This is a genomic window from Candidatus Pantoea carbekii, from assembly GCF_000971765.1.
GTDB classification, from domain to species: Bacteria; Pseudomonadota; Gammaproteobacteria; order Enterobacterales; family Enterobacteriaceae; genus Pantoea_A; species Pantoea_A carbekii.
Map to the genome: position 1 here is coordinate 825,514 of NZ_CP010907.1, position 104,487 is coordinate 930,000.

Sequence of the window (104,487 nt, forward strand, 5' to 3'; positions counted from 1 at the left end):
ATTATTTTTTAATTTACGCAAAGCAAAACAACGTTTAGGTTGGTTTAATGAAGATGAGGTAGAAATGGTAGCTCGTGAATTGGGTGTAAGCAGTAAGGATGTAAGAGAAATGGAATCTCGCATGGCTGCTCAAGATATGACGTTCGACATAGCCGCTGATGATGAATCAGTAGAAGGTAAACCTATGGCGCCAGTACTTTATTTAAAAGATAAAAGCTCTGATTTTGCAAATGGAATCGAAGAAGACAATTGGGATTCGCATGCAGCAGATAAGCTGAGTGACGCGATGTTAAGTCTTGATGAACGTAGCCAATTTATTATTCGTTCGAGATGGTTAGATGATGATAATAGAACTACTCTTCAGGAATTAGCCGATAAATATGGTGTTTCTGCTGAGCGTGTACGTCAATTAGAAAAAAATGCAATGAAAAAATTACGTGTAGCTATCGAAGGATAGAGTAAATTAGATTGATTGGATTAAAAAGCAATTTTTTTCATTATTATTTGATATATACAATTAAAGCAGTTTTAAATTAAGTTGTTTATATAAATAAAAATTCCTAATAACTTAATTAAGTTAAGAAAGAGAGAAACAAGCATCTTATGATTTCAATGCAAACAAATAAAGAACAGATTTGTAAAATTAACCTGATAAAAGATAAAAATCATTTATTAGTATTCTAAATCAAAAAGGTAAAATAAAGACATTATTTCGTCTACATAATTACTTGCAATGTATAGTTTGTTCAATTATCTTAAAAACATCGTTGTTCATTAGTTTACGTAATATTTTCAATATGGTTCGTACACCTTGAGCGTTAATAACGGATGACGCACTAATATAACCTTCATGACGTAAGGTTGAAATTAATGAAGTAAAAGCTACTTTATCAAAACATTCTGGCACATCGATACCTTTTAATACAGCAATGCGCTGTGTTAATATGCGGCTTTCTTTTTCTAGAATGGCATTATTAATGATGCATTTGAAGTTAATAATAGAAAGAGTAATAAAAAATCTTTGTAACGTTTGGTGTATAGTAGCTGCTAATAATTTTAATGTCTGTATACGTTGCTTAATAAACTGTAAACGCGTATTATTTTTTATAGTAATAATACCTTGACGCATTAATTCATTACACAATTTATTTAAGAGAATTGGTAAATTAGATCTATGCCAAGGTAAGAATAGTTCATTTTTTAGCATCGGATATATTAAACTTACTTGATGTAATAGTTCTATCGTACTAATTTCCCCATGTTTATATATAATGATAGCGATTAATGATGGCATTGCTAGCATATGGTGAATATTATTGCAATAATAAGTCATCAATACAGATTTTGTATTTGATAATATAATAATTTCACTAATATTGTTTTTTTTAATTGTGAATATATTCATTCGGATAACATAAATCAGCATTGCTTCTGCACTCATGTTAGATATTGTTGATTCGGATGAATAAGGAACATTGCAAAGAAGTTGTATATAACATTCAAGTTGTTCAAGTAATTTTTGGCGACTTAGAGAACGTTGGTTAGATGCCAACAAAGCAGTTGCACATAGGTTTATGGCATTTACTGCGCAAGCTTTATTAATACGTATCATTAAGCAATTTGCAATTTTATTGACTATAGGCGTCATCCATACTGGCCTCTGGCATTCAATAGTATTGACTGCATTATACCATTCGGGTACTTCTTGGTTTAGATAGTTTAATAAATGTAATGGTTTACCAAAATTCACATAACTTTGACCAAGATTGCGTAGTTTGAATAACGCGTTTATCATTTGCATAAATCCTTCTTTAACTTTTAATTCGCCTCGTAGTTCTTTTATATAACTATTTAATTCTATTACATTTTCATAACCAATATAAATAGGTACAAATGTTATAGAACGGTTATTATTTTTTAACATAGCTTGTAATGTCATTGATAAAGTACCAGTTTTCGGTTTTAGTAATCGACCGGTACGCGAACGACCACCTTCAATAAAATATTCTATTGGGCAACGTTGGTTAAATAATTCACTAAGATATTCTTTAAATACCATCGAGTAGAGCTTATCTAATTTGAATGTACGACGAATAAAAAATGCCCCGAGACGACATAAAATAGGACCAACCGGCCAAAATTTTAAATTAATACCTGCTGCAATATGCGGCGGACATAAACCTTGATGGTATAATACATAAGAAAGTAATAAATAATCCATATGGCTACGGTGGCAAGGTATGTAAATAATTTCATGGCCATTTTGTACCAGTTTTTGTATGTATTCACCTCCATGCACATTAATATTTTGATAGACATATTTCAAAATTAATCCCATTAGATAATCGGTAATACGAATGGCTTGGTGAGAAAAATTAGCAGTAATTTCTTCTATTATTTTAATAGCTTGAAGTTTTGCTGCTTGGTTTAAAATTTTTTTGCTACGAGCTTCGTCTTCTATTGCTTTTTTAATTGCTTTTGACTGAAGTAATCGATTACATATTTCTTTACGCGTAGGAAGATAAGGTCCTAGTAGTGTTAAACGTTGTCGAAAAAAATAAATACGAGTTACTCGTACTAATTTATTTATGATTAACTGATCATGTTCGTTATATCTATTCATTATTTTACGTAAAGAAATAACAGATGAAAAATGTATATAGTAGTTATCACAGCTATTCAATAAAAATAAAAAAAAGTTTTTTATTTTTTGAAAAATATATGAAGATTTAGATTCACATCGAATTTTAAAATTCCATGAACGACCCCATATCATCCAAACAGGTATTATTTGTATGTCAAGTTGAGGATTACAATATAAAAAATCAAGATAATCACGTAATATTTTTATAAATTGTGTATTAGATAAACAATGTGAAAAAATTCCGTTACTATCGTCAATAAATAAATAACATGGTAATGAATAATTATGACTCTCTAGTTTGGTTAGTGGATCTGGTAAATTATACTTTAGACATTGTTTCTGTAATATCAGTAAATCAAATTTTGAATTATAAGGTAGAATATATAAAACTGGTTGTGTGAGATCAATATTATACTCAGGAAGTAGATGCAGAGGGATAATTTTATTTTTTATATAAATAGAAAACAATGAATTGAGTATTATATAATAAAATTGATACCAACTTGACATAAATAAATGGGAAACCTCTTGTTAATAAATTGGACTAGCGCATTATAATATACAGAAAAATTCTGTATGCAGCAGAATAGTTGATTGTTTTCTACCCTATGTCAAAAATCTTAAAATGAAGTAGTTTTTATCATATATCATACTGTATATGATATATGATAATGATTTTAAAATGTAAAAATCTCATTTTTTAAAAATGATAACTTTATATCTTTGAAACGATTTTTCATCTTACCATTTTTTGTTTCTACCGGTCACAGAAAATTTTAATTTGACACACTGTAATTGGTCTATTTTATAAATTTTATGGAAAAATTAATATTTTTTATTTCGCTTTAAATTCCATCAAAATTTATATTTTATTGCGAAATTTTTATAAAAACCATAAGGTGTAAAATGAAAGCGTTAACCAACAGACAGCAGCAGGTATACGAATTCATTCGTGAATATATTCATGAAACAGGTATGCCACCAACTCGTGTAGAAATTGCATGTAAATTAGGTTTTCGTTCACCTAACTCTGCTGAAGAACATTTAAAAGCATTGACGCGTAAAGGTGTTGTAAAAATTGTTTCAGGTGCATCGCGCGGAATTCGTTTACTGATACAAGGAGAAAAAGAAAGAGGATTACCATTGATTGGACAGACTGATAAAGGTGAACCTTTGCTCAATCAAGAACTTATTGAAGCACGCTATCAAGTTGATGCAAACTTGTTTAAACCAGCTGCTGATTTTTTATTACGTATTCATGGCATGTCAATGAAAAATATAGGAATAATTGACGGTGATTTGCTTGTAGTTCACAAAACTCAAAATGTTAAAAATAGTCAAATTGTAGTAGTGTGTATTGATAATGAAGTAATTGTGAAACGTTGGATCAAAAAAGGCTCAATTGTCCATCTTTTACCAGAAAATCCGGCTTTTAAACCTATTATCGTAGATACTCGAAAACGTTCTTTAATCGTAAAAGGTTTGGCTGTAGGTATTTTACGTAATAATCAGACGTTTTAAATATCTAGTTCTTTTAGTAAAAATGTACAACTATCATTAAGATTACAATATGTTTTTAATTTTTAAAAAAGTATTGTCTGTTAGTTTAATAAACTCACAACAATTAGTAGTACATTATAATAGTTTTATTTTCTATATTATGTTTTGACTGAGATTTAATTTCATGTATTTAAAATGATGCGTAAATCTCAAATCTAATTACTTTATTAATAAAATATCTTCTATAGATCTACAAGAAAAAATAAATTTTTATATACCTGCTTAAACATAAAGAATATTAAGTTAATTTTATAATTAATAATTTTTTATATATTTTTATCTAAGTTAATCTGACAAAAGAAATTATAAAAGCGAAACGAAGTTAAATGCATATGATCTGAATGAACATGGACTAATTTATTATATTTATAGGTTGAGTAGAGTAAAAAACATTAAAAAGCTATTTCAAGATTTATTAATATATATCAACAATGCAACTTTTTGATTTGATTTTTTAAAATCAATTTTTTAATACTGTATATTTCACGAATATCTGCAATATTTTAATACATGATTTTATATATTTCACTTTTGTATCATGTATTCTTCTATAACCATTACATCTATACTATGAATTTTAGTTATTCTATCGTAGAAGAAAAATTCTATTTATTCAGCAAGAATAGCAATGATATTTTTAGCTCAATCATATAATTTAAAATCAGATTGTATAATAGTTGCAGATTAGCATAAGAAAGTTATGTATCAGCGTATTAAAATAAAAAGACAATATAGCTATATTCTCTTTATTAATGGTAAAAAGATTTTTTTCAAGTAAAAATGCATCGTTCTATAATATAGTTTGCAATTTAGTCAATGGATTAATGTAACGCAAATTAATTTAAAATATCATAAATATTATACTTAGATAAGATATAAAATTTCAGCATTTCCTGTAATTAAGGGTTTACTATAATTATTACAAAGTAATGTTATTTGTATAAGTCATGTCTTCAAATTAACGTGTGATCTTGTCAATTTTTCGAATCGTTTTTTATATTGCATGATAAGCAATATGCCAGTATCTTTTAGATAATAACTACTTCAGCAACGTTATCTTTCATGTTCTTAATATGAATGATATACTTCATATATCAGTATCTGTATATTCTTGTGTATCAAATGTTATGAAAAATACCTTTTATTCTCAACGTTTTTCTATTGCTCCAATGTTAAAACGGACAGATCGCCACTGTCGTTATTTTTTTCGTAAACTTAGCAAAAATACGCTTCTATATACTGAAATGATTTCGCCTAATGCCATTATGCATGCTAAGAATGATTATCTAGCATACAATGATGAGGAACATCCTGTTGCATTACAACTAGGTAGTAGTAATACAGCGTTACTCGCATATTGTGCAAAATTAGCTGAACTTCGTGGTTATGATCAAATTAATCTTAATGTAGGTTGTCCTTCACAGCGTGTACAAAAAGGTCATTTTGGTGCTTCGTTAATGGGTGAACCAATGCTTGTAGCTGACTGTGTTAAAGCGATGCGCGATGTAGTTAGCATACCAGTGACAGTGAAAACTCGTATTGGTATCGATGATAGCGATAGTTATAAATTTCTTTATGATTTTGTTAGTATTGTAGCCGAAAAAGGCGGTTGTGATAATTTTATTGTGCATGCACGTAAAGCTTGGCTTTCTGGATTTAGTACAAAAGAAAATCGTGAAATCCCACCTCTCGATTATTCACGTGTATATAAGCTGAAACGTGATTTTTTAAAATTAACTATTTCTATTAACGGAGGTATTAGAAACTTAGATGAAGCTAAGGTACATCTGCAGTATTTAGATGGAGTAATGATAGGACGTGCAGCTTACCAAAATCCGTACATTTTAGCTGAAGTAGATCGTGTATTGTTTAATTGCAGCAATACAGTACAACTTGATTTGATTACAATAGTACGTTCTATGTATCCTTATATTGAAGCAGAATTAACAAAGGGTACATGTTTAGGTCATATAACACGCCATATGACAGGTTTATTTCAAAAAATTCCTGGATCACGAAAGTGGAAGCATTATTTAAATGAAAATGCATATAAACCAGATGCTGATATTGAAGTATTAGAAAAAGCACTTTCCTTAATTTCTATTTAATACTATAATAACATATAAAATATAGTATTTAAATTTTTCTCTTTAATAATGTTCTAAATAGTAATTCATTTTCTTATATCATTTCTTATCTAACGATTAAAATTGAATTAAATGGATAATCACAACGTAATGATGTAAAATGTCTGTCTGTATCAATCTCCCATTATCTCTCTTTGAGAGTAATTGAAATAGTAATATTAATAATATTATGTTTAATAATGATTAATAAATTTTGAACTCAGATTTATTTAAAATTCACTATATTTTATTTCAAGTTACGTATTTTATTTTAAAATCAATTTTAACTTTAAATGTTTAAAAATTAACTTATGATTTTTTTAGAAAAATGTCTATTTCTTAAATTAAATAAAATTAAAACAACATAGTCTTAACTTGTATCTACTTATGTACAATGGATATTATAATTATGTATTCCTGCTATTAAGGTTAAACAAAAAACATTACTATTTACTTTTAAAATTTTACAGAGTACAGTGTATCCGGTTTGCAGATAAAGTAAAAGCAAATTAAAGTAAGTGTTTTTTATAAAATCTATCTTAGAATCATTAAGCTAATATCATATCATTTTTAAAATTTAACGTAGATATTGAATTAGGTAATTATCAATAGATAATATTCTATCAATAAAAATTCATATTTTTTTAAAAAGATTTAATATCTTTCAATATAACTTTCTGTTTGTAATTAAAAGAATGTTAGTTACTTACAGAAAATATGCACAAGTGAAATACAAATTCACTGAAAAATGATAATTAATATATGAAAATCAATATACTAATACCGGATTAGTATATGTAATATAAAATAAGAAAATTATTTAATTTTAATTTTTTTGAAAATTTATCATACTCCATGATAAATACATCTCCTTTTTACGATCGGTCATACATTGATTATGGTAGGATATAAACCCAGTAATAAATTGAATGCACTTCATGATCGTCAATTGGAAGGCGTGAAAATATTGCCACATTCTATCGAGGCAGAACAATCCGTTCTCGGTGGGTTAATGTTAGATAATGAACGCTGGGACAGTATCTGTGGGTGTGTAGCAGCCGCCGATTTTTTTAATCGTTCGCACCGAATGATATTCTGTCAGATGGAGCAATTGCTTGAAACAGGCCAACCTATTGACTTAATAACCCTTTCAGAATCCTTAGAGGTTCGGGGTGAGCTAGAAATGGCAGGTGGTTTCGCTTATTTAGCAGAGTTAGCAAAAAATACACCCAGTGCTGCAAACATCAGTGCTTATGCTAATATCATACGTGAACGTGCTATAATACGCGAGATAATATCAGTAGCAAATCAAATTGCTAATGCGGGTTATAATCCCCAGGGACGAAGCAGTGAAGAACTACTTGATTTTGCAGAATCTAGTGTTTTTAAAATTGCTGAGCAACGTATTAATAAAGATGAAGGTCCGCAGAATATCGAAAAAATTCTTGATACAACAATATCTCGTATTGAATCGCTAGTATCTACATCACAGAATGGTCTAACCGGTATTGATACAGGTTATCAGGATTTAAATAAAAAAACTGCTGGATTACAAGCATCTGATCTGATTGTTGTTGCAGCACGTCCTTCAATGGGAAAAACTGCTTTTGCTATGAATTTATGTGAAAATGCTGCCATGTTAAATCACAAACCAGTACTTATTTTCAGCTTGGAAATGCCTGGTGAGCAATTAATGATGCGTATGTTAGCATCATTATCACGTGTTGATCAGACACGCATGCGTACTGGTCAACTCGAAGATGAAGATTGGGCTCGTATTTCCAGTACAATAAGAATTTTGCTTGATAAGAAAAATATATATATTGATGATTCTTCAAGTCTGACACCAAATGAGGTACGTGCTCGTTCACGTCGGATATTTCGTGAAAATGGTGGTCTCAGTCTTATTATGATTGATTACTTACAGCTAATGCGTGTACCTATATTATCAGATAATCGTACGCTAGAAATAGCAGAAATTTCCCGATCTCTTAAATCATTAGCAAAAGAGCTTAATGTGCCAGTTGTGGCACTTTCACAACTGAATCGTTCACTAGAACAGCGAGCTGACAAACGTCCAGTGAATTCAGATCTACGTGAATCAGGTTCAATCGAACAAGATGCAGATTTGATTATTTTTATTTATCGTGATGAAGTTTACCATGAAAATAGTGATCTAAAAGGTGTTGCTGAAATCATAATTGGTAAACATCGAAATGGTCCAATTGGAACAATACGATTAACTTTTAATGGACGGTGGTCACGTTTTGATAACTATGCTGGTTCACAATATAATTATGATTAATTATTAATATATCAAGTATTATATATAAATAAATTAAAATATGCAGTTTAACTTGTATTGAATATAAATTTTTACAACGCACTATAAAATTTAATGAAAGAATATATGTATTATTAATATTAATAATTACATTTAATTATATAATATAATCATTGATTATGAATTATTTTTTTGGTATAATATCTTTTGATTAATTTTAAATTTTAAAAAATTAATTTAATATTTATTATTATTTCCCTAAATATCATAAATATTAAAAGAGTCAAAAAACTACGATTCTAATTTTTTTTAATCATTTATGTGCTATTTACTATTATTTATTTAACAATATAATTATTAGTATTAAATCTTGTAATCAAGCATCATACTCTAAATAAAACACTATTCAAATTGAATAATTAAAATTTTAAAGTATTAAGTCTGAATTTTTTAAAGTAAATAAGTAAAACAGTAAATCAGAATGTTTTAATAAAATGTATATATATAGTTCATACCATATATAATTATGTAAAAACATCACTCTAAAATAAAAATATAAATTAATTGTGTAAAATACAGTATTGATCAACCAAATCTTAAAAAAAATAAATCATTTAACAATATGATAATACATCAACATTTAGTGTGGAGATAGAATATTAAATTATGTTGCGTCATTTGTACTTCAAAGCGCATTATTTGTAATGAGAATATTTCATGGATAAGGTTTTTCAATCTGCTAGAATTTCACATTCTCGTGTGGAGGATGGTTTAGCAATCGTACTTGGTACGTTCGTAGTATCGTTTGGCGTATTAATGTTAAAAAAAGCTGGAGCACTTACGGGCAGCTCGGCAGGTATAGCTTTTTTAATTAGTTATGTAACATCACTTTCTTTTAGTAGTGTATTTTTTCTTATTAATTTACCTTTTTATTGGTTAGCTGTTCAAAGAATGGGATGGGAATTTACTCTTAAAACATTTTTTGCTGTAGGTCTAGTGTCATTATTTACTTATATTCATCCATTATTTGTGCATTTTACTGCATTAAATCCTTTTTATGCCACGCTATTCGGTAATATTTTGATAGGGTTTGGCTTTATAGTATTATTTCGTCATAGAGCTAGTCTGGGTGGTATTAATATATTAGCATTGTGGCTACAAGATCGTATTGGCTTAAGTGCAGGAAAATTACAAATGGCGGTAGATATTTGTATATTATTAATTTCGTTACTGGTGGTTTCAACTCCTATGCTTGTTGCATCAATATTGGGTGCAATGATGCTAAATTGTATTATTGCAATAAACCATCGTCCTGATCGCTATATAGCTTAATCTTTGTTTTATTATTTTGCTACATGTTAATTAAGCATTGTAAACATTGTATATTTTAAGTGATTTTCATCATATCGGTAGTAATTATTTTATCTCAATATATTTATAGGTATGACAATTGCAATTTATTAAGCATTTCTACACATTTATAATGTATGTATCATACTGATAAAATATTTTATACAATTTGAATTTATTAACAAATTTTTTAAAATTTTTGATTTGATACATTAAGTATATTACTACTATTACATGTGACGTTTAAATAATATTATTATTTTATATGATATGCATATATTATATATATGCCATATTAAATAATCTTCTCAATAAAAATTCTTAATTTGTAAATTTATAAAATTTTTTCTAATTTAAATTAGAAAAAATTTTAATTAAAAGAACATCAATAAATTTATTTTGTTAACATGAAAATTTTCATGATGCATGATGAAATTTCATCATGCATTGCATAATTTTTATACACATTATAATAGAAAACAATAAGATTATTATAATATTTTTTAGTTCTAAAAATTAGAATATATGTTATCATTCATTAAGATTATCTTAATATGTAATTAGATTGTATCGTAATTTTATATAAAATGATTATATAATTATGTAAGAGGCATTAAAATAAATAAACAGAAAATATTATTTTTATAATTAACACAGCATTCATGCATTTTAATTTAAAAAAATGAAATTTAAAGTTATTAAAAGTAACGATTACTGAATCATACTAATTTTAATATTATTATTTATAAATTATATAACTTTAAAATCCATACATATTTAAAACAAAAATATGAAATGTTGATTTCACTTTATTAAGTGTACTTAATAAAGTTTAGAACATTATGAATAAATTGGAGTATAATATGCCTTCTCGTAAAGAGTTAGCTAATGCTATTCGAGTACTAAGTATGGATGCAGTACAAAAAGCCACCTCAGGACATCCTGGTGCGCCAATGGGTATGGCGGATATTGCTGAAGTTTTATGGCGTGAATTTATGAATCATAATCCTATCAATCCACATTGGATAAATCGTGATCGTTTTATATTATCTAATGGTCATGCTTCTATGCTAATTTATAGCCTTCTACATCTTACTGGCTATGATTTATCAATAAATGAATTACAAAACTTTCGTCAATTTCGTTCAAAAACTCCAGGTCATCCAGAATATAATCGCACTCCAGGTATAGAAACTACTACTGGTCCGTTAGGTCAAGGTTTTGCAAATGCTATTGGATTTGCAATTGCTGAGCGTACATTAGCAGCACAGTTCAATCGTCCAGATTATGATATTGTAAATCACAATACCTACGTATTTCTTGGAGATGGTTGTATGATGGAAGGTATTTCGCATGAAGCGAGTTCTATAGCTGGTACATTAAAATTAGGTAAGCTATTTGCTTTTTACGATGACAATGGTATCTCTATTGATGGAGATGTTAAAGGTTGGTTTACTGATGATACTGCTAAGCGTTTCGAATCCTATGGTTGGCATGTTATTCGTGATATCAATGGGCATGATAGTAATGCTATTAGAAAAGCAATTAATGAAGCAAAAAGCACCCATGATATGCCTTCTTTATTAATATGTAAAACTGTTATCGGTTTTGGTTCTCCCCATAAAGCAGGTACACACAATTCGCATGGTGCACCTTTAGGAGACGAAGAAATTATACTAACACGTCGTCAACTGGAATGGAAGTATGCACCGTTTGAAATTCCTGATCATATATATTCATCTTGGGATGCAAAAAAATGTGGTGAGAAAAAAGAGAATGATTGGAAAAAAAAATTTTCTGCTTATGCAAAAATGTATCCGAAATTAGCTGTAGAATTTAAGCGTCGTATATACAATAAATTACCAGTTAATTGGTATATTACTTCACAGAAATTAATTCAACAGCTACATGCAAATCCGAAGAAAATAGCTACCCGTCAAGCGTCCCAAAATATTCTTGAGGAATTTGGTAAAACGTTATCAGAATATCTCGGTGGCTCTGCAGATCTAGCACCAAGTAACCTAACGATGTGGTCTGGTTCCAAACCAATTAATGAAGATCCAGCAGGAAACTACATACATTATGGTGTTCGTGAATTTGGTATGACTGCAATTGCTAATGGTATTGCATTACATGGTGGTTTTCTGCCATATACTGCGACATTTTTAATGTTTTCAGAATATGCACGTAATGCAGTTCGTATGGCAGCCATGATGAATCTTCATCATATTATCATTTATACTCATGATTCAATAGGTTTAGGCGAAGATGGTCCTACCCACCAACCAATTGAGCAAATAGCCAGTCTTCGTACGATTCCAAATATAAATCTTTGGCGCCCATGTGATCAAGTAGAATCTGCGGTAGCGTGGAAATATGCTGTTGAGCGTTTAGATGGTCCTTCGATATTAATCTTTTCTCGTCAAAATTTATCACAGCAGAATCGGAATATTGAACAATTAGAAAATATAGTACGTGGTGGTTATATACTGAAAGACAGCAAAGAACAAGCGGAGTTAATTTTAATCGCTACCGGTTCAGAAGTCCAACTAGCAATAGATGCTTATATTGAACTAAGCAACGAAGGTTACAAGGTGCGTGTAGTATCTATGCCATCTACTGATGTATTTGATAAACAAACAAAAGAATACATTGAATCTGTGCTACCAAAGGCTGTTGAAGCACGTTTAGCTATTGAAGCGGGCATAGCAGATTATTGGTTTAAGTACACTGGTCTTAAGGGTGCAGTAATTGGAATGAATACGTTCGGTGAATCGGCACCAAATGAAAAGCTATTTGAGGAATTTGGATTCACTGTATCTAATATTGTTGCTAAAGCAAAATCGATTTTATGATAGTGTTAGTCATTATTAATAGATAAAAAACCCTGTCACGTTTTTTATAATTCATTCCTTATTATCTTAATCCTATAATGCTTGTATATAAAGTAGAATGATTATTTCACAGGATGTAACTTTAAATAATATTGTATTACGATGATTCAGTTGATGTATTTTTACAATGTAAATCAAATTATTTAAATAATAAAGCTTTTTAGTAAACACTATATTTTCATTAAAAACGTTTTTAAAAAATAGAAATAATCTTGCGTGTAATACAATCAATTAATAAGTTTAGTAAGATCGTCTGGAATATGTTTCCTTTACTACATAAAGTTAAATCGGGATTTTAAATTATAGTATTAGTATTTATTAATGGATGAATGAATAGACTAGAATGGTACATCGATTCCAATAGAAAATTGGAAATAACTATGGCTATTTAAAATATATTATATGAATGAAAATCTGTTTATTAATAGTAATACATATTAAGTATTTAATTTGCGTTTATTTCGATTTTTATTAATAAAAAATTATAGATCTTTTATTATATTAGTATATTAGATATATACGAATAATTGCAAACACATTAGACATATCTTCAGCCAGAGAGAAAAAGTCATTATTTTTATACAGTTGGTTATTATATTGAAAAATTACTATACCTGGTTAGAATAATGAATTTTAAATAGTTTCATGAAATTCTTGATAAAGATATGCTACACTGTTTTTTTGTAAATTTTTTTAATTAAATGATGATCTCATAATTTTAATGGAAAGTGTGGGCGAATCTTTATTCAGTGATACACGCTACTTTTGATATTCGACTGAGACTAATATTCATACAAGTCAATCTATGCCAATTTTTAACATTATTCAATTAATAGTCGAATTATTTCAGTAAACACAATTTTTTTACCGCTCATGACTTGTATTTTTAAAATTTTTCTTATCGAAGCAATTTTTTATAAAATGTTCTAATATAAATAGCATTTAGTGATTTTAGTTATTAATAAAATGCTATGAAATTAATAAATGTATTCAATTTATTTTAAAGGTATTTTGTTAAACTGAAAGTTAATTGATATATTTACTGTAATTTAAATAAAATTCACTTGCAGTTTATACGGCTATATAAAATATCATTATGTATGATACCAAATATAATTTATTAATCATAATATAGATAAAAATTTAATATGATATGGTAAATAATAATTATTTTCTTTAAGGCCATATTAATATTTAATTGAATTCATGAAGAATACATGAGGTTTGAAAATGCCAATGATTAAAATGACGGATCTCAATCTTTCTGGTAAGCGTGTTTTAATCCGTGCCGATCTTAATGTACCATTACAAAACGGTAAGATCACGTCTGATGCACGTATATGTGCATCTTTACCGACCATTAAAATACTCATACAACAAGGTGCAAAAGTAATGCTTACTTCTCATTTAGGTCGTCCAATAGAAGGTACGCATGATGAACAATTTTCTCTTTTGCCAATAGTTAAATATCTAAGCAATGCTTTAAAAGGGATCAAAGTTAGCTTGTCAAAAAAATATTTAGATGGTATTGAGGTTCATTCAGATGAATTAATAGTGCTAGAAAACGTTCGTTTTAACAAAGGTGAACATACAAATGATCAAGCGCTATCAAAAAAATATGCTGAATTATGCGATGTTTTTGTTATGGATGCTTTTGGAAGTGCACATCGTGCACAGGCATCAACACATGGTATAAGTAGATTTGCAGCTATTGCTTGTGCAGGTCCACTGTTATGTGCTGAATTAAAAGCATTAAGCAAAGTGATGACTAATCCCCAGCGTCCTTTAATAGTTATCGTAGGCGGTTCCAAAATATCAACTAAATTTAATATATTAACATCATTAGTAAAAATAGCTGATACAGTTATTGTCGGTGGTGGTATAGCAAATACTTTCTTAGCTATTGATAACAAAGTTGGAAAATCTCTTTGCGAAAAAAATTTCATTAAGATAGCTAAAAATTTGCGTGATAATTATCATATTCCACTTCCAACTGATTGCCGTATTAGTAGTACAGAATTGTTTGAGGCTGAATCAGTAAAGGTGAAAAAAATTTCTGAAATAGAAGATAATGATAAAATCATGGATTTTGGAGATGAAACCGCACAAAATATGGCTAACATATTAAAAAAAGCAAAGACTATTCTATGGAATGGTCCAGTTGGTATGTTTGAATTACAAAATTTTCGTAAAGGCACTGAAAGTATTGCTAATGCTATTGCTGAAAGTAATGCATTTTCGGTTGCAGGCGGAGGTGATACGTTAGCAGCTATCGACTTATTTAATATCAAAGATAAAATTTCTTATATATGCACAGGTGGTGGTGCATTTCTTAAGTTTATAGAAGGAAAAAAATTACCTGCAATTGCTGCATTAGAAGAATTCGCACAAAGAGATCTTTAATTTTATTTACATAAATTCTACTCAAATGCAACATTCAATCCCTGTTTAGTAATAAATAGCATCATACTATTAAATAGCATGGAGTAACTATGCGTAAAATTTCTAATTTCGTAAACTCTGGTGTTGTTACCGGAGATGACATACAGACAATTTTCACAATAGCAAAAGAAAATAGATTTGCTCTTCCAGCAGTTAATTGTATTGGTAGTGATTCTATTAATGCAGTATTGGAAGCGGCAGCTAAAGTAAAAGCACCAGCCATAATTCAATTTTCAAATAATGGTGCTGCATTTATTGCAGGTAAAGGTTATAAAAATAGTAAACCACAAGAGGCAGCTATTATAGGGGCAATTGCAGGAGCAAACCATGTTCATCTAATGGCCAAGAAATATGATGTACCAATTATTTTACATACTGACCATTGTTCTAAAAAATTATTACCGTGGATAGATGGTCTTTTAGATGTCGGTGAAGAACATTTTAAAAAAACTGGTAATCCATTATTTTCTTCTCATATGATAGATCTTTCTGAAGAATCATTAGAGGAAAATATTGAAATATGTAGTAAATATTTAAAACGAATGTCAAAAATAGGTATGACATTAGAGATAGAATTAGGTATAACTGGTGGAGAAGAAGACGGTATAAACAATAACTATGTTGATAAGTCTGTATTATATAGTAAACCAGAAGATGTTAATTATGCTTATACAATGTTAAGTAAAATTAGCAACCGTTTTACTATAGCTGCTTCCTTTGGCAATGTACACGGAGTTTATAAGTCTGGTCATGTACATTTAATGCCAAAAATTTTACGTGACTCACAAAAATATGTTAGTGAAAAAAATAACTTACTGTATAATTCTTTAAACTTTGTTTTTCACGGTGGTTCAGGTTCTTCTAAAGCAGAAATCATAGAGTCTATTGCCTATGGTGTAATTAAAATGAATGTTGATACTGATACGCAATGGGCAATCTGGAGCGGTATTTTGAAGTATTATCAATCCAATAAAGATTTCTTACAAAGTCAGTTAGGTAACTCAAATGATTCAAATAGCCCAAACAAAAAATATTATGATCCGCGTATTTGGCTACGTGCTGCACAATCTTCCATGGTTAGTCGTTTAGAAAAAGCTTTTAAAGAACTAAATGCAATCAATGTATTATAATATGTAGTTATTACTATACAAATAGCTCTGTATTTAATTTAAGTATTCTTATAATTGAATATATTGTCTATTTATATATAAAATTAATATGATTGCTCAATCATTAAAAGTGAATAGCAAATGAATCTCATATTACTAATATTAGTATGAGTTATGCTGTTAATATATGCATTTTAAAAATATAAATAAAGGAAATTGTATTAGATAGCTTATAAATATACTGTTATCTTAACATCACTATTAATAATAGTATCTCTAAAAAATAATAGATTTAAAATTATTTAATATAATTCATAATGAATATTATAAATAATATTTCGTATTAAAATATTAATAATTTATAAATTCATATTATAGGAATGAAAAAATCAATTCTATTATACATGGTTTTTTAAAATTTATTACTAATTTCGTATACTAAAGAAAGTTACGAAAGCAATTTATATAAATTAAAAAAACAAAATAAATATAAAAAATATTTTTTAACTTAAAATTAAAAAAATTATAACGTGTAATATCTAAATATAATATTAATAACATATAGTGTGTAATGAATTTTTAAAAAATTTCGCAGTGATCTTTGTTGAAAGTTATCTTCCTTTAGTTAAAATATTTAATATATATAAAGTACTACCATAATAAATAAAAATATTATTATAATAACTATTTATTGTCTAATGACTTAAAAATTTTTCTGTCTCCGTTAAAGTAAAAGCAATTTTTAAAACTTTAGATATAAAATTTATTTTTTATCAATTAGATAGGTTTTAAATATAACTATGATCCAGGAAGAACTAAAAAAAGCAGTGAGTTGGAGTGCGCTGGATTATATTCTACCAGGTACGGTAATTGGTGTTGGTAGTGGTTCGACTGTTGCTCATTTTATTTATGCGCTTGCCTCTATCAAAAATAGCATCAACGGTGCAGTTTCTAGCTCTAATTCTTCAACTAAACAATTGAAATCCTTAGGAATACCAGTACTTGATCTTAACGAAGTTGATGAAGTCATAGTCTATGTTGATAGCGCAGATGAAATAAATTGTAATTTACAAATGATTAAAGGAGGTGGTGCAGCACTGACTCGTGAAAAAATTATTGCAGCCGCAGCAAAGAAATTTATTTGTATCGTTGATGAATCTAAAAAAGTAGAACAGTTAGGAAAATTTCCGTTACCAATAGAAATCATTCCAATGGCACGTACATACATAACACGTGAGTTAGTTAAACTTGGTGGTTTACCAAAATATCGTGTTGGTACAATTACTGACAATGGTAATATTATTCTTGACGTCCATAATTTACATATCACTGATCCTGTTTATCTAGAGAAAACTATTAATTCATTGCCAGGCGTAGTTACTGTTGGTTTATTTGCGATACACACGGCAGCAAATATAGCTTTGATTAGTACAACTACTGGTATCAAAACTATTATTAAATAAAATATTAAGTAATTTATAAATTTTTAAAATATATTATTCTATTTTTATATAGCCTTACAATTGAAGATATCCTAAACAGCATATTTAATACGTTAATAATAATATTTACTATTGGACAACATTTAATATTAAAAATTAAAGAATCAATTTCCAGCATCATATAATCGATTTTCATACTGTATATATGATTGTATTATAGAATAAAAGTTCTCTATATTTCCGTGTACAAAATTTTTTAGATTTTCACAAAGAATTAATGTATGTGATTTTCTATCTTATTATTAAAGTTTATCAAGGTTATAAAATGGAAAAAGTATCCTTAGAAAAAGGAAAAATAAAATTTTTATTATTAGAAGGCATCAATGAAAGTGCATTAAATAATTTACGTGCAGCAGGATATACCAATATTGAATTTCACCACGGGAGATTAAATGTAAATGTATTAAAATCTGCTATCCAAGATGTCCATTTTATTGGTATTCGATCTGGTACTCAATTAACTAAAGAGATACTTGAAGGAGCTACGAAGTTAATTGCAATAGGATGTTTTTGTATTGGTATTAACCAAGTTGATTTAAATGAAACGAGCAAACGTGGTATTCCAGTTTTTAATGCTCCATTTTCTAACACTCGATCCGTAGCAGAATTAGTGATTGGCGAAATGTTACTTATGTTGCGTGGCATCCCCACAGCTAATGTTCAAGCACACAATGGCATTTGGAATAAGGTAGCCGTCGGTTCATATGAAGCTCGTGGTAAAAAACTAGGCATTATTGGATACGGTCATATCGGTATGCAACTTGGTGTATTAGCAGAAAGCCTTGGTATGAATGTATTTTTTTATGATATAGAAAATAAGTTGCCATTAGGTAACGTTACTCGTATACGTTCTCTTACTGAGATACTGAAGATGAGTGATGTTGTTAGTTTACATGTTCCCGAAACTCTTATGACCTATAACATGATAGGTGCTAAAGAATTAGCATTGATGAAGCGTGGATCACTATTAATCAATGCAGCAAGGGGTAAAGTAATTGATATCACAGCTCTTTGCAATGCACTTTCCAGTAAGCATTTAGCAGGTGCTGCTATTGATGTTTTTCCAGAAGAACCAGCGACTAATAATGATCCCTTCGATTCACCGCTGTGTAAATTCGATAACGTGATTTTAACGCCACATATTGGCGGTTCAACTCAGGAAGCCCAACAAAATATAGGAGTAGAGGTTTCTGAGAAATTAATAAAATACTCTGATAATGGTTCTACGCTTTCAGCTGTTAATTTTCCAGAAGTTTCACTTCCAATACATATAGCTAATACTAGTCGTCTATTACATATACACGAAAATCGCCCAGGTGTACTAACTGCAATTAATCAAATATTTGCTAAGCAAGGAATTAATATTGCAGCTCAATATTTACAAACCTCTTCCTTAATAGGTTACGTAGTAATTGATATTAATACTAAACAAAGTGTACTGGCAGATCACGCACTGAAATTGATAAAGATGATACCTGGTACTATTCGCACTCGTCTTCTGTATTAATTTAGAAAATCGTTATGTCTCATTCTTAATAACAATACCAAATTTTCGATGGAGTTAAAATAACTGGTAGACAAATATCCCAATTAGCTATTGGTAATTGTGTCATATGTTGAAAATCATGTGCAATGCCAATTGGCAAAAAATGGTATTGTTGCCAATTTTGTAATGTACGGTCATAAAATCCTCCCCCCATTCCCAAACGTTGACCTTGATCATTAAATGCTACCATCGGTACTAATATAATATCTATCTGCTCCAGAGTAATCATTTGTGTGATATCTAAAAAGGGTTCTAAAATGTAAAATTTGTTAAGTTGAAGTAAAGTTTTCGGAGTATAACGAAAAAATAACAAATATCCAGGCGAAAAAGGATGTAACACAGGTAGATAAACTTGTTTTTTTGTTTTCCATAGCATTTTTATAAGATAAAACGTATCTATCTCACCGTCGGTAGACAGAAATAATGTAATATGTTGTGCATGAGCAATAGAAACGAATTTCATTGCCTGCTCGGCTAACATAATACCAGCTTCATTTTGTTGTTCATGCGTTAAATTACGACGTAGATAACGCATATGTTGACGGACAGTATGGCGATCGAATAATAAAGATTTTAACATTTTTTTATATTTTAAATATATAAACGTAAAAGCATGACGTTAGATGAATGATGATTATTCAAATTTAGCATCTTTTCGATTAATTATAAGAGCATGCTCAGCTAATATTTGTTCGATACTTTGCTGTAAAATTCGAATACGTTTTTCCATATTAGTTGCAGAATCGCGTATTTTAGTTTTTTCTTGTGCGAGTTCGTGACAAATATTTAATGCAGCAATAAGAGCTAATTGTTCTATATTAGTAACTCTAGTGCGTATTTTTAAATCTTGCAATCGTTTATTCAGATCTTCTGCTGCTGCTTTCAGCGCTTCTTGATGTTCAAAAGGGCAATTGACTCTTAATGAACGACCAAAAATCTGAATATCTACCGGTTGTGCAGACATGCTACCTTCCTGATTGTAGTTCTGTTAACTGCTCCCATTCAAAAACTATTGACCTAGGAAGTATAAAACTACTTTATATCTAAAGATTATAGAAATAATTCACATGTTTTCTTTCTAAGAACTCTAAAAATTTAACTAGATAATAATACACATTAATTTTATTAACGAAATACAAAATTTATATCTATAAATACAATACTTATCTACAACATTTTATATTACAGTACAATTTCAGTAAAGAGTAAAAATAATACCAAAGCAATATATCATCTATATTATTTTTAGCTAAAAATTAATCAGATAATCATTGAAACTTATTAAGTTATCAAATTGTTTTCGCATATAAAAACTAATAGAATATAATACACCACAAAAGAATTGTGCATGCTCGCATATTACTTTCTAATAATATTGCTGTATTTAACTATTCAAATGTGTGTCCAAGAGCATAAAACACTTTTTTAAATTTAGTGTAATTTTAAAAGCACATAGATAATAGTATTGTAAATTTATTAAGTAAGTTACATACAATGCAAATACAGTTTATAAGAATTATAAATAATTAAAAATTTTTAGTTAATAAAATAAATAACAGAGTATATTTACGAAATTAGCGTATTGTATATGTAGTGATTTCTTTGTATTTTAATGTCATTAAACTATATATCACGTTCAAAATTAAATAATTTATGTTAAAGTAATTAAACTAATAGTAAAGACTGATAATTAATTTTTCTGATAGGGAGGAGTCAGTACTTAATGATTACTGTAGAGATTTTTCAGAAGCGTCGTCGTACACTAATTGAACATATGGTATCCAATAGTGCAGTATTAATTTTTTCTGCACCGCAAGTAACGCGTAGCAATGATACGCAATATCCTTATCGACAAAATAGTAATTTTTGGTATTTTACAGGTTTTAATGAGCCACAGTCTTTACTCTTACTAATTAAACATAATGAACAAAATCAACAGAGTGTATTGTTTAATCGAAAACGTGATTTAATGGCGGAAATTTGGTCTGGTCGTCGTCTTGGACAAGAGGTAGTATCGCTAAAATTAGGAATAGAACGCGCTTTTCCTTGGGAAAATATTAACGAACAATTATACATTTTACTTAATGGCCTTACAGTACTTTATCATGCTCAAGGCGAAAATGTAGAAGCTGATCAACTAGTTTTTGATACATTAGAAAAACTACGAAATAGTTTCAATCAGCATATTAAACCAATAAATACCCTGACTGATTGGCGCCCAATAGTACATAAAATGCGTTTGTTCAAAAGTAAGGAAGAAATAGAGATTTTGCGTTCTGCTTGCAGAATAAGTGCGCAAGCACATATCCGTGCAATGCAAATTTGCCGTGCTGGTATGTTTGAATATGAATTAGAACGCGAAATTCAATATGAATTTAATCTCCATGGTGCTCGTTTTCCATCTTACAATGTCATTATTGGCGCAGGTGAAAATGCTTGTATTTTACATTACGTTGAAAATAATAGTGAAATGCGTGATGGTGATTTAGTATTAATCGATGCCGGCTGTGAATTTCATGGCTATGCAGCCGATATTACCCGAACGTTTCCTATTAACGGTAAATTTAGTAAACCGCAACGTATTCTTTACAATATTGTTTTGAACTGTTTATATAAATCATTATCATTATTTCGTCCAGGTATCAAAATCAATCATATTCATGACATAGTCGTACGTACTATGACTCTTAACTTGCTTAATATTGGTATACTAAAAGGTAATCTTGAAACGTTACTTTCACAACAAGCTCATTATCCATTTTTTATGCATGGATTAGGTCATTGGTTAGGTTTGGATGTGCACGATGTAGGCCACTACGGCATCTTACATCGTGATCATATATTAGAACCAGGTATGGTATTAACTGTTGAACCTGGTTTATACATCTCTTCAGATAATACTAGTGTGCCCAAGCAATACCGCGGTATTGGCATTCGTATTGAAGATGACATTCTTATTACTGAAAATAATAATGAAAATCTAACTAATAGTGTTGTAAAAGATATCAATGAAATAGAGTTAATAATGGCAAAAACACACAATTAACAACAAATTAAATGAAAATTTATTTAAAATTAAATCAAATAATCGCATAAATCTAAAAGATGCTAATTAAATACTTTTCAAGTAACTAAATACCGTTAATAGTGCTAATAATTAACTAATTATTGTATCATTGAATATGGTAAGGTTTGAATAGTGAATTTTCCTTCGTTATCATCATTCAATCGAAAAATACTGTCAGGTTTTAAGTTATTATTTAGAACAACTTGGGCTGATATATTACCGTCTTCTAATTTTACTGCGCTTAATATAATGCCCGTCTTACGCCATTTACTTCCTATTTGTAATTCCATAGAGTCTGTCAATTTAGGCACTAAACTACATTTTCCGAGTAACCAATATAAAGCATGTTTGTTAGTACCACGAAACTTAGTTCGGGTTACTATTTCTTGACCTATATAACAACCTTTTTTAAAGCTAATAGCATTAAACATTTGTAAATTAGTCGCCTGCGGAATCAGCTTAGCACTATTAGGGCTATCGATTATAGGTATTCCTGCTTCAATATCTAATGCTACCCATTGATTACTGTTGTTAAACTGTGCTACGGATATAAGTTTGTCTTTAAGCTGTTGTGCTTTAATAAAGGTAGTCGCTAGTAAAAAACGCTCCTTAGGTTCTGAAAACCATAATATAACTGTTTCATCTTCTTCTATCATTGACGTTTTAGCATTAGGTAATAAATTGAAAAAATTTGATAAAACAAAACGTGCGTCAACACCTGCTATACCTAATAGTGCTATATTGTTATCAGGTATTATAGTTACTTTTGAAAAAATAGCATATTTTTTTAACTCTGATATCTGTTGCTCACATACGCTACGACGTAATAGATATGAATATCCTTGTCTATGATGAAAGAGACATAAATTACTCCACATCTTACCTTGAGCATTACAATGTGCAGCAAAATAATACCGTGTACGTTCCATACTACAAATATCTATAGTCAATTGAGTTTGTAAATATGAACTACTATCAATGCCTTGTATGGATACTAAAGCCCATTCTTCGAGAGATATCAGCGTTAAGGGTAATTGTGATGCTGTAGATATTTTTCGTGAAGGAAAGATAAAAATTGACATTTTAAAAACCTTATTAATTAATAATAAAATTAAGTTCTTTTAATTTTGATAAAATTATATAAAAATTAATTGTATTGAATTAATAGTTTTTGACTATAAGTCATTTGAATAGATAAAATCTGTAATTGCTCTTAAAGTTCTTGCATGTAGATTTTACGGCTTGGTTTACCACAAATATAAAATAGATAAACTATATAATAAATAATTTATATCAACAGATCTAAAAAGAAATATAGCAAAATGTATAATGAAAATTATCTTGATTTAGCCTGTCGAAGAGGTTTACTAGAATTAGAAATCATAATTATGTCTTTTTTTAAAAATCAGTATGATTTATTAAAGGTAACTGATAAATTAGCATTCAAAGAATTGTTAAAAAATCAAGATATTGATTTGTTGAATTGGATTGTACATAATAATGAGCCCGATGACTTACAGATCAAACATATTGTGAAGATTATACAAGATTTTTATTTTCAACGTAAAAGGAATGAGCTTTTTTTATAATGTTATTTCTTTTAAAAAAAAGAAAATGTCTTATTTAATGTGCAATATGTAACTAGTGAATCTGCTTCAACAAAAATTAGGTTTTATATTTACAACGTTCATTCATAACATTATTTAATGTATAACATTAATATGTTAAGTAAATAAAGTGTAATATTTAAATTTTAAATCAAATTATATATTTTAAGCGTAGCTACTTTATTATATTTATATGCATAATAGCATAGATATGTTAGTCGCTATTTTCAATTTAAATTAACAGAATCCTAATTGCTAGGATATGATTATAAATCAGTTGGTTAATCTGTCTAAGAGAAAAATTTTATTAATATATATTATAAACAATATAATGAATGCTTAAAAATTCGGAGGAGTGAAATCAAAATTTTGAGATCTATTAAAGATCCTTTAGTCGAACTGCGCAGGCGTAAAGTTGAGGTTAATACTAATTTACTCATTGATTTACCTCCGTTATTGCGTCAAATTTATCTCCATCGCGGGATAAAAAAAACAAGCGATATTGAGCGTAGTACCAAATATTTGCTACCTTGGCATGGACTTAATAATATTAATAGTGCGGTTAGATTATTGTATAAGATGCTGCAAACCGAAAGACGAGTCTTGGTAGTAGGTGATTTCGACGCTGATGGTGCTACCAGTACCGCTTTAACTGTGTTAGCGTTACGTAGCATGGGAGGTAATATTGATTATTTATTACCAAATCGCTTTAAAGATGGATATGGTCTCAGCCCAAAAGTAGTTCAAAAAGCACGAAATCGTGGTGCTGAAATGATTCTCACTGTAGATAACGGCATTTCATCATATGCTGGTGTTGAGACATGTCACCGATATGGAATTCCCGTATTAGTAACCGATCATCACCTGCCTAATGCAAAATTGCCTTTAGCTGAAGCTATAGTAAATCCTAATTTGCTTAATAGTACTTTTCCATCGCGTTCAATGGCCGGTGTAGGTGTAGCTTTTTATCTTATGGTTGCACTTCGTGCTTACTTAAAAAAACATAATTGGTTTAACAATAGCCGTTCAGAGCCCAATCTAGCAGAATTACTTGATTTAGTGGCACTTGGCACTATTGCTGATCTGGCACCTCTTGATTGTAATAACCGTATTTTAGTATGGCAAGGTTTAATGCGTATTCGTGCAGGTAAATGTCGAAAAGGGATACGTGCCCTATTAAATCTTTGTAAATGCAATATAAATCAATTAGTTGAAAATGATCTTGCTTTTAATATCGGACCAAGACTGAACGCTGCCGGGCGTTTAGATGATATGTCAGTCGGTGTTGCATTATTGCTCAGCAATACTAATACAGAAGCAAAAATATTAGCTAATAAACTCGATATGTTTAATCAAACTCGAAAAAAAATTGAATATCATATGCAGAGAGACGCTTTAGCTATGTGCAATATGTTCCAAGCACAATATAAAGTTCTTCCACAGGGTTTAGTATTTTATAGTTCTAATTGGCATCAAGGAGTAATAGGCGTTTTAGCATCACGTTTAAAAGAACGTTTTCGTCGCCCAGTAATTGCCTTTGCACCTGCTGAACAAGGAGTGCTAAAAGGTTCTGGTCGTTCAATTTCCGGTTTGCATTTGTATAATGTGCTAAAACGTCTTAATAGTTTGTTCCCTAGCTTGATTATCGAATTTGGTGGGCATTCTATGGCAGTTGGTTTATGTATAGAAGAAGTTAAATATAAAGAATTTTGTAAGCAATTTGTTATACTGATTAACCAATGCTTAAAAGGAAAATCTTTTCAAGATATAATCTGGTCTGATGGCGAATTAAATGTACAGCAATTTTCATTGAATACTGCTCAAATGCTACGTGAAGCTGGTCCATGGGGGCAAGCATTTCCAGAACCTATATTTGATGGCAAATTCAAATTATTACAACAACGTTTAGTAGGGGGAAACCATCTCAAAGTTATTGTGTGCCCGCTTGATGGAAATAGCAAAGCATTTCTACATGGTATAGTTTTTAATGTTGATACTAATAAATGGCCGAATTACAGAGTATACCAGATAACTATGGCATATAAACTTGGGATTAATGAATATCGTGGCAATAAATTGATTCAATTAAATATACATTATATATGGCCTCAGATATAAGTAGTAAAAAATTCTTCAAGAATTTTGAAAATCCTTTCAGGATGATATAATTAATTCATTTGTAACTAAATATGTTATTTCATTACGAATAGCTGAAAGTTATAGAAAAAATTCTATATAAATAAAATTTATTTTCATTTGTGAGAAATTAACAGCTAAACTTGTATTCCTAATTCATTAAACCATTAATTAAAAAGAAAATATATGTTTGAAATTATTCTTCTTAAAAATCGTCTTGAAGTATTAATAGACCGTATTGGTGTTCTTAGGAGGTATCTTTGAGTATAATCTCAAAAAAGAACGCCTTGAAGAAGTGAACATTGAATTAAAACAACCAAATCTATGGAATGAACCTAAACGTGCAGAATCTTTAAGTAAAGAACAAGTATTATTAAATTCAGTAATAGAAACATTAGATACTTTACAACAGACTCCAAACGATTTAAATGAGCTATTAGAATTTGCAGAAGAATGTAAGGATGAAGAACTTTTTAAGTTAGCCATTTCTGAATTGAATGCACTGGAAGTTAAATTAAACCACTTAGAATTTTATCGTATGTTCTCTGGTGAGAATGATAGGGCTAATTGTTATGTAGATATTCAGGCCGGTTCTGGTGGTATCGAAGCACAAGATTGGGCTAGCATGTTGTTTCGTATGTATCTTCGCTGGATAGAATTGAAAGGTCTTAAAGCGGAAATTATTGCAGAATCTGAAGGTGAGATAGCTGGTATAAAATCTGTTACTTTTAAAGTGATAGGTGATTACTCTTTTGGTTGGATGCGTACTGAAACAGGTGTACATCGTTTAGTGCGTAAGAGCCCTTTTAATTCTGCTGGTCGTCGCCATACTTCATTTAGTTCAGTATTTGTTTACCCAGAAATAAATCATGATATTGATATTGAAATTAATCCAGTTGATCTTCGTATTGATGTTTATCGTTCATCTGGTGCTGGTGGTCAGCACGTAAATAAAACTGAATCTGCTGTACGCATTACTCATCTACCAACTAATATTGTAGTACAGTGTCAAAATGGTCGTTCTCAGCATAAGAATAAAGAACAAGCTTTAAAACAACTGCGAGCAAAATTATATAAATATGAAATGCAGAAAAAAAATGTAGATAAACAGACTACAGAAGCAAGTAAATCTGATATTAGCTGGGGTAGTCAGATTCGTTCTTACATTCTTGATGATTCACGTATCAAAGATTTGCGAACTGGTATAGAGACTCGTAATACGCAACTGGTACTAGATGGTCATCTCGAATGTTTTATTGTGGCAAGTTTGAAAGCAGGATTATAATTAATATGTCTGAAAAAGAACCAAACGACCCTAATAATACGCTCGTATTAAACCATGAACTAAAAATACGTCGTGAAAAGCTCCATATACTACTAAAAAATAATATAGCTTTTCCTAATAATTTTCGTCGAGATATTATCTCTGATGAAATCCATGATCGTTATTCTCAAAAAAGTAACGAAGAAATAAAAAAACTTGGTATTGTAGTGAGCGTAGCTGGTCGCATGATGAATCGACGCATAATGGGTAAAGCTTCATTTGTAATCTTACAAGATGTAGGTGGTCGTATTCAGCTTTATGTAATGCGTGAAAATTTATCTGAAGGTATATACGATGAACAATTCAAAAAATGGGATATTGGGGATATTATTGGTGCACGTGGTAAATTATTTAAGACTAAAACCGGTGAGCTATCTATTCATTGTATTGAACTACATTTACTCACAAAATCATTGCGTCCATTGCCTGACAAATTTCATGGGTTAACTGATCAAGAAACTCGTTATCGTCAGCGTTATCTTGATTTACTTATTAATAAGCAATCGCGTACAATTTTTAAAGTACGTTCTAACATCATCATGTGCATACGTAACTTTATGATCGAAAATAATTTTATGGAAGTAGAAACGCCAATGATGCAAAATATTGCCGGTGGTGCTTCCGCACGACCATTTATTACACACTATAATGCACTTAATATTGATATGTACCTACGAATTGCACCAGAGCTATATTTAAAACGTCTTGTAATAGGTGGTTTCGAGAGAATTTTTGAACTAAATCGTAACTTTCGTAATGAAGGCATTTCGACACATCATAATCCAGAGTTTACTATGATGGAAGTGTATATGGCATATGCAGATTATAATGATATGATTCAATTGATGGAAAATCTATTGCGAACTTTATCTATAAAAGTTTTAGGTACCACAAAGATTTCGTATGGAAAATATAATTTTGATTTTAGTGAGCCTTTTGAAAAACTTACTATGTCTGAAGCTATTCAGAAATATTGTCCAAAAACAGATATGATAGATTTTGAAAATTTTGATAAAGTAGTATCTATGGCGCATTCACTACATATTAAAACTGAAAAACATTGGAGTTTAGGGCGAATAATTACAGAAATTTTTGAAGCAATCGTTGAAAAAAACTTGATTCAACCTACATTCATTACTGAATATCCAGTTGAAGTTTCTCCATTAGCACGTCGTAACGATAAAAAATTGGAAATTACAGATCGTTTTGAGTTCTTTGTTGGTGGTCATGAAATTGGTAATGGTTTTTCTGAGCTTAATGATCCTGAGGATCAAGCAAATCGCTTTCAAAAACAAATAATTACAAAAAAAACAGATTACAGTGAAACGATTTGTTATGATGAAGATTACGTCATTGCATTAGAGCATGGCTTGCCACCAACGGCAGGATTAGGCATTGGTATTGATCGTTTGGTAATGTTACTAACAAATAGCCATACTATCCGAGACGTGATTTTATTTCCGTCAATGCGTTTTAAAAAACACTAGCTATCAATTATATTTTGTAAAATATTTCTATTCCTTTAATATAATTAATTGCATAATTTTATGTACAATTTTCTTCAATTTGATTAATAGTATCATAATAGAGTAAGGTGAAATTCTTTAATATAAATAAATACCTTATCAAGGTATAAGAGACAAAAAATTATTAATAATAAGTATACTGAATTTTTAAATAACATTTTTTAAATGTGATAGTTTTAAATGTAGATAAAACAGGATCTATCAAAACTAAGTTAATATATCAATTTAAATTTTTTTAAATTGTAAGTTAATATTTATTTTAATGATTTAGTTTTTAAATTCCTTTAGAGCTACTGTGATTTATGGTAAAAAATATCATGCAATGCATGTTCCCTTTCATTAAATAAGCCGCTTTTAGTAGATTTTTTATTATTTTTTTTCAAATAATTATGATTAAAGCTAAACAGATATAAAGTTTGTAACTTAATATTAGATTAGCTCAGCCAATTATATTAATTATTAAATTTTCATGAATAGTAAAAAGGTACCATATTATTTTACTCACGTAAAAATAATATGGTACTGAACAATCTGCTTCATAAATCATTCTGTATTCATAAAATGTCTTATTTAATATACATATAAAAACTTTTCATATTATTTTTAATTCAATTTTGCTAAAGGAAACTTAATAATGCCATATGCTTTAAATGACAGTAAAACAGCATTAAACACTTCAAATCTAATACAGTTAGCAATGTATTATAAAAGTCCATTTTGGGTATATGATGCTGCTATTATTCAAAAACGTATTGAACAACTACGTGATTTTGATATAGTTCGGTTTGCACAGAAAGCTTGTTCGAATATTCACATTTTACGTTTGATGAAGACCGCTGGTGTAAAAGTAGATTCAGTGTCGCTAGGCGAAATTGAACGAGCACTAACTGCTGGTTATAAACCTGGTGGAGAAGATATTATGTTCACTGCAGACGTAATAGATGAAGTAACATTAATACGAGTTGCTGAATTAAATATACCAGTTAATGCTGGATCCATAGATATGCTAGATCAATTAGGCAGGATATCACCTGGTCATACAGTATGGTTACGTGTAAATCCAGGATTTGGACATGGTCATAGTTGTAAAACAAATACTGGTGGAGAAAATAGCAAACATGGTATTTGGCACGCTGATTTATTACAAGCTATGAGAATCATTCAGCGTTATCGTTTGCGTTTAGTAGGATTACACATGCATATTGGTTCCGGCGTTGATTACATACATTTAAAAAAAGTTTGCAATGCAATGGTAGAACAGGTAATAAGCTTGAATCAAGATTTAGAAGTAATTTCAGCAGGTGGCGGTTTGTCAATACCATATCGTTTTTGGGAACAACAAATTGATATAAAGCATTATTTCGAACTTTGGAACCATGCAAAAAAACGTATCTCTAAACATTTGGGTCATCTTGTAAAACTAGAAATTGAACCAGGACGATTTTTAGTAGCTGAATCTGGCGTACTAGTGTCACAAGTACGCGCAGTTAAACAGATGGGTAGTAGGAATTTTGTTATAGTGGATACTGGTTTTAGCGATTTAATACGTCCATCTATGTATGGTAGTTATCATCATATTTCTGTATTACGCGCAGATGGGCACACTTTAGATGAAAATCCAATGCTCATCGACAGTATAGTTGCTGGTCCGCTATGCGAATCTGGTGATGTATTTACTCAATTAGAAAATGGTGAATTGGAAACTCGCCTTCTTCCTGCAGTAAAAGTAGGTGATTATCTTGTATTCCATGATACCGGCGCTTACGGTGCTTCCATGTCATCAAATTATAACAGTCGTCCTTTGATCCCAGAAGTTTTGTTTAAAAATGGTCAAATAAGTGAGATTCGTCGAGCTCAAACTATACACGAATTGTTGAAACTTGAATTTAAAAAAGATATTTCATTTTAAATGATCTAGTTTCATTTTTACAAACACAAAGGACATTTATCAACAGTAAGCAAAATTATAGGAGTAAAAAAATTAATTGATGATAGAAAAATTCTTTTAATTTAATTTAGCTATAGTGAATAGAAACACATGACAAAAATGTAATTTTTATATTAGTTCAAGATACAATGTATGCAAAAAAAAACAACTAATATTAATTTGCAATTATATTTTTTTAATTTAATTAGTTGTTATAGTTAAAAATAACTTTTTAAAAGTAATTCAGTAAAGTTTTTTCTAAGATAAAAACCACGAGGTAGTGTCATTATAATTTCTCCGTTTTCGCCAATAGCTGGAGTAAGAGCCTTACTGTTAGCGGCTTTAGGTCGAATTTGTAGCCATTCGCCATATCGACTATTTAAAAAGTCTATTTTACCTAATGCTATAATTTCCATTAATTCTTCCCAATCTTGATGTAGTTTTTGGTTTTCTTCTTTATTAGGACTCCACAACAACGGTTGTCCTATGCGACGTTTTGCTAATTCTAAAGAATGATTTCCTTCTACGGGTATCCATAATACACGTTTTAACTTATATCTTAAATAGCTATTTTCCCAAGTAATATTGTTATTTTTAATTAGAGGTACCATACAAATGAAAGTAGTTTCTAAAGGTTTCCGTTCTGTATTCACTGGAATGCTTTTAAGTTCAATTCCAAGATGTGAAAAATCTTGCTGAGGTTTGCTAGTTGCATTAGCGCCTAAGTATAATTCTAGTAACATGCCAATCCATCCTTTAGCGTGTTTTAAATTAGTAGGTATTGACAGATTAAAATTTTTTGCTAATGACAACAAACTTTTGCCAGTTAATTCATAAGCACGCTTGAGTAATTCTATCTCATTTTTCGGTGGTCTAGGAAATAGTAAATTTGGATATATCATGGATAATCTCATATTTTATCATCTATAGAGTAAAAGAAAGATTAGTGATGTAGATCATATTCAAGTTGTATTATTAATTTTTAAAAAATCATTTTAAATGATTTTTTAAAAATTAAAATGTTTGATTTTTTTTATTAAAAGACCATAAAGTCAACTAAATCATATTTATCAAATATTTTATATACAAAGTAATTATGATGATTAGTTATGATATTTATTAAATTAGTAACTAATCATTTAGTTATATTAAATAATAATACATACTCTTCAGTTTACCATCTTAAAGGAGTGTGAAACAATTAAATTATTTAAATTTAGTTTTGAGGTAGTCTAGTGATAGATAGTAATGGCTACCGCCTAAACGTTGGTATTGTAATTTGTAACATACAGAAACAAGTATTATGGGCTAAACGTTTTAAACAACAGTCTTGGCAATTTCCTCAGGGAGGAATTAATTTAGGTGAAACTACTGAACAAGCAATGTATCGTGAACTGTTTGAAGAAGTAGGTTTGCGCTATAAAGATGTCCGAATACTTGCTTCAACCCGTAGTTGGTTACGTTACAGGTTACCAAAACGTTTAGTGCGTTGGGACACAAAACCAGTATGCATTGGCCAAAAACAAAAGTGGTTTTTTCTGCAATTGATAGGCAGTGATATAAACATTAATATGCAAAATAATAGTAAACAACCTGAATTTGATAAATGGCAATGGGTTAGTTTTTGGTATCCAGTTCGTCAAATTGTTTCTTTTAAACGCGATGTATATCAGCGCGTCATGAAAGAATTTGCTACTGTAGTAATATCTGTACAGGGGACTGGGTAGTATAAAAGCGCTTTACATTTAAAGTACAGGAGGATAGGCGACCAAGCTTTTCATGCTTACTCAATTACGCGAAATAGTAGAAAAAGTAGCAAGTGAACATCGTGTAAATGAAGCTCTTGAACTTCTTGTAAACGAAATTTGTCTTGCAATGGCAACAGAGGTCTGCTCGATTTATCTTGCGGATCACGAGCATCATTGTTATTACTTAATGGCAACACGAGGATTAAAAAAACCTCAAGGATATACTGTGACTCTAGCATTTGATGAGGGTATTGTAGGTCTTGTTGGACGTTTAGCTGAACCAATTAATCTTGCAGATGCACAGAATCATCCTAGCTTTAAATACATTCCTTCTGTAAAAGAAGAGAGCTATCGTTCTTTCTTCGGAGCTCCGATTATCAGTCGAAGACAGTTACTAGGCGTATTGGTAATACAACAGCGTGAGCATCGTCAATTTAATGAAACTGAAGAATCTTTTTTAGTTACATTGGCTATGCAAATAGCAGCATTGTTATCACAATCTCAACTTAGTCAGTTGTTCGGTCAATTTCGTCAAAAGCGAATTAAAGCTATTCCTGCTGCACCTGGTATTTCTATTGCACTAGGGTGGATGAACGAAACTGAACCTCTTCTTGAACAGGTTTGTGTTGCTTCAACCATAAATACACAACGTGAACGTGATAGATTAATAGTAGCTATGGATGAAACAATTAATGAATTTCGTCGCTTTAGCAAACGTTTTACAGCTCGTGTTCAAAAAGAAAGTGCAGCAATTTTTGATCTATACTCGCATCTATTAAGTGATGTAAGATTAAAGAAAGATCTCTTTAATCAAATCGATCACGGTGCTGTTGCAGAATGGGCAGTAAAAACTGTAATTGAAAAATTAATTATACAATTTAATAAGTTACAAGATCAATACTTGCGTGAACGCGCAGCTGATTTGCGCGTGGTTGGACAGCGCTTACTATTTCACCTAGATGATAATGTAGTTAATACTAATACTTGGCCAGAATACTTTATATTAGTAGCAGAAGAACTTACTGCAACAATGTTAGCAGAGTTACCACATGAACGACTTGTAGGTATAGTAGTGCGTGATGGTGCATCTAATTCACATGCAGCAATTCTAACTCGTGCCATGGGAATTCCTACTGTAATGGGTGCAGATGTTTTACTGTCACGTCTTAATAAGCGCCAGTTAATTGTAGACGGTTACTGTGGAGAAGTGTTAATTGATCCTGAGCCATTATTAGTACAGGAATATCAAAAATTAATCAGTGAAGAAAATGCATTAAGTAAAATGGCCGAACATATCGCTGAACAACCTGGAAAATTGAAAAGCGGTGAACGTATTCAAGTTATGCTCAATGCTGGTTTAAGTCCAGAATATGAATACGCATTAGATAGTTGGATTGATGGTGTCGGACTTTATCGCACTGAAATTCCCTTTATGCTACAAAATGGTTTACCTTCTGAGGAAGAACAAGTAGAACAGTATCAAGGTATGCTGCAGCTTTTTTACAATAAACCGGTAACATTACGTACATTGGACATAGGAGCTGACAAGCAATTACCGTATATGCCAATTAGTGAAGAGAATCCTTGTCTTGGTTGGCGAGGAATTCGCTTAACACTCGATCAGCCAGAAATTTTCCTTGTACAGATTCGTGCCATGTTACGTGCTAATGTAGCATCTGGTAATCTAAGTATTTTATTGCCGATGATTAGTCATATAGATGAAATTGAAGACGCCTGTAATTTAATTGATCGTGCTGGTCGTGAAGTAGAAGAAATGTTAGGTTATTCAATTTTAAAGCCACGTATTGGGCTTATGATCGAAGTTCCATCAATGTTATTTATGATCCCACAGTTAGCAACTCGTGTAAATTTTATCTCAGTGGGAACAAATGATTTGATACAGTATTTACTAGCAGTAGATCGTAATAATACACGAGTTGCCAGTTTATATGATCCTCTTCATCCAGCAATATTGCGAGCACTGCATATTATTGCTTATGAAGCCAAAAGAGTTAAGATAGAAGTATGCTTATGTGGTGAAATGGCCAGTGATCCCATGTGTGTTCCTGTATTAATCGGTTTGGGTTATTTTAATCTCAGTATAAATGGCAAAAATATTCCTCGGATAAAATATCTTCTAAATCATATAGATCGTGAGGAAGCACGCAAACTCAGTAAATATGGAATAGCAGCAAATACTGTATCAGAAGTTAGACATCTTATTTCAGTATTTATGGAAGGTTGTGGTTTAAGTAGTTTAATTAGAGGTGGATCTTAATTGTACGCTCACTTACTTAAATGACGAAATAGCTCTATTAATCACATATATAGTATGTATCTTTTTAAGATACACATTAATGGTAACGACATGAATTGCAATTATATTGTATTCCCAGATATTAATCCAGTGATCTTTTCTATTGGACTTCTTTCAGTTCATTGGTATGGTTTAATGTATCTAATAAGTTTTTTATTTGCTATTTGGCTTGCATTACGTCGTGCTAATAAACCTATGAGTGAGTGGAAAAAAAAAGAAGTAGAAACACTTTTATATGCTGGTTTTTTAGGTGTATTATTGGGGGGACGGATTGGTTATATGATATTTTATAACCTACCATTTTTTTTAAAAAATCCAATCAGTTTATTTCAAATTTGGCATGGTGGTATGTCTTTTCATGGTGGATTAATTGGCGTGATCGTGGTTATATCATGGTTTTCGTATTATACTCATCGCAACTTTTTTCAAGTTTCAGACTTTATTGTACCTTTAGTGCCGTTTGGCCTTGCCGCAGGTCGATTAGGCAATTTTATTAATGGTGAATTATGGGGTAGAGTAGCACCGAATTTTAAGTTTGCTATGTTGTTTCCGGGTTCAAGAATGGAAGATATGATAGTTGTAGCTCATCATCCATGTTATGCAGAGTTATTAAATAAATATGGCGTATTGCCACGACATCCTTCACAATTATATGAATTATTTTTAGAAGGTATTATATTGTTTATAATTATAAATATTTTTATTAGAAAAACACATCCTACAGGTAGTGTCTCTGGTTTATTCTTAATTAGTTATGGTGTTTTCCGAGTAATGGTAGAATTTGTACGAGAGCCAGATATACAACTTGGTTTATTTAAAGATTATATTAGCATGGGTCAAATCCTTTCCATACCCATGATTTTATCTGGCATCATTATAATTACTTGGGCATACTTTTGTAATGTGAAATAAAAAAGTGCGAGGTAATTATGAAACAATATCTTAATTTAGTACAGCATGTAATCAATCAAGGAAGTAGAAAGAATGATCGTACTGGAACAGGTACACTTTCCATTTTTGGTTATCAAATGCGGTTCAATTTACGACAAGGTTTTCCGCTACTTACAACTAAAAAAGTACATATTTATTCAATTATTCACGAGTTATTATGGTTTTTAAAAGGCGATACTAATATTCATTATTTAAACAAAAATAAAGTTACTATTTGGAATGAATGGGCAGACAAACAGGGTAATCTTGGTCCTATATACGGTAAACAATGGCGACATTGGCAGTGCGCATCAGGTCAAGAAATTGACCAAGTTACTGCTGTAATAGAACAGTTAAAACGTGATCCTGATTCACGACGTATGATTATTTCGTCATGGAATGTAAGTGATTTGAATAAAATGGCACTAGCACCCTGTCATGTCTTGTTTCAATTTTATGTCTTGAATGGTCAGTTATCTTGTCAATTATATCAGCGTTCGTGTGATATATTCTTAGGTTTACCATTTAATATAGCAAGCTATGCATTGTTAATACATATGGTGGCACAACAGTGCGATTTAGAAGTTGGTGATTTTATTTGGACAGGTGGAGATACTCATCTGTACATTAATCATTTAACGCAAGCTCGCCTTCAGCTAGTACGCAAACCGCGTTCATTGCCCAAATTACTCATCAAACGTAAACCCTCTTCTATATTTGGTTATCAATTTAGTGATTTTAAGATAGAAAATTATGATCCATATTCAAAAATTACAGCACCCGTTGCAATTTAAATTTATAATTATGAAAATTTTAGTCTTGTTTTAAAGAAAATTTAATGATTATTATTTCCAAGCATATTATGAATCAGTTACGAATATCTATTGAGTCTATATAAAATTTTTATATTAAAATTAAGCAATGTTTATTCAATATAAAGAATATGATGCATGTATAAATTAATAACCTTAGTTTTTAATATACAAAATCAATACCTAAAATATTCTTACAAACAATAACAATCCATACAATAAGAGATTTTTAAAGATTTTTACTATCTTTAGTTAGTACTAAAAATGAAATTTAATTTCATTGCATATACAGTTAGATTAAAATCTTTGCATTCGCTTTATGAGTATAGATAGAATCTTATTTTTTATAAAAAATTCATTTAAATATTTAAATTACGTAAAAACCATGACAAACATATAAATATATGGATATTGGTATAAATGTATCTTACTAAGATATAAAAATCAGCAAACATTTTTCCTTAATTGTATTTTCCTATTTTTAATTTCTTAAGAGAACTTATGCTTCGAATTTATCATTCTAATCAGCTCGATCTTTTAAAAGATTTGTTAATAAAATTAATAACAATCGAATCATTTTCTGATCCATTTTATGCTGATCAAATCCTGGTACATAATACAAGTATGGCTCATTGGCTTCAAATAGAACTAGCAAAACATTTTAGTATTTCAGCTAATATAAATTTTTTATTTCCAGAAACTTTTATTTGGAATATGTTTTTGAAGGTATTACCTGAAATTCCAGAAGAATATGCTTTTACTAAAACGCAAATGACTTGGAAATTAATGCATTGTCTTCCTAATTTATTGAACAAAAAAAATTTTTATTCAATAAAACAATATCTCTATGCCGATGATGATAAACGAAAGTTACATCAACTCAGCATGCGAATTGCTACTTTATTTGATCAATATCTTATATATCGTCCTGATTGGTTAAATATTTGGGAAAATGGTCAGTTGATAGATGGATTAGGAAAAACACAGCAGTGGCAAGCTGAATTATGGTGCCATTTAGTTTATATGACTAAAAAAAAAGGACAACCAGCATGGCATTATGCTAATCTTTATACTCGTTTTATTCAGATATTAGAAGAAGTTCCAATATCTCTGCTAAATTTGCCAAGGCGTGTATTTATCTTCGGTATTTCAGCATTACCTCCCATGTATCTACAAGTTTTAGAAGCGCTTGGACGACATATTAGTATTCATTTGTTTTTTATTAATCCTTGTCGTTACTATTGGGGTGATATTCAAGATTACTCTTTTTTAGCAAAGATGCAAGGTCGTCAACGGCGTCGCCTGTATTGTTTACCTATATCAAATATAGTACCAGTATCATTTAATAGACTAAGTGAACAACAATTAACTAATCCGCTATTAGCTTCATGGGGAAAATTAGGTCGTGATAATCTTTATCTTATTAACCAAATGGAATGTTCAGCTAATGATATCCATGCGTTCGTTGATATACAAAAAGATAGTTTATTACATAGTGTCCAGAGGGATATTCTTAATTTAGATGATAATACAATTATTGGATTGAATGCTGCTGAACTTACTGATAGTACTAAAAAGATTACACTTAATCCTACAGATCGCTCTATTATTGTTCAAGTTTGTCATAGTATACAACGTGAAGTAGAAGTCTTACAAAATTATTTGCTAACAATAATGGAAAAAAATCCTGAACTGAAAACACGCGACATTGTTGTAATGGTATCGGATATTAATAGTTATTCTCCTTTTATTCAAGCAACTTTTAGCAGAGTGCATGATCAATGTTATTTGCCATTTACTATTTTAGATCGTAATAAAATTCAAATACATCCAGTAATGGTAGCATTGCTCAATTTACTACAATTACCATTCAGTCGCTTTTGTTTAGAAGAAGTATTAGCATTGCTAGAGGTATCTGCATTAGCACAACGTTTTTCAATAGACGAAAGTAACTTACGTTTGCTACGTCGTTGGGTAGTTGAATCTGGTATCCGTTGGGGATTAGATGATACTAATGTAGAAGCTTTATCACTACCTACTACTGGGCAACATACTTGGCGTTTTGGCTTGCAGCGGATGTTGCTAGGCTATGCATTAGAAAGCTCTCATGGTGATTGGGAGGGGATTCTTCCATACGATGAATCTAGAGGTTTAATAGCTGAAATAGTCGGTCATCTTGCAAAGTTACTATCTTGTCTTGAGGTATGGCACATTCGCCTATCAAAGGCCAGAACACTTAGTGAATGGAAACCATTATGCCGTGAGTTAATTGATGTGTTTTTCATCGATGATTCTGAAAGTCACTTGGCATTACTATTTATAGAAATACAATGGAAGGAAATTATTGAACAGGGTATTCAAGCTAAATATGATAAACCTATTTCTATTACGTTATTATATGATAATCTTCGCACACGCTTAGAACAACATAATATTAATCAACATTTTTCTAGTGGGCCAATTAATTTTTGTACCTTAAGAACAATACGTTCAATCCCTTTTAAGGTCATTTGTTTATTAGGGATGAATGATGGTATGTATCCTCGTTCATTACTACCCTTGAATTTTGATCTGATGCAACAACAAATACGTAAAGGTGATCGCAGTTCTCGCGATGATGACCATTATTTTTTTCTTGAAGCATTAATTGCATGTCAAAATCAATTCTATATTAGCTATATTGGTCGTACCATACAAGATAATAGTAAGCTTTATCCATCAATTATGGTAAAAGAATTAATGGATTATATTTCTAACAGTTTTTGTTTAGCTGGCGACGAGCAGTGTGTACCAGATGTTAGTGCGTGCCGTGTACGCAATCATCTTCAGATATTGCATAGTCGTATGCCTTTTTCTCCAGAAAATTTTCGTTCTAGTGAAAACAGACAAAGCTTTGCAAGCGAATGGTTGAATGCAGCAAATAACAGCGGTGTGGTACCATCAAACTTTTTTACTAAACCATTGCGGATACAGCGTATTAACAGTCTTTCAATAAAACAATTATTAGCTTTTTGGCGTCATCCAATACGAACTTGGTTTCAACAATCCCTAGGTGTTAATTTTTCAACTCAAAGTAACACTGAATTGCCAGATAGCGAACCTTTTTTTCTTAATAAATTAGAATGTTATAAACTTAATACACAATTACTTAATGCATTAATAAATAATCAGAATGTTGATCAACTCTATAAGTATCATCGCACTGCCGGTAATTTACCTTATGGTGCATTTGGAGAAATTTTTTGGAAAACTCAAGTTGAAGAAATGAAGAAAATAGTTTCTAATTTTAGTACTCAATCTCAAGAAATAGAAAATTGGGAAGTGAATCTACAATTAGATAATATCCAATTAACTGGGTGGTTAAATCAGATTCAAGTTAATAATGGCTTATTACGATTCCGTCCCAGTATATTGAGTATAAGTGATGGTTTACTATTATGGTTAGAGCATTTAGTATATTGCGCAATGGGCGGTAGCGGGACAAGTCGTATATATGGATGCAAAAAAAGTCGTTGGTGTTTTAACGCACTAGAAAAAAACAAAGCTTTATTAATTTTAAAGAATTATGTCAATGGTTATCAAATGGGACTAACACAACCCTTAATGCTGACTAATCAATCTAGCAGTGCGTGGTTAAATATTAGTTTTGATACTGAATCGCGACAATTAATTAACAATCAAAAAACACAGACGGAGGCAATGAATAAATTAATTCAAAAATGGCAAGGTGATTCTAAAATTAGAGGGGAAAGCCATGATCCTTATTTTCATCGTCTTACACGAACGTTACACAATAATATTGTACAACAGATGATTGTCGATACTGCACGAAAATGGTATTTACTAGTATATGTATCGCATGATCATACGGAATACAATAACAATGGTTTTTAAAAAACTTTACTTAAAAAAGATTAAGTCAATACAAAAAATTAAGATTGAGTTAAAAAATAATAAATGACTTAAAATAAATAGTTATAAACTAATATTTATTTATATTAAGTAAATTTAAGTTTTAACGATTTCATTAATGAACACTATTTTTATAAAATCGTTTTAATAGTCTATCAATAGAGTTATTTATAATAGTATTATTATGCAATAAATTACCCATAATAATACTGTGTTTTTTTAAAATTATAATTTTAAATTATCAGTATGCGATGTTGTTTAAAATTTCTAATGATATTGAACATATATGTTAGTGTATTGGAATAACGTAACTAAAATTAAAGATTAGTACACCATTTTAATATTATCTTAGTTGAGATACAGATTCTCTATTTTAACAAAAAGGCTATGCTACAAACGATGTTATCGCTCAATGATTAGATACTATAGTTGAATGGGTTATTACTGGACGTCGGTTAAATCAATTTTGATGGTGAAACTATATTCTTATAAGCGTGTTCTATAAATTCTAGTATTTACATCTAATAGTGTATTGTATATTGGTAATATGTTTCAAACAATTTAGCTGATATCGAATTAATTGTCAATTTTGCTATCCAAAATAAGATAATACAGCAGACTATAAGAATTTAGTCTATTAGTACATAATGATTTTAAAATAAATTCCTTTTTAAATTTATTATCTTTAATAAAGAGAATTAAATAAAAAAATAAAATAAAAATATACAGTATATTTGATATTCAATAAAATTTACTAATATATATTAAATTTGATTTACTTATCATTGTGAATAATAGACAAACTTACAATTTTTGATATCTAAAAAATAGATATGCAATTTTTATTTTTTATATATCTACGTCTACACGCAAAGTTTTAATTATTTTATTTCTGATATTATCTATAACGTTAATCAATTTTGGTGATCATTACTTACTATGATTCTTTTAATAATTATTGTTTTAAATTTTAATAAATTGAATAAAATTTATTAATTTAATTCAATTTATTATATGATGAGTTAAATGAATTTATTTATCATTATAAAATAAAGGCATTTTTGTACAATTTACTCTCATATTTTAAGTTTTAAAAACATTGGCGTAGCATTACGTTTATATGAAAGTAAATTAAATATTGGCACTGAGAATTTGTAAAATATTTTGAAATAACATAAATTTTTATAAAAAAATCAGATTAACTGCTTTAATTAAATGTTCCCATTAAGTAAACTTACCATAAAAACACTACACTTAAAAAACATAAAAATAATAATCAAATGCTACAAAGATTAGATGATCTAATATATTAATTAATAATTATTTCATATACATATGTACTGTGTATACTAGTGTTAGTATTGATAAAGCCAAAGATGTTAAGTATAAATCTTAAATAGATATATAACAAAATTATAAAGGTTAGTCTAGACAGAAACCATGAACGAGTACCAATTGTAGTATAAACTTATACCGACTTAAAATGTAAAAAGTAAATAGTAGATTTTAAGCTAAATTATATCTAGTTATAAAATCAATTTTGCTAATAAAAACTTATATTCATTAATTAGGCTTCTATTAGCATAATATGGAAAATTTATAGCTTACAAAATAATGGTAAAAGTTGCTGTATGTACTGAAAATTTTAAATTGTTTTATTTTAAATTTGGAAAGTAACTACATACTTTACACAATATACAAATTTTTTCTAAACAAACAAGGCACTTTTTAGCAGTTGAGCTTACATTTGCATGCATTCATTAAAAAACACTAGAAAACTTTATAAAAATGATCCCAAAAAAAATAGCATTTTTCATATTTTCAAGAAAGTTATTAAATAAATTAAAAATATTTAACTTAATTAATTGAATTTTATTGAAACTAAAGGATAAAATTATGATTTTTTAAAATTCTACAAAATAATTAAAAGCGAAAAAATTTAAAAATTCAAAATGAAGAAAATACTTACATAACAAACAATTAACTCAGCAAGCCTTATGATCATGCAATCATCTGAATTTTTTTTTAACCCATTGAGACTTAAATTGTACGGTGAATGTCTTATTGAATCGTCTGCTGGTACAGGTAAAACCTTTACTATTAGTATACTATATCTAAGATTATTACTAGGGTTGGGTGGTAAATATGCATATATGCGACCTCTATCAGTAGAAGAGATTTTAGTCGTTACTTTTACTGAAGCAGCGACTGCTGAAATCCGTGATCGTATTCATCAAAATATTCATGAATTACGGTTAGCTTGTATTCGTAAATACAGTTACAATTCTATGCTAATGGAATTGTTGAACGATATTCTAGATCCTGCTGATGCTGCTTTACTTCTGCTAGCGGCTGAGCGCCAAATGGATCAAGCAGCTATCTTTACTATTCACGGTTTCTGTCAGCGCATGCTTACTATTAATGCTTTTGAATCTGGAATTTTTTTTAATCAAAAATTAATTGAAGATGAAAAAAATCTATTTCAAGAGGCCACGACCGATTTTTGGCGATCTCATTTCTATCCCCTACCATTTGATATTGCAAAAATAATTTTTGAAAAATGGAGTGGACCTGAAAAATTGTTGGAAACATTATACCCTTTTTTACAAAGTCAAGGTCCTACTTTAAATTTTCAATTTAATGAAAATGAAACGTTAATTTCATTACATGAAAAAAATTTATTACTTATTGATACCATGAAAACTAAGTGGCTAAAAAAAGTACCAACAATATTTACGCTACTTTCTGAAGCTGATGTTGATAAACGTATATATAATAATAAATATTTACCTTTATGGATTGAGAAAATTTCACTGTGGGCAGACAGTAAAACTTGTGATTATAAAATACCTTCTGAACTAATACGTTTTGGACAAAAGAAATTACGACAAAAAAAAAATAAAGACAATGTTCCTTACGATTCATTGTTTTTAGAAATTGACGAGTTTTTGGAAAAAGATATTTCATTACATAATCTAATTATTAGTAAAGCATTACAAGAAATACATAGTACAGTAAAAAAACAAAAACACTTAAAGGCAATACTCAGTTTTAATGATTTGCTTAGTTTGCTAGATGATGCTCTTAAAAAAACTAGTGGTAATGAATTGGCACAATCTATTCGACAGCGTTTTCCAGTAGCTCTAATTGATGAATTTCAAGATACTGATCCATTGCAATACCGTATTTTTCGTGCATTATATTCAAATCAGCCTTCGCATGCACTATTGCTAATTGGTGATCCAAAACAGGCTATCTATGGGTTTCGTGGTGCGGACATCTTTACTTATATTCAGGCACGCAATGAAATAAAATCACATTATACCTTGGATATTAACTGGCGCTCTTCGTCAGCTATGATTGATAGTGTTAATCAAATTTTTTCTCGAATTAATAATCCATTTATTTTTAATGATATTTCTTTTTTACCAGTAAAGTGCGCCTTTGAGAATCAAAAGCTAACTTTTCTTTTGGATAATCAACCACAGCCAGCTTTTCGTTTTTGGTTACAACCTGGTAATAGTTGTAGCATTAATAATTATCAAAAATATATGGCACAGCAGTGTGCAGCTAGTATTAGTGTCTGGCTAGAAGCTGGTCAACAACAGCGTGCTCAATTGGGTAAAGAGAAAATGCTACGGCCGATTCAAGCATCTGATATTACCGTACTCGTTCGAAACCATTATGAAGCGCATCTAATATGCAATGCACTTAATCAATTTAATATTTGTTCTGTGTATCTTTCGAACCGGAATAGTGTTTATAGCACACTGGAAGCTCGTGAATTAATATGGTTATTAAAAGCAGTTTTAGAACCTGAATGTGAAAGCACAGTACGAACTGCTTTAGCAACTTCGCTATTTTCTTTTAGCGCTTTACAGCTTGAGAATTTATATCAAGATATACGTTATTGGGATAAATTAGTAAATGTCTTTTCAGAATGGCAGTTAACATGGCAGCAATACGGTTTATTACCCATGCTTCGTCAAATTATGAATAAATATCATTTACCAGAAAATTTATTAGCATCAAAAAATGGAGAACGCCGCTTAACTGATTTAATGCATTTAGGAGAATTATTGCAGGAAGTTTCATTCAAACTAGATACGCAACATGCTTTAGTGCGCTATTTAGAACGGAAAGTAGCATCTCCAAATACTCCATCTATTAAAGAACAACAACGTTTAGAACATGATCGTTGTCTAGTACATATTGTTACAATTCACAAATCTAAAGGACTGCAATATCCAATAGTATGCTTACCGTTTGCTGTAGCATTTCGAGAACTGAATACAATCTTAACTTTGATGAAATCTACTGATGAAAGTTTTGCATTAGCTAAACAAAAAAGATTGGCAGAAGACTTACGTTTATTGTATGTAGCATTAACACGTTCAATCTATCATTGCAGTGTAGGTATTGCACCAATTGTTCGTAACTTACGTGAATGTAAAATTAACAAAGCAAATGTAACTACTGATTTACATCTCAGTGCGCTTGGTTATTTACTACAGCAAGGTAAAGAAGCCACTGCAAATCAGCTAAAGGTAATACTAGATAAAATAAGTAGTAATAATCCTATTTTTGAAGTAATATCTAGTAACATAGTAGGCGTAGAGCAAAACAAACAACAAAAAGTTAAGGATAATATTCTGCTGAGCGCTCGTAAAATAACGCGTCAACTATGTGATCCATGGTGTGTGACTAGCTATACTAAATTAGTACATCATCATGCTGATATTTTGCATCAAATAATACCAAATTTAGACATAGATGTTACTACAGAAAAAAATAATTTTAAAAAAGATAACATAACATCATTAACCCCTCATGAATTTCCTCGAGGTACTATAGCAGGTACTTTCTTACACGAATTATTTAAATTGCTAGATTTCTCACAACTTCCTACCGAACAGAAACTAACTCAATATTTAGAGAAAAATGGTCACTCTGCCTATTGGCAACCAATGCTTAGAAAATGGATTACAGACGTTGTTAATGTACCACTTAACATGAAAGGAATGACGCTTTCTCAGATATCTCAGCATAATCGATTAACAGAGATGTCCTTTTACTTACCGATTAATAATTTATTGAAGGCAAATGACTTTAATAACATATTAAGAAAAAATGATATTTTATCTTCTCTTGCCCCACCACTTGATTTTATACAAATACAAGGTATGCTGAGGGGATTTATAGATTTAGTTTTTCGATTTGAAGGTAAATATTATTTATTAGATTATAAATCTAATTGGTTAGGTACGAACTCTAAAGCCTATAACTCTAAAACTATAATAGAGACCATGATTAATCATCGATACGATTTACAGTATCAGCTTTATACCTTAGCACTTCATCGTTATTTACAGCATCATCTTGTTAATTATCAATATGAGGAAAATTTTGGAGGTGTATTTTATTTATTTTTACGTGGTATTGAAAGTAATAATTTTTCTAATAGCAGTATATTTTACACACGACCGAAGTATGAATGTATTTTTCAGTTAGATACCTTATTTCGTACTAAGGCAATGATACAATGACCGACATGATACAGCTATTAGAACACGCAGCAACATTAAACTTATTTCGTGCATTAGATATTCAATTTGCTCAATTAGTCACTAACAACTCTCAACCCGCACGTCTCCTAGCAGCAGCTTGTCTAAGCGCTAAAGTTGGTGATGGACATGTTTGCCTGCCATTGTCGCAGTTAACTTGTGAATTGCTTTTTAAAGGACGTCATCCTGAGCTTGCTCATGCAATTTGGAAAGCAGCTGGTCAACCGAAAGATTGGTATACTATATTTTATGGTTGGTCAGCAATTAGCATTATTGGTAGCAAAACAGCACCAATTGTTTTGGTTGCAGATCGACTTTATCTACATCGATTATGGCAAGATGAAGGGAAAATAGCACGTTTTTTCCAACAGCAATCTATATTGCAAGATTTTGAATTTAATCAAGTTCGCATTGTTCTAGATCAGTTCTTTGGAACTCAAGAAGAAAATTTTCATAAAATTGCTGCTGCAGCAGCAATAACCCAAAAAATTACAATAATATGTGGAGGTCCTGGAACTGGTAAAACTACTACAGTAGCAAAGTTATTAGCAGCATTGATTCGACTAAGTAAAGGGAAAATACGGATTCAGTTAACAGCTCCTACAGGAAAAGCAGCAGCACGTTTAAGTGAAGCTCTTCACAAAACGTTACATCAACTTTCGATAAGTAAAAACGAAGAAAATAGTTTTCCTAAAAAAGCAGTAACACTGCATTGTTTATTAGGAGCACATCCGCAAACACAACGTCTTCATTATCATGATAAACATCATTTGCATCTCGATGTATTAGTAGTAGATGAAACTTCTATGGTTGATTTGAGTATGATGACAAAGTTAATAGCTGCTTTACCATTAAAAGCACGTGTCATTTTTCTCGGTGACCATCATCAGCTAGCTTCCGTAGAGGTAGGTGCTATCTTTGGTGATATTTGCCGCTGTGCTGAAGCTGGGTACAGTACTGTACGTGCTTCACAGCTTAGAAAGCTTACCGGCTGTTATGTCTATGGTAATAATAATGCGTACGCACCAGTTATCCGTGATTCTATTTGTCTGTTGCGAAAAAATTATCGTTTTCATTTTAATTCTGGTATTGCTCAGTTAGCATCAGCTGTACTTAATGGAAATACTCAATTAATGGAAGACTTATTAAAATCTAGCCTTACTGATATTAATCGTCATTCAATAAACTCTAGTCAAACTTATGAAACTATGTTAGAACAAGTAATAGAAGGTTATAGTCCAATTTTACGGTTGATTCAAAAAAATCATGATCCTATAGAAATTTTAACTGCATTCAACTTGTATCAACTTTTATGTGTTCTTCGAGAGGGACCATTCGGGATTGAAGGGTTAAATCAGCGCATTGAGCAAAAGTTAAGAAAAATGCAATTAATTCGCTGTTCTTGTAGTATAAATACTACTAATTTTTGGTATCAAGGACGACCAATAATGGTAACTCGTAACGATAGTATACTGGGGTTATCTAATGGGGATGTAGGTATTACTATGTATGATCGTCAAGGTTTTCTAAAAGTATTTTTTCTATTAGATAATAATAAAGTTAAAATGGTACAACCAAACCGTTTGCCAACTCATAATACGACATGGGCTATGACGGTACATAAATCACAAGGATCAGAATTTGATCATGTTGCGTTAGTAATGCCAACACATTGTCTGCCAGTACTAACTCGAGAATTAATCTATACTGCAATTACTCGTGCGCGCAATAAATTAACTTTATATGGTGATCATAACATTTTTTCTTATGCTATACAATTACGCACTCAACGAAATAGTGGCTTACTAGAACGATTATGTGTTTCTATTTAAAAATTAATATTAATATACTTCTACCATCAAAACTTTTGAACCACGTTGATAGTTATACATTTTTTTCTTGCTTTCAGGTAGTGATTCAATACTGACTGGCGCAAAACCCCGTTCTTGAAACCAATGAATACTGTATGTAGTTAGTACAAAAATTTTTCGTAATCCGATTTGACGTGCTTGTAAAGTTAATCGATTTAATAAAAGTTCTCCGCGAGATGAGCTACGATATTCTGGATGCACAGCTACACAAGCAATTTCTCCTATCTTCTCATCTAAAAATGGATACAGTGCTGCACAGGCAATGGTTAAATTATCATGTTTAATAACGGTAAATTTATCAATTTCCATTTCTAACTGTTCACGAGAACGACGTACTAAAATTCCTTGTTGTTCCAGAGGACGAATGAGTTCTAAAATACCTCCTATATCATTAATAGTTGCTTGGCGAATTTGTTCAGCCGATTCCATAACAATCTGTGTACCAATACCGTCACGAGAAAATAGTTCTTGTAGCAAGCAACCATCTTCTTGATAACTGATTAAGTGGCTACGTCGCACGCCTTTACGACATGCTTTAACTGCACCAGAAAGAAAATACATAGTATTCAAAAGCGAATGATTGTCATTTTTTATATTATCAATATATACTTGAGCTTCATAAGGGAATAATTCTGAAATGGTTTCACCATCTTGGTTAGTAACACCTTGTTCTGCGCAAAAACCTATCATTTTTTCGGCTTTAAGTTTAATCGCTATCTGTGTAGCTATTTCTTCTGATACTAAATTAAAGCTTTCACCGGTTACTGATGCTGCTATTGGTCCAAGCAAAACGATATTATTGTTATTCAATTGTTGGTAAATTGCCTTTTCATCAATTCGACGAATTCGACCACTATGGCAATAGTCTACTCCTTCATGTACACCTAAAGGTTGAGCAATAATAAAATTTCCACTTACAACATTAATATGCGCACCTTTTAATGGAGTATTATTTAAACTCATCGATAAACGTGCTGTTATATCTAGTTGCAAACGTCCTGCAATCTTTTTTATCAATTCCAACGAACGTAGATCAGTGACTCGTATTTTTTTATGGTAAATCGGTTCTAATTGTTGTTGTATTACACTAATATGGATTTGTGGCCGTGCGCCGTATACTAAAATCAGGCGAATACCTAAACTATGTAGTAAACCAATATCGTTAATAATATTTGAAAAATTTTCATGTTCAATGGCTTCACCACATAACATGATAACAAAAGTTTTACCCCTGTGGGTATTAATATAGGGAACGGTATGACGAAAACTCTGTACTAATTCAGTACTGCGTTTCTTCACGATAGATCCTCTAAAAACTTTTATGTTAGCCTTTCATATTATTATACAATGTTGAGTCAAAATGTTATTTGTTATTTATAAATCATATTTATTTAATACATTCCATTTGTTTAAATGTATTTATATATATATGCTTATATAATATGCTGTATATTATTTATATTTATAAAATTTTTACGAATAATTTAAAAAAAATTTAAACAATTTCTAAAATTTATTGACATAATAATATTTGATGTTTGGGCATTAATAAAAATTTAGTTATAGTGAATTAATGTAGTAATTTTTAAAGTTATCGCATAACTCAGTAACTTACTTTATCGGTGTTATATATAACGTCTTGTTATTAATTTTTAATGATTTTAATGTAACCAGGCTATTCAAAATAAACAAGGATTTAAAAACATTAGAAAAACGTAATCCTTTTAGGATGAATATACTAACATTACAAAAATTTTGACATAGTTACGGATAATTGAATATTAATTTTCAATTAATGAGATTGTGATTTCATTGACATAACTGATTTCTAAGCATTTTAGAATTATACATGTTAATTTGGTTGCGGGGGACGGATTTGAACCGTCGACCTTCGGGTTATGAGCCCGACGAGCTACCAAACTGCTCCACCCCGCGGCGTCTTTAATACTATATAATGTACTCTTGATATTGAATGATGCAACTTCTTTTTTCTAAAAAAAAGTAAAATAATGTCAATTAATGAATATTTAAAATAAAAAGATATCTATCTATTGATTTTAATCAATATTTGAATACGACATATATAGATAAATTTTATCTTACCTTAACATTGTAACTTATAATATAGAAAAAAATAGAAATTACATAGAAAAAGTTTGTCGCAATGTAGGTAGATCAATAAATTTTATTTGTCAACATTATATATTGGTTACAAAATAGTAATTACACACAGTCACTATATTTTATATTTTTAAAATTAAATCAAAACACTAAATTTATTAAACACATGAATATGTAGTTAGAAGGAAGGTGAGTGAATAGAAATATTTAAGATCAAATTTTACAAATTGAGTAACATTAAAGCTGAAAAAAAGAATTTTCCGTAAAATTGAAAATTGTTTTTTTATTGCGATATATAAATTGATTCAATCAGTTAAAATTTATTTTCCATCAGATGACAGAACGCATACATACTAAGCCTTACCAATTATTATTACACCACATTATTTAAATGCATTCATGCATAATGTTATTCTCGTCAAAAAAAATAAGCTTAAATATCTAATTGATTAGATGTTTCTAAAAAAGAAACAAAAATTTGTAAAAAAGGATTCTTAATTTTTGATTGTCCCATTAAAGCATCATATTAGGTAAAATATGAAAATTTAATCAATAATTAAATTTTAGAGTACAAGTTAGCACGGATACTGATTTTTACGATACACGTGTTTTAACATTTTTTAGATATAATGGTAACAATAGCAGCATGTATAATAGGTTGGTTAATGTTTAATCAAACTAAATAAAATAAAGAATAAATATATGTAAATGTGCCTTGTTCAAGTACATAGAAAATATACCACATAAAATACTTATTCTCCTAGATAATTAATTTTTGATTTTTTTTTAATAGTTAGAAGAATGCTTACTAAATTTATACTATCCCTCTAGTACTGCTTATGAGGAATATTTCTTTAAATTGATATAAATTAATTATTCTAGCGACAGGGATACTCGACTACTATGAAGTAGTACATGCAATTTAATGAATAAATATAAACAATACTCTCAGTTTAGAAGACCTGTAATTAAGTATGCTAAAAAATATTAGAAAATATATTCTACTAAGGAATTTCTATTAGTTAATTATTCATTTTTAATTTTATATTGTCTTAATTTATTGACGAGCTAGACGTAAGTAATTCGGTAAAAAAGTTACGTTACTTCGCCATGGGTTGATATCAATACCACCCCGTCTTGTATAACGAGCATACACAGTTAGCGCTGTGGGTTTACAAAATCGAAGAAGATCACTGAAAATTCGTTCAATGCATTGTTCATGGAATTCGTTATGTTGACGAAAAGATACTAAATAAGATAGTAACGATTCACGATTAATACGCGGTCCTTCATAACGAATCATTATTGAAGCCCAATCTGGTTGATTAGTAATCATACAATTAGATTTTAGTAGATGACTGATTAGAGTTTCAGTTACAATTTTATCGTTACTATTCATGCAGGCAAGATAGTTTATATTTAAATTGTAATCAGTTATTATAATATCTTGTTCATCGAGTAATTCGCCTTCAAAATATCCTATTTTCTGATCGTTTAGGTCGCTCAATTTAAATAATTTTATACAAACATTACCCATAGCACAATTACTGATGTCTTTTTGTAAGATATGATGTACTTCATCCCAATCAGCAAAAATTGCTTGATTAAAACTGTTGAGGTACAGTTTAAAGCTTTTAGATTCAATAAAATTTTGGCTATCAGCAGATATAATGACTTGACCTATTGCTACTTGCGGCAATCCTTTCTTATTTAACCAAGATAATTCATATAATGTCCAAATATCTGCACCATGGAATGATAATTTATTTTTTTGAATATTTAGTACGTTGCGACTGAGGTTACGTGGTAGAGATTGTAATAATGTGTCCTGATAACCAATAGGATAACTTGTAGGCTTACCTAATACTAGATTATTGATTATTTTATGCTGATTTTTGAAAGTCATATATGCTTACCTTACTTTATTTTAAATAAAATTCATTAATTACAATCTGTCTTTTGCAGAATGCTGAGTTATGCAGTAAAAATAAGCATGTTAGTAGAATGTTTCTATTTTAAAAGATTTATAGTTATTGTTTTTTGCGTAACCTGTATGGTTCTATAATAAAGACTATGTTTTTTAAGTTTATTTAATAAAAGATATTGTTTTAAAAATATTAAATTTAATTTAATAAACTTTAAATATTGATAGTTTTTTAGTTTCATTGCATGAGCTCGATACGTTTATATAATAATCGAATCATTCATCAAGAATGATAGTAGAACCATAATGTTGATCAAAACTAATGATAAATTAAATAAGGTAATACATTTACATAGATTGTTATCTTTTCATACATAACAAAGCTAAAAGGGTATATCATCGTCAAAATGCATTAAGGGTTCGTTGTGTACAACACCACTTTCTTGTGAATGTTGCTGAGTAGTTTGGCTGCTCTTCTTATTCTGTAATGTTTCAAGTTTATTATTATAATCGTCTACTTTTGTTAGACCATTAATATTAATACTTGACTGACGAGTACCTAACATTTGCATAGTACCATTTATGTTGACAACTATTTCGGTAGAATAGCGATCTTGACCATTTTGATCCTGCCATTTACGCGTACGTAATTGTCCTTCAATATAAACTTGAGATCCTTTGCGTAAATACTCGCTAGCAATTTCTGCCAACTTGCCAAATAGTACAACACGATGCCATTCTGTAATTTCTCTGTTTTCCCCAGTTTGTTTATCGCGCCAATTTTCTGATGTAGCTAAGGTAATATTAGCTACCGCACTTCCATTGGGCATATAACGTACTTCTGGATCTTGACCTAAATTTCCTACAAGAATTACTTTATTTATACCACGATTAGCCATATCACTAACCCCCTATAAATTATAGAATAATTAATTACTAATTCTAAAAAAATTTTCAATTTAAAATAGTGAGATAATATTAAGTCATACTTAATTAAAGTCAATTTTAAAAAAAATGATCTAAATATAATTTTTTTGGTACAAAATAGCAAATATAAAATACTATTATAGATATTTATATCAATTTATGATAAACTTGAATCAGCTATGTTTATGTTTTTGTATCAATCAAAAATACTTTTAATGAAGTTTAATTCGGAAAAGTGAATGGATAAGATTGAGGTCCGTGGTGCACGTACCCACAATTTAAAAAATATTAGTTTAAGCATTCCTCGTAACAAACTCGTTATGGTAACTGGTCTATCAGGTTCTGGTAAATCTTCTTTGGTATTTGATACATTATATGCAGAAGGCCAACGTCGCTATATTGAATCACTTTCAGTATACGCGCGTCAATTTTTTTGTTCAATGGATAAACCGGATGTCGACCATATTCAAGGTTTATCGCCTGCTATTGCTATTGAACAGAAATTCAATTCCCATAATCCGCGTTCAACTGTTGGTACGATTACTGAAATCTATGATCATTTGCGCTTGTTATTTTCTCGCATTGGCGAAGTTCGTTGTCCAGAGCATAATATCGTACTTGTAGCCCAAACTGTTAGTCAAATGGTTGATCAAGTATTAACACAGAAGGCAGGACGTCGTTTAATGCTGTTAGCTCCTATAGCTACAGCACGAAACGCAGAACACATCAATATTTTAGAATATTTAGCTATTCAGGGTTACATACGTATACGTATAGACGGTAAATTATATGATCTGTCAGATGCTCCTGCTGCATTAAAACACAGAAAAAAACATATATTAGAAGTAGTTGTAGACCGGTTTTATGTGCGTAAAAACATCAGTATACGGTTAGCTGAATCTTTTGAAACAACATTACAATTAAGTCGCGGAATTGCCATAGTAGCTGACATGGATGATGTTAATCAAAAAGAGCTATTTTTTTCTTCTACTTTTTCTTGTCCACTATGTGGTTATAGTATGTGCGCACTAGAACCACGAATGTTCTCCTTTAATAATCCATTAGGCGCGTGTTCTGTATGTGAAGGGCTTGGTGTACAGCAGTATTTTGATCCTAAACGTGTCGTATTAAATCCACAATTATCATTGGCAGATGGAGCAGTGCAAGGTTGGGGTCCCCAAAATTTATATTATTTCCAAATATTGCTCTCATTATCGGAATACCTAAATTTTGATATTGAAACACCATATAGTAGTTTGAATGAAAAAATACGTACCATAATTTTATATGGTTCAGGTAAAGACAATATTCCATTCAAATATATAAATGATCGCGGTGATAGTTGTATACAATATCATCCTTTTGAAGGTGTACTTAACAATATAGAACGTCGTTATAAAAAAACAGAATCTCATATAGTACGGGAAGAACTAGCAAAATTTATTAATAGCCGTCATTGCACAAGTTGTTCAGGAACTCGTTTACGTTTAGAAGCACGTCACGTTTTCATAGAAAATATTAATTTGCCTACTATCTTAGAAATGAGCGTTGCGAATGTCATAAATTTCTTTTATAACTTACCGTTAAGCGGACAACGTGCCATCATTGCTGAAAGCATAATAAAAGAGATTAACTATCGTTTAAGATTTCTAGTAAATGTAGGTCTTGAATATTTATCAATGTCTCGTCGCGCAGAAACGTTATCAGGAGGAGAAGCACAGCGTATTCGTTTAGCAAGCCAAATTGGTTCGGGCTTAGTAGGTGTAATGTATATTCTAGATGAGCCTTCTATTGGTCTTCATCAACGCGACAATAACCGTTTGTTAAATACGTTAATTTACTTACGTGATCTTGGCAATACGGTAATTGTAGTCGAACACGATGAAGATGCAATTCGTGCAGCTGATCATATTATCGATATTGGTCCAGCTGCCGGTAGACATGGCGGTTATGTAGTGGCAGAAGGTAATATAGAAGTTATTAAAAATCAAGCAAAATCGCTTACTGGGCAATATTTAAGTGGAAAACGTAAAATTATTGTACCGAAAAATCGTGTGCAACCTAATGTATCAAAAATGCTTATACTTACTGGAGCATCTGGAAATAATCTTAAAAATATTACATTAGTGATACCAGTAGGACTGTTTACTTGCATCACTGGTGTATCTGGGTCTGGTAAATCAACCCTTATTAATGACACGTTATTGCCCGTAGTAAAGTCAAAATTAAGCGGTATGACTATAGCTCAATCTCCTAAACCGTACCGTAAGATTACTGGATTAGAGCATTTTGATAAGGTAATAGATATCGATCAAAGTGCTATTGGTCGTACATCCCGTTCTAATCCAGCAACTTATACTGGTATTTTTATGCCGATTCGTGAATTATTTGCTAATGTGTCAGAATCTCGTTTGCGAGGTTATAAGGCGAGTCGTTTTAGCTTTAATATTCGTGGTGGACGTTGTGAAGCTTGTCGTGGTGACGGTGTTATTAAAGTTGAGATGCATTTTCTACCCAATATTTATGTATCATGTGACGAATGTGGAGGAAAACGCTATAATCGTGAAACTCTACAAATTCAATATAAAGGTAAAAATATTTATGAAGTATTAGAGATGACTATTGAAGATGCTTTTTATTTTTTTGATGCTATACCTATATTATCGCGTAAATTAAAAACCATGATAAATGTTGGTTTATCCTATATTTGTTTAGGTCAGTCTGCTACTACACTTTCTGGAGGAGAAGCGCAACGTGTAAAATTAGCACGAGAACTGTCGAAGTGTAGTACTGGTAAAACACTGTATATTTTCGATGAACCAACTACAGGTCTACACTTTGCTGATATTCAAAAATTACTAGAAGTATTATGCCAATTACGTACCAAAGGTAATACAATTATTGTTATTGAACATCATCTCGATGTCATAAAAACTGCTGATTGGATTATTGATTTAGGTCCAGAAGGTGGACAAAAAGGCGGAGAAATATTAGTACAAGGAACACCAGAGATTGTAGCTAAATGTAAGAAATCGCATACTGCGAGGTTTCTTAAATCTATTTTAAAAAATTTTTGACTATCATTTATAATAACGAATAAATTTTATTTAGCTAATATATATTGAAAATATATCCTAATCAGATTAGGTAAAAAATTTAAAACATATAATGCATGTGTATAGTTATTATAACATCACAAAAAATATAAAATATTCACTAACTCGAATGACTTTATAGGTTCATAAATAATAACTTTAATAGATAATGCTAAAAAATAAGTTTTTTAGTCTATAGTAGAGTATTTTATCTAAAAATATGCACAGTTAATAAAGATCATAAAAAAGTTTAATTTATCATTCATAACAAAATAACTAATTTAATCACGAAATTTATATTTATGCTTTTATTTAAATTATATATTGCACTCATGCATAAATATTTGATCAAAAATGCAGATATGTTCTTAAATTAAAATAATTAATATTATATATTCAACTAAATAGTTGCTTCAATAAAAAAAGTAGGTATCTAAATTTTAATTTTTTATAAATACTATCATATAAATCAAATGATTAATTCAATACTGTCATCTAATAATTGATTATATGCAATTTAATGAAAGATTAACAATAAAATGACTTGAATTTAGATTAGAATAATTTTAAAAATATTTTCTTGTCTTTCTAGAATTTAGAATAAAAAAATTTCCACTCAAGAGAATTGTAAATATTGAATTAATTAAAACTACTGCCTATTTTTTATTTTAAAACTAAAATTTCTTTATAATGCATGAATCTATAGATCCCTGACAACCTAAGAGTAGTGAGTTATAATAACTAAAATACTATCAATAAGGGTTGATATAGAGAGCTTATTTTCTAGTAGAACTAATTGTAGTCATGCTAGATATATTCTTAACATCTAACCCATCCTAAGTCGTTATTATATATAAATATATAGGTGATGTACACATCGTACCGACGGGAGAGGGTATGGTTGCAATTAGAGGTGCGCATCTAAAACAGGCCGAGGCTTTTGCTTTCGACCACTGGATTGCTAGCTTAAAGATTAATAATCTAGAATTTTGCCAACGGTTAGCTCACGTATGGCGTTACTGCAAAACTAAAACATTTAATCATTCTGAAAAATGTTTATTGTTATTACGCGGTATTGAAATAGTAGAAATTCTTAACATAGTTGGTCTGGATATTGATAGTCTATGTGTAGGATTATTATTCCCATTAGCTGATGCACAAATAATAAGAGAAAAAGAGCTAGAAAAGATTTTTGGTAAAAATATTGTATTATTAGTACATGGTGTACGTAATATGGAGGCAGTCAGTAAGCTAAAAACCATTCGTTATGACTTTATAGTACCTGAGCAAATAGATCATATTCAACGTATTTTATTGGCAATGGTGCAGGATTTACGTTGTGTAGTTATTAAATTAGCTGAACGTATTGTGCACTTACGTGAAATGAGAAATGCATCAGAAAAAGAACGTCTATTAGCTGCTAAAGAAAGCAAGAATATTTATGCTCCTCTTGCTAACCGTCTTGGCATTGATCAACTCAAATGGGAGTTGGAAGATTATTCTTTTCGTTATCTTCATCCTGATGAATATAAGTATATTGCCAAACTACTTCACGAGCGCCGCATTGATCGTGACAAATATATCAAAAGATTTGTTGATACTTTAAAAATAGAGATGCGTAAAGAGGGTGTATGTGCAGAAATATATGGTCGTGCTAAACATATTTACAGCATATGGCGTAAAATGCAAAAGAAATCATTGACTTTCGATGAATTATTTGATGTACGTGCAGTTCGTATTGTAGCTGAATGTCTGAAAGACTGTTATGGTGCACTTGGTACCGTGCATGCATTATATCCTCATTTACCGAGTGAGTTTGATGACTATGTTACTAACCCAAAGCCAAATGGTTATCAATCCATTCATACTGTAATATTAGGACCAGAAAATAAAACGTTAGAGATCCAACTTCGTACACGAAAGATGCATGAAAATGCTGAAATGGGTTTTGCTGCACACTGGAAATATAAAGAAAATTTACAGTTGAGTAATATACGCAATATCAGAGAACCTGAAGGGCATATTGCTTGGTTACGTAAATTAATTACTTGTCAACAGGAAATATCAACCTCTAACAAAATATCGGATCAGACGGATTATCAAATATTGAAAAATCGTATTTATTTTATGATGCCAAAAGGCAATACAAAAGAATTGGCAACCCTCTCAAATATAATTGATATTACGTATTGCATTGATAGCGGCGATATTAAGAATCGTGGCATTGTCAGTAAAATTAACAGTAGTATAATTGCTTTTTCTGATCAGCTTAAAATGACAAATTACATTAAAATTATTTCTCAGAAAAAAATACATTCCACGTACGATGTGTGTAATGCTAGCTTAACATATTTAATTAATTATAAAAATCACTTAAAAATTCGAACATGGTTTCGTAAGCAAAACCGTGGAAAAAATGTTACTCTCGGTTTTAATATCATTTATAATCAATCACATAGAGAAAATATTTACTCACGTGAAGTAAAGAAACTTTTAGTTTTTTTTTATAATCATTATGCAGACAATGAGTTGCTAGGTATCATCTACTATCTTGACTTGCGTTTGCATCGAATGGTACATTGTTTACAATTACAGTTTGATTATTCAAACATTATTAAAAAAAATGAAAACGAAAAAACATTGCGTCAAGTAATGCAGAGATCATGCTTTTTATCGATGTTATCTAAGAACAATAATTACATTATAGTACAGGGATCTAATAATTTTTTAAATCATATTGCACCTTACTGCCAACTGACACTTAACGATGATATAGCAGGTTTTATTACCCGAAAAAACTGTATTTCTATTTATTATATTAATTGTAACAAATTGATTCGATTAATTAAAAAAAAGAGCTGAGTATATTGCCAATACAGCATTGTACAGTTAAGTATAGATACTCTAGCATTTTTATCACTGATAATTACTTATAACTGTTAGTGTTAGCACTGGTCTACTAAGTGATAGTAGTAGGATGTTAGCCAATAAATAAGTAAATTTAATGTACATTTTTAGTCATAACAATACTAAGAAGCAATTAGGAAATTTTAATATCGATATAGAGATACATTATCAGCAAAGCGCTAAGCGTATATTAACTCTCTATTAACCAAATTCTAGATATTATTAGAATACATTATTTACATTAACTAAAGATATTGACAGAACTTTTCTAATTATGTTTATTATTTAGAAGTCGTCTTCTTGCATTCGTAAGCTCAAGTTTTTTTAAAGAAACTACTCAGTATAATCTTTAGGAATGTTATGAAAAATAAGTTTTATTTTAATATGGTATCGAATTAATTTCTTTGAAATGCTCAATTATTTTATAAATTTGACAATAAATAATAGCTAAATAATATTTAAGAGCTTTAATTTTTAATTAATTAAAATTATTTAAATAAATTAAAATATTTATGTAATTTTTTACTTTTAAATTACAGTACTGTAAATTTTATAGGGTAAAAAGCAGTAATCTAATTATATAGAAACCGAGGAATTTTTCTTGAAAATACGATACGCAAAAATTTATTCAATAGAAATCAGTAAAAGTTTTACCTTTTAAAAATCAAATTGGTTATAATCATAATGATAATGCATTTGAAGGAATGCAACCAGCAATGTGATCACTGTGCCGAAGAATAGATAACCTAACAGTAAATAATATAACATTATATACAAATATAATAAGTTTTTCTATTCACTTTACAGTATTCCTTCTACTTTTTTTGGATTAATTTACCAGATGATCTAGAATGACAACGAACTATATTTTTATAACAGGAGGAGTTGTATCCTCGCTTGGGAAAGGAATTACTGCAGCGTCACTTGCAGCAATTCTTGAGGCATGTAAATTAAATGTAACAATAATGAAATTAGATCCTTATATTAACTTTGATCCTGGTACTATCAGTCCTAGGCAACATGGTGAAGTTTTTGTTACTGATGATGGTGCTGAGACTGATTTAGATTTAGGTCATTATGAACGTTTTATCCGAACTAAAATGTCGTGTCGTAATAACTTTACTACTGGCAAAATTTATTCAGAGGTATTATGTAAAGAACGACGCGGTGAGTACCTAGGAGCCACAATTCAGGTTATACCGCATATTACTAATACTATCAAAGAAAGAATTATGGAAGTTGGTATTAGTTATGATATTGTTATAGTAGAAATTGGTGGTACTGTAGGAGATATTGAATCACTACCATTTCTTGAAGCAATTCGTCAAATGGTTGCTGATGTTGGCCGTGATCATATAATGTATATCCATCTCACATTAGTGCCATATATTAATGCTGCAGGTGAATTGAAAACCAAGCCGACCCAGCATTCAGTAAAACAACTATTGTCAATAGGGATTCAGCCCGATGCATTGATATGTCGTTCTGATCATACAGTACCATTAATTGAACGTAAAAAAATCGCCTTATTCTGCAATGTACATGAAAAAGCAGTGATTTCTTTAAAAGATGTAGATTCTATTTATAAAATTCCAGGTCTATTAAACTCACAAGGTTTGGATGATTATATTAGTAAGCATTTTAAGCTAAACGTATCAGAAGCGGATTTATCAGAATGGGAACAAGTGATTTATGAGGAAGCTAACCCTATTGGCGAAGTCAATATTGGGATAGTAGGAAAATACGTTGAGTCACCAGATGCTTATAAATCAGTCATTGAAGCACTTAAACATGGAGGTCTTAAAAATCGTGTAAATGTTAATATTGAGTTACTTGATTCGCAAGATGTTGAAACACACGGCGCTAAATTATTAAATAGTTTACATGCTATTTTAATCCCAGGAGGTTTTGGCTATAGAGGTATAAAAGGGAAAATAATAGCTGTACGATATGCTCGAGAAAATAATATACCTTACTTTGGTATTTGTTTGGGTATGCAAGTAGCATTAATAGAATTTGCGCGAAATGTTGCTCAAATGGAAGATGCTAACTCAACAGAATTTGCACCAGACTGTAGATATCCGATAGTTGCATTAATTACTGAATGGCGTGATCAAAACGGTAAAATAAAACAACGTAGTGAAGATAGTAATCTAGGCGGTACAATGCGTCTAGGGGGCTATAAATGTCAATTAATTGCCAACAGTAAAGTTCATCAGCTGTATGGCTGTGACGTTATTACAGAACGACACCGGCACCGCTATGAAGTAAACAATTGTCTTTTAAATGAAATTAAAAAAGCAGGTTTACATATTTCAGGATATTCGATAGATAAACAACTAGTTGAAATTATAGAAATTCCAATCCATCCATGGTTTGTAGGTTGTCAGTTTCATCCAGAATTTACTTCCACTCCGCGAGATGGCCATCCATTATTCACGAGTTTTATTAAAGCTGCATTTATATATCAAAAAAATTAAGAATAGCAAATATTATACATTATTATTTCATACATATAAATGTAAATTCATACTCACTTTTAGCTTAAGGTCAAAACTTGTTTAAGGAAAATAAAATGTCAAAGATTGTAAAAACCATTGGTCGAGAGATCATTGACTCCCGTGGGAATCCCACAGTAGAAGCAGAAGTGCATCTAAAAGGTGGTTTCATTGGTTTGGCTTCTGTTCCTTCTGGTTCGTCTACTGGTTCTAAAGAAGCAGTAGAATTACGTGATGGTGATAATTCTCGTTTTTTAGGTAAAGGGGTAACTAAAGCGGTTTCTGCTATAAATAATATAATAGCTAACACAATAAAGGGTAAGGATAGTAAAGAACAAGCTAATATTGATCAACTTATGATTGATGCAGATGGTACTAACAATAAATCTAATTTAGGTGCAAATGCCATTTTAGCTGTTTCTTTAGCATGCGCTAAAGCTGCTGCGGCTTCTAAGAAGTTAGCACTTTATGCTCATATTGCTGAATTAAATAATACCCCGGGGCAATATTCTATGCCTTTACCTATGATGAACATTATCAATGGTGGTGTACATGCTAATAACAATATAGACTTTCAGGAATTTATGATTCAGCCAGTTGGAGCAAAAAATCTCAAAGAGGCTATTCGTATGGGAACTGAAATTTTCCATCATCTTGGTAACATATTAAAAGAAAAAGGAATGAATACTGCAGTCGGTGATGAAGGCGGCTATGCGCCTAATTTAAGCTCAAACGTCGAAGCATTGTTAGTAATTATTCAAGCTGTTAAAGTAGCAGGTTACGAATTAGGTAAAGATATCACTTTAGCAATAGACTGTGCAGCATCTGAATTATATAAAAATGGTCAGTATGTCTTAACAGCAGGTCAAGATCGCAAAAAAGCATTTACTTCTAAAGAGTTTACTCACTTCTTAGAAGATTGGACTAAACAATATCCCATTATTTCTATTGAAGACGGTTTACATGAATCTGATTGGATAGGTTTTAGTTATCAGACCAAAGTGTTGGGTGATAAAATTCAATTAGTAGGTGATGATCTCTTTGTAACTAATACTACACTTCTAAAAAAAGGTATTGAAAAAGGTGTTGCTAATTCTATACTTATCAAATTAAATCAAATTGGTTCTTTAACTGAAACTTTAGCTGCAATAAAAATGGCAAAAGATTCAGGTTATACTACAGTGATTTCTCATCGTTCAGGTGAAACTGAAGATTTCAGCATTGCTGATTTAGCCGTAGGTACCTGTGCTGGTCAAATAAAAACCGGTTCTTTGAGCCGATCCGATCGCGTTGCTAAGTACAATCAGTTGATACGTATTGAAGAAGTATTAATGAATAAAGCACCATTTTATGGTTTAAAAGAAGTAAAAGGTCAGGTTTAATTGAGTAGCTGATTAGAAATCGTTTGCTTTGCTAAACATCTATTATTAATTAGAATGATAACTTTATATTTTATTTCATTTTTTGTGAGTCAATATGTTCTATCCTATTAACGAAATATTCCAGACTTTACAAGGAGAGGGTTTTTACACTGGTGTTCCGTCATTATTTATTCGTTTACAAGGATGCCCAATATGTTGTACCTGGTGTGATACAAAATATACTTGGAAAAAATTGATTAATCGAAATAATTCATTAAATGCTATTTTATTAAAAAAAGTTAAAAACGATACTTGGAGTAATGCTGATTTAGTTACATTGATTGATACAATTCAGAAGAAAGGTTGGACGGCACGTCATGTAGTTATTACAGGTGGTGAACCAGCTATCTACGATTTATATCCTTTAACTCATGCTTTAGAAGGATTAGGCTTTCATTGTCAGATTGAAACTAGTGGAACACATAAATTAAAATGTTCACATAATACATGGGTAACAGTTTCGCCTAAAGTAAATATGCATAACGGGTATCCAGTATTAGATCAAACCTTACAGCGTGCAGATGAAATCAAATATCCAGTATTAAATGCTCAAGATCTTGAAGTATTAAAAAAGTTATTATTAAGATTAGGAGATAGTAAGAAACGTATTATAGCATTACAGCCGATCAGTCTGGATGAAACAGCAACTAAACTATGTATTAAAACTTGCATTGATCGTAACTGGCTGTTTTCAATTCAAATGCATAAGTATATTAATATCAGTTAATTGAAAATTAATTGAACAATGTTTATATAATGTAGGTGTTTTTTTTATTATTAATGATATTAATGTGTTTTTTATAAGATTACTTATCTTAAAAGTTACTATTATCCACATAAGTAGAATAGTGATTTCTCATCATAATATATTGTATTAGATAAGCTATCTACTATTGTAAATATCGCAATGATCAACAGTATAGTAAGATCATTCTTTATCTTAAGTAGATCAAATAAATAATAGGTGTAAAAATTATCTAGCAGCCTACTTAATATTATATTTAATAATGATTGAGCAGTTATAAAAGGATTACATGTTTTAGACTTCAGACTGCTATAATTTTAATTAATAGTGAATTAAATGGAATTTATATACATACCTAATTATAATAAATACGAAATATTAGTTAAAAACGATCAGGGCAAGTATAATGAACGCAATAGTTAACCACGATAAATGCACCCGGTTGTACATGTTTCTTTAATTATTACAGTACTTAATGATGGTAATGTTGGTTTGATTCTTTTCCAAATCCATTCAGCTAATACTTCACTAGTAGGATTTTCTAGGCCAGGAATATCGTTTAGATAATGATGATCAAGCAAATTATACACTGGTTTAAAAGCCATTTTTAATTCGCTAAAATCGATTACCCAACCGGCATGAATATCCAATTCTGCTGTTATTTCTAAGCATACTCTAAAAGAATGGCCGTGTAGACGACTGCACTTATGTTCTTTAGCAACATAGGGTAAACGGTGAGCCGCTTCAAATTTAAATTCTTTAAATAGTGTAGTAGTCATAGTAATTCTCAAATTTAACATCAAATCTAATTTTAGATCTAAGTTTATATTTCTATTATTAGTTAAATAACATATTTAAAATCTTTATTGTAAACTAATATTTTTTTTAAACGCTAAATTATTAGTCAAAATTTTATTTATTTATTTTAGATATATAAATAACTGCTTAGTAACTTTAGTTATTTATTATCCCTAAGCTTTATTTAATCATTAGAAGATATAATAGTAACGTAGTGACTATTCCTTATTTAGATCGTCTTTTATACTTCTGATACCGGACATGCGATGACTACTCAAGAAGATTTAGATTCATTGCTCTTATTTACACCTGAGCAACTTGAACATTTAAAAAAAATGAGTATGGATTTTAATGCCACCCAGCTAACTTGGATTTCAGGATATTTTTTTGGTTTGGCCAATTTACAGACATCTACGATCGTTGCTAGTGTTCCAAAGTTACTTACACAGTCATTAACCACTATTACATTAATTTCTGCCTCGCAAACTGGCAATGCTCGTCAATTAGCTCAACTATTATATAATGATCTTCGAGAAGCTAAATTAACAGTCAACTTATCTAATGCCAGCGATTATAATTTTAAGCAAATTAATAAGGAAACATTTTTAGTAGTGATAACTTCTACTCACGGAGAAGGTGAACCACCTGATGAAGCATTAGGATTATATAAATTTCTCATGTCAAATAACGCCCCAAATTTTAAAAATACTGCTTTTGCAGTATTTGGTCTTGGTGATACTTCTTACGAATTTTTTAGTCAAATTGGTAAAGATTTTGATACTCGTTTTGCTGAATTAGGTGCTGAACGTTTGTTAGATCGGGTGGATGCGGATATAGAATATCATGAACAAGCTGTCGTTTGGCGCAAGCAGTTAACAGAAATTTTAAAAATGCGCATTTTATCAAATCCATCACCTAACAAAGGTATAAGAGGAGCAGACAATAGTATAAACAAAATATACAGAAATGTATATAACAAAGAAAATCCATTTTCGACTAATATTTTAATTAATCAAAAAATTACAGGACGTTATTCTGATAGAGATGTGCGACATATTGAAATTAATCTAGGTAATTCGGACTTGTGTTATCAACCTGGCGATGCAGTGGGTATTTGGTATGAAAATGACATAGTTTTAGTACAGGAGATTATGGAATTACTAGGACTACAATACGATGAGCTAGTTAATGTTGGAAATGAAACTTTATCATTAAATGATGCATTGAAAAAATACTTTGAATTAACTGTAAATACACCAAAAATAATTGAAAAATATGCCATTCTATCATCTAATGATATGTTGTTAAAATTAATTAATAATAAATTAAAATTAAAGAGTTACGCACAAAGTGTTCCAATAGTTGATATGATGCGTCAAGCACCAACTTTATTGAAATCTGAGCAGTTGCTTACTTTATTGCGTCGATTAACTCCGCGCCTTTATTCAATTTCATCAGCTCAATCGGAAAATGAAACAGAAGTACACATTACTGTTAGTGTAGTTCGTTATAAAATTAATGAACGTGCACGAGGAGGTGGAGCATCTACTTTTTTAGCTGATCGTATAGCAGAAAATGATGTTATTCGAATTTTTATTGAAAGCAACCAAAATTTCCGATTACCAATTGATTTAAATACCCCAATTATTATGATTGGTTCGGGGACTGGCATCGCTCCTTTTCGTGCTTTTATGCAGCAACGAATTAAAGATAAAGCGATAGGTAAAAATTGGTTATTTTTTGGCAATCCTCACTTTACTGAGGACTTTCTTTATCAGCTAGAATGGCAAAAATATGTAAGAGATGGTCTGCTAACTAATATTGATTTAGCTTGGTCACGTGATCAGCTTGAAAAGGTGTATGTGCAAGATAAAATTCGGGAAAAAGGTGATGAAGTATGGCATTGGATTAAAGAAGGTGCACACCTCTATGTTTGTGGTAATGCTAAACATATGGCTAAAGACGTTGAGCATATATTGCTAGAGATATTAGTTAAACATGGCGAAATGACGTTTGAAATGGCTCATATATTTTTAAATAAATTACGTACTGATCGCCGTTATCAAAGAGATATTTACTAATGAGCAAAACATATCCTAGACCGCTAGTTGTTCAAGAAAATCTATCAGATGCAGAGCGTCTTAAAAAACAAAGTAATTATTTACGTGGTACTATTGCTCAAGATTTAGATGATGGTTTAACAGGTGGTTTTAGAGGAGACAATATTTTTTTAATCCGATTTCATGGTATGTATCAGCAAGACGATCGTGACATTCGCACTGAGCGTGCAGCGCAAAAACTCGAACCACGTCATGCAATGATGTTACGCTGTCGGTTGCCTGGTGGTGTAATTACACCTACACAATGGTTAGCAATTGATACATTTTCTCATGAACACACGTTTTACAATAGTATACGTTTAACCAATCGTCAAACTATTCAATTACATGGAATTTTAAAAAAACATGTAAAAGCATCGCACTGTATGCTGAATGCAGTAGGATTAGATGCCTTGGCAACCGCTAACGATGTTAATCGAAATGTATTGTGTACTTCGAATCCCTTAGTATCAGAACTGCATGCGCAAGTATATGAGTGGGCAAAAAAGCTTTCCGAACATCTATTACCTCAGACACGTGCATATTCTGAAATCTGGTTAGATCAAAGTAAGTTAGAAACTGCGGATAGCGAACCCATACTTGGTGAAACTTATCTTCCGCGTAAATTTAAAACAACTTTAGCAATACCGCCTTATAACGATGTTGATGTACATGCAAACGATCTGAACTTTATTGCTATTGCAAAACAAGGAAAGTTAATAGGTTTTAACGTATTGGTAGGCGGTGGATTATCAATTGAACACGGCAAAAAAAATACTTATGCACGTACTGCTAGTGAATTTGGTTTCTTGCCTGTAAATAAAATACTTGATGTTGCGACGGCGGTCGTTACTACGCAACGGGATTGGGGTAATCGTACTGATCGGAGTAACGCTAAAACTAAGTATACATTAGAGCATGTAGGTATTGAAATTTTTAAAAAAGAAGTTGAGAAACGTGCTGGTTTAAAATTTAAGTCGATCTTACCGTATAACTTTACTACAAGAAGTGATCGTTTAGGTTGGGTTAAAAGTATTAATAATGAGTGGCATTTAACATTATTTATCGAAAATGGACGTTTGTCAAATTATCCATCATCGTCACTAAAGCACGGTATTTCGGAAATAGCTAAGATACACAAAGGTCATTTCCGTTTAACTGCTAACCAAAATTTAATTATTGCTAATGTGCCAGAAGAGCAAAAAATAAATATTGAACATATAGCTAATAAATATGGCTTATTGAAAAAAATTACAAAACAACGCGAAAATTCTATGGCCTGTGTATCATTTCCAACTTGTCCACTTGCAATGGCTGAAGCTGAACGCTTTTTGCCATTATTTTTAACTAAAGTTGAAGAAATTATGCATAAATATAGTATGGATCAAGAATATATCGTGTTACGTGTTACCGGTTGTCCTAACGGTTGTGGTCGTGCCATGTTAGCTGAATTAGGGCTAATAGGTAAAGGACCTGGACGTTATAATTTACATATTGGTGGTAATCGTATTGGCACCCGTATTGCTCGTATGTATATTGAAAATATTAAAGAAAATGAAATTCTTAAAAATATTGATCAATTAGTAGCACGTTGGGCTGATGAGCGTAATATTGATGAAAATTTCGGTGATTTCGTGATTCGTGTAGGTATTATCAGAGCTGTTGTAGATCCCGCACGCGATTTTTGGAATTAGGATTTTGTATGGCAAGAATAGATTTATCAAAATTGAATAATCTATCGAAAATCGATCGTATTCAAGCATTGGCAGAATTTAATATAAAATTGGAGAAATATTCTGCCCAAGAACGTGTGAGTTGGGCGTTGCAGACATTACCAGACGTGCCCGTACTTTCCTCTAGTTTTGGAATTCAAGCAGCAGTTTTACTGCATATGCTTACACAGCAGCATCCTAAAATTCCAATAATATTAAATGATACAGGTTATCTATTTCCTGAAACTTATCATTTTATTGATGAACTTACCGAAAAATTAAATCTCAATCTATATGTTTTTCGCGCTGAAATTTCTCCATCGTGGCAAGAGGCTCGTTATGGAAAATTATGGGAACAGGGTCTTAAGGGCATTGAACGGTACAACCAAATAAATAAAGTAGAACCAATGAATCGTGCTTTACAAACTTTATGTGCACAGACTTGGTTTTCCGGTTTGCGCCGAGAGCAATCGAGTAGTCGTACAAACTTACCAATTTTAGCAATTCAACGTTCTGTCTTCAAAATATTGCCTATTATCGATTGGAATGATTATGAAGTACACAAGTATCTTAAACAGTATGGACTCAAATATCATCCACTTTGGGAACAAGGATACCGATCCGTAGGGGATATTCATACTAGCAGTAAATGGCATGCAAATATATCCGAAGAAAAAACGCGTTTCTTCGGTTTGAAACGCGAATGTGGGCTACATGAAGATTAAACAGTCTTATTTTAAACAGAGTAAGATTTTTTGTCTATTAGTATAGAGAATAGCTAAATACTTTTTTATTTAGCATTAGATATATAAAAATTATATATGAAATTTTCATTGTTTTTAATTATTCAATCGGAAAATAGTTATTACTAAGTAATATGTATTTTAAATAAAAACCATATTTTCATATATTAATTATGACATAAAATTGATGATAGAGTAATGTTATTCCATTTTGTAACTATTTATTCCTATTGATAATTTCAGCTATCAAAATGAGGAAACGTATATTTACTGTACATTATTCTAATATGAGAATGGTTGATGTGGATTACTTACCTCTTTTTATGAATCTTAAAAACCGTTCAGTACTAGTTGTAGGTGGTGGTAATACTGCGGCAAGAAAAGTTAAATTTTTACATCGTGCCGGAGCTCTTATACAAATAGTAGCACATAAGCTAGGAAATGAACTACAAGCGTTACTAAATATTAAAACTATTAAGTGGATTGCGCATAATTTTGATCCAATACAATTAGATAATGTTTTTTTAGTCATTGCTGCAACTGATAATCATGATTGTAATAAACAAATTTTTGAAGCTGCTAATTCTCGATATAAATTTGTAAACGTTGTAGATGACCAAAAAAAATGTAATTTTATCTTTCCTTCAATTGTCGATCGTTCCCCTTTTTTAGTAGCTATTTCTTCTAGTGGAACTGCACCTGTTTTAGCTCGATTATTACGTGAAAAAATCGAATCCCTATTACCTGCTAATTTTGGACAAGTCGCTGAAATAGCGGGTCAATGGCGAGAAACAGTTAAAAAAACATATCGTAAAATATCTGAACGACGTCATTTTTGGGAAGATGTTTTTAATGGTTTATTCACTGGTCAGATAATAAATAGAAAATTTAACGACGCAAATTCTACTTTAAAATATGAACTAGCAAAACATAGAAAAAATCAAGGCCAAATTACGTTAGTAGGTGCTGGTCCTGGTGATAGCGGATTACTAACATTAAGAGGATTACAAGTTATGCAGTTAGCTGATGTAGTCCTATACGATTATCTAGTAAGTGATGAAGTATTAGAGTTAATACGCCGCGATGCAGAACGCATCTGTGTTGGTAAACGTGCTGGCGAACATTCGATCTCTCAGAATAGAATCAATAAGTTATTAGTTAAACTAGCTCAAGAAGGTAAACGAGTAGTGCGTTTGAAAAATGGCGATCCTTTTATTTTTGGCCGGGGAGGAGAAGAATTACAAGCTGCACAAATTGCTGGTATTCCATTTCAGGTAGTACCAGGAATTACTTCTGGTATAGGTGTCACAGCTTATGCTGGCATTCCTTTGACTCACCGTGAGTTTGCACATAGCGTATTGTTTATTACTGGCCAGTGTTGCGCAAATAGACAAGAGATACACTGGCCATCTTTAACAACCTCATTTTACCAAACTATTGTAATTTATATGGGGACACTCAAGGCGAGAGAAATAAAGACAGCGTTAATTACATATGGACGTGATCCTATAACACCCGTTGCAGTGATCAGCTGTGGTACACGACAAAATCAACAGGTTTTAATTGGTACGTTAAAACAACTTGACATACTTGTTGCAACTGCTCCTAAACCATCAATCTTAATCATAGGTGAAGTGGTCAAATTACATAAAAGGTTAGCTTGGTTTTAACATAAGATATTTTTAACAGTTTGATATATATAATATAATATTATTATTTTTTTTAAGGAATATTATGAAGCAAAACCATCTGACTCATCTCCATCAACTAGAGGTAGAGAGTATTCATATTATACGTGAAGTAGTAGCAGAATTTAGTAATCCAGTAATGATGTATTCAATAGGTAAAGATTCTTCGGTCATGTTACATTTAGCACGTAAGGCCTTTTATCCCGGTATGCTACCGTTCCCTATATTACATATTGATACTGGATGGAAATTTAAAGCAATGTATGAATTTCGTGACCGTATAGTAAAAGAGATAGGAGCCGAATTATTGGTGTATCGTAATCCAGAAGGTGTAGCAATGAATATTAATCCTTTTATTCATGGTAGTGCTAAATACACTGATATTATGAAAACTGAAGCATTAAAACAGGCTTTAAATAAATATAGCTTTGATGCAGCTTTTGGTGGAGCCCGTCGTGATGAAGAGCAATCTCGAGCTAAAGAACGGATATATTCATTTCGTGACCGTTTTCATCGTTGGGAACCTAAAAATCAACGTCCAGAATTATGGCATAATTACAATAGTAAAATTAATAAAGGAGAAAATATTCGTGTTTTTCCACTTTCTAACTGGACTGAATTAGATATTTGGCAATATATTTTTTTAGAAGGGATCACAATTGTTCCTTTGTATTTTGCTGCATTACGTTCAGTCTTAGAGCGGAATAGTATGCTGATCATGATTGATGATGATCGTATTAATCTACAATTAGGTGAAGTAATTAAACAACGTATAGTGCGTTTCCGAACCCTTGGTTGTTGGCCTCTAACTGGAGCAATAGAATCAAAAGCTGAGACATTACCACAAATTATTGAGGAAATGTTAGTATCAGCTAACAGCGAACGTCATGGTCGTGTTATTGATTATGATCAAAATACTTCAATGGAACTAAAGAAACGTCAAGGCTATTTCTAAGGTGGTATAGATGAATAGTATTACTGTAAAACAGATTGCTGATAAAGGTGGCATAGAAGCCTGGTTAGTTGAACAAAAATATAAAAATTCACTCCGTTTTATGACATGTGGCAGTGTAGATGACGGTAAAAGTACGTTAATTGGTCGGTTATTACTCGATACTGGACATATTTATAAAGATCAACTTTCATCTTTATATCGTGATAATAAACGTCATGGCACACAAGGAAAAAAACTTGATTTAGCTTTACTAATAGATGGGTTACAAGCTGAACGTGAACAAGGTATTACCATTGATATTGCTTATCGTTATTTCTCTACTGAAAAATGCAAGTTTATCATTGCTGACACGCCAGGACATGAACAGTATACTCGTAATATGGCGACAGCTGCTTCTACTAGCGATTTAGCTATTTTATTAATCGATGCATTGAAAGGTCTATTAGATCAAACGCGTCGACATAGTTTTATATCTGTATTATTAGGTATTAAACATTTAGTGGTAGCTGTTAACAAAATGGATTTAATACAGTATAGAAAAGAAATCTTTGAAAAGATAAAAAAAGATTATTGCGATTTTGCTACTCAGTTATCTGAAGATCTTAATATAAAGTTTGTGCCAATATCAGCATTAGAAGGCGATAACGTAGCTATATCGAGTCACAATATGAAATGGTATACTGGTCCAACATTGATTGAAATATTGGAAATGACAAATGTTAATCGTATGAATGATAATCAACCTGTACGTTTTCCAGTGCAATATGTTAACCGGCAAAATTGTAAATTTCGTGGTTATTCCGGCACTCTAATTTCTGGAATGTTGCATGTAGGACAATGTTTAAAAGTATTACCATCTAGAGTTCACACTACTATAGCACGTATAGTAACATTTGATGGAGATCTACAAAAGGTAAGTTCTGGTGAAGCAATAACTTTAATATTTAAAGATGAAATTGACGTTAGTCGTGGCGATTTATTAGTTGATTCAAAAGATACTACTATAAAAGTAGTGCAATCTGCAACTGTTGATGTGGTATGGATGGTAGAACAACCATTAAAAGTAGGCCAAAATTATGAGGTAAAAATAGCTAATAGAAAAACTCGAGTTAGCATAGAAAAAATTTTCTACCAAATAGCAATAAATACATTACAAAAACATATTACTGATAAAATTTCACTTAATGGTATTGGTTTAGTTGAAATCTCTTTTGAGGAACCGATGGCCTTAGATGAATATCATCAAAATCGAGTTACTGGCGGTATGATCTTTATCGATCGAATAAGCAATAATACTGTAGGAGCAGGTATGATTAATCAACTGCAACTAAAGGGTTATCAGAACCACGAGTATAGTAATTTTGAGTTAGAATTGAATAATTTTATTTGTCGTTATTTTCCACACTGGCATACTCGAAATTTATTAGGTCGTAATTAATGAAATTGTATGATCATAATTTAGTATGGCATAAGTCTAAAATAACGCGTATTGATCGCGAGTATCGACATGGTCATCAAAGTATTCTACTTTGGTTCACTGGACTTTCAGGTTCCGGAAAATCTACTTTAGCTAATTCGCTGGAGCAACAATTTTATCAATTAGGTATTAGTACTTATTTAATAGATGGTGATAATATACGTCATGGTTTATGTCGTGATCTTGGATTTAGTAATAGTGATCGAAAAGAACACATTCGTCGTGTTGGAGAAGTAGCAAAACTCATGGTTGATGCAGGGCTAGTAGTATTAGTGGCGTGCATTTCTCCGTTTTCTTCTGAACGGAAAATGGTGCGTAATTTATTAGGAAAAGGCCATTTTATTGAAATATATGTTGACACTCCATTGCAAGTATGCGAAGAACGTGATCCTAAAAATTTATATAAAAAAGCACGTTCTGGTCAACTGCTCAATTTTACTGGACTAGATAGCTTATACGAAATACCAAACAATCCAGAGATTCATGTTGATGGAGAGAAACCAATTAACGTCTTGAATATTCAAGTGTTAAATTTTTTACGTCAACGTAATATTATTAATTTTTAAAAAACTTTTAATAGCATTCATGTTACTTACTTTAGTATCGAAAATTTTTTGAATACTTAATCATTTCTATACTATAAAGATCAGATTCTATCTAAATCATAGTGATTCATATTCATAATATAGGTTAAATTATTTTAATAATACATATATTATCACATATGTTATGTATACACATTTTATTGAAATTTTCAAAAATAATTATAGGGAATAATTGAGCTGTATTTAGGGAGGTAGTAGGATGGGAAAGCAATTATTTGGATTCTACTTATGCTACTTGGATGGCTACAATATTCCTTATGGTTAGGAAAAAATGGCATACATGATTACATGCGTATCAATAGCGCTGTATTGTCACAGCAAGTAAACAATGCTAAACTTAAAGCACGTAACCGTCAGTTATTTATTGAAATTGATGAACTTACTACGGGATATGAAACACTTGAAGAACATGCACGTAATGAACTAAATATGATCAAACCGGGTGAGGTTTTTTATCGTTTAGTACATATACCGCAATAGATGATAAATAGATCATTATATATAATATTAGGCATACAAATTGGTAATAATTAATTATGAATAGCTGTTCTATAGGGATAGATATCATTGCCTTGGTACCTGCTGCTGGTATCGGTAGTCGTATGCAAACTATATGTCCCAAACAATATCTAACTATAGGTCAATCTACAGTACTTGAACATAGTATTACCTGTTTATTATCACACTCGCAAATCAAAAAAGCAGTAGTAGCACTGAGTATAAATGATGGTTGGTTTGATGCATTACCGTTCTCAAAAGATTCGCGAGTACTTCGTGTGATAGGTGGTACTACACGTGCAGAATCGGTTTTAGCATGTTTAGTAGCTGTCAAATCTAATTGGGTATTAGTACACGATGCAGTACGTCCTTGTTTACATATGGATGATTTAAAACGTTTATTAGCTTGTCGTAGCCAGGACAATAAAATTGGTGCGATTTTAGCAGTCCCAGTGAATGATACTATCAAGCGAAGTATGAGAGGTAAAGCTGTTATTTCATGTACTATCGAACGTCAAAATTTGTGGCATGCTTTAACACCTCAATTTTTCCCTTATCTTTTGTTAAAAAATTGTCTTATATATGCTATAAATAAAGGTGCTATAATTACCGATGATTCTTCAGCTCTTGAATATTGCGGTTATTATCCCGATTTAATCAGTGCGCGAAATGATAACATTAAGTTAACTCAACCAGAAGATTTAGCATTAGCCGCTTCCTATCTTAACTATATTTAAAAATCAGAATATGATACGTATAGGTCATGGTTTCGATATTCATGCATTTGGGGGTAATAGGCCCTTAGTAATTGGAGGTGTAAATATCCCTTTTAAACAGGGAGTTGTTGCACATTCTGATGGTGATGTAGCATTACATGCTTTGATGGATGCATTGCTTGGTGCTCTTGCAATGGGAGATATTGGAGAAATCTTTCCTAATACAGAACAAAAATTTAAAAACGCAAATAGTCGTGATTTATTGCGTAAAATTTGGCATTTGATTCAACTTAACAGCTATATAATCGGTAATCTTGACCTAACTATTATTGCTGAAGCACCTAAAATGTTGTTATATATCCCACAAATGCGAATCAATATTTCTAAAGATCTCGGTTGTGACGTTCATCGTATTAGTATTAAATCAACTACGAATGAAAAATTAGGTTTTATTGGTCGAGGTGAAGGAATTGCTTGTGAAGCTCTTTCTCTATTAAAATACCATAATAAACAATAAATTCTAAGTTTAGACTTAATAGCTGTCAATTCGATGGTAATGCAACACTCTTGTTTTTCTTGTGTCACAGATTATAGCAAGAATTTTGAGTTATTGTTTTAAAAAGAATTTTGATTCCATCACATTGATGTTAAATATTATTTAAGAATAAAATAAGAACTTTTCATATAAGTTGGCAATGATTCTGTAATACTTACCTATAAAAATTTACCGCTATACAACAATTCCCATCATTAACTTTTGTATGCGTATGTAAAATTTGAGCTATATCTCAATATAGTCGTTAATATATAGCTATCACCATTATTTTGTAGTTGATAAAATGTTTTATCTTTATTTTAAATAAAAATAATAACATTCTATATTACAAATACATTTATAATGTATGATATTCAAAGCAAAAAACTTTTAAAGTTTAATGAATACGAATGATAATAATCAACATTTAATATAAATACATAACTAACTAATTAATTAAAAAAAGGTTTTTAACATTGCTATTGTGGGGGATAGTGGGGAAGCAATAAATATGGAAGGCATAGTCTTTCAATTGCGTTGTTTAACAGTATTTTTATTGGGAAGTGTTTGGTTGATAGGATGTAGCTACTGCACTAGTCCAGCTCCCATTAGACAGATTAAGAATAAAGTAATGTCTACCATAACATCATCTTTAAGTAATACTATGCTAACAAAGCAAAATAAGAAGGAAGTAAATGGATCTAAATCAACTGTTTTCAGTAAAAAACATCAGCTGAATGATCATAAGTATATGGTATATAATAGAAATTATATAAAGATTCCGAAAAAAATATACCATTTTAACATTTACACTGTGCAAAACGATGATACTCTATTCTACATAACCTGGGTTACTGGAAACAATGTTCGTAATTTAGCGAAATATAATAAAATTTCAAAACCTTATATTGTTATTCATGCACAAATATTGAAGGTAAGGGTTAATAAGAAAACTAATAGTAGTAGTTCAATAATTAATAAAAAAAATGATACTCAAAACAATATAGTAAATAATATACAGCAATCAAAAATCAAATGTAATCCTGTTATACAACAACCTATTTGTGCTGTTAATTTAGTAACTGCTTCAGATCACAAATTATTTATCTCAAAGAAACTAAACAATAAAGTGATACTTTCTGTTAGTAAAGCACCTTTAGTTACACAAACCACTAGTTGGTATTGGCCAACTCATGGTAAGATCATTAGCGAATTCTCTTCTGCAGAGCATGGCAACAAAGGAATTGATATTGGCGGTTCATATGGACAGCCTGTTTTTGCTACTGCTTCAGGAAAAGTAGTGTATTCAGGTAATGCACTGCATGGCTATGGTAATTTAATTATTATTAAACATGATAATAATTATTTAAGTGCTTATGCTCATAATAATACAGTATTAGTCAAAGAAAAACAGCAAGTTAAAGCAGGACAAAAAATTGCTACTATGGGTAAAACAGACATTAATTCGGTAAGATTACACTTTGAAATTCGTTATAAGGGCAAATCCGTAAATCCCTTACTTTATTTACCGAAGCAATCATACGGTAGAATGAATTAGTTCTGCTTTTTCATCACGGACAGGAATCGCTTATGAACCATAATAAGCCAGAAATCAATAAGTTAAAGGTTGATTCAGAGTTTGATGAAAATGGATCTGAGGTTTTTGATGAGGAAGTTATTGTTGAAAATGAACCTGTTGATAACGAATTAGCAGAAGATGAATTATTATCTCAGGGTATAACACAATGTGTTTTAGATGCTACACAGCTCTATTTAGCTGAAATAGGTTATTCTCCACTATTAACAGCAGAAGAAGAAGTATTATTTGCACGTCGTGCATTACGTGGGGATATTGCTTCACGTCGTCGTATGATAGAAAGTAATTTACGTTTAGTCGTGAAAATTGCTCGTCGTTATAGTAATCGCGGATTAGCGTTATTAGATCTGATTGAAGAAGGTAATCTAGGTTTAATTCGCACAGTGGAAAAATTTGATCCAGAACGAGGATTTCGATTTTCAACATACGCTACTTGGTGGATTCGTCAGACTATTGAAAGAGCTATTATGAATCAAACTCGTACTATTCGTTTACCAATTCATATTGTAAAAGAGTTAAATGTTTATTTACGTACTGCGCGTGAACTTTCACATAAACTGGATCACGAACCAAGTGCTGAAGAAATTGCACAACAACTATATAAACCTGTTGATGATGTCAGCCGTATGCTTTGTCTTAATGAACGTATCACATCAGTTGATACTCCACTATGTGGAGATTCAGAAAAAGCACTGTTGGATGTCTTAGCTGATGATAAAGATAATGGTCCAGAAGACACTACACAAGACGATGATATGAAACAAAGCATCGTTAAGTGGTTATTTGAACTAAATGCTAAGCAGCGTGAAGTATTAGCACGTCGTTTTGGTTTATTAGGTTATGAGGCATCAACATTAGAAGATGTAGGTCGAGAGATAGGTTTAACTCGAGAGCGTGTTCGTCAAATCCAAGTTGAAGGTTTACGTCGTCTGCGTGAAATTCTGCAAACGCAAGGGCTTAATATAGAATCGCTATTTCAAAAATAATATTATATATGGTCATACATTAATAGTACTATCATATATATATATTAATGCATTGCGTTTTTTTTAATATTTAATTATGAATTAAATAAGACTTTTGAGTCTGTAAATCCACTCAAGAGCCTCTTTAGGGGTCAGGTTGTCCGGATCTATAGCTTCTATATTCTCTTTTATTAATAAGATTTTTTCTTTTGCTAATACAGATAAGGATAATTGTGACCCTTTGTTTATAAATTTCTGAGCGGTAACAGGTGGGCTATCTGATAAACTTTCGAGCTCTTTTAGCTTATATCGTGCACATTTGAGAACTTCTTTGGGTATCCCTGCTAATGCGGCAACGGCTAACCCATAACTTTTACTTGCCGCTCCAGTTCGTACACTATGCATAAAAGCAATTCCATTGCTATGTTCAACGACATCTAAATGTACATTTAATATGCCTTCTATCTCTTCAGGCAATTTAGTTAACTCGAAATAATGTGTTGCAAAAAGTGTCATTGATTTAATATAGTGTGCCAGGCGTTCTGCACATGCCCATGCTAATGATAAACCATCATATGTAGAAGTACCTCTTCCAATTTCATCTACAAGTACTAGACTATTTTTAGTTGCATTATAAAGAATATTAGCAGTTTCGGTCATTTCGATCATAAAGGTTGAACGGCCGGATGCTAAATCATCTGTTGCACCAATACGTGTAAATATACTATCTATTGGACCAATAGCCATTTCCTCTGCAGGTACATAACTGCCAATCCATGCCATAAGAACAATTAGAGCTGTTTGGCGCATATAAGTGCTTTTACCACCCATATTCGGACCAGTAATAATCAGCATATGGTTTTGAGACGACAGAGCAAGAGAATTAGAGATAAAAGGTTGTTTTAAAACTTGTTCAACGACGGGATGTCGTCCATTTTTAATATAAATACCGATGTCTTGCTGTAATATTGGGCAGCAGTAATTAAGAATTTGAGCTCGTTCCGATAGATTTGTTAACACATCTAGTTCTGCTAATGCAGCAGCACTTGCTTTCAGTGCTTCAAGATAAGGTAAAAATTGGTCAAAAAGCTTATCATATAAATTTTTTTCTAGAGCTAGTGCCTTATTTTTAGAATTTATAACTTGATTTTCATATTCTTTTAATTCTGGAATAATATAGCGCTCAACATTTTTGAGAGTTTGACGTCGTATGTAATTTATTGGGACTAAATGACTGTGAGCGCGATTGATTTGAATGTAATAACCATGTACAGCATTGAAATTAACTTTTAAAGTATCTAGGCCTAATTTTTTACGTTCACGAATTTCTAGTTGTTTAAGATAACTATTAGCATCGTTAGCTAGTGAACGATATTCGTCAAGCTTGGTATTATAGCCTGTTGCAATAACACCACCATCTCTTATTAGAGCTGGTGGACATTCAATTATAGCGTTTTCAAGAAGCGCACGTAGCTCATGGAAATAACCTATTTTCAGACGTATGTCAATCAGCTGTTCAACTTCAACATTGGCCAATTGTTTATGTAATTCAGGTAATTGTTGAAAAGTATCACGGATGCGTGCTAGATCACGAGGACGTGCAGTCCGTAATGCGATTCGAGCTACAACACGTTCTAAATCAACAATTTTATGAAGTACAGATTGTATATCTTCACTAATAATTTGTAATTCTCTGATGGATTGTTGTCGTTGTTTAATAATATCAAAATTACGTAACGGCATATGTAACCAGCGTTTTAGCATTCTACTACCCATTGCTGTAACAGTTTTATCTAGTACCGTAATTAACGTATTTTCTATTCCACCTGCTAAGTTTTGAGTAATTTCAAGGTTTCGGCGCGTAGCTGTATCTATCATGATACTATCTTGCTGCCTTTCTATACTGATAGAAGTAATATGAGGTAAAGAACTACGCTGAGTATTTTTGACGTATTGTAATAAACAACCTGCAGCCCGTAGTGCTAAATATGCTTGATGAACTCCAAAACCACTAAGGTCGTAAGTACCAAATTGCATATTAAGTTGTTGGGAAGCAGTATCAATGTCATACTCCCAGAGTGGACGACGACGCAGTCCGTGACGTTGTTCAATGAGTTGCATCGCTTGAAAATTTTCAGGGTATAATAGTTCTACTGGATCAGTGCGATGCAACTCTGCTGCCATTTTCATTTCATCAGTAAGTTCATTTAAGCAAAAACGACCAGAACTAATATCTAGTGTAGCATAACCGAAACCTAATTGATTTTGGAAAATAGCCGCGAGTAAATTATCCAATCGATCTGGTAATAATTCTTCATCACTAATAGTTCCTGGTGTTACAATTCGAGTAATTCTACGTTCAACTACACCTTTATGAGATATAATATCATTAACTTGTTCACAGATAGCTACTGATTCCCCTAGTTTTATTAGTTTTGCTAAATAACTTTCTATACAATGATAAGGCACACCAGCCATTGGAATAGGTGCACCTCCTGAATAACCGCGTTTAGTTAATGAAATATCTAATAACTGGGAGGCGCGCTTAGCATCATCATAAAAAAGTTCGTAAAAATCACCCATACGGTAAAATAGTAAAATATCGGGATTCTCAGATTTGAGTTTTAGATATTGTTGTATCATTGGTGTATGAACATTAGAGTTCATCTCAATTTATCCTTTGATTTTTAAAATATTTTTGCTTAATGATTTAGTGCTAAATAACACATGATTTTTATAGAATTCTAATGTATTTTTGTAGATAAATTAGTTTTTGATATATAAATTATATTATAAAAACAATCATTTTAATATATGGACTTTTTGTTTTAGTATATTAGCTAAACTTTTATTTCAATAAACTAAATCGATATTTCATATATATACCAATTAATTTAAGATACACGAATAATCATAATGAAATTACATTCATTTTAAAAATGAATTTTTTATAAATACAAACCTTTTAAATTAAATTTAATATAAATTATTAGTTAATTTAAATATATGAGATTATTTTAATATCTATTATTATTATCAATTTTATGATTTGATTTTTTATAAAATAGTAAATCAAAACTTCATAAATAATTTTTCCATCAATTTAACAGCTCTTCATAATTAAATAATTATTCATATTAGAAAGTTAGCTTGCCTATCTTTAGAGATTGATCTGTTATCGTATAAGAATTGTAAAATGATACTAAATTTGAGAATAAAAATGATTCAATATTCATGATTGAGTTTCAAAGTATGTATAAATATTTTATATGTTCACAAGAAACGTTCTCATATAATAGGAAAAAATAATGTATGATAAGAAATCATATTGGTTAAGTAAATGTATTGGTAAAAAATTAAGATGTCGTAGAGAAAAAGTTACTGTAGCCGAATCTTGTACTGGCGGATGGATTGCTAAAGTACTTACAGATATTCATGGCAGTTCTAAATGGTTTGAACGTGGATTTATAGCTTATAGTAATGAAGCAAAACAGCAGATGCTTGGTGTACAAGCTGCTACGCTTGCATACTATGGTTCAGTTAGCAAGCAGACTGTATCTGAAATGGTTCTAGGTGCCTGCAAGGCTGCTTCGGCAGAATATGGTATCGCCGTCAGTGGGATAGCAGGGCCAAATGGTGGTACTTTAACTAAGCCAGTTGGTACAGTATGGTTTGCAATTACTGGTCCTGATAGACAAATATTCACTTATCTCAATATGTTTTCAGGTACTCGCAGTACAATACGTGGTCAATCAGTTATCCGAGCATTGCAAGTGTTACATGATCAATTTCTAAAAAATTTTAGTTGATACTGTATGAGCATACAGTATAATTAATCATTAAATATGTATTAAAACAATATCGTTAGTTCATGTAGCACTACCTGGGAGCAAGTAAGTAATGTAGGAGTAGTAGATAATGGCGATTGACGAGAATAAACAGAAAGCATTAGCGGCTGCATTAAGTCAAATTGAAAAACAGTTTGGTAAAGGATCTATCATGCGATTAGGTGAAAATCGATCAATGGATATTGAAACCATCTCTACTGGTTCACTATCATTAGATATTGCACTGGGTGCAGGTGGTTTACCAATAGGCCGTATTGTTGAAATTTATGGGCCGGAATCGTCTGGTAAAACCACTTTGACTTTGCAGGTCATTTCTTCAGCTCAAATTCAAGGGAAAACGTGTGCTTTTATTGATGCTGAACATGCACTTGACCCTACTTATGCCAAAAAATTAGGTGTGGACATTGATAATTTACTATGTTCACAACCAGATACTGGTGAACAGGCATTAGAGATATGTGATGCACTAGCTCGCTCAGGTGCTGTTGACGTAATCATTGTCGACTCTGTAGCTGCATTAACGCCGAAAGCAGAAATTGAAGGTGAAATTGGTGATTCACATATGGGTTTAGCAGCACGTATGATGAGTCAAGCAATGCGTAAATTAGCAGGTAATTTAAAACAATCTAATACATTGTTGATTTTTATTAACCAAATTCGTATGAAAATCGGTGTTATGTTTGGTAATCCAGAAACTACTACCGGTGGAAACGCATTAAAATTTTATGCGTCGGTTCGTCTTGATATTCGCCGCATTGGTGCTATCAAAGAAGGCGATGAAGTCGTAGGTAGCGAAACTCGAGTAAAAGTAGTTAAAAATAAAGTCGCTGTACCATTTAAACAGGCTGAATTTCAGATTATGTATGGTGAAGGTATTAACACTTTTGGTGAATTATTAGATTTAGGTGTAAAATATAAAATGATAGAGAAAGCAGGCGCTTGGTATAGTTATAATGGTAATAAAATTGGCCAAGGTAAAATGAACGCCACTAATTTTCTTAGAGCAAATGTGCTGATTGCAAACGAAATTGATAAAAAATTACGTAATTTGCTCTTAACAGGCACAAAAATGGAGATAGATGCAATAGATGTCTTTGCTGAAGAAAATAAAAAATTCATTGAAAATAAAGAGAAGCTTTGATAAATTTTATAAAAGAGGCATGTCTAATTTTTATATGTATCTTCCTTCTAAATATTCTATTTTAATAGATATCTTTTAAAAAGATACCATCTAAACATTTTATTAAAATAATTAGCAATATAATATATTAACTTTATTGAAGTTGTTAAAATATTTTTTTAAAAATACGCAGAAGATTAATTACATATAATAACAAATTAAATGACACAGTAAAAATAGCATTATAATAATCCAATTTATTTTGAATGGTTGAAATAAATTTAACTTTCAATAAATTATTTAAAGCATATTTATTATTAATTTAGATTCAAATCTTATCTTCCACAATTAATGCTAAACTATATTGGCATTGTATAATATATGCAGATTATCATTGAAAGAAAATTTTGTAAGAATGGTTTTTAGGAAATTTATGAGCAAAAGTACTGATGAAATTCGTCAAACGTTTTTAAATTTTTTTCACACTAAGGGGCATCAAATTATTTCTAGCAGTTCCCTTATACCAGATAATGATCCCACGATGTTGTTTACAAATGCAGGGATGGTACAGTTTAAAAATGTTTTTATTGGTCAAGATAGGTGCGATTATAAACGTGTAACTACTTCACAACGTTGTGTACGTGCTGGTGGCAAACATAATGATCTTGAAAATGTTGGTTATACAGCTCGTCATCATACTTTTTTTGAAATGTTAGGAAATTTTAGTTTCGGTGATTATTTTAAGAAAGAGGCTATTAGTTATGCTTGGGAATTATTAACCTCTAATCAATGGTTTAATTTACCAAAAGAGCGTCTATGGATTACTGTCTATGAAAACGACGATGAAACGCTAGGAATTTGGAAAAATAATATTGGTGTCGCTACAGACCGTATTATTTGTATTGGTAATAATAAAGGCGATGCTTATTCATCAGACAACTTCTGGCAGATGGGTGATACCGGTCCATGTGGTCCTTGTACTGAAATTTTCTATAATCATGGTGATGATATTTCAAAAAATCCACTCTCGGTTTCTGAAGATAATCGTGATCAATGCATTGAGATTTGGAATATTGTATTTATACAATTTAATCGTCACCCTGATGGTTCCATGACACTACTAAAAAAACCATCAATTGATACAGGAATGGGACTGGAACGTCTTGCTGCTGTATTGCAGAATGTACATTCAAATTATGAAATAGATTTGTTTAAAAAGCTTATTAATCGCATCAAAAAGATAATTGGATTAGATGATGATTTTCATAGCCAATCGCTGTATGTTATTGCTGACCATATACGTTCATGTGCTTTTTTAATTGCTGATGGTGTAATACCATCAAATGCATATCGTGGTTATGTTCTACGGCGTATTATTCGTCGAGCAGTTCGACATGGTAATAAAATAGGCATCAAGGAAACTTTTTTCTATAGATTTATTACACCTCTTATAGAGGTCATGGATCATGTAGCTAACAATATAAAGTACAAACAAGTATATATTGAAAATATTCTAAAAGAAGAAGAAGAACAATTCTCCAAAATCCTGACACGTGGTTTAGTAATATTAGATGAAAAATTGTCCAACCTAACAAACAATACTGTTGATGGTCAAACTGTATTCGATCTTTATGACACTTTTGGATTTCCGATGGATTTGACAGAAGAAATATGCCGTGAGCGTAACTTGAAAATTGATAAAAATGGTTTTGAAATAGCTATGAAACAACAACGTCAACGTGCATATAGAGCAGAAAATATTTTTAAAGCTAATTACAATAACACCATTTGTATTGATATAGAATCTAACTTTAAAGGTTACGAGCAGTTAAACGTCGACTCTACTGTACAAGCAATATTTGTTAATTGCCAAAAAGTTCATCAAATTTTTTCTGGTCAAAATGCTGTAGTATTTTTAAATGAAACACCATTTTATAGTGAATCTAGTGGTCAGATAGGTGATACAGGTATACTAATAGGTAATAACACTGAATTTAATGTTGAAAATACTCAAAAATATAACAAAGCTATCGGTCATATTGGCCAATTGAAAACAGGTAATTTATGTATTGGTGATCATATAAATGCACAGGTTAATGAAGTTCGTCGTAAATGCATTAGTCTGAATCATTCAGCCACACATTTATTGCATACGGCACTGCGCGAAGTACTCGGAGAACATGTAGTGCAGAAGGGATCATTAATAAATGATAAATATTTACGTTTTGATTTTTTTCATTTTGAAGCTTTAACACCTCAACAAATTTGTAATATTGAAAATATTGTAAATAAGCAAATACGTTATAATCTTAAAGTAAAAAATGAAATTGTAAATTTCGATATAGCAAAGAAGAAGGGAGCAATAGCATTGTTTGGTGAAAAATATGATCAGTACGTGCGCTTATTGACCATAGGTAATTTTTCAAGTGAACTGTGTACCGGAACCCACGTTATGCGTACTGGTGAAATCGGTTTATTTTTTATTCAGTCTGAATCGAGTGTAGCAATGAAAGTGCGTCGTATTGAAGCCTTTACAGGTGAAATTGCATTAGAGCAAGTACATTTTCAAAAAAGGCAAATACAAGATGTAATGCGTTTAGTAAAAGCGAATCAAAGTAATTTTAAAGAAAAAATTTGCAGTATGCTTGATTATCTACGTACATTGGAAAAGGAATTAAAAGAGTTGCAAGAGCAACACGTTATACGTGAAAGCATTGTACTAAGTAAAAAAGCTGTTGAACTGAAAAGTACTAAATTGCTAGTAAGTAAATTAGAAGATGTTAAACCTACAATGTTGCGTAATATAATGGATAAGCTCAAAGCTCAACTGGGATCAGCTATCATTGTACTAGCAATTGTTTCTAAAGGTAAAATTTCATTGATAGCTGGTATAACACCGGATTTGACAAAAAAAATTCAAGCTATTGATTTAATAAATGAATTAGTAAAAAAAGTTGGTGGAAAAGGTGGTGGGCGACCTGATATAGCTCAAGCTGGTGGTGGAATGAATATACAAGCTTTAGGTAATGCATTATCTAGTGTACATACTTGGGTAAATAATCGACTTTAAAAAAAACAATATTAAGCATCGTACAAACAAACGCTAAAGTAATGATGAAGTCTGGTTAATGTAAAATTATTTGGCTAAACTAACTATCGGGAACATGTATTAGGCGTAATAAAGCGCATGAATATATTTATCATAAGCATTTTTCAGCATCATATGATGAGTGTAGGCGAAAAACTTACAGGCCAGACTTTTTATAATACTTCAAGGAGCAAAGAATGCTTATTCTAACTCGTCGAGTTGGTGAGACTCTCGTAATTGGCGATGAGGTAACTGTAACGGTGCTGGGAGTAAAAGGTAACCAAGTACGTATAGGTGTTAGCGCACCTAAAAAAGTTTCGGTACATCGTGAAGAAATATATCAGCGTATTCAAGCTGAAAAAACTCAAACCTCGAATTATTAACGGATTGACAGTGCTTCACGTAATTTTTTGACGCACTGTCAATATTTATTTTTTGTGTTTGTTTCGTTATATTAGCTTAATATGTATAAATATACTATAAGTTTTTAAAAACCATTTGACTTATAAATATAGAGAAGTAACATACTTTGTATAATAATAGTAGACAGTATAGAATAAATATAGTTGTTAATAGACTTGAAAAGGTGAGATGGCCGAGAGGTTGAAGGCGCTCCCCTGCTAAGGGAGTATGTGGTTACGCACTGCATCCGGGGTTCGAATCCCCGTCTCACCGTCATTATTATATCATGCATCCATAGCTCAGCTGGATAGAGTACTCGGCTACGAACCGAGCGGTCGGAGGTTCGAATCCTCCTGGATGCACACTGGTCTTGATCTAAATTAATTTTTATTAATATAACGAACGGTATTATTGTGCATTTTTAAAAATCATCAGTTGTTTGATGTAATTACAACATTATATTTTAAATTTACATTTAAATTTATTTAAATACATGATGAATATTGATTCAGGAATTTAAAATATTGTATTTAGATTAATATATAGAATATCAGTAAGTTTTTTTCATAGAATATAAGTTTTATGTATTCATTCATCTGATAGAATAAAATCTGTATGTTTCTATCATGGTTAATATAGTATTTAAATTAAATGTTGAATAATAGCGCAAAGATATTAAATTTCATTACTGATAGGTTATCATCATGTCATATAGTTAGCTAAAAATATTAATGGGATTTGAATAATTAGCATATTATCTTTACAGATATATTTTAAATATAATCAAAAGACTCGTTTTTATTAGATATTAAAAAAATAATTATACGTAATAATAGCCTTATATTATTAAGATTATAAAAATCAAGCATTATAGTGTTCAGCGATTAAGAAAGATATAAATACAATGAATTATTATTATATTGTAGTGAAAATTTTAGTATAAGTTATCTTCTAGTACTAACGAATTGAATAATATAAAAGTATACATATTCCTACCTTTAAATCTACATTAATATTAGTTGTTAATTCAATATTTCTAAACGTTACGTTATCTTATTCATGTCATTAGTGTTTCATAACGTATATAGTAGTAAGTAAAAAATGTATTTGTATCTTCAACTTTACCAAAACAAATTTATCTAGAAAAAAATAAATTCTTTCCGCAGCAGGAGGTTAATGTGATTCCGGACGTATCAAAAGCGCTCTGCTGGTTGGAAGCTCACCCCGATGTATTAAAGAATATTTGTCGTGGTATTGAGCGTGAAACATTACGCGTAAAACCAGATGGTTACCTAGCAACTACAAAGCATCCTATGCTTTTTGGATCGCCTTTAAAACATAAATGGATTACTACAGATTTTGCTGAAACTTTATTAGAATTTATCACACCTGCAAACAAAAAGATTGATTATATGTTGGCATTTTTACGTGATATACATCGTTATGTATCAAAAAATCTTGATTGTGAACTTATGTGGCCTTTTAGTATGCCATGTATTATTAATGATATCAATAATATTGAACTTGCTCAATATGGTGATTCTAATATTGGAAAAATGAAAACATTATACAGAAAAGGATTGAAAAATCGTTATGGTGCCTTAATGCAGATGATTTCAGGAGTGCATTATAATTTTTCATTACCATTATCATTTTGGCAAGAACGCGAAGGTATACAAGATGTAAAAAGTGGTAAGAGGATCATTTCCTCTGGTTATTTGCGTTTAATTCGCAATTACTATCGTTTTGGTTGGATAATTTCGTATTTATTTGGTGCTTCACCTGCTATTTTTTCTTCTTTTTTACAAGACAATGCTAAAATTGAATTACCGTTTCAACGTAATAATGAAAACACATTATTTTTGCCGTATGCCACATCTTTACGGTTAAGTGATCTGGGCTATACAAACAACTCGCAGAATATTTTAGGTATAACTTTTAATTCATTAGAAAGTTATCTTAATATTTTAAAAAAGGCACTTAAAATGCCATTAGAAAGATATGTAGCGATGCATACTAAGGACAAAAATGGTAATTGGCTACAACTTAATACAAATTTTCTACAAATCGAAAATGAATTATATACGCCCATCCGACCAAAGTGTATTGTGTATTCAGATGAAACACCCTCCGAGGCCTTATTACGTAGCGGCATTGAGTATGTTGAAATACGCTCATTAGATGTTAACCCATTTTCTGCTATTGGTATTGATGCTGATCAAACATATTTTTTAGATCTTTTTTTAGTCTGGTGTGTTTTAGCAGATGCACAGGAAATGAGTACCGAAGAACTATTATATATATGTGAAAACTGGAATCGCGTAATAATAGAAGGACGAAAACCAGGACAAGTTATCCTCATTGGTAGCAATAAAAAAACTGAATATACATTAAAACATATAGGTAAAGCACTTTTAGCAGATTTATATCGTATTGCAAAAGTATTTGACAAAAATCAATTGAATAAAAAATATTGTCAAGTCTGTTCTAAACTAACACTATTATTTGACAACCCTAATTTAACTTATTCAGCACGTTTACTTGATGCGATTGAGAAGAATGGTCTAATGAAAACGGGTTTATACTTAGCGGAAAAGTATCATAATCAGTTGTGTAAAGAACCATTAGAATTACTAAGAGAAGATGATTTCAAGCGGCAAGCATATCACTCAATCAAGGCCCAAAAGAAAATAGAAAAAAATGATTTAATTGATTTTGAAAGTTATTTAAAAAATCTTCAAAATTAATATGAAAGAATAATTTTCTTCCAACATATTAGAAATTATGAACATTACTAATAGCATATTGATTAACACATTTAAATTTATACAGAATTAAATTCTTATCAATTAACTGCAATATTATTTACTAAAAAATAAACACTTTTAATATATTTAGCTGTATTAAAAATAACTTAACAATAAATTTATAGAGTTGTTAATAGTAAATTTGCAAAATCACTAAATGTAGTTGAAATATTACTATACATAGTTCTATCTTGTTTCTTAAGTAAGCGTATATTAACTAAACAAAGACAAGCATTCTACGCATTCTTGAAAAAGATAATAAAAAAAGTGATGAAGTATATTATAAAAAATAATAGAAAATTAAATTTTAGTAGGAATTATAAATTGCATTATGTAGTGAAATATATAAGATATTGATCAGGATGAGAAAACAATTATAAGATAAATAATAATTATCAGCATGTTTTAAGATTATTAATTAGAGAAAATTTTATTTTTTTTATTGTTATATTTCTATGTCTAGCAAACATACATTATTATATAATGTCATATTTTTTAGTAGATTATTATCTTATAATACCATGATTAATTTATTTTTTTATTTAATATTTTACCTTGATTATAATTAATAATATTTTATTTATAGGTGTGTTTACATTTTATATTTTACATTTTATATTATGTTTATGGATAATTAGATTATATTGTTAAATACAAAAAATCTGTAAAAGTATTTATTTTTTTTAAATTAATTTTAAATTTTACAATGTTAGTTCAAGACAAAAGAAATATGAAAAAAGATACTTGATATATATATTTTTATATTGATTTAAAAATCAATTACTTCTAATTCAGAAAAGATTATAGTACAATAATTGATCCGTCTTAACATCATGGGTATTAAACATAAAAAATAAATTTCGATGTAAACTCAATTTAATGTGTCATCAAAATTATGAAGACTTTAACTTAAAGTTAATTAACAGTCATAGTATGAGCATACGCTATGTATATATGTAAAGATGCATAGTTATGTTTTTAAAATTAATTGAACATACAGCTATAATTTTAAGTATTATATATGATATAGTGTTTAATTAGTGTAATTTACTATAGTATGTGTTTACTCATACATAAATTATAAAAATTATTGTTTTATATTGAAAATGTAATATTCACATTATATAAAGTTTGATGATTATTAAGTGTGAGTAGATTTAAAAAATGACCTGTTTATGATATTAAAATTAATTAACAATTAAGATCACTCACACTTTCCTTGTCTTGAATTTATTTTGTATGAGTAAAGCGCGAGAGATCTTAATTGTTAAATTTACAAAGTGAGAGCATATGTTTGACAATTTAACTCATCGTTTGTCGCAAACTTTGCGCAATATCAGTAGTCGTGGACGACTAACTGAAGACAATATAAACAATACAATGCGAGAAGTACGTATGGCATTGTTAGAAGCAGATGTAGCGTTACCGGTAGTACGTCAATTTCTCAGCCGTGTTAAAGAAATTGCGATTGGTCAAGATGTCAATAAAAGTCTGACACCTGGTCAAGAATTTATCAAAATTGTTCGTAATGAATTAATAATTACAATGGGAGCTGAAAATAATACGCTTAACCTTAACGTTAACCCGCCAGCTGTAGTGTTAATAGCTGGATTGCAAGGTTCAGGTAAAACTACTAGTGTTGCTAAACTAGGTCGGTTTCTGCGAGAAAAGCACAAAAAAAAAGTTTTAGTAGCTTCAATTGATATTTACCGTCCTGCTGCAATGCAGCAATTAGAATTACTCTCGAAGCAAGCCGGCGTATGTTTTTATCCATCTAATCCTAATGAAAAACCCGTTGAAATCGCAAAAAATTCTTTAAAATCGGCCATAGTTCAGTTTTATGATGTGCTGTTAATAGATACCGCTGGTCGTGTTCATACTGATCCAGTAATGATGAATGAAATTAAACAGGTACATACTGTAATCAATCCAGTAGAAACGCTGCTTGTAGTTGATGCGATGAATGGCCAAGATGCAATAAATGTTGCTAATACTTTTAACGAGATACTATCGCTTACTGGAGTAATATTAACCAAAGTTGATAGTGATTCACGCGGTGGTGCAGCTCTATCAATTCGTCATATTACTGGAAAACCGATTAAATTTCTAGGAACTGGGGAAAAAAATGATATGCTGGAGATATTTTATCCAGATAGAATTGCATCACGTATTCTTGGTATGGGTGATGTATTATCATTAATTGAGGATATTGAAAGCAAAGTAGACAAAATTCAAACAGAAAAATTTGCTAAAAAGATCAAAATTGGTAAAAGTTTTGATTTAAATGATTTCTTAGAACAGTTAAAACAAATGCAAAAAATGGGTGGTATTGTTAAGTTAATGGGTAAGTTACCCGGTATCAGTCAATTACCGAATACATTTAAATCAAAACTAGATGAAAAAGTATTAATGCGTATGGAAGCAATCATCAATTCTATGACACATACAGAACGTCAAAATCCACAAATCATTAAGGGATCACGTAAACGACGTATTGCTATGGGTTGCGGTTTACAAGTACAGGATGTAAATCGTTTATTAAAACAGTTCGATAATATACAGCGAATGATGAAGAAAATGAAAAAAAATAATATTACTAATGCAGTACGTGCCATGAAGGGAATAATACCTCCTAAATTTCTTGGTCACTAATTTAGCGTTTAGCGAAAAATTACAAATAATATTTATTGTTGTATTATCACAGTCAAATGAAAAACTCTTATCAGTTTTTGTATATACTCATTTTCCATTTTTAAGAAAATAAATATTAAGAGGATGTTATGGTAACTATTCGTTTAGCACGTCATGGTTCTAAAAAGCGACCTTTTTATCAAATCGTTGTAAGTGATTCTAGTAAATCACGCGATGGTCGTTTCATTGAACGCGTAGGTTTTTTAAATCCTATCCTTTCCAAAAAATCTGAAAATATGCATCTGAATTTTGAACGTGTAATGTATTGGATAAATAAGGGGGCAACGCTTTCAAGACGTGTTAATACTTTAGTAAAAAAAGAACAAAGCAGACATATTAATATTAGTAACAAGTAACAATGAGTTGTAAAAAAAATATTATGAATGAATTGGTTATAGGTAAAATAGGTACAGCTTACGGTATTCATGGATGGATAAAAATGTTTTCTTTTACTGAAAAAATCGAAAATATTTTCAATTATAAGCCTTGGTTTATCCAGTGCTCTCAAAATCGTAAAAGGAAATGTCTTGAATTAGAAAAATGGAAGTATCATAACGATAGTATAATTATTAAATGTAAAGATATCAATAATAGGAATGCTGCATTAAAATTAACTAATTGCAAAATTACAATTGATTCTAATCAATTAGATATACTTCAAAACGGTAGTTATTATTGGAAAGATTTAATAGGTTGTAATGTAGTTAATCTTCAACACTATAAAATGGGAAAAGTTGTTGACTTGATAGAAACTGGTTCTAATGATGTACTCGTGGTACAAGCCAATGAAAAAGATGCCTTTAATGTTAAAAAAAGATTGATTCCATTTATTGAACCTAATGTTATCAAAACAGTTGATATTAAACATATCATGATTACAGTAGATTGGCATCCTAGTTTTTAGTGTCTAAACAATATTAATTCTAAAGTTATATATGGTGTCCGATGTGGATTGGTGTTATTAGCCTATTTCCAGAAATGTTTTATGCTATTACTGAGTTCGGTATAACTGGTCGGGCAATAAAGAACGGTCTATTACATATTGATAGTTGGACTCCGCGTGATTTTGCATACGATCGGAATCGTACTGTAGACGATCGACCTTATGGAGGCGGGCCTGGCATGTTAATGATGGCACAACCTATACGTGATGCTATTCATGCGGCAAAAATAGTAGGTGAAGGAGCTAAAGTTGTTTATCTTTCTCCTCAAGGACGCAAACTTGACCAACCTGGTGTATTCGAATTAGCAGCTAATAAAAAATTAATTTTAGTATGTGGTCGCTATGAAGGTATTGATGAAAGAGTAATTCACTCAGAAATTGATGAAGAATGGTCAATCGGCGATTACATTCTTACTGGAGGTGAACTGCCAGCCATGATCTTGATTGACTGCATCACTCGGTTTATCCCAAATGTATTAGGTAAAAAAGCATCGGCTGATGAAGAATCGTTTTCGAATGGTTTATTAGATTATCCACATTATACTCGACCTGCAATGCTGGAAGATATGGGTATGGTTCCGCCGATATTACTTTCAGGTCATCATGAAAATATTCAATCTTGGCGTTTGAAACAATCCCTCGGTCGTACCTGGTTGAAAAGACCAGATCTTTTAGAACATCTTCTTCTAACTGAAGAGCAAGAAAGGTTATTAAATGAATTTCAGCTTGAATATCAAAAGCAATAAAAACAGCACTATGCTATTAAAACAGTAATATGATACAATCAATAATGTAGGAAGGAAATTTAAATTTTTTCTTGTTTTCTGTAATTATAAGAAGAGCATGAATCATGAATAAAATTATCAAAGAATTTGAAACCGAACAAATAAAGCAAAATGTTCCTTTTTTCCGTCCAGGTGATACGGTAGAAGTAAAGGTATGGGTAGTAGAAGGTTCTAAAAAACGTGTTCAAGCATTTGATGGAGTTGTAATTGCTATTCGTAATCGTGGTTTACATTCTACTTTTACGGTTAGGAAAGTATCCAACGGTGAAGGTGTTGAACGTGTTTTTCAAACTCACTCGCCGGTTATTGATAATATCATTGTTAAACGTTGCGGTGCTGTTCGTAAGGCCAAACTATATTACTTACGTCACCGCACAGGTAAATCTGCACGTATCAAAGAACGTCTCAATTAGAAGTTAGAAATAAGAAGTGGTTTTAAATAATTAAATTAGAAATAACATTATTTAAATTTTATTAAATTGTCTGTGTTATGATATTTTATAGAACAACCTCTTTTTTCTTAATTATCTAGTTTACTTAATTGTTTTGAAATAAAGATGAAAATATTTAGAAAATATATTTACAATATTAGCGATATATATATAAATAATATTTAAGTTATGCTTTAAAAAAAATAAAATGATTATTTCTAAGTTCATCTATATGTAATAAAAATATACTGAGTTAATATCTATCAAAATTTACGGCCTAATTATTAAATAGTTTTTAAGTTAACTAAAATTATTTTTCGTTCACATAGTATTGAATCCATTTTCAATCAATTTTAATCAGTAATTAAATTTAAAATAATATTTTTATATTTAATATTATAGATAATATCTAATAATTAAAAATATTTAACTATATAGCTAGTTGCAAGTATTTCTAAAACAATAAAACGAATAGATTGAATCATGTACATGATATAATAAAGTAATGACATGTTTTAGGGTGCAAAATTGTAAATAATCATTAAAGTAATATAGGATTGCTATTATGCAAAGAGACGCACTAAATAATGTGCACATTGCTGATGAACAAATTTTAATTACCCCTCAGGAATTAAAGGCCAAATTTCCGGTTACTTCATCTCAAGAAGCTCAGATTACAACCTCTCGCCAAATTATTGCAGACATTATTGCTGGTCGAGATCCACGTTTATTAGTAGTTTGTGGTCCGTGTTCAATTCATGATACTGAAGCAGCATTAGATTATGCTATTCAATTATATAGTCTTTCTAATAAGCTGCACAAACAGCTATATATTGTTATGCGTGTTTATTTCGAGAAACCTCGCACTACTATAGGCTGGAAGGGTCTGATTAATGATCCTTATATGGATAACTCTTTTGATATGGAAGGAGGCTTACATATTGCGCGTCAGTTATTGGTCAATTTAATAGAAATAGGTTTACCATTAGCAACAGAAGCCTTAGATCCTAATAGCCCACAATACCTTGGTGATCTATTTAGTTGGTCAGCAATAGGTGCACGTACTACAGAATCTCAAACACACCGTGAAATGGCTTCAGGTCTTTCTATGCCTGTTGGTTTTAAAAACGGTACTGATGGTAGTCTTGGTACAGCTATTAATGCAATGCGTGCCGCTGCAATGCCACATCGCTTCGTAGGTATCAATCAAGCTGGTCAAGTCTGTTTGTTACAAACTCAAGGCAATCCAGATGGACATATTATTCTTCGAGGCGGAAAAGCGCCAAATTATAGTCCAAAAGATGTTATACAATGCGAAAAAGAAATGCTAAAAGCAGGTCTATGTCCAGCTTTAATGATAGATTGCAGTCATAGTAATTCTAACAAGGATTATAGTCGACAGTGCAGCGTAGCGGAATCTGTTATTTCACAAATTCAAAATGGAAACCGTTCTATCATTGGTTTAATGTTAGAAAGTAATATTCATGAAGGAAACCAGTCTTCTGAACAACCACGCAGTGAAATGAAGTACGGAGTATCAGTAACTGATGCTTGTATTAGCATGAAAACCACTGAACTTTTATTGTATAAGATATATCAGGAACTTGAAAACGTGCTGTCAGTACGTTGCCATATGAGGCGTAATGAGTTTTCATGTTAACTAAATTAACTGTATTACGTAATAAAATTGATGAAGTTGATAAATCACTTCTTGCGTTATTAGCTAAACGTCTTGAATTAGTAGCTGAAATAGGTGAATTAAAAAGTCAGCATGGTTTACCAATTTATATTCCAGAACGTGAAATAAGTATGCTTGCTTTGCGGCGTCAGGAAGCTAAATCCTTAGGTATTTCTCCAGATTTAATTGAAGATGTATTACGTCGTTTAATGCGAGAGTCTTATGTGCATGAAAATAAAAAAGGTTTTAAGACGTTAAACCCATTATTACGTCCAATAGTGATTGTAGGAGGACAAGGTAAAATGGGCAGTTTGTTTAGAAAAATGCTCCTTTTGTCAGGTTATCAGGTTCGTATTTTTGATAAAGATGATTGGGAAAGGGCAAAAGATTTGTTACACGATGCTGGCATGGTAATTATTAGTGTACCGATCTATTTAACTGAAAAAATTATTTCTCAACTGCCTGTATTGCCATCAGACTGCATTCTTGTTGATTTAGCTTCAATTAAAAAGCGTCCCTTGCAAGCAATGCTTGCCGTGCATAGTGGTCCAGTGCTAGGAATACATCCTATGTTTGGTCCGGACAGTGGTAGTTTAGCAAAACAGTTAGTTATTTGGTGTGATGGTCGTTATCCGGAAAGGTATCAATGGTTTCTTAAACAGATACAGGTTTGGGGTGCACGTTTGCACCATACCAGTGCTATTGAACATGATCAAAATATGGCATTTATTCAAGCATTGCGTCATTTTACGACTTTTGCTTATGGTCTACATTTATCAGAGGAAGATGTTAATCTTGATCAACTTTTAGCTCTTTCTTCACCTATATATCGTCTTGAATTGGTTATGGTAGGTCGTTTATTCGCACAAGACCCTCAATTATACGCAGATATTATTATGGCGTCAGAAAATAATTTAGCACTTATTAAACGTTACTATGAACGTTTTGGTAAGGCCATTTCATTACTTGAGGAAGAAGATAAACAGGGATTTATTAAGAACTTTAAGCGAATTGAACGCTGGTTTGGAGATTATGCCGCTAATTTTTTATTAGAAAGTCGTAGTATGTTAAGTTCGGCTAATGATAATCGTTAATCATTTAGTAAAAAACGTTTTTATAACAATAAAAATTTATAAACATCATTCAATTGGTACTGTTTTTTCACATGGATAGCATCCAAGAATTTTAAGTGAATGTGTTAACTTATTTAATTCTTGTAATGCTGTCTGCATAGTATCTAGTTGTAGATGAGCTTGTATGTCAATATAAAAGATTTCTCGCCACGGGTTACCACTAATAGGACGATTTTCTAATTTTGTTATTATAAAATCATATTTACGTAACACTAAAAGTACTTCAACTAGTGCGCCGGCTTGTTGGCCGGTTGCTATTATCAATGTTATTTTTGCAGGAACTTGTATAGATACTTCTATAGGTTGACGTGCTAATACAATAAATCGTGTATAATTTTGATATTGATTAGCTACATTTCTCGCTAGTACCTCTAATCCATAAATTTTTCCTCCTGCTTCGCTACCAAGCGCAGCAACTTTAGGAGAGTTCATATGAGCAACTTTTTCCATAGCAGCTGCTGTACTTTCAGTGTATTGATTTTTCCATTGTGGAAAACGATTAACAAATAGACTACACTGTTGAAATGGCTGAGGATGACTGTAGACTATTTCAATAGTTTGTAAAGTTGAATCAGTATTATTTACTAATATACAGTGCTCAATTGGGATAATCACTTCACCAATGATTGATAGAGTAGTTTTTTGTAGTAGATCATAAACATCGTTAATTGAACCGGAAGTAGTATTTTCGATTGGCATGATCGCGTAATCTGCTTGTCCACTTTCAACTGCTTGTATGATGTCGTCAAATTTTAAAAAATTATTTTCTACTATTAAATCAAAATGATATGAAGCATATTTTCGCGCTGCAAGATGTGAATATGATCCTTTAGGACCAAGAAATGCAATGCGGGGTTCATGAGTATGTAGATGATTAATATTTTTTTGTAATATTACTTGTTGCGTAAGAATAGAATCTTCAATAACTAATTGAAATAAACGTGTAATATGATGTATATCAAGTTGGTATTTTTTAGCTAGTATGCTTAGATTTTCAAATAGGGTATGTTCACGTTCAATATCACGAATAGGATGATGTCTAAAAAGTTTTTCTTTAGCTAGTTGTATCACTAGCGAACGACGTTTAGCCAGTAACATTAATAATTTTCTATCAAGATTGCTTATTTTATCTCGTAAAATAAGCAATGGATGTTCAAGATTCATAGGATTTACCTGTTAAAGATTATTTAATAATAAAGCCTCCAAGCTGGAGGCTTTATTATTCATTTTCTCCTTCATCTTCCATCTTAAAATGAAACATTATCTTTTAATTTAAAAAAGTTAAAGATACGTCAATATCACCATAAGTAAATAATAAAATATTTTATTCTAAATAATTAATGTATTCAATATTAAAAAATAAACATTCAGTAGAAAATGAAATCAATTTCACAATAATTTGTTTAAAAAGTTTTATTCAACTAGACCAAAATTTTTTATATTATTGATAGCTCAACGTGACTTATACTTATAATGCACCTTGGTAGTTATCTTATTTGGTATATTCATTACATTTTTAATCGCTATGTATACATCATCATCATGTTTTGAACTAGTAACTAGTATACCATGAAGCATGTTAATAATAGCATGCACTCCAAATTCTTTTGAGTACTTTGATAGTATCATAATATTCAGATTCATAAAATGGGTGTGCCATTTTTCCAATATTTCGAGAAAAAATTCAGATTATTAATAATAATTTCAGTTATTTAAATACGTTATTGGAATTTTTAGAATCATAATAAAACCTCTATGCCATGTGTACTCTAACAAATTTATAATAAGGTAAACAATTAAGCAAAGATGTGATCTAAATCACATTGAATGATCTTTACTTTAACTAATCAAAATTTGTTTTTATATTTTAAAAGGTTAAGATTAAATCTGCTATTTCATTTATTAATTGATTCGAAAACGATTATTAAAAGCAATTATTTTGGTTACTTTTTTTGCTTCTTCTGGCATTTTTAAATGGTAATAAGCATGTTCCATTAATGGTAATGCCTTATAGGTTGATAGGGTATCTGGATAATTTTTCAGCATACTTTCAACACGTTTAACAGCAGCAATATAGGCTCTGTGATTTATATAAAATTCTACTACTTGAAGTTCATATTTAGCTATACGTTCTTTAAGATAAATTAGACGTTTATAAGCATCAGCAGCATAATAGCTTTTAGGATACTTTCGTAGCAGCTCTAAAAAGTCATGCCAAGCATCAAGAGCGTATTTTGAATCACGATCCGACGAATCAACTATCTTTAAAATACTCCAGAAAATTTTTTGGTCCAACGTCATATTAATAAGTCCTTTCATATAGATGACGTAATCAATATTAGCATGTGTCGAATTTAGATGTATAAAATTTTTAATGACTGTCTGTGCAAGAGAAAAATTGTTATTTTTATAGTAAGCATAGATTAAATCTAGTTGTACCTGTTGTGAATAAGGTCCAAATGGGTAGCGATTGTTTAGTATTTCCAATTGTGTAATTGCGTCTTGAAAATTATTAGCTTGTAACTTTTTTTGTGCTGTTTCGTAAATTTCAGAAGGGAGCATTTTAGGTAAAGGAAACGATAAATCAGCACAATCAACTATTCCTAAATTTAGTATGATGATTAAAATTAAATGTTTTTTATATATCATAATAACATCATTATCCTTAAAATATTTATACTATAAAATAATTCATTTATACTGTTTTCACTTTATGACTAAATTTAGCATAACATAGTATAATTAGATTATATGGTTTATATTTGAAAATTTAATCTTAAATAAAGACATTGTATATGATACAAAAAGTTAAACTTACCGCGGAAATATCCAGGACGCAACTTGGAAAGCGACTAGATCAAGCCTTAGCAGAATTGTTTAATGAGTACTCACGTTCCCAAATACAACAGTGGATTTTAAGTTATCGTGTTAACGTTAACGGCATTGTGATCGATAAGCCTGACAAAAAAATATCAGGGGGTGAGCATATTGTAATTCATGCTGAAATTAAAGAAGACAATGATTGGAAAGCACAAAACATTCCATTGAATATTTTGTTTGAAGATGATGATATTTTAGTGATCAACAAACCAAGTGCTTTAGTCGTACATCCTGGTGCTGGAAATTCTAACAATACCTTACTTAATGCACTACTTTATCACTTTCCGTTGATTAATAATGTACCACGTGCTGGTATTGTGCATCGTCTTGATAAAGATACAACTGGATTGATGGTAGTAGCAAAAAACATTTCTTCTCAAGTTCGTCTAATGGAAATGCTTAAGTTACGTAAAATTGTGCGCATATATGAAGCGATAGTAGTAGGTGTGATAACTGTTGGAGGTGTAGTAAACGCATCAATAGGACGTCATCCTAAAAAACGTGTATATATGTCTGTAAATTCCATGGGCAAACCAGCTGTTACATATTATCGCATTATAGAAAATTTTCGTTTGCATACTCGCTTATATTTACGTTTACAAACTGGTCGTACGCACCAAATTCGAGTACACATGGCACATTTAAATCATCCTATAGTAGGTGATCCACTTTATAGTAGGTATAAACCCGAAAAAGGAGCATCTGAAGAAGTGATTAGTAAATCATATAATTTTAATAGACAAGCATTACATGCTAAAATATTGCGTTTCTATCATCCAAAGAGTAATATTGCCATGGAATGGTGTGCTCCTATACCAAAAGATATGATGGATTTGACTAATATACTTAGGATTGATAAAAATAATCATTTTCCATATAACGGAATATAAGTGAATTAATAATATAATTATTGTGCTTAATGTACTTTACGTTTTTAAATTAACTTTAAGATATTAAAATCGTTTATTGATACAAAATGAAACGTTTATCAAAAAAGCATTATTTAATATTTTTATCATAATACATTGATATATATATGTTATAGTTGGTTTATGAACATTTAAAACACTTTAATAAAATTAAAATTTGCTAGCGGCATATATATTTCTTCCAGAAAAAACCAACATAGTTTTATTTCTTTAAGTATATAAAATTTAGGCAAGTTCCTAATTCTTAGGAATTGGTTGGGATCTAATGTATATAATTAATATTTATTGCTCTATTTGCTTGTAGATCATAAACACCTTAAATTATTAGCATTTTATGCTATAACTTACATAGATAAATTTAAGTATTATTATAGTAATATTTTTAATATTCAAATTACTTTTTGCATTCTAATTAAAATCACTTAGATTTAACTTAAGATTTTTAATCTTTGATCTTAATTTATTTTCAATGTAAATTGAATATTGAATGGGAGGAACGATGCGTCTGGATCGTTTTACTAATAAATTTCAGTTAGTACTTGATGAGGCTCAATCTCTTGCTTTAAGACATGAAAATCAATTTATAGAACCCATTCATGTCATGAATATATTACTTAAAGAGGAAAATGAGTCGGTACATATATTGTTAAAAACTGCAGGTATTGATGTTTCGAACCTTAGTATTAATCTTGAAAAATCTCTTAATCAACTTCCAAAAGTAGAAGGAACTGCTGGTGATATACATTCATCATCTGATTTGCTTAACACACTAAATTTATGTTATCAATTAGCACAAAAAAATGGTGATAAATTTATATCATGCGAATGGTTTATTTTAGCAGCACTTGATTCGCGAGGTTTATTAGCACATTTACTTAAAACTGCTGGTGCTTCGCATAAAATATTATATGATAGTATTAATCAATTACGAAGGGGAGAGAAAGTGCATGATCAAAATTTTGAAGAGCGGCGTGAAGCTTTAAAAAAATATACCATCGACCTCACAACTTATGCCGAACAGGGAAAACTTGATCCAGTCATTGGCCGTGACGATGAGATTCGCCGTACCATTCAAGTATTACAACGTCGCACTAAAAATAATCCTGTATTAATAGGTGAACCTGGCGTAGGTAAAACTGCTATTGTTGAAGGTTTAGCGCAACGTGTCATTAACGGTGAGGTACCAGAAGGTCTCAAAGGTCGTCGTGTACTAAGTTTAGATATGGGTTCTTTAATAGCTGGTGCTAAATATCGTGGTGAATTTGAAGAGCGGTTAAAAAATTTATTGAATGAGCTTATTAAACAAGAAGGTAATGTTATTCTTTTTATTGATGAGCTACATGCTATGGTTGGAGCTGGTAAAGCAGAAGGTGTAATAGATGCTGGTAACATGCTTAAACCAGCATTAGCTCGAGGGGAATTACATTGTATAGGTGCAACTACGTTAGATGAATATCGAAAATATCTTGAGAAAGACGCTGCTCTAGAACGTCGTTTTCAAAAAGTATTTGTTGCAGAACCAACAGTTGAAAATACTATTGCTATTTTACGTGGACTTAAAGAACGTTATGAACTACATCATCATGTACAAATTACCGACCCAGCAATTGTAGCTGCTGCAACTCTATCAAATCGTTATATTACAGATCGTCAACTGCCTGATAAAGCAATTGATTTAATCGATGAAGCTGCATCTAGTATTCGTCTACAAATTGATTCTAAACCAGAATTATTGGATCGACTTGAACGTCGTATTATTCAGTTAAAATTAGAACAGGAGGCAATGAAAAAAGAGTTGGATGAAGCCAGCATTAAAAGACTTGAAATTCTCAAATCAGAACTCGACCAAAAAGAGTGCAAATACATTGAATTAGAAAAAATATGGAAGGCGGAAAAAGCATCTTTATCTGATGTTCAAAACATCAAATGGAAAATTGAACAAGCTCGTTTTTCATTGGAACAAGCTCGTCGTATAGGTGATCTAGGATTAATGTCTAAATTACAATACGGCAAGATACCAGAACTTGAAAAACAGTTAGAATCCATACAATCCGAACATAAGCCTATGAAACTTTTGCGTAATCGTGTAACAGATGAAGAAATTTCCGACGTTTTAGCACGTTGGACTGGTATTCCAGTTGCACGCATGATGGAAAGTGAGCGAAATAAATTGTTACGTATGGAACAATCATTACATAGACAAGTTATTGGTCAACATGAAGCTATTGAAGCAGTATCAAATGCCATTCGTCGTAGCCGTGCTGGTTTGTCTGATCCTGATCGTCCGATAGGTTCATTTTTATTTTTAGGACCTACTGGTGTTGGCAAAACTGAATTATGTAAATCCTTAGCTAATTTTTTATTTGATAAAAATGATGCAATGGTCCGCATAGACATGTCTGAATTTATGGAAAAACATTCTGTGTCGCGTTTGGTTGGTGCACCACCAGGTTATATCGGTTATGAAGAAGGAGGATACTTAACAGAAGCAGTCCGTCGTCGTCCTTATTCAGTGATTCTATTAGATGAGATAGAAAAAGCACATCCTGATATATTTAATATTTTATTGCAGGTTTTAGATGATGGTCGTCTAACCGATAGTCAAGGACATACAGTAGATTTTCGTAATACTGTAGTTATTATGACTTCTAATCTTGCTTCTGATTTAATACAAGAGAAATGTAGCTTATTGGATTATATGGGAATGAAACAAATAGTGATGTCAGTTGTTAGGCAACATTTTCGTCCAGAATTTATTAATCGTATCGATGAAGTGGTCGTTTTTCACCCTTTACAAGAAAATCACATTGCTTCTATTGCCAAGGTTCAAATACAGCATTTATATGAACGTTTAGCAGAACAAGGCTATCATTTAAATATTTCTGAGTCAACTTTTAAATTTCTTGGTAAAAATGGTTATGATCCAATTTATGGTGCACGTCCTTTAAAACGAGTAATTCAGGATAAAATTGAAACGCCAATAGCGCATAAAATTCTTTCAGGTGATTTAATTACAGATAAAATCATTACCATAGATGTAAACAATGATAAAATAATTGTTTGTCAGTAGTTGAATTAATAAATCAAAAAAGTTATCATAACAAAAGTTGTATAGGACAAAACAATTATTTGTAAAAATTAATAATTTAGTTTTTTTAAATGTCACTATCTGAATTAGTAAATAAACTAGTGTACTGAATTACCTAAGATGGATGTATTAAGAAATTTTTTAAAAAAATTGACTTTGAAAACAAAAACTGTAATGCTTATTACAGTTTCAATTAATAAATGTACTATGTATTATAATTCTTTAAAAATTTATTCAGACAATCTATGTGAGTACTAGCTGATAGCTATCAAGAATATTATAGATACAGATGTCTGTTAAGTTAATGGGTTATTGAGTATAAAAATTTAACTTAAATAGTCTGTACTTTATGATGAATGCAAAGTAAATCGGGTTTTAAATTGAAGAGTTTGATCATGGCTCAGATTGAACGCTGGCGGCAAGCCTAACACATGCAAGTC

General features: G+C 30.8%; 65 protein-coding genes, 3 tRNA genes, 1 rRNA gene and 2 pseudogenes (2 of these 71 cut by a window edge). 57 read left to right on the forward strand and 14 right to left on the reverse strand.

Annotated elements, in window-relative coordinates:
• Positions 1–457: the 3' portion of an RNA polymerase sigma factor RpoH gene (gene rpoH / locus BMSBPS_RS02955; protein WP_022564116.1), read on the forward strand. The gene continues 401 nt to the left of window position 1, outside the view; 457 of the gene's 858 nt are visible here — the last part of the coding sequence; its start codon lies beyond the left edge, outside the window; the stop codon is at positions 455–457.
• Between the two features lie 267 nt (positions 458–724).
• On the opposite strand, the gene plsB is transcribed toward rpoH, so the two are convergent.
• Positions 725–3,154 carry a glycerol-3-phosphate 1-O-acyltransferase PlsB gene (plsB, locus tag BMSBPS_RS02960; protein ID WP_046201161.1) on the reverse strand — a complete coding sequence of 810 codons (2,430 nt, stop codon included), beginning with the start codon at positions 3,152–3,154 and terminating at the stop codon, positions 725–727.
• A gap of 396 nt (positions 3,155–3,550) precedes the next feature.
• On the opposite strand from plsB, the gene lexA reads away from it, so the two are divergent.
• The 9 genes from lexA (at position 3,551) to serA (ending at position 19,418) form a co-directional block, all read left to right on the forward strand.
• On the forward strand, positions 3,551–4,165 hold the full coding sequence (lexA, locus tag BMSBPS_RS02965) for a transcriptional repressor LexA (protein ID WP_022564119.1): 615 nt from the start codon (positions 3,551–3,553) through the stop codon (positions 4,163–4,165).
• Between the two features lie 1,166 nt (positions 4,166–5,331).
• On the forward strand, positions 5,332–6,312 hold the full coding sequence (dusA, locus tag BMSBPS_RS02970; protein WP_044170061.1) for a tRNA dihydrouridine(20/20a) synthase DusA: 981 nt from the start codon (positions 5,332–5,334) through the stop codon (positions 6,310–6,312).
• 916 nt (positions 6,313–7,228) lie between these two features.
• Positions 7,229–8,635, forward strand: coding sequence for a replicative DNA helicase (gene dnaB / locus BMSBPS_RS02975; protein WP_022564121.1), 1,407 nt, complete (start codon positions 7,229–7,231; stop codon positions 8,633–8,635).
• Between the two features lie 696 nt (positions 8,636–9,331).
• Positions 9,332–9,946, forward strand: a complete 615-nt coding sequence (locus BMSBPS_RS02980) for a YitT family protein (protein WP_022564122.1) — start codon at positions 9,332–9,334, stop codon at positions 9,944–9,946.
• 881 nt (positions 9,947–10,827) lie between these two features.
• Positions 10,828–12,819, forward strand: a complete 1,992-nt coding sequence (gene tkt / locus BMSBPS_RS02985) for a transketolase (RefSeq protein ID WP_022564123.1) — start codon at positions 10,828–10,830, stop codon at positions 12,817–12,819.
• Positions 12,820–14,088: 1,269 nt separating this feature from the next.
• Positions 14,089–15,261 (forward strand): phosphoglycerate kinase, encoded by a 1,173-nt coding sequence (locus BMSBPS_RS02990; RefSeq protein WP_022564124.1) that lies wholly within the window; start codon positions 14,089–14,091, stop codon positions 15,259–15,261.
• 89 nt (positions 15,262–15,350) lie between these two features.
• A complete protein-coding gene (gene fbaA, locus BMSBPS_RS02995; protein WP_022564125.1) occupies positions 15,351–16,430 on the forward strand; it encodes a class II fructose-bisphosphate aldolase in 1,080 nt (359 codons plus the stop codon).
• A gap of 779 nt (positions 16,431–17,209) precedes the next feature.
• A complete protein-coding gene (gene rpiA, locus BMSBPS_RS03000; protein WP_022564126.1) occupies positions 17,210–17,872 on the forward strand; it encodes a ribose-5-phosphate isomerase RpiA in 663 nt (220 codons plus the stop codon).
• 304 nt (positions 17,873–18,176) lie between these two features.
• Complete coding sequence (serA, locus tag BMSBPS_RS03005; protein ID WP_046201162.1) at positions 18,177–19,418, forward strand: phosphoglycerate dehydrogenase; 1,242 nt, start codon at positions 18,177–18,179, stop codon at positions 19,416–19,418.
• A 25-nt stretch (positions 19,419–19,443) separates the two neighbouring features.
• Here the strand turns inward: serA and BMSBPS_RS03010 are convergent, their stop codons facing one another.
• A complete protein-coding gene (locus tag BMSBPS_RS03010) occupies positions 19,444–20,037 on the reverse strand; it encodes a 5-formyltetrahydrofolate cyclo-ligase (RefSeq protein WP_046201163.1) in 594 nt (197 codons plus the stop codon).
• Between the two features lie 54 nt (positions 20,038–20,091).
• Complete coding sequence (gene zapA, locus BMSBPS_RS03015) at positions 20,092–20,421, reverse strand: cell division protein ZapA (RefSeq protein WP_022564129.1); 330 nt, start codon at positions 20,419–20,421, stop codon at positions 20,092–20,094.
• 759 nt (positions 20,422–21,180) lie between these two features.
• Between zapA and pepP the strand changes: the two genes are divergently transcribed.
• Entirely contained in the window at positions 21,181–22,503 is a 1,323-nt protein-coding gene (gene pepP / locus BMSBPS_RS03020; RefSeq protein WP_022564130.1) for a Xaa-Pro aminopeptidase, read from the forward strand.
• A gap of 119 nt (positions 22,504–22,622) precedes the next feature.
• Here the strand turns inward: pepP and ygfZ are convergent, their stop codons facing one another.
• Positions 22,623–23,606: a tRNA-modifying protein YgfZ gene (ygfZ, locus tag BMSBPS_RS03025; RefSeq protein ID WP_046201164.1), complete on the reverse strand. Its 984-nt coding sequence runs from the start codon at positions 23,604–23,606 to the stop codon at positions 22,623–22,625.
• Positions 23,607–23,846: 240 nt separating this feature from the next.
• Here ygfZ and BMSBPS_RS03030 point away from each other — a divergent pair, with 240 nt between their 5' ends.
• The 5 genes from BMSBPS_RS03030 to lysA all read left to right on the forward strand — a co-directional run bounded on the left by BMSBPS_RS03030 (position 23,847) and on the right by lysA (position 31,026).
• The gene (locus BMSBPS_RS03030; RefSeq protein ID WP_022564133.1) at positions 23,847–24,113 is read left to right on the forward strand and encodes an FAD assembly factor SdhE; all 267 of its coding nucleotides are present in this window, start codon (positions 23,847–23,849) and stop codon (positions 24,111–24,113) included.
• A gap of 387 nt (positions 24,114–24,500) precedes the next feature.
• The gene (recJ, locus tag BMSBPS_RS03035) at positions 24,501–26,249 is read left to right on the forward strand and encodes a single-stranded-DNA-specific exonuclease RecJ (RefSeq protein ID WP_235375453.1); all 1,749 of its coding nucleotides are present in this window, start codon (positions 24,501–24,503) and stop codon (positions 26,247–26,249) included.
• A gap of 204 nt (positions 26,250–26,453) precedes the next feature.
• A protein-coding gene (gene prfB / locus BMSBPS_RS03040; protein ID WP_102029169.1) for a peptide chain release factor 2 occupies positions 26,454–27,552 on the forward strand; the annotation gives its coding sequence in 2 pieces (ribosomal slippage) (positions 26,454–26,528 and positions 26,530–27,552; 1,098 coding nt in all).
• A 5-nt stretch (positions 27,553–27,557) separates the two neighbouring features.
• Positions 27,558–29,078, forward strand: a complete 1,521-nt coding sequence (gene lysS, locus BMSBPS_RS03045; RefSeq protein ID WP_022564136.1) for a lysine--tRNA ligase — start codon at positions 27,558–27,560, stop codon at positions 29,076–29,078.
• A 673-nt stretch (positions 29,079–29,751) separates the two neighbouring features.
• Complete coding sequence (gene lysA, locus BMSBPS_RS03050) at positions 29,752–31,026, forward strand: diaminopimelate decarboxylase (protein WP_022564137.1); 1,275 nt, start codon at positions 29,752–29,754, stop codon at positions 31,024–31,026.
• A 236-nt stretch (positions 31,027–31,262) separates the two neighbouring features.
• Here lysA and mutH read toward each other — a convergent pair whose 3' ends face one another.
• Entirely contained in the window at positions 31,263–31,946 is a 684-nt protein-coding gene (gene mutH, locus BMSBPS_RS03055) for a DNA mismatch repair endonuclease MutH (protein WP_022564138.1), read from the reverse strand.
• Between the two features lie 333 nt (positions 31,947–32,279).
• Here mutH and rppH point away from each other — a divergent pair, with 333 nt between their 5' ends.
• From rppH to recD, 7 genes are all read left to right on the forward strand, one after another.
• Positions 32,280–32,771 (forward strand): RNA pyrophosphohydrolase, encoded by a 492-nt coding sequence (gene rppH / locus BMSBPS_RS03060; RefSeq protein WP_046201165.1) that lies wholly within the window; start codon positions 32,280–32,282, stop codon positions 32,769–32,771.
• Between the two features lie 52 nt (positions 32,772–32,823).
• Positions 32,824–35,070, forward strand: a complete 2,247-nt coding sequence (gene ptsP / locus BMSBPS_RS03065) for a phosphoenolpyruvate--protein phosphotransferase (RefSeq protein WP_046201166.1) — start codon at positions 32,824–32,826, stop codon at positions 35,068–35,070.
• Positions 35,071–35,160: 90 nt separating this feature from the next.
• Positions 35,161–36,021, forward strand: coding sequence for a prolipoprotein diacylglyceryl transferase (gene lgt, locus BMSBPS_RS03070; RefSeq protein ID WP_044169949.1), 861 nt, complete (start codon positions 35,161–35,163; stop codon positions 36,019–36,021).
• Between the two features lie 17 nt (positions 36,022–36,038).
• Positions 36,039–36,833, forward strand: a complete 795-nt coding sequence (gene thyA, locus BMSBPS_RS03075) for a thymidylate synthase (RefSeq protein ID WP_022564142.1) — start codon at positions 36,039–36,041, stop codon at positions 36,831–36,833.
• 519 nt (positions 36,834–37,352) lie between these two features.
• Positions 37,353–40,745, forward strand: a complete 3,393-nt coding sequence (gene recC / locus BMSBPS_RS03080; protein WP_046201167.1) for an exodeoxyribonuclease V subunit gamma — start codon at positions 37,353–37,355, stop codon at positions 40,743–40,745.
• Between the two features lie 2,018 nt (positions 40,746–42,763).
• Entirely contained in the window at positions 42,764–46,309 is a 3,546-nt protein-coding gene (gene recB, locus BMSBPS_RS03085; protein ID WP_456064360.1) for an exodeoxyribonuclease V subunit beta, read from the forward strand.
• Entirely contained in the window at positions 46,306–48,159 is a 1,854-nt protein-coding gene (gene recD, locus BMSBPS_RS03090) for an exodeoxyribonuclease V subunit alpha (RefSeq protein WP_022564146.1), read from the forward strand. Before recB ends, recD begins: the two co-directional genes overlap by 4 nt.
• A 9-nt stretch (positions 48,160–48,168) precedes the next feature.
• Here recD and argA read toward each other — a convergent pair whose 3' ends face one another.
• The 4 genes from argA to BMSBPS_RS03110 all read right to left on the reverse strand — a co-directional run bounded on the left by argA (position 48,169) and on the right by BMSBPS_RS03110 (position 53,142).
• Positions 48,169–49,500 carry an amino-acid N-acetyltransferase gene (argA, locus tag BMSBPS_RS03095; protein ID WP_102029172.1) on the reverse strand — a complete coding sequence of 444 codons (1,332 nt, stop codon included), beginning with the start codon at positions 49,498–49,500 and terminating at the stop codon, positions 48,169–48,171.
• Between the two features lie 556 nt (positions 49,501–50,056).
• Positions 50,057–50,133: transfer RNA gene (locus BMSBPS_RS03100), tRNA-Met, on the reverse strand.
• A 1,243-nt stretch (positions 50,134–51,376) separates the two neighbouring features.
• Positions 51,377–52,225: an NADPH-dependent 7-cyano-7-deazaguanine reductase QueF gene (gene queF, locus BMSBPS_RS03105; RefSeq protein WP_022564148.1), complete on the reverse strand. Its 849-nt coding sequence runs from the start codon at positions 52,223–52,225 to the stop codon at positions 51,377–51,379.
• 401 nt (positions 52,226–52,626) lie between these two features.
• The gene (locus BMSBPS_RS03110) at positions 52,627–53,142 is read right to left on the reverse strand and encodes a single-stranded DNA-binding protein (RefSeq protein WP_022564150.1); all 516 of its coding nucleotides are present in this window, start codon (positions 53,140–53,142) and stop codon (positions 52,627–52,629) included.
• 267 nt (positions 53,143–53,409) lie between these two features.
• Between BMSBPS_RS03110 and uvrA the strand changes: the two genes are divergently transcribed.
• From uvrA to queE, 5 genes and pseudogenes are all read left to right on the forward strand, one after another.
• Positions 53,410–56,247, forward strand: coding sequence for an excinuclease ABC subunit UvrA (gene uvrA, locus BMSBPS_RS03115; protein WP_046201169.1), 2,838 nt, complete (start codon positions 53,410–53,412; stop codon positions 56,245–56,247).
• A gap of 915 nt (positions 56,248–57,162) precedes the next feature.
• Positions 57,163–59,417 (forward strand): annotated as a pseudogene (gene relA / locus BMSBPS_RS04395) (GTP diphosphokinase).
• A gap of 606 nt (positions 59,418–60,023) precedes the next feature.
• Complete coding sequence (locus BMSBPS_RS03125; RefSeq protein WP_022564153.1) at positions 60,024–61,652, forward strand: CTP synthase; 1,629 nt, start codon at positions 60,024–60,026, stop codon at positions 61,650–61,652.
• A gap of 95 nt (positions 61,653–61,747) precedes the next feature.
• Positions 61,748–63,052, forward strand: coding sequence for a phosphopyruvate hydratase (gene eno / locus BMSBPS_RS03130; RefSeq protein ID WP_022564154.1), 1,305 nt, complete (start codon positions 61,748–61,750; stop codon positions 63,050–63,052).
• 94 nt (positions 63,053–63,146) lie between these two features.
• Entirely contained in the window at positions 63,147–63,818 is a 672-nt protein-coding gene (queE, locus tag BMSBPS_RS03135) for a 7-carboxy-7-deazaguanine synthase QueE (RefSeq protein ID WP_022564155.1), read from the forward strand.
• Positions 63,819–64,255: 437 nt separating this feature from the next.
• Here queE and queD read toward each other — a convergent pair whose 3' ends face one another.
• Positions 64,256–64,615 (reverse strand): 6-carboxytetrahydropterin synthase QueD, encoded by a 360-nt coding sequence (queD, locus tag BMSBPS_RS03140; protein ID WP_022564156.1) that lies wholly within the window; start codon positions 64,613–64,615, stop codon positions 64,256–64,258.
• 285 nt (positions 64,616–64,900) lie between these two features.
• Between queD and cysJ the strand changes: the two genes are divergently transcribed.
• From cysJ to rpoS, 12 genes are all read left to right on the forward strand, one after another.
• Positions 64,901–66,715 carry an NADPH-dependent assimilatory sulfite reductase flavoprotein subunit gene (gene cysJ / locus BMSBPS_RS03145; RefSeq protein WP_046201170.1) on the forward strand — a complete coding sequence of 605 codons (1,815 nt, stop codon included), beginning with the start codon at positions 64,901–64,903 and terminating at the stop codon, positions 66,713–66,715.
• A complete protein-coding gene (cysI, locus tag BMSBPS_RS03150) occupies positions 66,715–68,427 on the forward strand; it encodes an assimilatory sulfite reductase (NADPH) hemoprotein subunit (RefSeq protein WP_022564158.1) in 1,713 nt (570 codons plus the stop codon). Before cysJ ends, cysI begins: the two co-directional genes overlap by 1 nt.
• Before the next feature lie 8 nt (positions 68,428–68,435).
• A complete protein-coding gene (locus BMSBPS_RS03155) occupies positions 68,436–69,170 on the forward strand; it encodes a phosphoadenylyl-sulfate reductase (RefSeq protein WP_022564159.1) in 735 nt (244 codons plus the stop codon).
• Between the two features lie 320 nt (positions 69,171–69,490).
• Entirely contained in the window at positions 69,491–70,858 is a 1,368-nt protein-coding gene (gene cysG / locus BMSBPS_RS03160) for a siroheme synthase CysG (RefSeq protein WP_022564160.1), read from the forward strand.
• Between the two features lie 64 nt (positions 70,859–70,922).
• Positions 70,923–71,831, forward strand: coding sequence for a sulfate adenylyltransferase subunit CysD (gene cysD, locus BMSBPS_RS03165; RefSeq protein WP_022564161.1), 909 nt, complete (start codon positions 70,923–70,925; stop codon positions 71,829–71,831).
• Positions 71,832–71,841: 10 nt separating this feature from the next.
• Positions 71,842–73,269 carry a sulfate adenylyltransferase subunit CysN gene (gene cysN, locus BMSBPS_RS03170; RefSeq protein ID WP_022564162.1) on the forward strand — a complete coding sequence of 476 codons (1,428 nt, stop codon included), beginning with the start codon at positions 71,842–71,844 and terminating at the stop codon, positions 73,267–73,269.
• Entirely contained in the window at positions 73,269–73,874 is a 606-nt protein-coding gene (cysC, locus tag BMSBPS_RS03175) for an adenylyl-sulfate kinase (protein ID WP_022564163.1), read from the forward strand. The genes cysN and cysC overlap by 1 nt, the downstream gene beginning before the upstream one ends.
• 249 nt (positions 73,875–74,123) lie before the next feature.
• Entirely contained in the window at positions 74,124–74,393 is a 270-nt protein-coding gene (gene ftsB / locus BMSBPS_RS03180) for a cell division protein FtsB (protein WP_268748056.1), read from the forward strand.
• A 56-nt stretch (positions 74,394–74,449) separates the two neighbouring features.
• Positions 74,450–75,148 (forward strand): 2-C-methyl-D-erythritol 4-phosphate cytidylyltransferase, encoded by a 699-nt coding sequence (gene ispD / locus BMSBPS_RS03185; RefSeq protein ID WP_022564165.1) that lies wholly within the window; start codon positions 74,450–74,452, stop codon positions 75,146–75,148.
• Between the two features lie 13 nt (positions 75,149–75,161).
• Positions 75,162–75,644, forward strand: coding sequence for a 2-C-methyl-D-erythritol 2,4-cyclodiphosphate synthase (gene ispF / locus BMSBPS_RS03190; RefSeq protein WP_044170066.1), 483 nt, complete (start codon positions 75,162–75,164; stop codon positions 75,642–75,644).
• A gap of 529 nt (positions 75,645–76,173) precedes the next feature.
• Positions 76,174–77,220, forward strand: coding sequence for a murein hydrolase activator NlpD (gene nlpD / locus BMSBPS_RS03195; protein WP_044169950.1), 1,047 nt, complete (start codon positions 76,174–76,176; stop codon positions 77,218–77,220).
• A gap of 32 nt (positions 77,221–77,252) precedes the next feature.
• Positions 77,253–78,245: an RNA polymerase sigma factor RpoS gene (gene rpoS / locus BMSBPS_RS03200; RefSeq protein ID WP_022564168.1), complete on the forward strand. Its 993-nt coding sequence runs from the start codon at positions 77,253–77,255 to the stop codon at positions 78,243–78,245.
• A gap of 81 nt (positions 78,246–78,326) precedes the next feature.
• Here the strand turns inward: rpoS and mutS are convergent, their stop codons facing one another.
• The gene (mutS, locus tag BMSBPS_RS03205; protein ID WP_022564169.1) at positions 78,327–80,891 is read right to left on the reverse strand and encodes a DNA mismatch repair protein MutS; all 2,565 of its coding nucleotides are present in this window, start codon (positions 80,889–80,891) and stop codon (positions 78,327–78,329) included.
• A 641-nt stretch (positions 80,892–81,532) separates the two neighbouring features.
• On the opposite strand from mutS, the gene pncC reads away from it, so the two are divergent.
• The 14 genes and pseudogenes from pncC to tyrA all read left to right on the forward strand — a co-directional run bounded on the left by pncC (position 81,533) and on the right by tyrA (position 97,111).
• Entirely contained in the window at positions 81,533–82,033 is a 501-nt protein-coding gene (gene pncC, locus BMSBPS_RS03210) for a nicotinamide-nucleotide amidase (RefSeq protein WP_022564170.1), read from the forward strand.
• A 109-nt stretch (positions 82,034–82,142) separates the two neighbouring features.
• Positions 82,143–83,129, forward strand: a pseudogene (gene recA / locus BMSBPS_RS03215) (recombinase RecA); the annotation flags it as partial.
• A gap of 496 nt (positions 83,130–83,625) precedes the next feature.
• Positions 83,626–86,262: an alanine--tRNA ligase gene (gene alaS, locus BMSBPS_RS03220; RefSeq protein WP_046201171.1), complete on the forward strand. Its 2,637-nt coding sequence runs from the start codon at positions 83,626–83,628 to the stop codon at positions 86,260–86,262.
• A 215-nt stretch (positions 86,263–86,477) separates the two neighbouring features.
• Entirely contained in the window at positions 86,478–86,663 is a 186-nt protein-coding gene (gene csrA / locus BMSBPS_RS03225) for a carbon storage regulator CsrA (protein ID WP_022564173.1), read from the forward strand.
• A 202-nt stretch (positions 86,664–86,865) separates the two neighbouring features.
• Positions 86,866–86,955, forward strand: a tRNA-Ser gene (locus BMSBPS_RS03230).
• A 15-nt stretch (positions 86,956–86,970) separates the two neighbouring features.
• A tRNA-Arg gene (locus tag BMSBPS_RS03235) sits at positions 86,971–87,044 on the forward strand.
• An 816-nt stretch (positions 87,045–87,860) separates the two neighbouring features.
• The gene (gshA, locus tag BMSBPS_RS03240) at positions 87,861–89,429 is read left to right on the forward strand and encodes a glutamate--cysteine ligase (RefSeq protein ID WP_022564174.1); all 1,569 of its coding nucleotides are present in this window, start codon (positions 87,861–87,863) and stop codon (positions 89,427–89,429) included.
• Between the two features lie 1,350 nt (positions 89,430–90,779).
• Positions 90,780–92,141: a signal recognition particle protein gene (gene ffh / locus BMSBPS_RS03245; protein ID WP_022564175.1), complete on the forward strand. Its 1,362-nt coding sequence runs from the start codon at positions 90,780–90,782 to the stop codon at positions 92,139–92,141.
• A 128-nt stretch (positions 92,142–92,269) separates the two neighbouring features.
• Positions 92,270–92,536 (forward strand): 30S ribosomal protein S16, encoded by a 267-nt coding sequence (rpsP, locus tag BMSBPS_RS03250; RefSeq protein ID WP_022564176.1) that lies wholly within the window; start codon positions 92,270–92,272, stop codon positions 92,534–92,536.
• Between the two features lie 2 nt (positions 92,537–92,538).
• Positions 92,539–93,084 (forward strand): ribosome maturation factor RimM, encoded by a 546-nt coding sequence (gene rimM / locus BMSBPS_RS03255; protein WP_046201172.1) that lies wholly within the window; start codon positions 92,539–92,541, stop codon positions 93,082–93,084.
• 41 nt (positions 93,085–93,125) lie between these two features.
• Positions 93,126–93,869: a tRNA (guanosine(37)-N1)-methyltransferase TrmD gene (trmD, locus tag BMSBPS_RS03260; RefSeq protein ID WP_022564178.1), complete on the forward strand. Its 744-nt coding sequence runs from the start codon at positions 93,126–93,128 to the stop codon at positions 93,867–93,869.
• 104 nt (positions 93,870–93,973) lie between these two features.
• Positions 93,974–94,321, forward strand: a complete 348-nt coding sequence (gene rplS, locus BMSBPS_RS03265; protein WP_022564179.1) for a 50S ribosomal protein L19 — start codon at positions 93,974–93,976, stop codon at positions 94,319–94,321.
• A gap of 583 nt (positions 94,322–94,904) precedes the next feature.
• Positions 94,905–95,999: a 3-deoxy-7-phosphoheptulonate synthase gene (locus tag BMSBPS_RS03270; protein ID WP_022564180.1), complete on the forward strand. Its 1,095-nt coding sequence runs from the start codon at positions 94,905–94,907 to the stop codon at positions 95,997–95,999.
• Positions 95,993–97,111, forward strand: coding sequence for a bifunctional chorismate mutase/prephenate dehydrogenase (gene tyrA, locus BMSBPS_RS03275; RefSeq protein ID WP_046201173.1), 1,119 nt, complete (start codon positions 95,993–95,995; stop codon positions 97,109–97,111). Before BMSBPS_RS03270 ends, tyrA begins: the two co-directional genes overlap by 7 nt.
• Before the next feature lie 45 nt (positions 97,112–97,156).
• On the opposite strand, the gene pheA is transcribed toward tyrA, so the two are convergent.
• The 3 genes from pheA to bamD form a co-directional block, all read right to left on the reverse strand.
• Positions 97,157–98,314, reverse strand: coding sequence for a bifunctional chorismate mutase/prephenate dehydratase (gene pheA / locus BMSBPS_RS03280; RefSeq protein WP_046201174.1), 1,158 nt, complete (start codon positions 98,312–98,314; stop codon positions 97,157–97,159).
• Positions 98,315–98,602: 288 nt separating this feature from the next.
• Entirely contained in the window at positions 98,603–98,794 is a 192-nt protein-coding gene (locus BMSBPS_RS03285) for a hypothetical protein (protein ID WP_046201175.1), read from the reverse strand.
• A 258-nt stretch (positions 98,795–99,052) separates the two neighbouring features.
• A complete protein-coding gene (gene bamD / locus BMSBPS_RS03290; RefSeq protein WP_022564184.1) occupies positions 99,053–99,799 on the reverse strand; it encodes an outer membrane protein assembly factor BamD in 747 nt (248 codons plus the stop codon).
• A gap of 146 nt (positions 99,800–99,945) precedes the next feature.
• On the opposite strand from bamD, the gene rluD reads away from it, so the two are divergent.
• The 3 genes from rluD to BMSBPS_RS03305 form a co-directional block, all read left to right on the forward strand.
• A complete protein-coding gene (gene rluD / locus BMSBPS_RS03295; protein ID WP_022564185.1) occupies positions 99,946–100,920 on the forward strand; it encodes a 23S rRNA pseudouridine(1911/1915/1917) synthase RluD in 975 nt (324 codons plus the stop codon).
• 538 nt (positions 100,921–101,458) lie between these two features.
• Positions 101,459–104,029, forward strand: coding sequence for an ATP-dependent chaperone ClpB (gene clpB / locus BMSBPS_RS03300; RefSeq protein WP_022564186.1), 2,571 nt, complete (start codon positions 101,459–101,461; stop codon positions 104,027–104,029).
• Positions 104,030–104,424: 395 nt separating this feature from the next.
• Positions 104,425–104,487: ribosomal RNA gene (locus BMSBPS_RS03305) — 16S ribosomal RNA — on the forward strand (it continues 1,483 nt past the right edge of the window).

Bases quoted from the DNA above. Each gene is read 5' to 3' on its own strand.
- plsB (WP_046201161.1), bottom strand. From the start codon at position 3,154: ATGTCAAGTTGGTATCAATTTTATTATATAATACTCAATTCATTGTTT.
- lexA (WP_022564119.1), top strand. From the start codon at position 3,551: ATGAAAGCGTTAACCAACAGACAGCAGCAGGTATACGAATTCATTCGT.
- dusA (WP_044170061.1), top strand. From the start codon at position 5,332: ATGAAAAATACCTTTTATTCTCAACGTTTTTCTATTGCTCCAATGTTA.
- dnaB (WP_022564121.1), top strand. From the start codon at position 7,229: ATGGTAGGATATAAACCCAGTAATAAATTGAATGCACTTCATGATCGT.
- BMSBPS_RS02980 (WP_022564122.1), top strand. From the start codon at position 9,332: ATGGATAAGGTTTTTCAATCTGCTAGAATTTCACATTCTCGTGTGGAG.
- tkt (WP_022564123.1), top strand. From the start codon at position 10,828: ATGCCTTCTCGTAAAGAGTTAGCTAATGCTATTCGAGTACTAAGTATG.
- BMSBPS_RS02990 (WP_022564124.1), top strand. From the start codon at position 14,089: ATGCCAATGATTAAAATGACGGATCTCAATCTTTCTGGTAAGCGTGTT.
- fbaA (WP_022564125.1), top strand. From the start codon at position 15,351: ATGCGTAAAATTTCTAATTTCGTAAACTCTGGTGTTGTTACCGGAGAT.
- rpiA (WP_022564126.1), top strand. From the start codon at position 17,210: ATGATCCAGGAAGAACTAAAAAAAGCAGTGAGTTGGAGTGCGCTGGAT.
- serA (WP_046201162.1), top strand. From the start codon at position 18,177: ATGGAAAAAGTATCCTTAGAAAAAGGAAAAATAAAATTTTTATTATTA.
- BMSBPS_RS03010 (WP_046201163.1), bottom strand. From the start codon at position 20,037: ATGTTAAAATCTTTATTATTCGATCGCCATACTGTCCGTCAACATATG.
- zapA (WP_022564129.1), bottom strand. From the start codon at position 20,421: ATGTCTGCACAACCGGTAGATATTCAGATTTTTGGTCGTTCATTAAGA.
- pepP (WP_022564130.1), top strand. From the start codon at position 21,181: ATGATTACTGTAGAGATTTTTCAGAAGCGTCGTCGTACACTAATTGAA.
- ygfZ (WP_046201164.1), bottom strand. From the start codon at position 23,606: ATGTCAATTTTTATCTTTCCTTCACGAAAAATATCTACAGCATCACAA.
- BMSBPS_RS03030 (WP_022564133.1), top strand. From the start codon at position 23,847: ATGTATAATGAAAATTATCTTGATTTAGCCTGTCGAAGAGGTTTACTA.
- lysS (WP_022564136.1), top strand. From the start codon at position 27,558: ATGTCTGAAAAAGAACCAAACGACCCTAATAATACGCTCGTATTAAAC.
- lysA (WP_022564137.1), top strand. From the start codon at position 29,752: ATGCCATATGCTTTAAATGACAGTAAAACAGCATTAAACACTTCAAAT.
- mutH (WP_022564138.1), bottom strand. From the start codon at position 31,946: ATGATATATCCAAATTTACTATTTCCTAGACCACCGAAAAATGAGATA.
- ptsP (WP_046201166.1), top strand. From the start codon at position 32,824: ATGCTTACTCAATTACGCGAAATAGTAGAAAAAGTAGCAAGTGAACAT.
- lgt (WP_044169949.1), top strand. From the start codon at position 35,161: ATGAATTGCAATTATATTGTATTCCCAGATATTAATCCAGTGATCTTT.
- thyA (WP_022564142.1), top strand. From the start codon at position 36,039: ATGAAACAATATCTTAATTTAGTACAGCATGTAATCAATCAAGGAAGT.
- recC (WP_046201167.1), top strand. From the start codon at position 37,353: ATGCTTCGAATTTATCATTCTAATCAGCTCGATCTTTTAAAAGATTTG.
- recD (WP_022564146.1), top strand. From the start codon at position 46,306: ATGACCGACATGATACAGCTATTAGAACACGCAGCAACATTAAACTTA.
- queF (WP_022564148.1), bottom strand. From the start codon at position 52,225: ATGACTTTCAAAAATCAGCATAAAATAATCAATAATCTAGTATTAGGT.
- BMSBPS_RS03110 (WP_022564150.1), bottom strand. From the start codon at position 53,142: ATGGCTAATCGTGGTATAAATAAAGTAATTCTTGTAGGAAATTTAGGT.
- uvrA (WP_046201169.1), top strand. From the start codon at position 53,410: ATGGATAAGATTGAGGTCCGTGGTGCACGTACCCACAATTTAAAAAAT.
- BMSBPS_RS03125 (WP_022564153.1), top strand. From the start codon at position 60,024: ATGACAACGAACTATATTTTTATAACAGGAGGAGTTGTATCCTCGCTT.
- eno (WP_022564154.1), top strand. From the start codon at position 61,748: ATGTCAAAGATTGTAAAAACCATTGGTCGAGAGATCATTGACTCCCGT.
- queE (WP_022564155.1), top strand. From the start codon at position 63,147: ATGTTCTATCCTATTAACGAAATATTCCAGACTTTACAAGGAGAGGGT.
- queD (WP_022564156.1), bottom strand. From the start codon at position 64,615: ATGACTACTACACTATTTAAAGAATTTAAATTTGAAGCGGCTCACCGT.
- cysJ (WP_046201170.1), top strand. From the start codon at position 64,901: ATGACTACTCAAGAAGATTTAGATTCATTGCTCTTATTTACACCTGAG.
- cysI (WP_022564158.1), top strand. From the start codon at position 66,715: ATGAGCAAAACATATCCTAGACCGCTAGTTGTTCAAGAAAATCTATCA.
- BMSBPS_RS03155 (WP_022564159.1), top strand. From the start codon at position 68,436: ATGGCAAGAATAGATTTATCAAAATTGAATAATCTATCGAAAATCGAT.
- cysD (WP_022564161.1), top strand. From the start codon at position 70,923: ATGAAGCAAAACCATCTGACTCATCTCCATCAACTAGAGGTAGAGAGT.
- cysN (WP_022564162.1), top strand. From the start codon at position 71,842: ATGAATAGTATTACTGTAAAACAGATTGCTGATAAAGGTGGCATAGAA.
- cysC (WP_022564163.1), top strand. From the start codon at position 73,269: ATGAAATTGTATGATCATAATTTAGTATGGCATAAGTCTAAAATAACG.
- ispD (WP_022564165.1), top strand. From the start codon at position 74,450: ATGAATAGCTGTTCTATAGGGATAGATATCATTGCCTTGGTACCTGCT.
- nlpD (WP_044169950.1), top strand. From the start codon at position 76,174: ATGGAAGGCATAGTCTTTCAATTGCGTTGTTTAACAGTATTTTTATTG.
- rpoS (WP_022564168.1), top strand. From the start codon at position 77,253: ATGAACCATAATAAGCCAGAAATCAATAAGTTAAAGGTTGATTCAGAG.
- mutS (WP_022564169.1), bottom strand. From the start codon at position 80,891: ATGAACTCTAATGTTCATACACCAATGATACAACAATATCTAAAACTC.
- pncC (WP_022564170.1), top strand. From the start codon at position 81,533: ATGTATGATAAGAAATCATATTGGTTAAGTAAATGTATTGGTAAAAAA.
- alaS (WP_046201171.1), top strand. From the start codon at position 83,626: ATGAGCAAAAGTACTGATGAAATTCGTCAAACGTTTTTAAATTTTTTT.
- csrA (WP_022564173.1), top strand. From the start codon at position 86,478: ATGCTTATTCTAACTCGTCGAGTTGGTGAGACTCTCGTAATTGGCGAT.
- ffh (WP_022564175.1), top strand. From the start codon at position 90,780: ATGTTTGACAATTTAACTCATCGTTTGTCGCAAACTTTGCGCAATATC.
- rpsP (WP_022564176.1), top strand. From the start codon at position 92,270: ATGGTAACTATTCGTTTAGCACGTCATGGTTCTAAAAAGCGACCTTTT.
- rimM (WP_046201172.1), top strand. From the start codon at position 92,539: ATGAGTTGTAAAAAAAATATTATGAATGAATTGGTTATAGGTAAAATA.
- trmD (WP_022564178.1), top strand. From the start codon at position 93,126: ATGTGGATTGGTGTTATTAGCCTATTTCCAGAAATGTTTTATGCTATT.
- rplS (WP_022564179.1), top strand. From the start codon at position 93,974: ATGAATAAAATTATCAAAGAATTTGAAACCGAACAAATAAAGCAAAAT.
- BMSBPS_RS03270 (WP_022564180.1), top strand. From the start codon at position 94,905: ATGCAAAGAGACGCACTAAATAATGTGCACATTGCTGATGAACAAATT.
- tyrA (WP_046201173.1), top strand. From the start codon at position 95,993: ATGTTAACTAAATTAACTGTATTACGTAATAAAATTGATGAAGTTGAT.
- pheA (WP_046201174.1), bottom strand. From the start codon at position 98,314: ATGAATCTTGAACATCCATTGCTTATTTTACGAGATAAAATAAGCAAT.
- BMSBPS_RS03285 (WP_046201175.1), bottom strand. From the start codon at position 98,794: ATGAATCTGAATATTATGATACTATCAAAGTACTCAAAAGAATTTGGA.
- bamD (WP_022564184.1), bottom strand. From the start codon at position 99,799: ATGATATATAAAAAACATTTAATTTTAATCATCATACTAAATTTAGGA.
- rluD (WP_022564185.1), top strand. From the start codon at position 99,946: ATGATACAAAAAGTTAAACTTACCGCGGAAATATCCAGGACGCAACTT.
- clpB (WP_022564186.1), top strand. From the start codon at position 101,459: ATGCGTCTGGATCGTTTTACTAATAAATTTCAGTTAGTACTTGATGAG.